This window comes from Hungatella sp. L36 (genome assembly GCF_014288035.1).
In genome coordinates, this window is the sequence record NZ_JACOPC010000008.1 from 173,014 (window position 1) to 288,356 (window position 115,343).

At 49.3% G+C, this 115,343-nt stretch carries 94 protein-coding genes (2 of these 94 only partly in view); 22 read left to right on the top strand and 72 right to left on the bottom strand.

Annotated elements, in window-relative coordinates; all coding sequences use genetic code 11:
* The 3 genes in view from H8S80_RS19305 to H8S80_RS19315 are tightly spaced (at most 51 nt apart) and all read right to left on the bottom strand, a layout consistent with a single transcriptional unit that may run on beyond the window.
* On the bottom strand, window positions 1-37 hold the start of the coding sequence (locus H8S80_RS19305; protein WP_117621458.1) for a nitrogenase component 1. It extends 1,220 nt beyond the left edge of the window; the window shows 37 of its 1,257 coding nt (coding positions 1-37); the start codon lies at window positions 35-37; its stop codon lies off the left edge, out of view.
* The gene (locus H8S80_RS19310; protein WP_117621459.1) at window positions 34-789 is read right to left on the bottom strand and encodes a nucleotide-binding protein; all 756 of its coding nucleotides are present in this window, start codon (window positions 787-789) and stop codon (window positions 34-36) included. Before H8S80_RS19310 ends, H8S80_RS19305 begins: the two co-directional genes overlap by 4 nt.
* A gap of 51 nt (window positions 790-840) precedes the next feature.
* The gene (locus H8S80_RS19315; RefSeq protein ID WP_117621460.1) at window positions 841-1,500 is read right to left on the bottom strand and encodes a Crp/Fnr family transcriptional regulator; all 660 of its coding nucleotides are present in this window, start codon (window positions 1,498-1,500) and stop codon (window positions 841-843) included.
* A gap of 193 nt (window positions 1,501-1,693) precedes the next feature.
* On the opposite strand from H8S80_RS19315, the gene H8S80_RS19320 reads away from it, so the two are divergent.
* Genes H8S80_RS19320 through H8S80_RS19330 form a run of 3 tightly spaced genes read left to right on the top strand, consistent with a single transcriptional unit; the run spans window position 1,694 to window position 4,067 of the window.
* Window positions 1,694-2,398, top strand: coding sequence for a GTP-binding protein (locus tag H8S80_RS19320; protein WP_117621461.1), 705 nt, complete (start codon window positions 1,694-1,696; stop codon window positions 2,396-2,398).
* On the top strand, window positions 2,395-3,141 hold the full coding sequence (locus H8S80_RS19325; RefSeq protein ID WP_117621462.1) for an ATP-binding cassette domain-containing protein: 747 nt from the start codon (window positions 2,395-2,397) through the stop codon (window positions 3,139-3,141). The genes H8S80_RS19320 and H8S80_RS19325 overlap by 4 nt, the downstream gene beginning before the upstream one ends.
* Window positions 3,138-4,067 (top strand): type 2 periplasmic-binding domain-containing protein, encoded by a 930-nt coding sequence (locus tag H8S80_RS19330; protein ID WP_117621463.1) that lies wholly within the window; start codon window positions 3,138-3,140, stop codon window positions 4,065-4,067. The genes H8S80_RS19325 and H8S80_RS19330 overlap by 4 nt, the downstream gene beginning before the upstream one ends.
* Window positions 4,068-4,153: 86 nt before the next feature.
* Here the strand turns inward: H8S80_RS19330 and H8S80_RS19335 are convergent, their stop codons facing one another.
* A complete protein-coding gene (locus H8S80_RS19335; protein ID WP_117621464.1) occupies window positions 4,154-5,575 on the bottom strand; it encodes a glycoside hydrolase family 1 protein in 1,422 nt (473 codons plus the stop codon).
* A 36-nt stretch (window positions 5,576-5,611) separates the two neighbouring features.
* Window positions 5,612-6,523: an ROK family protein gene (locus H8S80_RS19340; protein WP_243007870.1), complete on the bottom strand. Its 912-nt coding sequence runs from the start codon at window positions 6,521-6,523 to the stop codon at window positions 5,612-5,614.
* A 212-nt stretch (window positions 6,524-6,735) separates the two neighbouring features.
* Here H8S80_RS19340 and H8S80_RS19345 point away from each other — a divergent pair, with 212 nt between their 5' ends.
* From H8S80_RS19345 to H8S80_RS19355, 3 genes are all read left to right on the top strand, one after another.
* The gene (locus H8S80_RS19345) at window positions 6,736-7,473 is read left to right on the top strand and encodes a GntR family transcriptional regulator (protein ID WP_117621465.1); all 738 of its coding nucleotides are present in this window, start codon (window positions 6,736-6,738) and stop codon (window positions 7,471-7,473) included.
* A gap of 206 nt (window positions 7,474-7,679) precedes the next feature.
* Window positions 7,680-8,060 carry a hypothetical protein gene (locus H8S80_RS19350; protein ID WP_243007871.1) on the top strand — a complete coding sequence of 127 codons (381 nt, stop codon included), beginning with the start codon at window positions 7,680-7,682 and terminating at the stop codon, window positions 8,058-8,060.
* 12 nt (window positions 8,061-8,072) lie between these two features.
* The gene (locus H8S80_RS19355) at window positions 8,073-8,720 is read left to right on the top strand and encodes a phosphocarrier, HPr family protein (RefSeq protein ID WP_117621466.1); all 648 of its coding nucleotides are present in this window, start codon (window positions 8,073-8,075) and stop codon (window positions 8,718-8,720) included.
* A gap of 139 nt (window positions 8,721-8,859) precedes the next feature.
* Here the strand turns inward: H8S80_RS19355 and H8S80_RS19360 are convergent, their stop codons facing one another.
* From H8S80_RS19360 to rbsK, 34 genes are all read right to left on the bottom strand, one after another.
* Complete coding sequence (locus H8S80_RS19360; protein WP_117621467.1) at window positions 8,860-9,873, bottom strand: LacI family DNA-binding transcriptional regulator; 1,014 nt, start codon at window positions 9,871-9,873, stop codon at window positions 8,860-8,862.
* Window positions 9,874-9,968: 95 nt separating this feature from the next.
* Window positions 9,969-10,739 carry an SPL family radical SAM protein gene (locus H8S80_RS19365; RefSeq protein WP_147338536.1) on the bottom strand — a complete coding sequence of 257 codons (771 nt, stop codon included), beginning with the start codon at window positions 10,737-10,739 and terminating at the stop codon, window positions 9,969-9,971.
* Window positions 10,740-10,746: 7 nt separating this feature from the next.
* Entirely contained in the window at window positions 10,747-11,574 is an 828-nt protein-coding gene (locus tag H8S80_RS19370) for a carbohydrate ABC transporter permease (RefSeq protein ID WP_055657595.1), read from the bottom strand.
* Window positions 11,574-12,431, bottom strand: coding sequence for a carbohydrate ABC transporter permease (locus H8S80_RS19375; protein WP_117621469.1), 858 nt, complete (start codon window positions 12,429-12,431; stop codon window positions 11,574-11,576). Before H8S80_RS19375 ends, H8S80_RS19370 begins: the two co-directional genes overlap by 1 nt.
* A gap of 41 nt (window positions 12,432-12,472) precedes the next feature.
* Window positions 12,473-13,918: an ABC transporter substrate-binding protein gene (locus H8S80_RS19380; protein ID WP_117621470.1), complete on the bottom strand. Its 1,446-nt coding sequence runs from the start codon at window positions 13,916-13,918 to the stop codon at window positions 12,473-12,475.
* A gap of 452 nt (window positions 13,919-14,370) precedes the next feature.
* Window positions 14,371-15,081 (bottom strand): purine-nucleoside phosphorylase, encoded by a 711-nt coding sequence (deoD, locus tag H8S80_RS19385; RefSeq protein WP_002601203.1) that lies wholly within the window; start codon window positions 15,079-15,081, stop codon window positions 14,371-14,373.
* A gap of 241 nt (window positions 15,082-15,322) precedes the next feature.
* Window positions 15,323-16,147 carry an HAD family hydrolase gene (locus H8S80_RS19390; RefSeq protein WP_117621471.1) on the bottom strand — a complete coding sequence of 275 codons (825 nt, stop codon included), beginning with the start codon at window positions 16,145-16,147 and terminating at the stop codon, window positions 15,323-15,325.
* Window positions 16,148-16,271: 124 nt separating this feature from the next.
* Window positions 16,272-17,036, bottom strand: a complete 765-nt coding sequence (locus H8S80_RS19395) for a GntR family transcriptional regulator (protein ID WP_181987903.1) — start codon at window positions 17,034-17,036, stop codon at window positions 16,272-16,274.
* A 106-nt stretch (window positions 17,037-17,142) separates the two neighbouring features.
* Window positions 17,143-17,955: an HAD family hydrolase gene (locus tag H8S80_RS19400; RefSeq protein WP_181987904.1), complete on the bottom strand. Its 813-nt coding sequence runs from the start codon at window positions 17,953-17,955 to the stop codon at window positions 17,143-17,145.
* Window positions 17,956-18,009: 54 nt separating this feature from the next.
* The gene (locus H8S80_RS19405) at window positions 18,010-19,359 is read right to left on the bottom strand and encodes an ABC transporter substrate-binding protein (RefSeq protein WP_117621474.1); all 1,350 of its coding nucleotides are present in this window, start codon (window positions 19,357-19,359) and stop codon (window positions 18,010-18,012) included.
* A gap of 26 nt (window positions 19,360-19,385) precedes the next feature.
* Window positions 19,386-20,234, bottom strand: a complete 849-nt coding sequence (locus H8S80_RS19410) for a carbohydrate ABC transporter permease (protein ID WP_117621475.1) — start codon at window positions 20,232-20,234, stop codon at window positions 19,386-19,388.
* A gap of 3 nt (window positions 20,235-20,237) precedes the next feature.
* Window positions 20,238-21,128 (bottom strand): carbohydrate ABC transporter permease, encoded by an 891-nt coding sequence (locus H8S80_RS19415; RefSeq protein ID WP_117621476.1) that lies wholly within the window; start codon window positions 21,126-21,128, stop codon window positions 20,238-20,240.
* Window positions 21,129-21,133: 5 nt separating this feature from the next.
* Window positions 21,134-22,180 carry an ABC transporter ATP-binding protein gene (locus H8S80_RS19420; RefSeq protein WP_117621477.1) on the bottom strand — a complete coding sequence of 349 codons (1,047 nt, stop codon included), beginning with the start codon at window positions 22,178-22,180 and terminating at the stop codon, window positions 21,134-21,136.
* Between the two features lie 39 nt (window positions 22,181-22,219).
* Window positions 22,220-23,512, bottom strand: coding sequence for an alkaline phosphatase family protein (locus H8S80_RS19425; RefSeq protein WP_117621478.1), 1,293 nt, complete (start codon window positions 23,510-23,512; stop codon window positions 22,220-22,222).
* Between the two features lie 309 nt (window positions 23,513-23,821).
* Window positions 23,822-24,697 (bottom strand): ribokinase, encoded by an 876-nt coding sequence (locus tag H8S80_RS19430; RefSeq protein WP_117621479.1) that lies wholly within the window; start codon window positions 24,695-24,697, stop codon window positions 23,822-23,824.
* Window positions 24,698-24,802: 105 nt separating this feature from the next.
* The gene (locus H8S80_RS19435; RefSeq protein WP_117621480.1) at window positions 24,803-25,945 is read right to left on the bottom strand and encodes a nucleoside 2-deoxyribosyltransferase; all 1,143 of its coding nucleotides are present in this window, start codon (window positions 25,943-25,945) and stop codon (window positions 24,803-24,805) included.
* 15 nt (window positions 25,946-25,960) lie between these two features.
* Window positions 25,961-26,914, bottom strand: a complete 954-nt coding sequence (locus tag H8S80_RS19440; RefSeq protein ID WP_117621481.1) for a nucleoside hydrolase — start codon at window positions 26,912-26,914, stop codon at window positions 25,961-25,963.
* 63 nt (window positions 26,915-26,977) lie between these two features.
* A complete protein-coding gene (locus H8S80_RS19445) occupies window positions 26,978-27,385 on the bottom strand; it encodes a secondary thiamine-phosphate synthase enzyme YjbQ (RefSeq protein ID WP_055657627.1) in 408 nt (135 codons plus the stop codon).
* A gap of 14 nt (window positions 27,386-27,399) precedes the next feature.
* Entirely contained in the window at window positions 27,400-28,542 is a 1,143-nt protein-coding gene (locus tag H8S80_RS19450; RefSeq protein WP_117621482.1) for an SIS domain-containing protein, read from the bottom strand.
* Between the two features lies 1 nt (window position 28,543).
* Window positions 28,544-29,446 carry a nucleoside phosphorylase gene (locus H8S80_RS19455; protein WP_002601209.1) on the bottom strand — a complete coding sequence of 301 codons (903 nt, stop codon included), beginning with the start codon at window positions 29,444-29,446 and terminating at the stop codon, window positions 28,544-28,546.
* Entirely contained in the window at window positions 29,436-30,470 is a 1,035-nt protein-coding gene (locus H8S80_RS19460; protein WP_117621483.1) for a carbohydrate kinase family protein, read from the bottom strand. The genes H8S80_RS19455 and H8S80_RS19460 overlap by 11 nt, the downstream gene beginning before the upstream one ends.
* Before the next feature lie 201 nt (window positions 30,471-30,671).
* Complete coding sequence (locus H8S80_RS19465) at window positions 30,672-32,780, bottom strand: ADP-ribosylglycohydrolase family protein (RefSeq protein ID WP_117621484.1); 2,109 nt, start codon at window positions 32,778-32,780, stop codon at window positions 30,672-30,674.
* Window positions 32,781-32,792: 12 nt separating this feature from the next.
* Window positions 32,793-34,979, bottom strand: coding sequence for an ADP-ribosylglycohydrolase family protein (locus H8S80_RS19470; protein ID WP_117621485.1), 2,187 nt, complete (start codon window positions 34,977-34,979; stop codon window positions 32,793-32,795).
* 71 nt (window positions 34,980-35,050) lie between these two features.
* Window positions 35,051-35,893, bottom strand: a complete 843-nt coding sequence (locus H8S80_RS19475; RefSeq protein ID WP_002601213.1) for a carbohydrate ABC transporter permease — start codon at window positions 35,891-35,893, stop codon at window positions 35,051-35,053.
* Window positions 35,894-35,902: 9 nt separating this feature from the next.
* Window positions 35,903-36,772 (bottom strand): carbohydrate ABC transporter permease, encoded by an 870-nt coding sequence (locus H8S80_RS19480; RefSeq protein ID WP_117621486.1) that lies wholly within the window; start codon window positions 36,770-36,772, stop codon window positions 35,903-35,905.
* Between the two features lie 106 nt (window positions 36,773-36,878).
* On the bottom strand, window positions 36,879-38,315 hold the full coding sequence (locus H8S80_RS19485) for an ABC transporter substrate-binding protein (RefSeq protein ID WP_002601215.1): 1,437 nt from the start codon (window positions 38,313-38,315) through the stop codon (window positions 36,879-36,881).
* Between the two features lie 472 nt (window positions 38,316-38,787).
* Window positions 38,788-39,843 carry a LacI family DNA-binding transcriptional regulator gene (locus tag H8S80_RS19490; protein WP_243007872.1) on the bottom strand — a complete coding sequence of 352 codons (1,056 nt, stop codon included), beginning with the start codon at window positions 39,841-39,843 and terminating at the stop codon, window positions 38,788-38,790.
* 178 nt (window positions 39,844-40,021) lie between these two features.
* Window positions 40,022-41,113 carry an ADP-ribosylglycohydrolase family protein gene (locus H8S80_RS19495; RefSeq protein WP_117621488.1) on the bottom strand — a complete coding sequence of 364 codons (1,092 nt, stop codon included), beginning with the start codon at window positions 41,111-41,113 and terminating at the stop codon, window positions 40,022-40,024.
* 42 nt (window positions 41,114-41,155) lie between these two features.
* Window positions 41,156-42,073, bottom strand: coding sequence for a carbohydrate kinase family protein (locus tag H8S80_RS19500; RefSeq protein WP_117621489.1), 918 nt, complete (start codon window positions 42,071-42,073; stop codon window positions 41,156-41,158).
* A 33-nt stretch (window positions 42,074-42,106) separates the two neighbouring features.
* Window positions 42,107-44,245, bottom strand: a complete 2,139-nt coding sequence (locus tag H8S80_RS19505; protein ID WP_117621490.1) for an ADP-ribosylglycohydrolase family protein — start codon at window positions 44,243-44,245, stop codon at window positions 42,107-42,109.
* A gap of 16 nt (window positions 44,246-44,261) precedes the next feature.
* Entirely contained in the window at window positions 44,262-45,098 is an 837-nt protein-coding gene (locus tag H8S80_RS19510) for a carbohydrate ABC transporter permease (protein WP_117621491.1), read from the bottom strand.
* Window positions 45,091-45,972 carry a carbohydrate ABC transporter permease gene (locus tag H8S80_RS19515; RefSeq protein ID WP_117621492.1) on the bottom strand — a complete coding sequence of 294 codons (882 nt, stop codon included), beginning with the start codon at window positions 45,970-45,972 and terminating at the stop codon, window positions 45,091-45,093. The genes H8S80_RS19510 and H8S80_RS19515 overlap by 8 nt, the downstream gene beginning before the upstream one ends.
* 121 nt (window positions 45,973-46,093) lie before the next feature.
* Window positions 46,094-47,488 (bottom strand): ABC transporter substrate-binding protein, encoded by a 1,395-nt coding sequence (locus H8S80_RS19520; RefSeq protein WP_147338537.1) that lies wholly within the window; start codon window positions 47,486-47,488, stop codon window positions 46,094-46,096.
* 32 nt (window positions 47,489-47,520) lie between these two features.
* Window positions 47,521-48,429, bottom strand: coding sequence for a ribokinase (rbsK, locus tag H8S80_RS19525; protein ID WP_320959263.1), 909 nt, complete (start codon window positions 48,427-48,429; stop codon window positions 47,521-47,523).
* 228 nt (window positions 48,430-48,657) lie between these two features.
* Here rbsK and H8S80_RS19530 point away from each other — a divergent pair, with 228 nt between their 5' ends.
* Complete coding sequence (locus H8S80_RS19530) at window positions 48,658-50,550, top strand: PfkB family carbohydrate kinase (protein WP_117621495.1); 1,893 nt, start codon at window positions 48,658-48,660, stop codon at window positions 50,548-50,550.
* An 88-nt stretch (window positions 50,551-50,638) separates the two neighbouring features.
* On the opposite strand, the gene H8S80_RS19535 is transcribed toward H8S80_RS19530, so the two are convergent.
* Window positions 50,639-52,093, bottom strand: coding sequence for a M81 family metallopeptidase (locus H8S80_RS19535; RefSeq protein ID WP_117621496.1), 1,455 nt, complete (start codon window positions 52,091-52,093; stop codon window positions 50,639-50,641).
* A 71-nt stretch (window positions 52,094-52,164) separates the two neighbouring features.
* On the opposite strand from H8S80_RS19535, the gene H8S80_RS19540 reads away from it, so the two are divergent.
* A complete protein-coding gene (locus tag H8S80_RS19540; protein ID WP_117621497.1) occupies window positions 52,165-53,439 on the top strand; it encodes a PucR family transcriptional regulator in 1,275 nt (424 codons plus the stop codon).
* Window positions 53,440-53,443: 4 nt separating this feature from the next.
* Here the strand turns inward: H8S80_RS19540 and H8S80_RS19545 are convergent, their stop codons facing one another.
* From H8S80_RS19545 to H8S80_RS19555, 3 genes are all read right to left on the bottom strand, one after another.
* Window positions 53,444-54,268, bottom strand: a complete 825-nt coding sequence (locus H8S80_RS19545; protein ID WP_002601229.1) for a carbohydrate ABC transporter permease — start codon at window positions 54,266-54,268, stop codon at window positions 53,444-53,446.
* Window positions 54,269-54,270: 2 nt separating this feature from the next.
* The gene (locus H8S80_RS19550; protein WP_002601230.1) at window positions 54,271-55,194 is read right to left on the bottom strand and encodes a carbohydrate ABC transporter permease; all 924 of its coding nucleotides are present in this window, start codon (window positions 55,192-55,194) and stop codon (window positions 54,271-54,273) included.
* A gap of 71 nt (window positions 55,195-55,265) precedes the next feature.
* Entirely contained in the window at window positions 55,266-56,636 is a 1,371-nt protein-coding gene (locus tag H8S80_RS19555; protein WP_181987906.1) for an ABC transporter substrate-binding protein, read from the bottom strand.
* A 278-nt stretch (window positions 56,637-56,914) separates the two neighbouring features.
* Between H8S80_RS19555 and H8S80_RS19560 the strand changes: the two genes are divergently transcribed.
* The 3 genes from H8S80_RS19560 to H8S80_RS19570 all read left to right on the top strand — a co-directional run bounded on the left by H8S80_RS19560 (window position 56,915) and on the right by H8S80_RS19570 (window position 60,940).
* Entirely contained in the window at window positions 56,915-57,859 is a 945-nt protein-coding gene (locus H8S80_RS19560; RefSeq protein ID WP_117621499.1) for a DUF1177 domain-containing protein, read from the top strand.
* 13 nt (window positions 57,860-57,872) lie between these two features.
* On the top strand, window positions 57,873-59,018 hold the full coding sequence (locus tag H8S80_RS19565) for a GNAT family N-acetyltransferase (protein WP_117621500.1): 1,146 nt from the start codon (window positions 57,873-57,875) through the stop codon (window positions 59,016-59,018).
* Window positions 59,019-59,188: 170 nt separating this feature from the next.
* Complete coding sequence (locus tag H8S80_RS19570) at window positions 59,189-60,940, top strand: sensor domain-containing diguanylate cyclase (protein WP_117621501.1); 1,752 nt, start codon at window positions 59,189-59,191, stop codon at window positions 60,938-60,940.
* 218 nt (window positions 60,941-61,158) lie between these two features.
* Here the strand turns inward: H8S80_RS19570 and H8S80_RS19575 are convergent, their stop codons facing one another.
* From H8S80_RS19575 to H8S80_RS19630, 12 genes are all read right to left on the bottom strand, one after another.
* Window positions 61,159-62,439, bottom strand: a complete 1,281-nt coding sequence (locus tag H8S80_RS19575; protein WP_117621502.1) for an L-cysteine desulfidase family protein — start codon at window positions 62,437-62,439, stop codon at window positions 61,159-61,161.
* 37 nt (window positions 62,440-62,476) lie between these two features.
* Complete coding sequence (locus H8S80_RS19580; RefSeq protein ID WP_002601236.1) at window positions 62,477-63,124, bottom strand: GntR family transcriptional regulator; 648 nt, start codon at window positions 63,122-63,124, stop codon at window positions 62,477-62,479.
* Between the two features lie 97 nt (window positions 63,125-63,221).
* Window positions 63,222-64,298, bottom strand: a complete 1,077-nt coding sequence (locus H8S80_RS19585; RefSeq protein WP_117621503.1) for a M24 family metallopeptidase — start codon at window positions 64,296-64,298, stop codon at window positions 63,222-63,224.
* Between the two features lie 46 nt (window positions 64,299-64,344).
* A complete protein-coding gene (locus tag H8S80_RS19590; protein WP_117621504.1) occupies window positions 64,345-65,184 on the bottom strand; it encodes a carbohydrate ABC transporter permease in 840 nt (279 codons plus the stop codon).
* Complete coding sequence (locus tag H8S80_RS19595; protein ID WP_117621554.1) at window positions 65,181-66,044, bottom strand: carbohydrate ABC transporter permease; 864 nt, start codon at window positions 66,042-66,044, stop codon at window positions 65,181-65,183. The genes H8S80_RS19590 and H8S80_RS19595 overlap by 4 nt, the downstream gene beginning before the upstream one ends.
* A gap of 71 nt (window positions 66,045-66,115) precedes the next feature.
* Window positions 66,116-67,567 carry an ABC transporter substrate-binding protein gene (locus H8S80_RS19600; protein ID WP_117621505.1) on the bottom strand — a complete coding sequence of 484 codons (1,452 nt, stop codon included), beginning with the start codon at window positions 67,565-67,567 and terminating at the stop codon, window positions 66,116-66,118.
* Between the two features lie 15 nt (window positions 67,568-67,582).
* Window positions 67,583-68,542, bottom strand: a complete 960-nt coding sequence (locus H8S80_RS19605) for a uroporphyrinogen decarboxylase family protein (protein WP_117621506.1) — start codon at window positions 68,540-68,542, stop codon at window positions 67,583-67,585.
* Window positions 68,543-68,779: 237 nt separating this feature from the next.
* Window positions 68,780-71,476 carry a family 78 glycoside hydrolase catalytic domain gene (locus H8S80_RS19610; protein ID WP_117621507.1) on the bottom strand — a complete coding sequence of 899 codons (2,697 nt, stop codon included), beginning with the start codon at window positions 71,474-71,476 and terminating at the stop codon, window positions 68,780-68,782.
* 29 nt (window positions 71,477-71,505) lie between these two features.
* Window positions 71,506-73,011: an FGGY-family carbohydrate kinase gene (locus tag H8S80_RS19615; protein WP_117621508.1), complete on the bottom strand. Its 1,506-nt coding sequence runs from the start codon at window positions 73,009-73,011 to the stop codon at window positions 71,506-71,508.
* Entirely contained in the window at window positions 73,008-73,940 is a 933-nt protein-coding gene (locus H8S80_RS19620; RefSeq protein ID WP_055660997.1) for a transketolase family protein, read from the bottom strand. Before H8S80_RS19620 ends, H8S80_RS19615 begins: the two co-directional genes overlap by 4 nt.
* A gap of 4 nt (window positions 73,941-73,944) precedes the next feature.
* Window positions 73,945-74,793: a transketolase gene (locus tag H8S80_RS19625; RefSeq protein WP_117621509.1), complete on the bottom strand. Its 849-nt coding sequence runs from the start codon at window positions 74,791-74,793 to the stop codon at window positions 73,945-73,947.
* Between the two features lie 55 nt (window positions 74,794-74,848).
* Window positions 74,849-76,258, bottom strand: a complete 1,410-nt coding sequence (locus tag H8S80_RS19630; RefSeq protein ID WP_002601246.1) for an L-fucose/L-arabinose isomerase family protein — start codon at window positions 76,256-76,258, stop codon at window positions 74,849-74,851.
* Between the two features lie 235 nt (window positions 76,259-76,493).
* Here H8S80_RS19630 and H8S80_RS19635 point away from each other — a divergent pair, with 235 nt between their 5' ends.
* The 9 genes from H8S80_RS19635 (at window position 76,494) to H8S80_RS19675 (ending at window position 89,303) form a co-directional block, all read left to right on the top strand.
* Window positions 76,494-77,504 (top strand): LacI family DNA-binding transcriptional regulator, encoded by a 1,011-nt coding sequence (locus tag H8S80_RS19635; RefSeq protein ID WP_002601247.1) that lies wholly within the window; start codon window positions 76,494-76,496, stop codon window positions 77,502-77,504.
* Window positions 77,505-78,237: 733 nt separating this feature from the next.
* Entirely contained in the window at window positions 78,238-79,152 is a 915-nt protein-coding gene (locus tag H8S80_RS19640) for an alpha/beta fold hydrolase (protein ID WP_117621510.1), read from the top strand.
* A 91-nt stretch (window positions 79,153-79,243) separates the two neighbouring features.
* Window positions 79,244-80,644, top strand: coding sequence for a condensation domain-containing protein (locus H8S80_RS19645; protein WP_117621511.1), 1,401 nt, complete (start codon window positions 79,244-79,246; stop codon window positions 80,642-80,644).
* Between the two features lie 100 nt (window positions 80,645-80,744).
* Window positions 80,745-82,556, top strand: a complete 1,812-nt coding sequence (locus tag H8S80_RS19650) for a sensor histidine kinase (RefSeq protein ID WP_117621512.1) — start codon at window positions 80,745-80,747, stop codon at window positions 82,554-82,556.
* Window positions 82,553-84,091 carry a response regulator transcription factor gene (locus H8S80_RS19655; protein ID WP_029465318.1) on the top strand — a complete coding sequence of 513 codons (1,539 nt, stop codon included), beginning with the start codon at window positions 82,553-82,555 and terminating at the stop codon, window positions 84,089-84,091. The genes H8S80_RS19650 and H8S80_RS19655 overlap by 4 nt, the downstream gene beginning before the upstream one ends.
* Before the next feature lie 101 nt (window positions 84,092-84,192).
* Window positions 84,193-85,476 carry a sugar ABC transporter substrate-binding protein gene (locus H8S80_RS19660; protein WP_025529870.1) on the top strand — a complete coding sequence of 428 codons (1,284 nt, stop codon included), beginning with the start codon at window positions 84,193-84,195 and terminating at the stop codon, window positions 85,474-85,476.
* 71 nt (window positions 85,477-85,547) lie between these two features.
* The gene (locus H8S80_RS19665) at window positions 85,548-86,444 is read left to right on the top strand and encodes a carbohydrate ABC transporter permease (protein WP_002601254.1); all 897 of its coding nucleotides are present in this window, start codon (window positions 85,548-85,550) and stop codon (window positions 86,442-86,444) included.
* Window positions 86,444-87,292 carry a carbohydrate ABC transporter permease gene (locus tag H8S80_RS19670; protein ID WP_025529869.1) on the top strand — a complete coding sequence of 283 codons (849 nt, stop codon included), beginning with the start codon at window positions 86,444-86,446 and terminating at the stop codon, window positions 87,290-87,292. Before H8S80_RS19665 ends, H8S80_RS19670 begins: the two co-directional genes overlap by 1 nt.
* 22 nt (window positions 87,293-87,314) lie before the next feature.
* Window positions 87,315-89,303 carry a glycoside hydrolase family 31 protein gene (locus tag H8S80_RS19675; protein WP_117621513.1) on the top strand — a complete coding sequence of 663 codons (1,989 nt, stop codon included), beginning with the start codon at window positions 87,315-87,317 and terminating at the stop codon, window positions 89,301-89,303.
* A 92-nt stretch (window positions 89,304-89,395) separates the two neighbouring features.
* On the opposite strand, the gene H8S80_RS19680 is transcribed toward H8S80_RS19675, so the two are convergent.
* The 4 genes from H8S80_RS19680 to H8S80_RS19695 form a co-directional block, all read right to left on the bottom strand.
* Window positions 89,396-90,325 (bottom strand): nucleoside hydrolase, encoded by a 930-nt coding sequence (locus H8S80_RS19680; RefSeq protein WP_117621514.1) that lies wholly within the window; start codon window positions 90,323-90,325, stop codon window positions 89,396-89,398.
* Between the two features lie 129 nt (window positions 90,326-90,454).
* A complete protein-coding gene (locus tag H8S80_RS19685) occupies window positions 90,455-91,300 on the bottom strand; it encodes a carbohydrate ABC transporter permease (protein WP_002601258.1) in 846 nt (281 codons plus the stop codon).
* Entirely contained in the window at window positions 91,290-92,198 is a 909-nt protein-coding gene (locus H8S80_RS19690; RefSeq protein ID WP_002601259.1) for a carbohydrate ABC transporter permease, read from the bottom strand. The genes H8S80_RS19685 and H8S80_RS19690 overlap by 11 nt, the downstream gene beginning before the upstream one ends.
* A gap of 73 nt (window positions 92,199-92,271) precedes the next feature.
* Window positions 92,272-93,621 carry an ABC transporter substrate-binding protein gene (locus H8S80_RS19695; RefSeq protein ID WP_117621515.1) on the bottom strand — a complete coding sequence of 450 codons (1,350 nt, stop codon included), beginning with the start codon at window positions 93,619-93,621 and terminating at the stop codon, window positions 92,272-92,274.
* Window positions 93,622-94,028: 407 nt separating this feature from the next.
* On the opposite strand from H8S80_RS19695, the gene H8S80_RS19700 reads away from it, so the two are divergent.
* Window positions 94,029-94,742: a LytR/AlgR family response regulator transcription factor gene (locus H8S80_RS19700; RefSeq protein ID WP_117621516.1), complete on the top strand. Its 714-nt coding sequence runs from the start codon at window positions 94,029-94,031 to the stop codon at window positions 94,740-94,742.
* Window positions 94,743-94,820: 78 nt separating this feature from the next.
* Here the strand turns inward: H8S80_RS19700 and H8S80_RS19705 are convergent, their stop codons facing one another.
* The 9 genes from H8S80_RS19705 to H8S80_RS19745 form a co-directional block, all read right to left on the bottom strand.
* Entirely contained in the window at window positions 94,821-96,359 is a 1,539-nt protein-coding gene (locus H8S80_RS19705; RefSeq protein WP_117621517.1) for an ATP-binding protein, read from the bottom strand.
* Between the two features lie 216 nt (window positions 96,360-96,575).
* Window positions 96,576-96,803, bottom strand: a complete 228-nt coding sequence (locus H8S80_RS19710) for a hypothetical protein (protein ID WP_002601263.1) — start codon at window positions 96,801-96,803, stop codon at window positions 96,576-96,578.
* 86 nt (window positions 96,804-96,889) lie between these two features.
* The gene (locus H8S80_RS19715) at window positions 96,890-100,018 is read right to left on the bottom strand and encodes an alpha-mannosidase (RefSeq protein ID WP_117621518.1); all 3,129 of its coding nucleotides are present in this window, start codon (window positions 100,016-100,018) and stop codon (window positions 96,890-96,892) included.
* A gap of 36 nt (window positions 100,019-100,054) precedes the next feature.
* Complete coding sequence (locus H8S80_RS19720; RefSeq protein WP_117621519.1) at window positions 100,055-101,245, bottom strand: serine hydrolase domain-containing protein; 1,191 nt, start codon at window positions 101,243-101,245, stop codon at window positions 100,055-100,057.
* Window positions 101,235-102,764 carry a response regulator gene (locus H8S80_RS19725; RefSeq protein ID WP_117621520.1) on the bottom strand — a complete coding sequence of 510 codons (1,530 nt, stop codon included), beginning with the start codon at window positions 102,762-102,764 and terminating at the stop codon, window positions 101,235-101,237. The genes H8S80_RS19720 and H8S80_RS19725 overlap by 11 nt, the downstream gene beginning before the upstream one ends.
* A 1-nt stretch (window position 102,765) precedes the next feature.
* Entirely contained in the window at window positions 102,766-104,556 is a 1,791-nt protein-coding gene (locus H8S80_RS19730; RefSeq protein ID WP_117621521.1) for a cache domain-containing sensor histidine kinase, read from the bottom strand.
* Between the two features lie 107 nt (window positions 104,557-104,663).
* Complete coding sequence (locus tag H8S80_RS19735) at window positions 104,664-105,494, bottom strand: carbohydrate ABC transporter permease (RefSeq protein WP_117621522.1); 831 nt, start codon at window positions 105,492-105,494, stop codon at window positions 104,664-104,666.
* Window position 105,495: 1 nt separating this feature from the next.
* Complete coding sequence (locus H8S80_RS19740; protein ID WP_117621523.1) at window positions 105,496-106,353, bottom strand: carbohydrate ABC transporter permease; 858 nt, start codon at window positions 106,351-106,353, stop codon at window positions 105,496-105,498.
* Window positions 106,354-106,447: 94 nt separating this feature from the next.
* Window positions 106,448-107,842, bottom strand: coding sequence for an ABC transporter substrate-binding protein (locus H8S80_RS19745; RefSeq protein ID WP_117621524.1), 1,395 nt, complete (start codon window positions 107,840-107,842; stop codon window positions 106,448-106,450).
* A 369-nt stretch (window positions 107,843-108,211) separates the two neighbouring features.
* On the opposite strand from H8S80_RS19745, the gene H8S80_RS19750 reads away from it, so the two are divergent.
* The gene (locus H8S80_RS19750; protein WP_181988068.1) at window positions 108,212-110,554 is read left to right on the top strand and encodes a family 78 glycoside hydrolase catalytic domain; all 2,343 of its coding nucleotides are present in this window, start codon (window positions 108,212-108,214) and stop codon (window positions 110,552-110,554) included.
* A 142-nt stretch (window positions 110,555-110,696) separates the two neighbouring features.
* Here the strand turns inward: H8S80_RS19750 and H8S80_RS19755 are convergent, their stop codons facing one another.
* The 4 genes from H8S80_RS19755 to H8S80_RS19770 form a co-directional block, all read right to left on the bottom strand.
* Entirely contained in the window at window positions 110,697-110,906 is a 210-nt protein-coding gene (locus tag H8S80_RS19755) for an aminoglycoside adenylyltransferase domain-containing protein (RefSeq protein ID WP_320959072.1), read from the bottom strand.
* A 45-nt stretch (window positions 110,907-110,951) separates the two neighbouring features.
* Window positions 110,952-114,203 (bottom strand): PAS domain-containing hybrid sensor histidine kinase/response regulator, encoded by a 3,252-nt coding sequence (locus H8S80_RS19760; protein WP_117621527.1) that lies wholly within the window; start codon window positions 114,201-114,203, stop codon window positions 110,952-110,954.
* A 194-nt stretch (window positions 114,204-114,397) separates the two neighbouring features.
* A complete protein-coding gene (locus H8S80_RS19765) occupies window positions 114,398-115,159 on the bottom strand; it encodes an ABC transporter permease (RefSeq protein WP_002601273.1) in 762 nt (253 codons plus the stop codon).
* On the bottom strand, window positions 115,156-115,343 hold the 3' end of the coding sequence (locus H8S80_RS19770) for an ABC transporter ATP-binding protein (protein WP_117621528.1). The gene runs 730 nt beyond the window's last position; the window shows 188 of its 918 coding nt (coding positions 731-918); the start codon falls outside the window, past its right edge; it ends in the stop codon at window positions 115,156-115,158. The genes H8S80_RS19765 and H8S80_RS19770 overlap by 4 nt, the downstream gene beginning before the upstream one ends.

Sequence of the window (115,343 nt, forward strand, 5' to 3'; positions counted from 1 at the left end):
AGGAGTAGTGAAGGGTATTTTCGAAACAGCAGCTCATGCTCCCACCTCCGCCAGTATTTTATCCGCCAGTGCCTGGTAACACGCCGCCATTTCACAGTCCGGATACGCCTCGATCACGGTCTTTCCCTGGTTTTCCGCCAGCTGAACCGTCCGATCGCGGGGAACGATATGCAGTATTTCGGTGTTATTTTCCTTTGCCGCCTGCATCACCAGTTCATTTTCCCGCTCCACATTTCTGGAATTCTGTATAAATCCAGCCAGCTTTGCGTATCCGCGCTTTCCGAAGTTCCGGATCGCATGGGCGATATTGTCCGCGGCAAACAGCGCCATCATTTCACCGGACGTCACGATCATCACATAATCGGCATATCCGCCGCGGATCGGCATGGCGAACCCGCCGCATACCACATCGCCAAGCACGTCGTAAAGCACGATATCTGGCTGAAAGGTTTCATAGGCGTCAAGCTCCTCCAACTTCTCGAACGCCGTGATTATTCCTCTTCCGGCACATCCGATGCCGGGAGTCGGGCCTCCTGACTCCACACAGACAACATCGCCGTATCCCCGAAACGCGATATCGTCCAGTGTGACTCCTTCCTCCTTTTCCCGTATCTGATCGAGAACGGTGGGAATCCGCTCCCCTCCCATAAGATTTTTCGTGGAATCCGCCTTGGGATCACATCCGATCTGCATGACCCGCAGCCCGCGTGACGCCAGCGCTGCAGATAAATTCGATGTGGTGGTGGATTTTCCAATCCCGCCCTTTCCGTAGATTGCTATCTTCTTCATAATTCTCCTTCTTTTTCAAATATTCCGTCCGCAGCATCACCGGACAGCCCGTCACCATTCGTACAGGATCGTCTCCAGCTGCTCTCTGTTCCGAATCCGGATACCGCCTGGTTCCTGGTCGATTAATTTCCGCTCCTGTAAGCAGGCCAGTTCCCGAAACAGGGAGGCGCGGCTGATCCCCAGCATGGAGGCCAGAGATTCCTTAGAGCACTCCAGGCCGATCAGGCCCTCCTGCTCCGGACGCATCAGCAAGTACTGAATCAGTTTATTTCTTCCCGACTGCATGGTAAGAAATTCGATTTGTTTTATCAAAAACTGCATCTTTTCATTACAGATACAGGCATAGCGCAGCGTCAGCTCCTTGTCATTCTTCATCAGCTCGAGCAGCTTCTTTTTAGGAATTGTCAGCAGCGTCGTATCACGTCCGCATTTTAAAACCGTAGGAAGCTCCGTGTTCGTAAACAGATTGATAATCCCAAAGCAGTCCCCCCGCTTCAACTGGGACAGCATGATTTCCCGGCCATCCATAGCTATGCTGTACACCTCCACACTTCCTCTGACGACTAATCCCAGAATCTCCTGCCCCATCTGCCGGTCGCTGACAATCTGGCCTTTCCGGCAGACCTTCACACTCATACTGTCCACATATCTTTTACAGCCGTGAAACAGAGGGGAGGCCGCGACTGCCTCCTGCAGCTCTTCCTGACTCATATCCGCTCATCTCCTTACCAGCCAGTCATTTCATTGAGTTAGTTTAAACTAACCAAAATCTTAACATACGCCCATGGAAAATACAAGAAAAATAATTATCAATAATGTCTCATCTGATACTGCCTTATTTTTTTGTTTCTGCTATGCTCTTTCCAGCTTAAAGAACTACAACATTTGGAAAGGATAAACCGTTATGCCGAAAAAAATCATTCTCTTTTCCGGTTCCTCTGCCGTCGGAAAGACTGCGGTGCTGCGAACGCTTCTTCCCTATATGAAACAAAAAGGAGCCAGGCCCATGATCTGTAAGATTGACTGTCTGGAATCCGAAGACGAAGCCGTATACCGCCGGCTGGGCATTCCCGCAGTGACCGGGCTCAGCCGTGATATCTGTCCGGATCACTTTCTCGTATCGAATCTGCCGGAGCTCTGGAATTACGCGGACCACATGAAATGCGACCTCCTGTTCATTGAATCCGCAGGACTCTGCCACCGCTGTTCTCCTGCCACGGAACTCTCTGCGGCAGGCTGCGTGCTGGACTGCACGGCCAGCTGCAAATCCCCCGGCCGCCTGGGACCCATGGTCACTCACGCGGATTTCATTATCCCTACGAAGATTGACATGGTCTCCCAGGCCGAGCTGGAGATTATCCGCTGGAACTTAAGGGAAATCAACCCGGGCGCGCGAATCTTCCCTGTGGATGGGCTGGCCGGATACGGCGTGGAATTTCTCGGCGACTGGCTGGATTCCCTCCCTGACTGCCTCTCCTATGAAAATGACCGCCTGCGCCATACCATGCCAGCCGGCGTCTGCTCCTACTGCGTGGGAGAAACCCGGGTTGGCACCGCCTTTCAGCAGGGCGTCGTAGGAAAAATTGCATTGGAGGAGGCCGCCGGATGAAGCATTTAACCATTCTTCCCGGGCACGATAAAGATCAGCGCCCGGAACATTTTGAGCCGATCTGCTTAGAGCCGGGCAGCCTCTGCGCCATAGCGGGCAACACCGGTTCCGGAAAGAGCCGTCTGATTAAAGACATCGAGCAGCTGGCAGCCGGAGATTCCGTCACCGGCCGCCGGGTCCTGCTGGATGGCGAGGCAGTTCCGCTGGCAGACCGCCTTGTGACCTCGGGAAATCTCGTCGCCCATCTCTCCCAGAATATGAGATTCGTCCTTGACCTGACCGTCCGGGATTTCCTAACGCTGCACTGCCGCTGCCGCGACAGGAAAACACTGAGTCCCCAGACCATTATTGATACCGCCAACACCATCACACCGGAGCCCGTCCGGCTGGAAGAAAGCTTAAATCTTTTAAGCGGCGGGCAGAGCCGGGCACTGATGATCGCCGATATCGCTCTGGCCTGTGACAGCCCCATCGTCCTGATCGATGAGATCGAAAATGCCGGCATCGATAAGAAAAAGGCCCTTCATCTGCTGACAGGAACCCGGAAGCTGGTACTGATCGTGACCCACGATCCTCACACCGCCCTGATGGCCCCCAAACGGATCATCATGCAGAATGGAGCCATCCGCGCAGTTCTGACACGCACCGCCGGAGAGGACCGGATATTTTCTTACTTAGACCGCATATACGAGGAGCAGACGGCACTTCAGGCCAGGCTTCGGAAAGGGGAATTTCTCTCATGATTACGATTCAACTCTATTGGAATAACATCTGTATCCTTCACAGACAGGAACTGGCCTTTCTGGAGCAGGTGAAAGCAGATTTAAAGAAAAAGGATATAGACCTGTCTGTCACATGCTTCGGGCTGGGATACGGCAGACACCTGTCGGACTACTTAAGAGAGCCGGACTCAACGCTTCCCGATATGGTGGTGTCCGCCGATTTGGAGGTATTTGAGGACAGCCGCATATTCGGACGATTTCGGGAAAGTCTTCATCCCCTGGCACGCCGGCTGCCTGTCAAGCAGGAGGAGGGTGTGCCCCTGCTGCTGCGCGGAGACTTTCTTCTTCCTTACCTTGCTATCCCGCTGGTATTCTACGGCACAGGGGAATCCATACCTGAAAATGGCTCCCTGTCCCTGGATGAGCTGGTCTCGGAGGGATTTCCACTCACATTCGGCGGCATCCACAATTCAGCGGCAAAGACCGTCGTTAAAACAGTTTGGGAAACGGGAGGCGCTGACGCGGCAAAGCGGCTTCTGTCCGCCAGCTCCCTGACCGGCATGCCTATCGAGGCGTACCAGAGAGTGCGAAACGGAATGAATTCTCTGGCTCTGGTGCCCTCCGTCTACGCTCTTCGTGCGGATGGGAACCAGAGAAAGGCCGCCTGGCCTGCCGATGGAGCGGTCGTCGTTCCCTCCTATCTCTGCGCGGCCGACACGATACCGGAGGAAGCCGCCATCGCGGTGGCGGAGGCGCTTCGCTCGCCTTTGATCAGCCGGTTCTACGTGGAAAACGGCTGCCTCATAAGCTGCACGCCAGGCAGCCCCGAGGCGCCGTGGCCGGAAGGGCAGAAGGGGGACATCCGGCTTCCCTCCGCGGAATTTCTGGATAAACTGGAGCCGGAGGAATTTTATGCAGTCTATGATTCCTGCCGCAGAGAGATATAATCTGCGTGGGGGGAATGAGAGAAAAAAAAGAGAAACGGGGAAGAAAAGTTTTTATGCTTTTCTTTTTCGTTTCTCTCTTTTTGTTTTTATATTCTTTTATTCTGGCCATGCGGGTTTGAAATATTTATAAATCCATGATCTTCCGCAACCGCTCTGAACCACCGGCCTGATTTTTTGATTGAAAGAGCGCCGCCATTTTTAATATCCACCCGGATCATGCCATACCTGTTTTTATACGCGTTTCTCCAGGACCAGCAGTCAAAGGGCGCCCACAGATGGTATCCAAAACAGTTGCAGCCCTCTCCGATTGCCTTGTTCAGCCAGATCAGATGGTCACGGATAAACTCGATTCTGTAATCGTCTTCCACGATACCGTCCTGATCCAGAAATTGTTCCTCGTCCTGCACTCCCATCCCGTTTTCCGAGATATACCAGGGTATATTTCCATAATGATCGCGGAGATTGACGGCGATCTCATAGATGGCAGGCTCATAGATCTCCCAGCCGCGGGAAAAGTTCATTTTCTGCCCCTCAAAGGTATACTCTTCAAAGTATTTTTCCGGCATCAGCGGTCCTTCGTATGGTGTGCTTCTTCTGGTGACCCGCCTCGGATGGTAGTAGTTTACCCCCAGGAAATCAACCGTATTGCTGCGAATGATCTCTAAGTCTTCTTCTGCTGCCTCCGGGCAGATTCCCTCTTCCTTTAAGAGTTCCACAAGCTTTTCCGGGTACTCGCCCCTGATCGATGGATCCAGAAACGATTTATTAAAGAGCAGATCTGCGATTTCCGCACTCCTCCTGTCTTCTTCGTTGTCCGGCTCTTTGCAGTAGGTCGGCGTCAGATTCAGTACGATCCCAATGCTGCCTTCTCTGCCGCTCTTTCGAAATTCTCTTACCGCCATGCTGCTGGCAAGCTGAATATGGTAGCCGACCAGCGCTGCCTTCTTTGCGTCGCAGACAGCGGGATAATGGCGTTTATAGATGTATCCGCCCTCAGCAATCACGATAGGTTCATTAAAGGTAATCCAGCGTTTTACCTTTCCGCCAAACAATTCAAAACATTTAGCCGCAAAGGCCGCGAAGCCTTCGGCAGTCTCCCGGTTTTCAAATCCGCCCTTCTCCATCCAGTACATCGGCATATCGAAATGATGAAGGCAGAGAACAGGTTCAATCCCCTGGCTTAAAAACTCATCGATAACCGCCTGGTAGAACGTTACGCCTTCTTCATTGACCGTTCCCTCCCGGTCTTTAAAAATGCGGCTCCACTGAATGGAAGTGCGGTAGGAATTCATTCCGATTTCCTTCATCAGCTTTGCGTATTCCTTATATTTGTGGTAAAAATCCGAGGTCACGGAAGGTCCTACTCCATCGAAAAACTGCTCCGGCACCTGCTTAAACCAGTAATCCCATTCCATCTCCGCCTTTCCGTCTCCCGGAAACGTCCCCTCTGACTGCGGCCCGGAGCTGGCGGCCCCCCATAAAAAATTGTCGTTGAATTGATATTCCATAATTTCCTCCGTTTATTTTCACAATTTATAATAGTTTTACTCGATTTCCTGTAAGTAGTGAAACAGTGCCCCATATAAGTTAGCTCGATTACCAAAACGACATGGAACGATCTTCGGCATCAGAAACCCAAACCGATCTTCTTGTGCCATTCTTTTCATCCTCTTATAGATTTCCGGTATAACGAAAGGTGCTTCACTGATACCTCCTCCTAACACGATCAATTCCGTATCCAGGGTAAATTGGATCGAAAACAATCCAACTGCCATCGCTTCATAAAACTCCTCTGTAAGTCGTAAAGCCAATGGATCTCCGCTCTCTGCCAGTTTAAACAGTTCTCTTCCATCCGTCCGTTTTCCTGTTGTCCCGGCGTATTTCGCAGCCTGTTTCACCATAGTAAAGGAACTCCACGTTTCATAATGGCCATCTGCACGGTTTACCAGATAATTTCCGAATTCTCCGCAATTATTGGTCTGCCCTCTGCAGACAGCTCCATTCATGACGATCGATCCGCCAATCCCCGAGCCACATACGACAGATACGATATTACTCTTTCCAGCGGCGGCTCCCTTCCACATCTCCCCCAGTGCCGCACAGTTGGCATCATTCTCAATGGTGACCGGGAGTCCGTCTAATCGGCTGCTTATACGCTCAGTAAGCGGAATCTCGTGGATATATGGAATGGCGCTGATCCCTCCGACTCTCCCCTTCCTGGGATCGACTGCCCCCGGAGAACTCAGAGCGATTCCAGCAATTCTTTCCCTGGATGAGTCAAAGATCCGCCTCATTTCATCGAGCATCGCTTCCAGCCCCTCCGCTGGCGTAGGAAATGATCCGTTGTCTTTTAAATGGCCCTCCTTATCCCCAAAGGCGTACTTCACCGAAGTCCCGCCCATATCAAAAATCAGATAAGAGTTCATAAAGCTTCCTTTCTTCTGTTCTTTTCTCATTCATGCAATTTCTACGTTATAATCATATACTTATGTTTTTTATTTATCAAGCACTTTGTTTACAAAAGTATATACTTTATTCTTTTTTCAGCATTATCCTCAAAATAAGTATATACTTTTTGTACATTATAACAATACTTATGATATCTCTTGTAATTGTTTTTTTATTCCCCTTGTGTTAGAATGAAGCTATCTTAAAAGGGGACTTATCTATGAATAAATACATTGAAATATCGAATGAATTGAGGAACCACATATTAAAAGATAATCTTTACCATCCAAACGACCAGATCCCATGCGAGAAGGATCTCTGTATCCAGTATGGAGCCAGCAAGATGACCATTAAAAAGGCGCTTGACATCCTGGTCGACGAGGGGCTGATTTATAAAAAAAGAGGGCATGGAACCTTTGTAAAGGGGTTATCGCAGCAGCAGCTGGATATTATGGAAGAGAACTTATGCAATACCCAGCAGGCCCTGACCGGTTTCAGCCGGCAGTATGCCAAGGAAGCTGTGACCTCCACCGTCCTGGAGTTTTCCGTCATACCGCCGACACCAAAGATCGCATCCAATCTGCATATCACAGAAGAAGACTTCGTATACAAGATTATCCGTGTCAGGAACCGGAACGGGGTTCCCTGTGTTATGGAAGAAACCTATATGCCCATTGATCTGATTCCAGGTCTCAAGATGGCGCATTTGGAATCGTCCATCTATGCCTATATCCGTCAGACGCTTCATTATGAGATTCAGAGTTCCCACGTCCGCATCCGCGCCAGGGGAGCGTCCGAGTTCATCGCCAGGAATCTCCAGCTGGAACCAGGCAGCCCGGTAGCCGTCGTGGAGCAGATCGCCTTCCTGGACAACGGCATGCCGTTCGAGTATTCCTTTTCGACGCATAAGGCGGACTTATTTGATTTTTCAGCCGTTATTGTAAAAAAGATACCTTAGGTACAGTTCAAAACTTCATAAACAGAAGCACTCTGGAAAATGATTCTAATCTATTTCCAGAGTGTTTTTTATTTTTATTCGATTTTATTCGTACATACGTTCGTTTTATCGGATTAATAGTGTAGCGCTACTGATTCAGCCACCATTTACACATCACTCTTGGAAGGAGGAAGAAAGCCTGTTCACAATAGGCTTTCAAAAAGAATATGAGCAGTACAGAATGGACCTACCACATGACAATCAGCAATCAGACAGGGGAAACTCTCGTTGCACAGAACGAGGAAAGGAACTGGGGAATCTGGTACCTTGGAGGAAAGGATAAGAGCGCCCCTGTCTCCATCGGTGCTGGGGAAACCAAAGAAGTATTTGGAATCCGGGCATCGAAAGGCACCGCCACCGGCTATCAGGGCCAGTGTACCTGGATTGGGGCGAGCGGTTCCCTGACTCTGTCAATCGAAGTACCTTACTCAAAAGATAATAAGTCCTCATTAAAAGTATCCGGCATGTACAACATAGACGGCTGGAAGGAACTGCCGTCAAGGGGCCACCACTTCAATCATCTGCTGACCATTACAAAAGTGGATTAAGGAGGAAACACCATGGATATTTCCAATTGGGAAGCATTAAAAAATGATATGGGGGAGAATACAGGCAAACCGCTGAACCAGCTTTTGAATATTCCCTACAGCTATCCCCCGAAACCGGTTTTTCTGAGCCTGTCCGATCCCTATGATATCCCCCAGAAATACTGGCCGGTTATCAATGATCCGAAGTACGACAATATGTTGAAGAAGCAACAGCTCGTAGACAGCTACTTCGGGGCCGTCCTGTATGTGGCCTATACCGCACCCTCCAATATTCAGACCTTTCCGGCGGGCCAGTCGCAGACGACTACCATAAAAATCTCTCAGGTATCTGTCTTAAAACAGACAAATGTATGCTCCGTCGATGTCCGTTCCCTGATCAAGGGGGAGGCCTCCGGATTGCTGAAGGGCGTGACACTGGGGCTCACCACAGAGCTGGAGACAAAGTTTGGCTATAGCTACAGTACGGAGACCACAGACACGAAAGAAAAGACGTTTACGAAAACGGTAACCATCCCCGCATCCGACAAGGACCGCATCCTGGTTCCCTGGAATCTCTCCAAGATCCTTGTCGTCTACCGGAAACATAAAACGAAAGGCATCTCGCTGATCTGCGCGGATGAAACTATCGAACAGTCTGTCGAAAAATTTTATACCCTGTAGCCTGGGGGCAGATTATACCACTGTTTTACGGAAGAAAAACCAAAAGAGGAGTCTGAACATCATGAGTATTCACGTACTCACTCCTGTTCAGACTCCTCTTACTATAATCCCTACAGCTCCGTGCCGGTTTCCTGACGGCTCAACGGGCCGCCGCGCTGCTTCTCTCAATCAGCTGCGGTGGAAAGTAGTACTGCTGATATGTGCCCCGCTCTGCCTCTATCTTCTGCACCAGCATTTCACTGGCGGCCTTTCCAAGTGTGGTTCCAGGCTGACGGACCGTGGTCAGAGGGACATCCATCACCACCGCCACCGGGTCGTCATCAAAACCGACCAGAGACACGTCCTCCGGGATGCGCAAGCCCAGCTCTCTGGCCGCCCGCCAGACGCCGAGCGCCATGTAATCGTTCCCTGCGAAGACAGCGGTCACTCCCAGCCCCAGAAGGCGTTTTCCACATTCATATCCTGATTCAATCGAGAAATCCCCCTGCATCACCAGACTGCGGTCAATCGGTATGCCATAATCCTTCAATGCTTTCAAATAGCCGCAGGTACGCTGTCTGGTAAACTGTTCTCCAGCAATATGGCCGATTCTGGTATGCCCCTTTTTCAGAAGATACTCGGCTGCCAGATAGCCGCCCTGAACGTTGTCAACAGCCATGAAATCACAGGGTGCTTTCTGTAAGTAATGCTCGATGAGAATTACTGGTACCCGGCATTTTCGCAGTGCCGCCTCTACCAGCTTCTGATTGGCATTCACTTCTTTCTCCCTTGGCAGCACAAGCAGAATCCCGTCTGCATACCTCTTCTGAAGAATATCCAGATACTTCACACACTGCTGTACATTTTCCTCGCAGTTGCACAACAGAAGGGCGTACTCATTTTCCTGAGCGCATTTCTCAATTCCCGTGGATATATTGGCCAGAAAAGGGTTCACAAGGTTAGGCAGAATAAGGCCAATCGTATGCGTTTTCCGTGTTGCAAGGGATACCGCAATCGGATTGCAGGTAAATTCATAGCGCTCTGCAATCTCCAGTACTTTCTGCCGCGTCTTTTCAGAAATCCGGTAGTGCCCGGCCTTGTTATTCAAAATAATGGAAACCGTGGCCTCTGAGACCCCAGCTTCCCTGGCAATATCTTTTGCGGTGATTTTCATATAACGTCTCCAGTCTTACAGTACTTCCATATTTTTACAAAAGTGTACCTATCATTGTATATGAAAATCCCTTAAAATGCAATGGTTCCAGTCAATCAGAACGGAAGCTGCCTCACCCGGCCGCCGCCCTGACAGCGGCGTATTAAAGCCTCGTATTCTGCGTCGCCCCCTTCCCGGATCAGACGTCTGTATTCCTCCATTAATTCCGGGCGTTTTTCCCTCAAATATTCCATCAGCCTGATCTCCTGTATGGAATTAGGTTTCATGTAGAAGCGGTCAATATAGAGCGGTATATCCGGTCTTAAGGAATCCAGCACCTGGTCCAGATCCGTGATCCCCGGCATGATAGGTGCAAACGTCGCAATCACCGGCAGCCCCGCTTCTCTCAGCCGGTTTCCCGTCTCAATCCCGGCATGTCCTTCTCCTGCCTTAAGCTTTTCAATTTCATCCAGACGGCACAGTTCTGTCACGATACACAGCTCTTCCATCCCCCTCAGTAAATCCAGATCCCGCTCAATCAGAAGAGACTTCGCACTGGTACAAATAGTAAGAGGAATACCATGTTTTTTGATTACCTCCACGCACTGTCTCGTCAGCCCGTACGTCTCCTCCACCGGCATGTACGGATCGCAGTAGTCTCCGATGTAAAGCCGGACGCCTTTCGGCCATCTCTCACACTCCTGATCCAGAATCTCTGCGATATTGATTCTGATGGCGATATTGCCTTCCCAGCCCTCCCGTTCCAGCCAGTAGCAGAACGGACAGCCGGACACACATCCATCGTAAGGATTGATGTAAGGCTGGCCATTCTCCGTCATTTCTATTGCTTTTTCCACCCTGGTCTCGTAGATCATCATTTTCTCCAATCTTTCTTTATCCTTTTACCGAACCGGTTACCATTCCATTGATAATCTGCTTCTGAAAGATGATAAATACCAGAAGCGACGGAATGAGGACGATTACGGCCCCCGCCATAATAACACCATAGGCGGATCCCTCCGAACTGTTCAGCTGCGCGATTCCTACCTGAACTGTCCGCATCTCATTGCGGTTCGTAATCAGCATAGGCCATAAGTACACATTCCATATTTCAACAAACGCCGTGATAAATACGGTAACCAGAATCGGTTTTGAAATTGGAATCAGAATTCTGGTAAAGAAGCGGATATCTCCGCACCCATCCATCTCAGAGGCTTCCTTTATAGAGGCCGAGACTCCCAGAAAATACTGTCTCATAATAAAAACACTGGTCGCAGAGCCAATAAACATAATAATAATTCCCTGGTAAGTATTGATCATATGAAGCTTCGATATGGTCTCATAATTGGTGAGAAGCGTCGCCTCACCGGGAATAAGCATGGTCCCCACAGTCAAATAAAAAAACAGATTCTTTCCCTTAAAATCGAAGCAGGCATATCCATAAGCGGCCAGAGCCGCCGTCACCACGCGCAGACAGCACGTGATTGTGGTCACAAAGACCGAGTTCCAGATAAACCGCAGCATCATCGTATTTTCCCAGACCGCGTGGTAATTGGAAAAATCGATCCGCCTCGGGAGCATTCTGGGATTCAGGCTCAGGATCTCCGTACTCTTCATAAAGGATGTACCAAGTGCGTACAGCACAGGAAATATGACCAGAAGTCCAATTCCTGTCGCCGCCGCCTGATATAGCACACTCTTCCATATCCTGCGTTTCCCCATCAGTAATGAACACCTCTCTTCTCCCAGATAAACGATATGAGAATAACCGTAAATCCAATGATAAAACCTACCACAGCCGCCGAATACGAAAGGCCGTAATTATATACGTAAAATCCTTTCTGGTACATATAGTACATAATGGTAGATGTGGAACTGTCCGGTCCTCCCTGGGTCAGGATAATCACAGGCCCGGACATCATCAGCGCGCTTCCTACGTTGACACAAAACAGGTAAAACAGGGTTGGGCTTATCATAGGGGTATAAATATAGCGCACCTTCTGCCAGATCCCGGCCCCTTCTGCGGTGGCCGCTTCCAACAATTCTTCCGATACCGACCGGACCGCAGACAGCAGGAATATGTAAGTCATCCCAAGTCCCATCCAGATGCCGATGATAATAATCGCCCACAGCGCATACTTCTTATCTGTAAACCACATGATATTTAAGTGAAACACATGATTGATAAATCCCAGATTCCCATTTAAAAGAAGCTTAAAAATGACAGAAGCCACAGACATGGACACTGCCATGGGCATCGCATACATCAATTCATAAACGGGAGAGAGGCGTCTCCCGGACGCGGAGATCAGCGCCAGGAGATACCCCATTAGAATCGTCACCGGTATGACAACCAGTGCATACTCGAATGTTACAACAATGGATTTTAAAAATGTTTCATCACTGAACAGTTTCCGATAATTTCCCAGCCCCACAAATTTAACAGGTATATTGTTGGAATTAATCAGAAACAGACTCTTAAACAGCGTCTTAACTGCCGGATAATAGATAAACAGCACCAGGAAAAACATGGATGGCAGTATCAGCAGATATGGAGTTATTTTCTTTTTTCTTTTCAACGTTTCCGCCCCTCTTCCCGTATATACTCTCGCGAAGTATCTTACTCCTCGGCCGGATTCGCCTCATTGTATTCATCCAGCGCTCTGTTGCACTGCTCCGCCATGCTGTCCACACATTCCTGTGCCGTGATTTCTCCCTTGGCCCATCTCAAAGAAGTATCTCTGAAAATCAGCTGGAACTCCTGCTGAGTCGGTGCCAGATGCTCCTGAACCTTCGGGTTGGACTTCATCAGGGAATCAAATGCCACACGGTAGCTGGAATTGTCTTTCAAGAATGCTTTCATCTCTTCTGTTTCCATGGTTTTTCCATTGGTTGGTATATAGCCGGTTGCGATACACAGCTTTGTCTGCGTCTCTGCCGAGGACCAGTACTTCATAAATTCCCATCCGGTATTCACTACCTCCGAATCACCTCTGTCCAGAATATAGAGGGATGTTCCACCCGGACATACTCCGCCTTTATCCGTATCCAGAACCCTGGGAAGCTCCGAAATGCCCAGCTCGAATCCATTTTCTTTGGCCGCTTCAATGATTGAGGTCATAGCCCAGTTTCCACCGCAGAACATGGCGCTTAAGCCTGAACAAAACTCGTCCTTGGGCTGATCATCCACATCAACACTCTGTACAGCCCCCGTATCGAGAACCTTCTGCCACTCATTCAGAAGAGTCAGCATGGTTCCATCCTCATCAAAGGTCACCTTCGTCATGCGCCCTGTCCTGCCGCCTTCGTTGTTGCCGATAAAATGGTAATCACCCTGGCCGCCGATCCAGTTGTTTAGGTATACATTCTGAAGGCCAAGGGTGATTCCGTACTGTTTCACCGTATCACCATCTTTAATCAGCAGTTTTTCCGCGCAGTCCGCCATCTCTGCAATGGTCGTCGGCGGATTTTCCGGATCGAGTCCCGCCTTCTCAAATGCCGTCTTATTGTAATAGAAGATCATAGCGTCGCCTGTAAATGGGATGCTGTACTGTTTTCCCCTGAAATTATACGTATCCCACAGAGACTGTACCATGTCCTCCTTCTTAAAATCCGCGTCCGTCTCCAGAAACGAATCCAGAGGGACGACATTCTTAACCGTGCTCATGTACTCCACATCGCCGGCATAAATAGTAACAAGATCAGGCATATTCGCCACATCGTTTGCCAGGATCAGCGCTTTTAGCTTACTCACAATGTCTTCATCCTGATAGACCGGCACCACCTTCACCCCAGCCGATTTACCGATGGTGTCGTTAAACTCCGGAATCAGCTGCTCTTCAATAAACTTTCCGTTAGAGCCGCCCCGGTTATGCCACATAATCAATTCTTTCTCCTGTACCGGCGCGGCCTCCTTCTGATCCCCCGCAGCCTCTGTCTGTGTCCGAGTCCCTGCTGGTGCCTGGGTCTCTGCCGCCCCCTTCCCCGTTCCGGAAGAACAGCCTGCTATCATCACCCCAGCCATGACAGCTGCAAGCACTGCTAAATAAACCCTGTTCCTTTTCATAGAAATACCTCCTTTTTCTTTTGCTAAAGCGCTTTAGCAACTTTTTCTTATTATACACCTTCCAGCCTTTTGTTGTCCAGTATTTTCTAGATTTTCTTTAACTATTTATCTCATATTTATCCTTAATTAAGGCTCCGTTTACGGAGAGGTGAAATGCAATAAAAATGCCTCCCTTCCGGCAGGAACCTTTGATTACTGGTTTTGTCGGATGAGAGGCATTTCTATTCTATTTTTATATGTATCTTTATAAAGGTTGTAATTATATGGGGATTTTCGAAATGCATTTTTTATCCTTTATTATATAAAAGATACTTTGTAATTCAGATGTTTTAAGCTTAAAGATAAGCTGCTATCTGATCGATTGATAAATGCTTCTTATATTGTTTTCGGATAAAATTGACATTTGTTTTTCCGTTCCTATTAATACGCCGAGTTTTTCGCCTTTTTTTTTCTTATACACAGGCTTCCAGCGCAATTTTCATCATTGTGGTAAATGACTCCTGGCGCTCCTTTGCGGAGGCCTTTTCCCCTGTAGGGAAGGAATCGGAAATTGTCAGAAGGCAGGCTGCATTTTTATTCAGTACCTTAGCGTTATGGAACAGTGCAAAGCTTTCCATATCGACACAGGTACACTGGTGTTTTCTGTTAATCTCTCTGTAATCGTCCATGTTCGCTTCACAGTAGAAGACATCACTGGAGTGAACGCGTGTGGGAGTAAGCAGATAACCCAATTTCTTAGCCGTCTCCAGAATCCGGTCATTTAATTCTCTGCTTGGATATAAAATGTCATCAGAAGAGCCATTCTGTGTTCTGGCAAAGCTTGATTCGCTCCAAACACTCTCCGCCAACACTACATCATACAGATTTAAGTCCGTTACGTAGGCGCCGGAAGAACCGATCCTGATAATATTATTCACATCATAAATACTGAACAGCTCGTATGAGTAAATTCCCATGGAGGGCATCCCCATACCGCTCGCCATCACGCTCACTTCTTTTCCCCTGTACATTCCCGTATACGCATATGCGGCACGCACTTCGTTCACAAGGCGGGGATTCTCCAGGAAATTCTCTGCGATAAACTTCGCTCTCAACGGATCTCCGGGCATTAATACATTTTTAGCAATATCGCCTTTGCAGGCCTGGTTATGTGGTGTTGACATTGTTTCTACCTCCTGTTTTTCATTATATAATAGGACCATTCATTCCACGCTCGATCATTTCACAGAGTGCGGCTACATCTTATAGATGCGCAGTTAAACTTCATGTCAGTGGGGGATACTCGCTTGTTTTGATAAATTATATCACATTTTTTAGTATTATTTATCTAATTTTTATCTTTGAACTTATTATAATTCATCTCTAATTATTTTTCAATATATTTCTGTCAGATAAATTTTTTTATCATTTTTCTCTTCTCTCTCCAAACACAAACTTTTCAACCGCCTCCTTCACCCCCTGGTCCCGTTCTCCTTTCGTGATATAATCCGCCACTGCTTTCAGCTGCGGATCGGCGTTTGCCACAGCCACACCAATCCCGGCCTTTTTGATCACTTCAATGTCGTTTGTGTGATCTCCCACCGCCATGACGCAGTCAGACGGCAGGGAAAGATACTCTAAAAGCCTTGTAAGGCCAGATGCCTTGGAACAGCCGCCGGCCACTATCTCTATGGAAAACTCTCCATACTGAAAAAAGCTGATCTCATTGGCGCAGCGTTCCAGTTCCCTGGCAAATGCTCCGATCATTCCGGACCTCGCGTCGTCCAGAACATAGATCTTGTGCACCGCCTGATTCCAGACCTCCGGCGTATTGCCCAGTGTCTGGTCATATCCCTTATATTTACCGAGACGCTTTCTGATCCACTCCGTTCTTACCAGAGGGCATTCCCGGTCTGTAAAGCTGAATATGACCGTAAACTGAGGATACATTTCCATGTAGCGCTGCGTGATCTCCTGTATTATTTTTGCATACAGCATCCTGCACCAGATCATTCTCCCCCGGTCGTATAAAATGCTGCCATTATTCGCAACATACGGTATTGTAAGTTCTGCATCTCTCGCATAGGATTCCGCGCGGTAAGGCATTCTTCCTGTCGCCAGAGTAAACTGGATTCCCCGCATTTTCAGTTCCTGAATTACCTGGATTGTCTCCTCCTTTAAATGGTCGTCTTTATGAATTAAGGTGTCGTCGATATCACACACCACCAATTGAATCGGAATTCGTTCCATAGTTAAAAACCTCCTGCTTTATCAGATGCCTGCAGCACCTGTAAAATTTATTCTTATCCTTACTGCCTTCCTCTTTTCCTCCTCGAGTAAAAAAGCCCGGCAGAATACGCATCTGCCGGGTTTCTTATTTCAGAAATGTAATACCATGCTCTATATCTTCCACATCGACCTCCAGCCTGATGGCATCGCCGATCCAGGAGGTAACGGAATACTCATACGGAACATTGTCTTTTAAAAAGGATTTGCTCGTGATCTGGAGAATCAGTGTGTCATACGTGATCTTCAGCAGCTCTATGTCGGATACCGAGGGTCTTACAGCCTCGATGACATTTTTTCTGCGGTCTATCTTTAAATGGTATACTTCCTTCAAGGTCTTCGAGAGAGATCCTTCCACACATAATCCTTTTTTATCCAGTTCCGGGGTGAAGACCGCTGGAATCCAGATTCGGTTGATTGCAACCGGATTGCAATCGACACGAAAAATCCGCTTAATGAAGAAGATATCTCCTTCATAGTTTAAAGCACGGCCAATGTGCTCATACGTCGTATCAAAATGGCTCAGCTCCACAATCTCAGGGCTCTTATCAATCCGTACTCTGCCCGCCTGCCCTGGCAGTCCCAGCTTATGCAGAATCGGGTTTGGCTGCGATTTCAAGAAAGATCCGCGGCCTCTGTAGCGGACGATCAGACCGTCCTTTTCCAGCTCCGCAATGGCCTGCCGCATGGTAACCCGGCTCACTTTATACGATTCTGCCAGTTCCTTTTCCGCCGGAAGTTTTCCGTTTTCATCTACAAGCTTGTTAATCAACAGCTTGTTCTTCAGATCGACATAGATCTGGTAGTAGAGTGGAATCGGTGATTCATTCATGATACCATTGCTGTTCCCCATTTGTTTCATTCCTCTTCTGATCATTTTAGTTAAACGCTTCGCCAAGTGCTCCCGGACGGCAGAAAGCAGTTTTCAAACACATTTCAGTATACCATAATTTCCCAGATTATGGAACTCCATTGCCTGTCAGACAGAACTTTTTCACCGCCTCAATCACCCCACAGGCACAGGCGGATGCGGCGACATAGTCCGCCGAACTTTTCAGGATTTCATTGGCATTGGCCACCGCAACTCCAATTCCCGCTTCCCGGATCATTTCCAGATCATTCGTGAAGTCCCCGCAGGCCATCACATCTTCCATACCAATCCCCATAAGCCCCGCCAGTTCCCGGACTCCCGTTGCTTTATTGCACTGTACCGGCCCCAGCTCAACCGCTACATCGGAGTACGTTGTAATCCAGTATTGGGAGGAATATGGCTTCAAAGCCATTCTGATCCTTTCTATTTTTCCTGTCCTGTGTTCATCCATAAACATAATTTTAACAAATTTTTGTTCTTTCCAGTCCACTGCACGATAATCCAGCAGCTGCTTAAACCGGTTTCCCAGTTTTCGATGTTCCGTAACATAATCGGTAACACTCAGAGCGCGCTCCTGGTATGCATCGGAACAGGTTACCGTAAGCCCCGCCCGGTTTGCATCATTTATGATGTCCCTGATCGGTTCTGCGCAGAAGCCTTTCATCAGGACGCAGGTGTCATCCACAAACACGCACGCCCCGTTTGCTGCAATATACGGTTCCGTGACATGCAGCTTCAACCGGATATCCTCGATTAATTCCTTCGTTCTTCCGGAAGCGAGAGAAAAATAAATGTGTTCATTTCTGCACTGATCCACAATCTGAATCAGCTCCGGGATCACGGTTTCCGAATGATCAATCAATGTGCCATCCACATCGCACACAATTAATTTTACCCTCATAATTCCTCCTGCCTCTGATGGCTGCCGCATCTTTACGGCAGCCATATTTTATTATCACTCATTTAAAATTTCCAGACACTGCTTTTCAGTCTTATCCAGAACCTCTTTGGCAGAGACATTCTCGTCCATGAGGAACTCCGTTACCATGTCTTTAATGGCCTTATGCACTTCCGGCCCCTGTTTTGAAATCGGTCTGGCCAAAATGTACTGCAGCTGATCCACCGCTACCTTAAACTGCGGCTTTTCCGCATAGAAGGCCTTCATGGCATCACTCTCCACGGCACTGTTTGTCACCGGAACGTATCCGGTATTCTGTGACGCATAAATCGTCTGCTCATCCTCCAGCACCCATTTCATGAATTCCCATGCCGCATTGGTCTCCTCTTCGCTCTTATTAGAGGTAAGAATTAGATTGGCGCCTCCTGTAGGAATCGCAAACGTCTTATTTCCCGGCAAAAATGCAGTCGCACAGTTAAATCCGTTGTCCTTTGCCACATCCAGGAAGTAATTGATATCCGCTACCGAAGCGAAAAGCATGGCGCAGTTCTGAGATGCAAATTCTGCTTTCGACATATTGCTGGAATCGCTTCCGAAGAGAATATTGACTCCGCCTGTCTTCTGCAGATCTCTCCAATAATTTAATACGGACTCACCGGCTTCATTGTTAAAGTCAAAGCCATTTTCTTCTTTGTTAAAAATGGTTCCTCCAGCCTGCCCTAAAAATGCCTCAAAATACCATTCATTTACGATCGGGAAGCACAGGGCATCTTTCCCCTGCGCCGCCATCACCTCCGCATAATGTGTAAGCTCATCCCAGTTTTCCGGTCCCTTTGGATCGAGTCCTGCGGCTTCCAGCATATCTGTATTTACGAACATCAGAGGTGTACTGCGCATATACGGAAGCGCGTAAAGCTTTCCGTCCACATAGGAATTCGTCATCAGACCTGTATTAAAATTGTTCAGATCATATCCGTCCCGGGCAATAAGATCCGTTAAGTCCCTTGATATTCCCGACCGGGCAAACGTACCGACTGAAGCCGTTTCGTTCATCGTAATGGCTGGTGCCTCCCCTGCTGCAAAAGCAGCCTGTGTCTTGGACTGCACATCGTCATAGCTTCCCTGATAGGATGCCACCACCTCAATCTTATCCTGGGACTCGTTAAACCGTCTGGCCAGTTCCTCGTTTGTCTCTCCGATCTTGTCTCCCCAGGCATACCAGAACTCGATTTTTACCTTTTCTCCCCCGGTGTCGGCTGCCGCTGCCACGGTCTCTGTCTCTGCCTGTGTGGTTCCCTGGGTATCGGCAGGCACCGCAGCCGTCTCTTCAACAGCCTTCTTTCCACATCCGCTTAAAAGGGTGCCGGCAAGCAGCAAAACTGTCATCATAGCTAATGTTTTCTTCATCTTAAACCTCTCCTTTTCTCTCCTGTTTACTTTTCTCCCGTATAGGTAAACGCCCGTATGATATGGCGCTGGGCACAAACAAAGACTATCAGAATCGGCAGAACTAATATCACATTGCCTGCCATTAAAACGTTCCAGGAAGCGCCGCCTTCTGTATTTTTCAGCATGGAAACACCGATGGAAAGCGTGCGGACCTTATCATTGGTTGTCATAACAAGCGGCCAGAAATAATCGTTCCAGCGGCTGATAAACGTCAGAAGCATCAGCGTGACGATAGTTGGCCTCGCCATTGGAACCATAATGTGCCGTATGATCTGCCACTCACTGGCTTGATCCAGCCTGGCTGCCTCTAAAAGCTCTTCCGGAATCTGCATAAAACTCTGCCGCAGCATAAATATCCCAAACGCACTGGTAGAAAACGGAAGAATCATGCTGACGTAGGAATTGATCAGTCCCATCTTGGAAAAGATCAAAAACAGCGGCATAAAGATCAGCTGTCCCGGTATCATGAGCGTCATCATCGTAATCCCAAACAGGATCGTCTTCCCCCGGAATTTGCACCGGGCAAATGCATAAGCGGCCGGAACAACAAGCAGCAGCTGCAGGATCATGCTGGAAAATGTGATAATGGCACTGTTTAAAAAGAAATGCAGAAACGGCCCCGATTTCCACGCCTTTACATAGTTCTCAAAATGAAAATCAGACGGAATAAAAATCGGCGGATTTGTCAGCGTTTCCCCAATGGACTTGACTGACGTGGATACCATCCACACAAATGGAATAATGAACAGCACCAGCAGTATGGCAAATCCGATATACTGGACGACCGTCAATACTATTTTTTTCAATCGGTATGTCAGTTGCAATCGTTTCACCCCCTATTGGTAATGTACTTTTCTTCCCAGTAAATTAAAATAAATAATCGTCATAATTCCGACCAGTACCAGCAGCACCACTCCCGCCGCAGAGGCGTATCCCATTTTATAAAAGCGGAAGCCATTCTGGTAGATATAGTAAACCAGTGTGTTGGTGGAATTCATAGGCCCGCCCTCTGTCATGATGGACACGGTTTCAAACGCCTGAAATGAGGTAAGGGTATTCATTACCACCAAAAAGAACAGGTTAGGCGAAATCATGGGAAGAATGATCTTAAAAAAGGTGACGATTCCGGGCGCCTTATCGAGAAGCGCTGCTTCGTAAATCGACTTCGGAATACTCTGCAGCGCAGATATCAGGATCAGAGTATCGTATCCAATCAGCTTCCAGACAGATACCAGCACCAGAGACATCAGCGCCGTATCCGGCCGCTGCAGCCACATGGAGGGTTTGACGCCAAACAGCCCCAGCAGCCAGTTTAACAACCCATAGGACGGTTCCATCATCCACATCCAGATAAAGGACACGGATACCAGAGAAATAATGTGGGGGCTGAAAATTGCTCCCTGTACAAATGCGAACATTTTTCCAGGATGGTTTAACCAGACCGCCAGCACAAGTGCAAGTACGATCGCTATTCCGACGGAACAGAACGTATAGATCAGCGTATTGGACAGCACCTGGTGGAATTCCGCCTTGGAAAACAGGGTAATAAAGTTCTTCAGGCCGACAAAATCCTTCGTTGGACTTATGAAATCCCATTTAAAAAGGCTTAAGTAAATCATGTAGAAAATGGGATAAATATAACAGAACAGAAAAACTGCAATCGACGGCAGAACCATTATGTAAGGCCGGATCCCATCACGGAATGAAGTCTGTTTCTTATCTCTCATATTCTCTACCCCTCTCTTTTCCCACAGTTCATCCCAAACGCTTTTCCGCTGTCATCAAAGAAAAAGAGATGTTTTCGCTCTATTATCAGATTCACCTTTTCTCCCGGCTCGGGTAAATAATCTGAATAATTCTTCATCTGAATCTTTCCCGCCTCTGATTCAAAGGTATAGACCGCTTCCGCGCCCAGAAGCTCTCTCGTCTGTACGACCGCCGGCAGGACCAGAGCCTCGCTGCATTCCTTGTCAAGGCTGATCCGCTCCGGCCGAAAGCCTACATACCGGCAGCCCGGCGGACAGCATACCGCGTCATGAAGCTCCTCTGTCGCCAGTATATTCATGGGCGGTGTTCCGATAAACTGAGCGGAGAATATATTTTCAGGGCAATGGTATACCATCATCGGCTTTCCCACCTGCATGATCTCTCCCTGATTCATAATAACAATTTTATTTCCCATGCTCATCGCCTCGACCTGGTCATGAGTCACGTAGATAAAAGTCGTTCCCAGTCTGTCATGAAGCTGAATCAGCTCGCTTCTCATCTGACCTCGCAGTTTCGCGTCTAAGTTGGATAGTGGTTCATCCATGAGGAATACACTGGGTTTCTTCACCATGGCCCTTGCCAGGGCAACCCTCTGGCGCTGACCGCCCGAGAGCTCACTCGGCTTTCTGCCCAGGTATTCTGTCAGCCCCACAATATCGCTGACATCCCCGATCAGAGTATCGCGTTCCTCTTTCGGAACCCTTCGGTTCTTAAGTCCAAATTCAATATTATCTCTCACGCTCATTGTCGGATAGATCGCATAATTCTGGAAAACCATGGCGATATCCCGTTTTCCCGGCGGAACATAATTGACACATTTTCCAGAAATCCATATTTCTCCTGAAGTCGGCTGCTCCAGCCCGGCAATCATCCGGAGAATCGTAGACTTCCCGCAACCGGAAGGCCCTACAATTACCGAAAATGCCCCATCCTCGATCGTCAGATCCACGTGTTTTACCACCGCGGTCTCCCCAAAGCTTTTACAGATATCCTTTAGTATAATCTCAGCCACTTAAAGTCCCCCTCCTATCGGCCAGGTTAGTATACCGTATCAAGGGCGTACTAACAATTCATGTAAGCATCTGCCTTCCAGACCTTCCATCTCCACTCCCAGAACTGCGGCAAATGTCGGCACTTCATCCAGGATACTGCACTCCCGGATTGTAACGTTCTCCTTAAAATCCGGGCCTTTCGCCAGCAAGACCGGCTGCGGGCCCAAGTGAGGCCGGTGTCCATGAGAGGTCTTCACGTAATCGTAATCAGGATCTTCCTCGTTGATCACGACCCTGCCATCCCATTTTGCTGCAAATGCAACGCCGCCCACGCCTTCAACCACATACTCAAAGGGACCTGACAGCTGGAATTTTTCCTCGGCTTCGCGCCTCGTATAAATCGCCTTAATCCCAAATGCTTCTGTGTCTTTTGCATATTCCAAGATGGCTTCCACTTTTTTCCGAACCTCTGTATCGGCCGCATCTGCCAGCAGAATCTGAGCCGAAAGCCCGGAAGAATGGCAGTATGCCTGATAACTTACAAGCTCACCGTGATCGTCTGTCTGAATCAGTCCCTCTTCTTTAAAAAGTACATTTAAATTCACCTGCTTATCCACCTTTAAATGCCCATGGTCACTAACAATGATAAAATTGGTTTCGTCAAACCTGCCGCTTTCTGAAACCGCCTGCTCCAGTCTGCAGAGCCAGCTGTCCACTTTCCGGATCGCATCATCGATGGCTGGTCCAAACATACCGTTACCATGACGCGCAATATCAACTGCCGACACATGAATCATGGCTAAATCAGGCTTTTCGTTCCGGATCACATCTTCTGCGACCGATACTCCGAATTCATCCAGCTCCGGCTTCGGATGCCAGCCGAGTTTAAACCGGTGTTTTTCAAAATACTTGTCAAACAGCTGCGGGGAACAGTTCTTCTTATATATAATTGCAGGATCCTCCCATTTTTGTAAATCCCATACTTCCGGCAGAAGCCAATCGATATCCGCCTGTGCCGTCACCGGCCACATCACGGCGTGAGTTGTCAGTCCTTTCCGGTGCGCCGCATCAAATATGGTCGGAACCTTACAGTCCTGAATCTGCCAGAACCAGTCCGGCGAAAGACGCCCCGGCATGACGCGCTCATTGTTGTAAATTCCATGATTCATCAGATTTCTCCCTGTCATCTGTACTACATGGATAGGATAGGTCAGTGTCGGATAGACACTCATGACCTGCTCCACTCTCGCTCCGCCATCCATAATCTTCTTAAATCCCGGAAGTGTGGAAGCAAGTTTTAAATCTTCGCCAACCAATGCATCCACAGATACTATTACCATTTTCTTTGCCAAAGCTTTCCTCTCCTTTTAGCTATAGTTATTAATGTATTGCTTTTAATACATTTGATAGTAAAAAAATTTGAAGTGTTTCTATATTTCGTCTTTGCTTTCGCTTTTTCGTTCTTTCTTGTTCTTTCTTGTTCTTTCTTGTTCTAATATATTATCTTTAATACATTTATATTATAACGAATTTGCTTTCATATTTCAATAGCTTTTTCAAATTTTTTTTTACCACATTTATCACAAACATTTTTTTCAAGTACCACCGCTTGAAACTGTCGTAACAGGCAGGAGAAAGGGTGATTCCTCCCGCCGTTATCTCTACCTGACTTCCTCCACCCCCGGAATCGACGGTACCGCCCCTTCTCTCGACACCGCGATCCCGGCCGCACGGGCGGCCATATCCAGCGCTGCCTTCACATCACCTTCCAGTTCATACGTCCCCAGAAAATACCCCAAAAACGTATCGCCGGCCGCAGTCGTATCCTTCACCCCGTAGCGGTAGGCTTCCTGCCGCAGGATCATGTCTCCCTGGCAGTACATGGAGCCATCTTCTCCCAGTGTCAGAATTACGGCCATCCCGGGGTACCGGGTAATCAGATTTTTCACTATCTTTTCCGGTTCCTCTTCTCCGGTCAGGCCATAGCCCTCCGTCTCATTGATAATGAGCCAGGAAACTTTAGACAAGTCCATGCGCAGCACGGTATCATCGATCGGCGACGGATTAAAGGCGATCCGCATCCCCCGTTTTCCCGCCATTTCAATCAGATATGGGACATTGCTGATCTCATTCTGGGATACAAGAATGTCTCCTTCCTGGAAATGGGCCAGGACCTCGTCGATCTCCGCCGGACTGATCTCTCCGTTGCTTCCTGCGTAACAGATGATTGCATTCTGGCCGTCTGCATCCTTCTGTATGATGGCGCTCCCGCCCAGGCCCCCACTGTTTTTCAGCCATGTACAGTCCACACCGTCAGCCACCAGAATCTCTTTTAAGAATTCGCCGTCAATTCCAATCTTACCGGCGTGAAAGACCATGGCTCCTGCTCTCGCCATCGCCACCGACTGGTTTAAGCCTTTTCCGCCCGGGAAATCCTTAAATCCCACGGCGGAAATGGTTTCCCCCGGCCTGACAATGTGAGGAACCGAGTACACGTGATCAATATTCAGCGATCCATAATTTAAAATCCGAGCCATGTTCTGAAACTTCCTTTCCTGTTTTATCAACTATATTTAGTATACACGGAACACTGCATTTGGGAAAGGTTCCAGGAAAATTCCTTACCAGTTTCTTCCATAATCTCACCCGTTCAGTTCCTTCGCCACCCTCTCAATCACCTGTTCAAAGCTTCCCTCATAAATCTTCATGGAGCTTCCGAACATTAAATTGGCCGGATAATTGAAATTCTCCACATTGCTGCCTGTCATATCGCGGAACTCTGCGGCCTCGCCCAAATGTGGTATTTTTTCGATGCACGGTCTTGCGTCTTTCATATAGGCGAACAGCTTTTTCCCCATTTCAAACCCCATACCGCATTCGAATCCCACATCGTTGGAGCACTCATAGCCGCGGTAATCACTCAGATCGGCAATTACTGCATCACAGCTTCTCACCAGCCGGCAGTAATTCTCCGTCAGGGCCGCCGCTCTCACATAGGGGTTGAAGCCTTTCGTCTCCGGAAATCCTTCCGCCCAGTCGCAGGGAGTGACGGCCTCAAGACCGTAAGAAGCGCAAAGCTCCTTAAGGCGCCCGTAAACCTCCTTCGCATCCTCTTCATACCGGATCACATCGGATAAGTAAACTCTCGGCTTCGCCGGTGCGCCGGCCGGATCATGTGCCTCATTTATCCGGCCTTGCACCTCATTCGCCGTCCCAGACGCTATCCCATCCCGCGCTGCGGCCATACCGCCCGTTCTTCCCTCTGCCTTCCACTCCTCCTCTAAATCCGTCATCAGCATGGCGAGACAGTCGTCGAAATCGCCTTCTACGATCTTCGTCGAACCTACCACGGCCGGTGAAAATGGCAGCTCCTTATAAGGCGCTATTTTCCCATTTTCATCGTAGACAACGCCATCCTTCATCACATACTTCTGATCTTTCCATGCCAGCGGGCGTTTATCTCTCGTGTAGCCGTAGCATTTTAATCCATCCGCATACGCCATTCCGATCTCGTAGATTGTTCCGCTGTCCGCCTCGGAGCCGCGGTAAGCCTCTAAGTCAGCGATGATGACCGTAGTCTCCTTCATGATCATTTTCAGATCCTCGAAAATGCTGTCTGCCCGCTTCTGAAGATCCGGATTTCCCATATCCAGCGGATGCTCGTTGGGAAGCGTTACGCCGAAGCCCAGGCTCTCCGCCCTCCGTCTCATTGCATTTAAAATGTCCGGGCCGCCCTTATAGAAACATTCGGGTCCCGCTATATAGATCTTTTCTTTTTCAAACATACGCAAACCTCCCGCTTAAGCCAGCACAAGCTTCATGAGAAGCTTTAAGAATCTTTCGTAATCGGCGCTCTCTCCGATTTCCACAACCGGCAGCGATTCCCATACGAAATGGTGTCTCCGGTCCAGAACCGTCATTCCCAGCGTCAAATCACTCTTCGTCTCAATACCCACATGGCCGGAAATAGTGTTTACCAGGGTAGCATCAATGGCGTATCCGACCGCCATACAGTCGATTACCGCACAGTACGCCTCAAAGCCTCTTTCATTTACAAAATGAACGGCCTGTAAGAAGAACTTTGCCTCCGGCTTGTCGCTCTCCTCCAACATGCGGATATCTTCATCCGTCAAATTCACATCGAAATGAGTCGCCACATCGAGGCCCAGCGCCACCAGCTTCACACCGGAATTGTATACAATATCGGCCGCCTCCGGGTCCACATACACATTCCATTCGCTCTGCGGCGTATCACCTGTAGCATTGGTATATGCGTAACGGTTCAGCCCGAACGCTCCGGATATCGCATAGATCCCGGCGATCATCTCTTTGATCTCAGGCGCCTTTTTCATGGCCATGGCCACATTGCTCATGGGGCCGGTGCAGAGGATGTAAATTTCTCCCGGATTTGACTTTACCGTATCTATGATCAATTCCACCGCGTTCTTATCGCTCAGCGGCGTCACCGGATCGGGAAGGTTATTTTCCGCCTGACCGTCCTTCCCATGGGTAAATGGGTCCTTCGGGCACTTTCTCACCATCGGCTCCGGCATTCCCTTACCAACCGGGATATCCGTTCTTCCGATCAGCTCCAGCACCTTCAGCGCATTTTTGCTGGTTACATCGACGCGGTAGTTTCCATTTACCGCTGTAATCGCCTTTACCTCCAAGGCGTCTGATTTACAGGCCATAATAATGGCCATGGAGTCGTCCATACCCGGATCACAGTCCAGGATTATTTTCTTTTTATCCATTTTATTCTCCTCTTTTCTCAATCTGAGTGCTCCTGCGAGCTTCTTCCAGTTCCGGGAGCGTTTCTACGCATCCGCCTGAATCTTCACAAAGAATTCCCGGTTTCTCGGTCCGTCGAATTCCAGGAAATAGATGCCCTGGGAACCGCCGACCAGCAGCTTTCCCTCATGCACGATAAAATTCCCGGAAATGCCGAGAAGCGCCGATTTTACATGGCCCGCCGCATCCTGCGGGGTGTCGTGCTGGTGTTTGAAATCGATCCGGGTCGGCACCAGCCTGCGGATCTCCTCGTCCAGATCCAGGAACCCGTCCGGATCCCATGGAGAAAATACCGCCAGACCCGCTGTGGAATGAGGATTGTAAACGAGGCAGGTGCCCTCTTTTACTCCGCTTTCCTCCACCGCCTTCTTTACGTGTTCCGTGATATCGTAAACCTCATTGTATTTCGTCTTTATTTTAAAGTTTTTCAGCATTTTTCCATCCTCCGCTATTTCAAAACGATCTCATTATTCTGGACACAGAAGCCATTTTCGCAGAAGCTCCATGGTCCTTCACATCCGCGCCCATACTGCTCTCCCAACATGGCGGAGAGGTAGCCGGCGAGAAGAGACATTGGGACGAACTGGGTCACCGGCATATTGACCGGATATTTGGGAGACGGCACGGTTACACAGGATACGCCTTCCGCTCCATCTCCATCGGTGATGACTAACATCGGCCGTCCCAGCTTCTTTCCGTAACGAATTACGTCCTTTGTCCTGCTGAGTCCCGGATTCGTGGTATTGGACACCACCACGGTGCCGATGTGTTCCGGATCCTTAGCGAAACAGTTCAGATGGAACCATTCCTCCGAGTTGATATGCATGGAATATTTTCCTGTGGCCTCCAGCATCTTCGCCTGGCCAAACCATGCCGCCGCGTAGTCGAAGCCCGCTCCTACAAAGTCAAAGCAGGGGAAATCCTTCCATTCTTCCGCCATCTTTGCACACGTTTCCGCCATCTGCGGCAGAAGCGCTTCCAGCAAATCTCCCTGATTTTTCATATCATAGCGGTAGTCCATGGCCTGATCCATGGTGTACATGCCCCGCACCTCACCGATACGGACAGCCAGCAGAAGGAGCGCCATCACGCTGACCATATAGCTTCTCGTTCCCGGCGCGCTCTCAAAGGGCGGAATATCCAGCTTCAGCACCTTATCCGAATTCTGGGCCAGTGGGGAAGTCAAATTTCCTGTGATCCCAAGGACGAAACAGTCATGGAATTTCGCACGCTGTACCGCCTCCGAGATCCGGGCAACCCGGCCTGAATTGCTGACCGCGATTACAAGGGGATTCTGGCTGTCCACGCCCATGTGGCGTTCACTGTAATACCGTCCGAAATCGATGGCTGTCACCACCTCAGCCTGAATACCTGTCAGCATCTCAAACACATGCTTTGTCGCCATACAGGCCGCATAGGAATCACCGCATCCCGTCAGCACCACACGCTGAATATTAAATATTTCCTGAAAAGAAAGGACTTTCCTGGTCTTTACTTCCAGGTCCTCATACTGGCTCCGGATCAGCTCCGGGAGGCTCATCGCCTGTCTGCACATGGGGTTGTCATACTCTTTCGTCAACATTTCACTCATATCACTGCTTCTCCTCTGCCTTTTTCTCGTTCTTTTCCTGATCTAACCGGTTTAAGACCGCACAGCCCTCCAGTGCGATATCAATCGCAAACTCATGGCCGCCGCCCGCTTCAAACTTCTCTCCGGTGCAAAGATTATCCGCAACGGAACAGATGGAACCGCCCCTGCGTCCAAACAGCGCGGACAGAGTCACGATCGCCGCAGATTCCCGGTCACCGTTCAGCACGCCGGCCCGGTTGTAGATTCCGGCTATTTCAATATTCCACGGCTGTAAGTAACCGCCGACACCCGGTCTGCCGCCGCCCACAAAATCGCTGTCCACGGACAGGGTCACTCCCACATGGTATGGCGCTCCCAGCGTTTTGGCGGCTTCTACCATGGCGCCTACCACCTCATAGTGGCTGACCGCCGGATATCCTGCCGGTATGTACGCTTTCGTCATGGCCTCTTCCCTGACCACACCGCTGGCGATCACCACGTCTCCCGGCTTCACCTCATCGCCGATTCCGCCCGAACCGCCGACCCGCAGAAACGTTCCCGCGTCCGTATATTCCATAAAATCATATAAAATCAGTTCCATTTCCGGCGATCCGCTGCCGCCGCTGACCACGGTGATCTTCGCCCCTTTATACGTTCCCGTATAAGAGGTAAACATCCCGGAATTGCCGATCAGCTCTGCATGCTCCAGTCTGTCCGCAATCTTCTTCGCCGGGTCCACATCGTAGGCGCACAGGGGATCCCTCACCGTAATCAGGACAAAATCCCCCACCTTTTCGTGGTCAATCTGGGTAAGCGCCGGACGTCCTTTGATCATAAGCCCGCGCTCCGGCACATTTTTATAGTATTCATACTGCTCATGTATCCGTCTGATGGACGGTTTCTTTCTGATTTCCTCACTCTTCATTCGGGTTCTTTCCTTTCATTGTCTCTAAAAGTCTCTGTGCGGCCTCCCGCTTCTCCATTCCAATCTCGTCCGGAACGCCGTACTGTTCCAGGCACATGGCGGCCGCTATACTCCCCATCAGGCCGCACTCCTCCGGGGTATGGCCGCTGCACCACCCGTAAAGCACCGCACCCGATGAACTGTTGCCGCCGCCTGTGGGATCCACCACATTTACGTGATCCACCGTGGGCACGTACACGGTCTCTTCCTGCGTAATCATCACCGCTCCCTTAGAACCTCTGCGCAGAAAGATCAGCTTCAAATGATTCTGTCCGGCAAAAGGAGTGGGACCGCCCACATTTTCTCCAACTGTATGAGGGGAACTCTCCATATCCCGCTGTACAGCTTGAGCGGAACTGTCCATCCAGCCCCTGAATTTCCCAATTATCTCGTCCAAAGACTCTGTTCCGAATAAATTCCGGGCCTCCGTTAAATTAATCGAAAAGATATCTACATTTCCGGCGATCCGTCTCACCTCTTCCAGGCATTCCGGACAGGTGGAATCGCTGGCAATCTCCCACATGACGGCCGCCGCCCGGGAGCGTGTCTGAAAACTGCTTTCCATCATGGGAAGAATCCCGTTCCAGAACTCCGGGGAGGTATTCTTGAAAATGTAGATCCCCTTTGCCGTCTGAAAATATGGCTCCAGCTCTTCCCACGTCACCTCGATCTTCCGGTAATGATCCGCCCCGTACAGGGCCGTCTCACTCCGCTCTCCGTCCTCAAAATACTGGATTACGTTGTAAGGCGTCTTCTCGTCCTTTTGGATCAGGTCATCCATGGAAATATGATTCTTCTTATACCATTCTCCAAACATTTCCGCATAGTCTTTTCCCACGCCCGTCACAGGCATGACGCTGTCGCACCAGAGCCGGATTCCGCACAGCGCATAGATCCCGGCTCCGCCCGCCTTCTTTTCCACTGTCTTTTTATCAGCAAACCTTATCTCATCCGTAACAACTGTCGATGCTATAATATAATCCATGTTCTGTCTCCTATTTGTAATGCAGCCGATTTCTTATGAAAAACAAAGAGTCCGGTTCGCCGGACTCGCGCGCCGGAGTGACCTCACTTTGAGGGGCCGTACACCGTTGGGTCAGACCCCGCGGGCGCTTCAGCGGCCATATTTCCTAAGCGCGGAGTGCGCATCCCCCCGGAAGGTTATTGTTTCATAGGACGAACCATCCTATGAAACAATAAAGCTGTCACACGTCATAGTTCCTTTCGAAATTGTAAATCCGGCTCCGCCGCCCGAGTAAGCGGCATCCTCCACCTCGATCAGCTTCTCCCCGTTCACCGAGAATTCCAGCTTCTCCTGATGAGCCGCAAAGGTAAGCGTATATCCCACATCCTCCTGATAGGAGTAGGGTACCTCCGCCAAAATCACCCGTTCCCGATCCTTCTGTACGTATACCACGGCGCGGCTGTAATCCATGAGTGCGGCTCCATAGTACCGCTTATGGCCCCTGCTCCTAACCACCAGGCCTCCGGCCTCATGAAGGCTGTAGAAGACTGTTGATGACACGGTATAATCTTCCCATTCCCTGCTGCCGATCGTCACCAGACCATCTGCTTCCACATTGGATACACAGTAGGTATGTTTGAAATCTGCCGCAAACTGAACCGCGGAGCTGGCAAAGCCGGCCAGCCAAAGCGGATTCGTATTCCAGATGGAGGTCATCAGCATGCCTCTCTGTGCGAAGTCCGTGGGCGCTCCCTTCCAGTCGATGCTGTAGATAACCACGTCCCCGTCGAAACGTTTCCTGCCCGCAACCTCATATCCCAGTTTAAAGATGGACATGCCCTTTGTATCCGGCACGGTCCACTCAAATGTCTTTTTCGTTTCATCCAGCAGAACCGCATCTCCGTACATGGCTCTGACCTGATTTTCAATATCGTAATAGAGAATATACGGACGCAGAGTCACTGCCTCCTGTGAACCGGTGCGGGGAGAACCAGCCAATCCCGCCTTCGTCACCACCTTCTGAGAGGAGTAAAGCGTCGGAGACGCCACGGTAGAAAAGTTCTGCGCCAGCTTCGAGAAATCGATAAATGTCTGGGTGGAAACGTCCGCGGTCACTCCGTCCGCCACGTGGCGGCAGCGGATCAGCAGGCCGTTCTCCTCCGATATTTCATTGTAATTGGAAAGCTCGATGCACGCCTGACTGCCGTGGTCGTAGTCACATGCTGCAAAGCCCTGAAGAGAACCGGGGTATTCGAAGGTGTACCGTTTATCCGATACGGAAACCGATTCCCCGTGCAGTGCGGCCGCAGCCTGAAGAACCTTTTTGCTCTCTATCACCGCATCGGAGACAACAGACCCGCCATCCGAGGTAACGACATACATCAGATCGGCCACCGGCGTCCGGAAGTCCGCTCCCGCATTGATTCCATCAAGCCCCAGCCGGATTCCGTTGAACGCGCCCACATTGCCCGCGTTGCAGTCCGTATCCCAGGCAGCCGAGGAGGCGATGGAGATGGATTTCTGGAAATCGTCTCCGCCCAGCAGAATGGCCGCGATCACCATGGCGTGGTTGGGAATCATATGGCAGCAGCCTGGAAATACTTCATAGCCGTATTTCGGATCCAGGTAGTCACGGACCTTTCTCCAGTCAGATTCTCTGCTGCAGATATCCCGGACATCACCGATCATATCCTTTAAAACCTGGTTCTGCACATAGCCCCCCGCCCGGTCCAGAAGCACATTCACGTCTTTTTCCGTAAACGCCATCGCTTCCAGCGCCGCTAAATGGCAGGCTGCCTCGACTGCAATGCCGTCATGGCTGACGCTGGCCGCTTTTCTCACCAGACTTACCGCCAGATCCGGATCATCGGGGCAGGCCATGGCGATCGCATCGATGAAAATCTGTGCTCCGATCTGCTCCGCCAGCGTGGTTCCATTGGTCCTGACCGCTCCGCTCTCCGGCGCATCCATGCCGTTCTTCAGATTCAAATAAGCCGTGTGCTCGGTTGACCGTCCCAGGCCGCCCCACCATAGAATCGTCCGGTTTTCGATGATATAGTTCAGCCACGTGTCCCCAAACGCCTTCGCCGGCAGTTCCCTGTCATATCCATTGTCCTCCAAAGCCCTGAAAAATGCGAACGTTCCGGATATGTCGTCATCCGCCACAATTAACGGAACTCCCACCTTCTCATGAACATAGTATTTCACCTCATCAAAGGTTTCCCTGATCTTATCGTAACTCCAGCCTTCCACAGGGCGGCCTAAATAGACACCGATAATCTTCCCCAGCACGCCCGCATAAATCTGTTCTCTATATTTTAATACACTCACGCTTTTTTCCTCTCAATCCTTCTTATTCCTGCGGGAGCAGATGCGTTTGACCTCAAAGCCATCCGCCAGTATCGCTCCGGAATCCACTATAAAGCCCGCTCCGCCGCACAGGTAACTCTCATCCTGTCCGCTCACCGCTGTTTTCCCATCCACTGCCAGAGACAGCCGCGGGCCATCCAGAGTAAAGGCAAGCTCCCGGGTATCGTCAATTTCAAAATCAAAGGCAGCTTCCGCCACTACGGTGCGTTTTGCATCGCACTGCTTGTAGATCACAGCCTTTTTATCCTTCAGCACTGCCCCGTAATACCTTCTGTGTCCCTTTGCCCGGGCCACAAGCCCTGCCGCATCCTGCTGGGAAAATGTAATCACCGATTTCACAGAATAGTTATCCCAGTCCATAGTACCCGTCGTCACAACACCGTTGGGCGCCGCATGGGAGATGGAAAATGTCGTTGTATAATCCGGGCAGAAATGATCCGCAGATGAGACAAATGTCTTCAGCCATGATGTGGTCGTCGTCCACGGAGTCAGGGTCGGCGTCATTTCCATGGATCTTCCCATGCGGTAGCACTCCGGCGCCCCCGACCAGTCGAGAGATTTGATAATCACGGAACCATCCAGACGGGAACCGCATGCACCGCTTCTTAAGGACATCCCCAGCCGGTAGATGGCGTGGCCGCCCACATCGGGAATCCGCCATTTTATCTGATTATCTCCGTCGTTAAGCTGGAAGGCGCTGCTGGATAAGGTCTCCAGCTCATCTTTCTCATTAAAGTACTCGATGAAAAAGGTAAAGGCCGGGCTTACCGCTCCCGCCGCTATAACGGCCTTCACTTCCTGGCCGCTGTACAGGGAAGGGGAACAGAGCACGTCAAAGTAGCTGGTCCCTTCCTTTCCCTTCGGCTGAAGGTCAATAAAGGTATCGATACTGGCAGTCGCATGTACTCCAGGCCCTAAGCCGCGGTAAGAAAGGCGGCATCCATACTCTTTTGTCTCCTCATTACCATTCTGCGGATCGCAGTGCCAGGGACTTTCCACCAGATTATCGATTCCGCACAGTACCTGTTCTTCCGTATTCTTATCGTAAGGAACAATCCCCTGAACGGCGCCCGGATATTCGAAGGCCAGACGCTCCTCCGGGAAATCAACCGGCTCATATTCCAGACGGCAGGCCGCCTTTAAGATTTTCCTGGTCTCCTGCACCGCATCTGAAATGCAGGAGCCTCCGTCGCTGGTGACCACATACAACCGGTCCGCCACAGCCTTTCTCAAATCCGTGCTCGTGCGAAAACCATCGAGGCCCAGCCGAATTCCATTCAGACAGCCGACATTGCCGGAATTGCAGTCCGTATCCCAGCCGGAACTGCAGGCAATCATACACGCTTTGTTAAAATCGTCGCCGCCCATGATAAATGCCATCAAAAGAGTCAGGTGGTTTGTCACCATCGGACAGTTACCAGGATACTTCTCATATCCATGGTGATCTGCGATCCACTGTCTCACTTCCCTCCAGTCAGACGCCTTGGCACACTGTTCCCTGACCGCTCCGACCAGTCGGATAAATTCAGGATTTTCTATGTAGGCAAGCCCCGCATCCAGCAGCCTGTCGATATCCTTCTCCACAAAGGCCAGCGACTCCATAACAGCCAGATAAACCGCTGCGTCGATGGCGATTCCGTCGTGGCTGACGCCAGCCGCTTCCCTGGCCATCTTAGCCGCCCGCTCCGGATTGCCCGGATTTGCCATGGCCCATGTGTCGATAAAAATCTCCGAGCCGATCTGTTCCGCCATGCTCCGCCCGTTTAACTCGATGGAACCGCTCTTCGGAGCCCTGATTCCATTTTTAAGGCGCAGATACACGGTGTGCTCCGTGCTTCTCGAGAGGCCGCCCCACCAGAGGATGGTCTCATTCTCAATAATATAGTTTAACCAGCTGTCCCCGATCTGCTCCGCCCGGATATCCGGATCGAACTTGTTGTCCTCCAGACTCCTAAAGAACGCGAAGGTTCCCGAGATATCGTCGTCCGGAACGATGAGGGGCGCGCCCGTCCTGTGATTTTTATAGTAGTTGATTTCACCGAAGGTATCCCGGATGGCCTCATAGGTCCAGCCCTCTACCGGACGTCCCAGGTAAACACCGATGATCTTTCCCAGTACACCGGCGTAGATGTCATTTTTGAAACGAGCTATGTTTTTCATGTTGAATTCCTCCATTTATATCTGAGAGTGCTCTTAATTTTCTCTCTGTCTTTCTGCCCGCATGGGCGCACCTAGCCTTTCACAGCTCCGCTCACCATGCCGTCTACAAAGTATCTCTGAGCGCAAAGGAAGAAGACGACGATCGGCGCGATCAGGATTACCGAGGATGCCATCAGAATCGACATGTTGGATCCGTAGCTTCCGTTCATAGACAGAAATCCTAAAGTAGCGGTAAAGTTCTTTTCCCCCTGTAAGAAGGTACTGGATACAAGATATTCATTCCAGGACTGAAGGCCGATCAGAATTCCAACCGTGATTAACCCCGGCGAAACCACCGGACGCATCACATGCCAGATCACCTGTCCTGTGTTGGCCCCGTCAATTCTGGCCGCGTCCTCCAGTTCCTTCGGCACATTTAAGAAAAATGTTCTCATCAGAAATACCGACAGCGGCATAAACATAGCCGACAGAATCAGACTGGTTGCCGGAATATTTCCAATCAGGTTAAGCTTTGCAAAAGCATAATACAGCGGGAATAAGAACAACTGAATCGGAACAGTCATCGCCATCATAAAGTAGGTGAGTATGATGCCGCTCCCCTTGATCCGGTAACCCGACAGCACATAGCCCGCCAGAGTGGAGCAGACCAGAATGATGAGAATCGTACAGCCGCTCAGCTTGATACTGTTGATAAACCCATGGGCAAATTTACCTGTCGTCCACGCCTGGATAAAATTCTCCAGATGAAGCACTTTGGGAATCGACAATGGATTCCTTACGATTTCAGCATTTGTCTTAAATGCGTTGATGACTACCAGCGCAATCGGAAGCAGGCAGATAAGCAAAAGCAGAATCAATACAAAATGAATCAGCACATTGATCCATATTCTTTTCTTTTTCGAAGAAACTCCCATATTCTCCTCCTAATCCATGTTTTCTTTGCGGCTCATTCGCGTATAAATCAGAGAAGCAATCAACCCAAAGAAACTCATAAAGAGACCAACCGCGGCCGCCTTGCCTACCTTCATCTCACTGAATGCAAAGGAGTAGGCGTATGTACCAAGTACCTCTGTCGAATGTGCCGGACCTCCGCCGGTCAGCAGCTTGACGTAATCAAATGCAAGGAAGGAACCAATGACTATCATGACAAACATCAGATTTACCGTGGACTTAATATTCGGCAGATAAATGTAGCGGAATAACTGCCAGCCATTACAGCCATCGATCCTGGCCGCCTCCACCTGATCGGTCGGTGTCTGTCGTAATGCCGCCAGATAAATAACGGTTAAATAACTCCAGTAATGCCAGATATCGACGCCTGCACAGGCAAATATCGCACTTTTCATGCTGGCAAGAGGCGATCCTAAGTCGATTCCGAAACTCTTTAAAAATGAAACAACACCAACAACCGGGCTGAAAATCACGTTCAGCCACAGCATGGCGTTTACCGCCGGAGCCAGAACGTAAGGAATTAAAAATGCCACCTGATAGATACTTCTTGTCTTCGATCTCGATAAGAGAAGCATCGCGGCCAGCATACCGATACACACCGGAATCGTGATGAACATAATGGTCCAGATTAAGTTATTGCGGATTGCCAGAAAGAAAATCCTGTCGTGAAACAATTCTTTAAAATTCTGCAGCCCTATAAAATTAAAATTCTGCGAAATACCGTTATAATCCGTAAAGGAATAGACGATGGTCATGATTCCCGGGAGCAGGATAACGGACACGCTGATGAGCAGCGCCGGAGCAATCAAAAGATAATTCCAGTTTATCTTTTTACTCTTCATTGGAAACCTCCTCTTCATTGGAGAAAAATGACCGGTATGCTGTTTCCTTCCTGCATACCGGCCATCTCCCTTCTTCCCTTTTTAAGTTGCCTGTGCTGTGCTGATATCAGTTCATTGCCGGTTCCGGAATCGGAGGTACAAGGCCCTTTGCGAGCGCTTCCGCAAAATCCTTGTCTATCTTATCCAGATATTCGGATACCGGTACCGTATCGTACCAGACATCCTCAATGTTCACCATACTCTGCTGTGTGGAAGCCGGGAAAAATACATTGTCATAATATCCGAAATTTCCTTTATCCACAGCAGCTGAAATATTTTTTACAACGTCAACAAAGGACTGTGATAAATATCCCATCTTGCTGGTGTCAATGGTGGTTAAATCTTTCAGCGGAGTTCCCCAGTATCCCGGCCATGCGGTTGTCATCTCCTGCATGAATTCCGGCTGGAACATCATATCAATAATCTTAGCCGCCTCGTCCTTATGCTCCTGGCTTACATTGGCATTAATGGACAGTGTACAGGAAGCACCCAGAGTATACGTTTCATTGGGAACCGTCTCTGTGGAAGGGAATGGGATAAACGCAATGTTTTCTGTCTTATCTCCGGTAAAGAAAGACGCTGCCCACTGGAATGCGATTGACGGCCCAATAAAGAACGGAGCTTTTTCATCAGATAAAAGCTGCAGGGATTCACTGAAATTCAGGTTTACATAATCATCACCTGCAAGATATCCTTTATCCCACCATTCCTTTGACTTTTCGATCGCTGCGGTGACATTCGGATTGTTCCATTTTTCTTCTCCGGTCAGACATTTGTACATGGTCTCCGGTCCTGCTACATGAGTTAAAAATACGGAAGCATAGTTTTCATTCACTGGTTTCCAGCCCTTGTTTCCCGTAACAGATGCGTACAATCCCTTAGTGAGGGCGTCATCCATAATCTTCTCCATATCTTCGATCGTCTTCGGAACTTCCCAGCCGTTATCAGCCAGTACCTTCTTATTATAAAAGACTCCCATCGTGCTGACACCGCTGATTAAACTGTACAGTTTACCGTTCACGGTTCCAGATTCATAGAACGGCTTCAGGATCCGGTCACTCCACCCGTACTGTTCGGAATAGGTATCCAGCGGCTCCAGTTTTCCTGCCTCTACAAGCGGCATAACGAAAGATGGACCGGAACCATATACGATATCGGGTCCCTGATTTGCTGCCAGTGCAGTTGACATATCCGTATCAACCGATGGTCTGAATTCGATAGCGAGCTTATACTTATCCTGAGAGCTGTTATACTTATCTGCCAGGATTCGCTGCATCGCTTCCTGTGCGTACGGCTCTGCCCCCCAGAACCACAAAGTGATCTCTTCACGTCCCTTTAAATCCTGGCTTGCTGTTGTCGTCTCAGCCGCCGCCGTCTCACCCGCTGCTGCCGTAGTTCCTGCCGCATCGCTCTCCGGCGTGCTGGTTGTGGATATGCTGCACCCTGACAAAAGAGTTCCAACCATGGCAACTGATAAAGCTGCTGCAAAAAATCTTTTTTTCATTTACTTTTCTCTCCTTTTTCACTGAAATTTTCACGGTACCTTTAAGCGCTTGATAAATTTGTGATAAATATTTCTGTAATTTCATTATATCATTTTATCTACTTTTGTCAATACGAAAAATGAATTCAGAATTTTCATTTTCTCCCTGTATTTTAATGGTGATTTATTCTTATTTATCAGTCATTTTAACATATTTTTTGTACATAAAATCCAAATTTACGCAGATAAACAGGAGTTAAACTGATTCTTCTATTTTTTCCTGTTTTATTTATTCAAATTCACCGTTGAAAAAATGCAAAAAAATAAAGGCAGGAAACGAATCAATATTCTTCGTTTCCTGCCTTTGCAATATGTGGTATTTAACTTTTATTTAGCCTTTATTTAGCTTTTATTTATCCGTTATTTATCTATCAATCGACTTTTCCTTGCTGCTTATTGCGAATTACGGCGTTTCATCTTTTTTCACTGTGTCTTACCGCATTTCACTGCGCTTTGCTGAGCTCTGATTCATCTCTCCCACCGAATCACGCTCCACCACAAACGGCGTGAAATAATAGTTTCTGGCCGGTTCCGGTTCATCGGCGGCCGGCTCCTCGATTCTTCGCAGCAATACTTCAACTGCCTTGGAGGCCATCGTATCGGTATTCTGGTCCACACTCGTCAGCGGCACGTCCATAAGGCCGCACAGCTCCGTATTGTCATAGCCGATCACCGATAAATCACCGGGTATGCAAAGGTGATGCCCCTTTGCAAAGAGATACACGCCATAGGCCATCAGATCATTGCCTGCAACCACCGCGGTAACGCCTTTTCCCCACAGGAGCTCCATTCCGGCCCGTCCTGACTCTATATCGTAATTCCCGTAATAGACAAGATCTTTATCAAATGGAATCTTCGCCGCGGCCAGTGCTTCGCGGTATCCCTCCACACGCTTTCTGGAGGTGTAGACATTCGCCTCGCCTACGAGGCAGCCGATTCCGGTATGGCCGTGCTTAATCAAATATTCCGTGGCAATCCGCCCGCCGTGTTTGTTGTCCGCCGTCACAAAATCACAGAACACCGCATACGCCGCCCGATCCAGCAGCACCATGGGAACTCCGCTCTTCTGCAGCGATTTTAGCAGCTTCACATTTTCTTTATCCATCGTTCTGGGTGGTATGATGATGATCCCATCCACGTTCTTGGCCATCAGCCCTTCCACCGCCATATAGAAGCACTGGATATCGTCATTAGTGTAACACTGAAAGACTGTGTATTCCTGGTAAAACGCATGTCTCGACGTTTCCTCCGCCAGCCTGTGATAAAAAGAGCTCATCACGTCCGGCACCACCATGCCGAGCGTCTTCACCTTCTTAAACTCTGAAAAATCTATTTCCGATTCCTTCTGAAACTGCATTTCTCTGGTGACCCGAAGAATATGCTCCTTCGTGTCCTCCGCAATTCTGGAAGGGCGGTTATTTAAAACCAGTGACACCGTGGTGGGCGATACCCCTGCCGCTTTTGCAATGTCTTTTACTTTTACTTTCAATGTTATCCCTCCCAATGGTTAGTTGATAAATATATTTATCAATAATATATAATATTTATCAGATGACGTCAACTGTTTTCTTCTTTTCTCATGATTCTTTACATGCAAAATGAAAATATCCGGTAAATCCCTGCAACAGGAGATTTACCGGATACCAAAACAGCATGTCAGCCCCTGCTTACATACCACTCTCTGCCATACAGTTTTCTTCTCTGTAGCGCACCAGCCGGGCTGCCATCAGCTTATCGGCAAGACCATCGAAGGATATGTTATTTATTTCCTCAATTCTTTGCACCACCTCCCGTGTAATACCCTCTCCCTCATTAAAAGCGCCGCATATCCCGCAAGCAATAGCTGCAATCGTATCTGTATCTCCTCCTGCTCGTACCACATATTCCGCACATTTCTGCAGATCAGCTTTTGCCAGACAGACAAAAGAAATAGCAGCCGTTACGCTCTCCTCTACAGGAAGTCCGGTTCCGATAATATCTGCAATAAAATCTATAACCTCATCCTCCGTATGTTTTTTCATATACTCTTGGCAGAGTTCCAGTCTGGCGCTGACAGAGGGGGCTCCAATCTGATTTCCAAATACGCGGCCTCTCTCAGCCGCCTTTCGGGCAAAGCCAAGCATTTCCTCAAGCTTTTTGTCAGCAGACTGTCCCCCTTTTTCCGTCTTTTCGCATTCTCGTGTGCTCCTGATATTTGCCGCATAACAAACTGCAGCAGCCACTGCACAGGCTCCGCTGATGGCAGGTGATGTATTGTGGGTCGGCAGGCAGAGCCTCCTGACATCTTCGATTAAGTCGTCCAGATCTTTCACCTCATGAAGCAGTCCAATCGGAAGAATCTTCATCGCCGCTCCATTGGTAGTCCCTGTCACCCCAGTTTCTTCCATCGGAACACCAGCGGCAATTTTCTCCATCGCCTTAGCCGTGCTCGGTCCGATTACCGTATTACTCTTTGAGGATGTCTCCGCCCATGCTTTCAATAACTCCATGAATTTTCCAGGATCCACTTGTCCGCCACTGCCGCTCAGCATATCTATAACAAGAATCGTATTTATTGTATCATCCGTTACTTCGCAGGCTTTAAGCCCCTTGGATATAAAATTATTATCATCCCCCGGCAAATGTTCCCGAATTCTTCCGTACTCTGCAGCAATTTTTTCCCGGCTCCACATCTCCACTGGCATCCCAAACGAATCACCATAGGCTATTCCAACGAGGGCGCCACGAATTCGTTTCCACAGTTCTTCCTTCGCTTCCACAGCCTTCACCTCCGCTAAAAGTGTTTCATCCTTTACGCTCTGTCACAGATATTGACCTACCATCTCCAGATCAGGTGAAAATCTTGCTCCAAGGCCGCTGCACGTATGTGCAGCACAAGATGTGGCAAAACGCATGGAGGACAGCAGATCTTTCCCTTTGATGCAGTAAGAATAGATGAAGCCTCCCATGTAGGAATCGCCCGCTCCCGTAGTATCAATCACATTCACCTTTTTACATGGGACCTCATACTTCGTTCCATCCCGGTCATAAGCGGCCGAACCGCCGCTACCCAGAGTAAAGAGCAGAACTGCATCTGTATAATTTCTTAAATATCCGCAACACTCATCCAGGTTTTCAGTTCCTGTCAGATCAAAGACCCCCTGCCTGCACGGAGCAAAGACATCGACTTCCCTGATACAGGCAAGAAGTTCTTCTTTCGATACTCCCAGACCATTCATCGTTGCCAAGCCCACCTGCATATTGAAAACCGTTTCAATTCCTCGATTTCTGGCAGCCGTAATTGCCTTCATTGCCGGTTTTCCAGGGCAGAGATCTGTATAGAATACCTTCGCTTTCTCTACATAAAGCTTTTTCATATCATCAAATTCCAATTTTTCGAAGGTATCTCCCATGTTTAGCATAATGAATTTGTCACCATTCTGATCAATAACAATATCCGTGTGAAGTGTCACACCCTTATCAAACACCTCCATGCACGAAGTATCTACGCCTTCTGCTTTCAGATTATTCAGGATATCAAGCCCATACCGATCCTTCGACAAGGCCGCAATATAACCGCATTCCGCCCCTAGCCTTGCCAGTTGTACAATCACATTGCTTCCGCTCCCCCCTGGCTGATATGAAGTATTCTTAACCATGCAGAAGCCGTCTTTTTGCGGGAGCATATCCACCTGCATAAGAACGTCCATCGCAATCGTTCCAAGTCCACAAACTTCCATAGAAAACCGTCCTTTCCGTCAATAAATGCCTCCCTATTTCACTCGAATTCCACTGCAGCTCATATGACTTCCTTCCAATACAGCCAGGCCGATCCCGCCGTGTAAATATGCTTCCCCATCGTCTGCCCAGGTGATTGTCTCTCCATCGATCCCGGCAGTAATCACATTCCCAGCAACATTAACGGTAATCTTATACTCTTTGCCGTACTCCCAGTCAAACAGCATAGATGCCATCGCCTTATATCCATTTAAATTTTTAAACACGGTTAATCTGCCTGCCGCATCGAATCCTACACCGTACGATCTCATTGCCCCCTGGCTTCTGACAATCACCATATGATGAGTCCCAGTCATCGGTGTTATGGTAAATTCGGCCGTATAATCAGTCCAATCATACCTTCCAGTACTGATCTCGCCAAAATCACCGCATGCAATGTGGACTTGTCCATTTGCGAGATACGTATTGCCTTTCAGTTTTGTAAACTGGCTGATCTCTCTGTGCACCGTGCCAGGCCAGTATTCTTCTTCCTCCTTTGCGAAATCCACCCTGTAATCCGCTGCGCCGTCAGCATAGAGATCATCAACAAATCCAACAAAATCAAAATATTCCATATGCTTACCTTCAATATGAAAGCACATGCCCATCTCGCCAATTAATGCATCCATATTTCCCGGAATCTCAAACGTCAGTTCTTTCCACTGTCCTTTTACCAGTTCTTTAATCTCTCCCTCATATACTTTTCCTGTATGAATGTCTCTCACATACAGGCCCGCTCTCGCTTTGGGCCCGTATTCCGGAATGCATACACTTCCATGAAGAATCTGGCCTGGATAAACAAGCGGTGAGAAGCAGGGATCATAGCGGCTGTCCGAAAAGTCTTCCGGCCTGTAATAAGTCTGCTTATAAACGTAGACGTTTTCTCCAGGTTCCATAGTTCTGGCCAGGAACTTCAAGGAACGTTCCCCTGTATATGCCGTCTCATTCGTATTCATAATAGAAAGTTCTCTGTTTTCAGAGGCCTTTCTGTCGTTCGTTTCGATTCTCAGTCTCATTGCATGGGTGGAACCAGGATACTCAAAGTGGCAGCTGTCAATCCTCGATTTCGTGATTGTCTTCCACAGTTCTGGAAGCTCTGTACCCTCCAGTTCACTGGCCAGCTTCACAATGTAGGACGCCCCATAAGGGATATCCATAATATTTAACGAGCCCACTACACTGGAGCAAATGAGCAGATCATTGATCGGTTTTCTCCATTTATCATAAGAAATGCCTTCCAGCCCACAGATTACTCCCATAATCGTCGCTACATTTCCCACGTTGCAGTCTGTATCCCAACCGCAAAGATTGCAGATCTCCAGCGTACGGTCAAATTCACCATTTCCATACAGGAGAGCCAGAATCATCACCGCAACATTGGGAATAATATGACAGTTTCCAGGATATTTGTCATAACCATAATTATCATGTATAAAATGATAGCACGCTCTCCAGTCATCCGGATGGCCCGCATGATACTCCATTACAATTCGTACCACGTTTGCATACTCGCAATTCTCCGGAATATAGCTCAAACCTTTTTCTATAATTTTAACAATATCTTTTTCGTCGAACGCACAGCTAATACAGGCAGCTACAAAGATACCGCCATACACGCCGTTACCACCATGGGTTACGCTGGCAGCTTCCCTTGCCATCACAGCGGCTTTATCTGGATTTCCCGGATTTACAAGGCCCCATGTATCAATAAAAATCTGACCGCCAATCTGTTCCGCCATCGTGCTTCCATTCTGTTCGATACTCCCGCTTCTCGGCGCAGAAATGCCATTTCTCAAGTTTAAATAAGCAGTATGCTCCGTTGATATACCAAATCCGCCCCACCAGAAAAATCCATGTTCAAAAGGGGCATAATTCAGCAGAGCTTCCGCCACATCCTGAGATTTCACATGATATCCTTTTTTGCTGTCTTCCACTGAGCGCAGGAAGAACAAAGGACCATTGCTGTCGTCATCTGCTGCAAAATTAATATAATCCGCCGGATAATGTTCCAGCCTCTCGCCAAAGATATTTTTAATTTTATCATAAGTCCAGCCTTCAACAGGCGCTCCGAACCGGATGCCGATTATCTTTGCCAGCCATCCCGCGTATATCTTTTCTATATATTCCGTCTTCATATAGTTTCCCTTTCTGCTACCCTTTCACACTTCCGCTCGTCATACCTTCAATAAATTTACGGCTGAACAGCAGATACAGTATAATAACAGGTGCAATCGTGATAACACTAGCCGTATAAATCTTGGCCATATCGCTGCCATACTCACCAGTAAATTTGACAAACCGGGTAGCAACCGGTTTGATAATCTCTGTAGTAACAAACGTATTTGACCAGAGGTACTCGTTCCACACATTCACAAATACAAGAATAGCCACAGTTAAAAACATCGGTTTTGCAATAGGCAGTGTAATTTTCATAAAGCTGTCCAGTTCATTGCAACCATCGATCTTCGCTGCCTCCTCCAATTCTCTGGGAATTCCCGCCAGAAACGTCTTTAAAAGCAACATATTAAACGGTATCTGCATTGCAATGTATACCAGCATCAGCCCTACTCTGGTATCGATCAGATGAAGTTTGTTAAAGATAAAGTAATCTGGTACGATATAGAGGAATCCAGGCAGAGAGATTGCCACGAAGAAATAAGCATTAAAAAATCCTCTTCCCTTGTATTCCAGCTTGCTGATAGAATAAGCCCCCAAACCGGCCACTGCCAAAACCACGACAATTACCACTGCCGCTATCAGCAGGCTGTTAATATATGCCTGTCCGTAACCGCCGATCTGCCATGTCTCAGGATAGTTGTTAAATACCCACTGTTTCGGCAGCCCTAATGGCATCGTCTTTACCTCCCGATCCGATCGGAAGGAGTTTATGAATACCTGAAGCAGTGGCACAAGAGCAAACAGCAGCATCCCAAATAAAAATACATATTTAACGATATACCAGATACTGATTTTCTTTTTCTTATCCATTCTCAATCCCTCCCTTCTCGCTGATCACCTTCTGCACAAAATACAGTATGATACAGATACCGCACTGAATTACGCAGAGTGCATTGGCATAACCCGCCCGATACTTTGTAAATGCATTCTTATAAATATACGTCGACATAATCTCTGTCGCATTGGCCGGACCGCCGTTCGTCATAATGTAAACGTAATCGAATGTCAGGAAGGACCACATGATCGTCATAATGAGAACAAAAGCAATTGTAGGTCTGATTCCCGGGATAGACACGTGCAAAAGCTCCTGAAACCGGTTTGCTCCATCCACTCTGGCAGCTTCATAAAGTTCGGAATCAACCTGCTGTAGTGCTCCCAAAAATAACACCATGATAAATCCCCACCAATGCCAGTTATCAACAAACGCAACCGAATACAGGGCGATCTTGGGATTTCCAAGCCAAAGTGTTTTCGCCAGGCCATCCCAGCCAAGTTTTGCAAATACCTGATTAAACCCATAATACGGGTTCATATAGGCAGTCCAGATTTTACCTGCAACCGCCGCCGATATGACATAAGGGATAAAAAATGTTGTACGAAAAATCATCTGCCCCCGGTTTAATTGGCTTACAATAATTGCTACAACAAACCCAAGAATGAGCGGTACTGTAATAAATACCAGCAGCCATTCAATGTTATGTAAGATTGCCTGTTTCACCATAGGATCCGCTGCAATCTCTTTAAAATTATCCAGGCCTATGAATTTAGCAGCGCCCAAACCGTTCCATTCATACAGTGACATAACCAGTGTGCTTAACGACGGCAGGGTAACAAGCGCAAGATGGATTGCAAAGGCCGGAAGTATAAAAAGATATGGTGTCAAATGTATTTTCTTGTTTTTCACGTATTCACCTTCCTGATAAAACACGGATGAGTGTGCGTTTCATGGGAATCCCCTTAATATTGAAACATCACTCATCCGTGTCCGATTTATTTATGATTCAGCTTTCTGCAAGTTTTTTTAATTATTCAGGAAGCACCGGAGCTGTACCACTTGCCAGCGCAGCATCGAGATATTCCTGAGATTTATTCATAAAATCGTCCACGCTGAGTACCCCTAAGAACATAGAATCCACATTTTCATTCATATAGACTCTCATGTCAGACGGATAGAATGTCCAAGAGCAGAAACCAATCTGGTTGTTCGTTTGTGCATCCATAAGCAGCTGGTACTGGTCAAACATCTTCGGGTCCATACCCTCAAGTTTGGATATGTCGAAATCCTTTAAAGGATATGGCTGATACCCTGCTTCATTAATCGATGCATAGTGACGGTCCATACTTGTAAATAAGTAATTTAATACTTCCGCTGCCAGATCCGGATTTTTAGAGTTAGCATTAATGGAATACCCACCGCCTGTCGCAAACGGAAGTATGCTTCCGATCTCCGGATCTTTCGGCATCATCTCAGAATCCCAGTTACAGTCTGGATATGTCGTATTCAGCTGGTTTGAAGCCCATGTTCCATTTATCATCATTGCGGCTCTGCCTTCTGCAAAGAAAGCCATCATGTCTTCGTTCGTAATAGACTGAGAAGCGTTGTCTCCGAGCCAGCCTTCTGTCCACCAGTCAACCATGGTCTGAATTGATGCAGTCAGCTTCGGGTCTGTGAATTTGCCTTCTCCTGTCAAGGCCTTACGAAGAACATCCGGTCCAGCGTAACAGCTGGTAAATGTTGAATACAGCCAGTCAACTGCGCCCTGATAATTGGAGTTTCCAAATGACAGTGGTATAATCCCTTTGTCCTTAATTTCCTTCATCAGGGTGATCAGCTCATCTTTTGTTTCCGGCTTTTTCCAGCCATTCTCTTCCATGACGTCCATATTGTAATAAATCACCATGCCCTCAAAGCTTGTCGGCAGTGAAAACAGTTTTTCATTATAGAAACAGCTGTCATAGGCCCAGCCATAAAACATATCCTGCCAGCCATATTTTGCCGCATAATCATCAAGCGCCAGAACACGTTCCGCTTTCGCGAATTCAGCGACATCGGTTGGGCCATCCAGGTCCAGAATATCAGGGCCGCCACCGCCGGCAACCTCCACCTGCAGACTTTGACGGTCATTATACATCTTGATCTCAATATCCACATCCGGAAATGCTTCCTGCAGTGGACCATCTATATATTTCTCTCTTACCGCCACCTGCGCCGCATCAGCCAAATACGTGGAAATAACCAGTTTTTCTCTTTTTCCCTCACCCTTTGCTGCCTCAGTTTTCTCTGCTGTTGTTGATTCTCCTGCCGCCTGTTTTTCTGTTGTCGCCGTCTCAGACGCTTTTGGGCCCGAGCAGGCGGTCAGTGACAGCAGGCTCCACGCCGTCAAAGTTAATGCCAGTATCCTCTTTGTTTTCTTCATCATCTTCTTCTCCCTTCTCTTTCTTAAAATATATTTCACATAATCACCGCCACTTCTTCTCGTATTGGAAGTGATTCCTGCGCCCCTTTCCGGGTTACTGCAATTGAAGAAGCTATATTGGCAAATAGTATTGCCTCTGCCTCGCTCTGCCCCTCCGCCAGTGCTGCAACCATAGCTCCATTAAAGCAGTCTCCTGCAGCCGTCGTGTCCACTGACACCACTTTTCTTGCCGGATAAAATGTCTCGCCATACCGGTTAACCAGCAAAGCTCCTCTGTCTCCCAGAGTTGCAATTACATTGCTCACTCCGCGGCTAAGCAGTTTTTCAGCCCCCTCCCTGATATCGTCTTTACTTTTACCATTCAATGCGATAATTTCCGTCTCATTGGGGGTAAGGTAATCCACCAGCGAAAGAATTTCTTCTGGTATTTCGTCCGGTGCCGGCGCTGGATTTAAGATCACCATCTTCCCCAGCTCTTTTGCCCGTTTCACCGAATACCAGACCGCTTCATAAGGAATTTCCATCTGAAGTACCACATAATCGCACCAATGAAATTGTTCATCCTGCTCTTTTAAATACTCAATATCACAAGCCATATTTGCGCCCGGAATTACAACAATACTATTGTCACCGTTATCATCTACATAAATTACCGCAGTTCCTGTCGGCAGATCCCGGCTTTCTTTTATGTAATCAGTCTCTACACCGGACTCTGACAGGCTCTTTACCAGCTTTTGTCCGAATTCATCCTGTCCAACACACCCCAGCATCCGGACTCTCCCTCCCAGCTTTCCAGCTGCGCACGCCTGATTGGCCCCCTTTCCTCCAGCTTTATAAGCGATTCCTCTTCCCAAAATCGTTTCGCCGGTCACAGGCATCTTAGCCAGGTCAATGGACAGGTCCATGTTCAGGCTTCCAATTACCAATATGCCCTTCTTCATCATTACCTCCGTTTGATATTATGTATAGGAAAATGTTTTCTTAAATAATTTTCATAGTTATATATTATCATATTTTTTCCACTTGTCAATATGTTTTAGCATTAATATCAACAAAAATGTTTTTAGAAATTGTTTTTTTATATATTATCTACAATATGTTTTTTTATTTCAATTGACAAAGATTCCCATCTATACCATAATAGACTTAACATATATATAGGGAGAATCCATATGACCATTAAAGAGATCGCTCAACTTGCAGGCGTTTCCATCTCTACCGTATCAAAAATTGTTAACGGCAAAGATGCCAACATTAATACAGAAACAAGAAACCGTGTACTTAAAATAGTAAAGGAATACAATTACACCCCCTATGGCACTGTAAAGAATACTTCAGATGCCAGAACTTTTATCCTGGGAGTGCTTTTAAAATCCGCAGTTAAAACAAACCGTTTTATAAACGGGGCCGTATCCACCGCCCAGAATAATGGTTACAGTGTATTGCTCTACGACAGCAAAGACAGCCCTGAAAGTGAATTAAAAAATATAACTTCACTTTGCAAGAATAATGTTGATGGCGTAATCTGGGAACCGGTATGCAATAAAAGCCTGGAATACGAACGTTACTTTGCAGAGAACAATATTGAGGTCTGCCGCATCAGCGCTCCGGCCGAGCCTTCCTCTTTTTTTATTGATTTTTCTGCCATGGGCTATGCGGCTACAGAATTTTTGCTGCAATACGGGCATACAAAAATAGCCTGTCTGACCAAACACAGCAGTATGCGATCCGCTATGGTTTTTGAGGGATTCAAGAAATGCCTTTTTGACCATAGCATTCCATATAGTGACTCAATGAGACTTTCTGTCGAAACGGATGACTGGTGCGACGGTATTCTGTCACACACTCCCACAGGCATTGTCAGTACTCATTATGCCTCCTCCCTGATTCTGATGGATCATTTATCGAGGCGCCAATTTCATGTACCACAGGATCTATCCCTTGTCAGTCTGCGTGACGATGCAAGGGAAAATATAGCATTCCCCTGCATTTCCAGCATCAAGATTCCATACTACGAATTTGGAGCATTTGTCTGTAAACGTCTGATTGAAAAATGTGAAAAAAAAGGAGGGGGATCCGATAGTTTCCAGGCCGAATATGTTTTAGAGAATACAAAAAGCCTGGACCTTCCTTTTTCATCTCATGCCCGAAAGATTATCGTGGTTGGCAGTATCAATATCGATATTACGCTGAATGTGGATGAACTGCCCCAGCCGGGGCGCACCGTAGGTACCAGTAAACACTCGGTCATCCCCGGTGGTAAGGGTGCCAATCAGGCGGTTGGTGTCGCAAGGCTTGGCAGTGAAGCAGTACTGATCGGGAAGGTGGGAAGTGACTACGATTCGATCCTCGTCTACACCTGTATGGAAGAAAACCACGTAGATATTCAGGGCTTAAAGCGGGTTCCCAATGAGGAGACAGGAAAAGCCTATATTCATGTACAAAACGACGGCGAAAGTATGATTACGCTTTTATCTGGCGCCAATAAAAAACTGTGTCCCGATGATATCACTCCATATGAGAAAGTATTTGAGACAGCCGGATATTGTCTGCTTCAGACAGAAGTTCCGGAAGAGGCTGTGGAGGCAGCTGCCAGGATATCAAAAAAATACGGCGTACTCAACATCCTGAAACCGGCTGCAATGAACCGGATCAGTCCCTCACTCATGGCGTTGATTGATATCTTTGTACCCAACCGAAAAGAAGCCGAGCTTCTTTGTCCCGAAATTTCTGATATAGAGGAGAAAGCAGAGGAATTTATCCGGAGAGGAGCAAAAACGGTTATCATTACACTGGGACATTCCGGGTGCTTTGTCAAAAGCCGCGATTTTACCGGCTATATTCCGGCAGCTCCCTTTACCCCTGTGGATACCACCGGTGCGGCAGATGCCTTTATTGCAGCTCTGGCTGTCTATCTCTCTGCAGGCCACTCCATAGAAAAGGCCGCAAAAATAGCGACCTATGCCGCCGGGTTCTGTGTACTGAGGCAGGGAGTCATCCCTTCACTAATTGATAAAAATTCATTGGAGACTTATATAAAGCGAGTAGAATCAGACATTCTATAGGATATTTATTCCGAAAAACACAAAACAGGAACGGACAGGGGGCATATCAATATTTACCGCCTGTCCGTTCCTGTTATATTTTCTCCGGTCAATCGTCTATTACTTCATACGTCTCCGCAATCCGCCTCTCATCCCCCACGATATCAAGCGGTTCCATCGGCCTGCGCACATTCCTATACGCCGCCATAGTAAGATCCTGGGCGCAGTTTCCCGGTGTCAGAGCCATGATATACTCTTTCAGCACCTCATAGAATTCCGGCGTCAAATACCCCTGTTTTACCACGGTAATCCGGTAATCATATGCGCTCAGTCCGTACGAATTCAGCACGGCCTCCGAGGTGATCGGTCCGCGTTCGGCCAGGATCAGCACGGTCACCGCATCTGTTTTCACGACTGCAGCCGTTGCTTTTCCGCCCTGCCGGAATACCTCCACCAGCTCGGCGTCCGTAAGCACCGTTCTCACGCTTCCCGCCGGATCGATCGTGCCGCCCAGGCTTATATCAAACCGGTCCCCCTTCTCCTTTGCGGCGCAGAACGCCACAGCGGGGCCGTCGATAAAATGGGCGACGAGAACACCTTTAATCCCCTGTTTCAGGATCATATCCAGCATATACGCGTTATCCCCCGCCGCACCAGCCGTCACATTATCCGCCGAATCCGAGAGAAAGGCCGGATAATGGCCGCACCGGTCCAGCGTGAGAAGCGCCTTAAGCGGCTCCATGGCCGTCCCCTGGAACTTGAATTCCGCCCTCCGCTCCCAGATTCTTCTGCCCAGTTCCACAGCGGCCTTCACTCCCGGGCGCTTATCCCCCACTCCCGAGATCACGATGGAGGAGCCGCCCTGCGCGCAGTCCACCCATGGCATTCCGGCGAAATACGAGGAACACCAGACACCCGGAACGCGCTCTAAATCCGCCACCATGGAGATCACTTCTTTTCCGAATCCGGATTCCGTCATCATGTTTTCTCCCGGCATCATAAAGGGCAGACGGACTAACTCCGTCCAGGGCTCTTTTCCTTCCTCGATTGCCTTTATCAGAAGCTTTGCGGCCCGTATGCTGGTCTCCGCAATGTCGATGTGAGGCGCGGTACGGTATCCGTAGATGATATTCGACAGCCTTGCGAGAGTATAGGTATTATTGGCATGAAGGTCCAGCGCCAGGGCGATCGGAACCCTGGGGCCCACCCGTTCCCGCAGCATGCTGATCAGAAACGCGTCCCCGCTCCCGATAAACTCCACCTCCAGCGCCCCATGGGACGGGAAAAGGATGCCGCTCAGCGAACCATCCAGCGGAAGCCGCTCCAGGATCTCCCCCACCATCCTGCGATAGTCCTCCAGCTTTAAAATCCCCCCCGGCCAGGCACTGGCACAGAGCCCGGGAATCACCTCATAACCGGCGTCCTCCAGTTCTTTGACGCCAGGCGTCTGAGACGTCAGTTCCTCCCCCTTCAAATACGTCAAAAAATCTTTTTGCTCTGACATGAGCGGAGAAAAGGAGTTGCTCTCCTGATAAATACCTGCCACGAATATTTTCTTTTTCATCTTACTATTATTCCTTTGCAATTTGTTTCATTTCGTTTATAATTAAATATACTTTTACAGGGAGGGAAATCATGGGAAACGATAAAACTTACAACAAACCTGTCTATAACGAACTGATCCGGGTTTCCAACTTATATTATTCCAACTGCAGCCTGTCTGACCTTCTGGACTATCTCGCAGGTGTCTCGGGATTTACGTTCATTCTGACCGACGCCGGCTTTCATCCGACAGCCGCCAGACTGGCCTTTTCGAGTCACAGGAACACCTTCGCCGCGTCTGATCACGCGTTCGGAGAGATTCCTCCCCTGCAGATTTCCCTGCTGTCCCCTGCCTGTGAGCCGGAATCCGATACCGCCGAATTTTCCGTTTCCGGAGAAACGGTTGTATGTAAGGCACTTCCGCTTCCCAACTACAGCTATTACCTCTGCATCGATAAAAAGATCGAACTGACTGACAGCCGCTTTCTGGCCATTGTGGAGAACGCGCTTCCTTTTCTTGCCCTGACCTTGGACAAGGAAACCGCATTTACCGCTGCCGGTTTTTCCAATAATTTTTATGCGCCGTTTCTCCAGGTTCTCCACAGCAGCAGCTCCAAGACTCCGGATGAAATCAGGAACATCTGTAATATTTACAATTTCAATCCGGACTTAAAACGGGTCTGCATGACGCTGCAGCTTCAGGATTCGGAGGATAACGAGGACGAGCTTCGTGAGCTCATCTCCAGACTCCGCAATTACCTCACTGCAGACAAGTACTTTCTGGTCTATAACCACAATTTCGCCAGCGTCTTTCTCCTCTATCCGTACAAGGACCAGGATCTGGATATCATCACAAAAAGCTATGTGCTGTCCAACAATCTGTACAAGGAGCTGGAATCCCGCTTTTCTCTGAGAATCGGGATCAGCAGCGCGCACTTCGGTGTGGAGACCATCGCCCTCTCCTTTGAAGAGAGCTTCAAATCCATCAAGGTTCAGAAGCAGCTGAACTTATCCAACAGCGCCTCCTCCTATTTTGAGCAGAGTATTTACCACATTCTCAACATCCCGGAGCTAAAGGACTTCCGGAAGCTGAGCCGTGATATTATCTCGCCTCTCATCGAGTACGACGCGAACAACGATACTAACTTTTTTGAGACGCTTCAGCAGTATTTTCACAATTCCTTTAACATCCAGAAGACTGCCAGGGCCCTGTATATTCACCGGAATACCCTGACCTACCGGCTCCAGCACATCAAGGAGCTGCTGAAATTCGATTTTGACTTTGAACACAACACAGATGCGCTCTTCACCCTGTATTTATGCATCTGTGTCTATCAGCTTGGATACCATAAGGATTTTACCTCGTAGACTTCTAGCCTTTCACGCCGGAGCTCATGCTTCCTTCCACGAAGTAGTTCTGTAAAAAGAAGAACAGGATTATCATAGGCAGGATCGCTATGGCGGAAGCCGCCATCAGGAGCGCCCAGTCCACTCCGTATGTATTGGTAAACTGGCTGAGTCCCAGGGAGATCGTCCATTTCGTGGATTTCGTCAAATAGATCAGCGGACCCATGAAATCGGTCCAGGACCAGACGAATGAGAAGAGCGCGACAGTGACGATAGCCGGTTTCTCCAGCGGCAGCGCGATCCTTGCGTAGACCCACAGTTCACTGGCGCCGTCGATTCTGGCCGCCTCCATGAACTCGTCCGGCAGATTCCGGTAAAACTGGCGCATCAGGAAGATAAAGTAGGCCGTACCCAGGAAATCCGGCAAAACCAGCGGAATATACGTATTGATCCAGCCCAGCTTCGAAAACAGGCTGTATAAAGGAATCATGGTGACGGTGAAGGGAAGCATCATGGTGGCAACCACGAGCATGAACACCTTATCCCGTCCGGGCCATTTTAATTTTCCAAAGGCATAGCCGATCATGGGGGCCGACAGAACATTTCCCAGAACCGCCAGAGAAGTGGTTTTCATCGTATTCAGGATATATTTCAGATACGGAATCGCCTCGAAGGCCTCCCTGTAATTGCTGAATTTTGCCGGCTTCGGAATCCATTTGGGCGGATACGAGAAAATCTGGTCGGAACTTTTCAAGGAAGTGCTGATCAGCCAGATAAATGGCACCAGGAAAAATAAGCCCGCCAGACAGAGAGGAATATACTTCAGCGCCGATTTGATACGTCTTTTCATTCTCATTCACCTCCGTAATAGACCCATTTTTTCGATCCCTTGAACAGGAAAAAGGTAATGATGATCATTACCACCAGCATAATGGTCGCCAGCGCGCTGGAATATCCGAATTTCAAATACTTAAAGCCTTCGTTGTAAATGTCCACCGCATAGAATAAAAGCGAATTTTTCACACCGCCCAGCGTACCGTTTCCCTTGGGAGCCGAGGCCGCCACGATATAGGACTGTGTAAAGGTATTAAAGCCCATGATAATGCCGTTTACGACCTGGAAGAAGGTCACATTTGAGAGCATCGGCCACGTTATGTAGCGGAACTTCGAGATCGGGCCGCCGCCGTCTAAGTCGATGGCCTCGTAATAATCTCTGGGAATATCACCGATGCCTGCAAGATACACGATAATGGTATTTCCAATTCCCCACAGAGTCATCAGGATGATGGCCGGTTTGGACCACTCCGCCGAAGACAGCCACAGCGGCTGCGGCAGATGAAAGAACTTCAGGACCGCATTTACCAGACCGTACTGAGGGTTGAGCATCCACATCCAGACAAGGGAGCTGGCCACCGGCGGCACGAGAGTCGGAAGATAAAAAAGGGTGCGGAAGATTCCTCGCCCTTTTACGTTCATATTAAGTAAAACCGCCGAAAATACCGACAGCGCGATCTGCAGGGTCACTCCAATCACCACAAAATAGAGGGAGTTATAGACCGCCTTGTAAAATAAATCGTCATGGAATATTTTCTTATAATTTAACAGGCCGACAAACTTCGGAGCCTTCATCAGGTTGTATTCCGTGAAACTGTAATAGACCGTTGAGACGATCGGATAAATATGGAACAGGATCAACCCAATCACCCATGGCAGCAAAAATACCATGGCCAGACGGATCTGAGGTGCCTGCGAATTATATTTTTTCTTTTTCTTCATCTGTTTTTCACCTCTGATAGAAAACAGGGCCGCTTTTCCACGGACAGCAGCCCTGTACTTCTTATTAAAATTTATCTGGCATTTTTCCATTCATCTGCAAGCGGCTGCAGCTGTTCATACATACTTTCCACCGCTTCTTCCACAGTCTTGTCGCCGGAATAGACAGCCTGCTCCTCAAGCCCCTGAATGTCGGAGTATTCCGCGCTGAAAGGTACCGCCGGGAAGGCCTTCGCTTTGCCTTCCAGCACACTCTCTATAAACGGTTCCAGCTGAGGCGCCTGTTTTACAAGGTCTTCTGATTCCAAAGCAGAGTACGCAGTCGGAAGGTTTCCAATCAGGGAACAGAATTTAACATAAGCGTCACCGGAGGTAAGATAACGGATTACCTGGAAGGCCGCATCAGAATTCTTGCTGGTAGACGGGATGGAAAGGAGACTTCCCTGCAGTCTTCCGCAGCCAGCGATCTCCGGCTTTGCCTCGGTAACAGGAACCTGCACCGCTCCCCATTCGAAATCATCCGGTGCGTATAAATTGATGAAATTCTCAAACCACTCACCCTCGATGGAGAATACGATCTTCCCCTGGAATAATGCGTTGTCATTGGAAGCGTAAGCACCGAAGCCGCTCTTGAACTTGGTCACTTCCGGAATTCCATATTCGGTATAGAACTGTGCCTTATAATTCAGTGCGTTCTTGAATTCGTCACTGGTACACGTCACCTGGTCATTATCAAAATCATAGAATTCCGCTCCGAACAGATACGGAATCTCAACTCTGTCGATCCACGGATAATCCGGAACGTATCCGAGCCGTGTGTACTCTCCATTTGCATCCTTTACCGTAACCTGCTTACACATCTCCGCCATCTCTTCCAGTGTCTTCGGCGGCTCCAGTCCCAGTTCATCGAGAACGCCCTTATTATAGAAAAGCATGTAGGAATCCATGGTATACGGCAGGCCGTACTGTTCTCCGCCATACGTGCCGAGGGCGTACACGGAAGGGTAAATGTCATCGACCTTCACATTTTCCGAGTTAATATAGCTGTCCAGCGTGCTTAAGAGACCGGCCTGCGCCCACTTGCTGCACGTAGTATCTGAAGTATGTACAATATCCGGGCCGTCGCCGCTGGGAATAGCAGTCAGCATCTTCTCCTCGGTCTGAGACGCCAGCACCTCAACCTGGATCTCATCCTGGCTGGCGTTGAAATCATCAATTACCGTCTGAAATGCCTCGGCCTCGCTGCCGCTCCACATATGCCACATGCTGACCACCGTCGCGGAACCGGAATCTTTCTTTTTCTCACCGCTGTCTGAAACCGTAGTCTCGCCGCTGACCGCCGCCTGGCTGTTATCCGTCTTTTCCCCCGACGAACTGCAGCCTGCCAGAGACGCAGCCACCATGGCCGCCATTGTAAGAGTTGCCAAACATTTCTTCCTTCTCATAATCATTCCTCCTTGGTTTTTAAAAAATAGCGGACCGTCCCCAATCCAACGGTCCGCCTCTTTGCCGACGTTTCACTGAGATCAAGTATATCGGATTTTTTATTTTATGGCTTCGTTACCATGCACATGGTTTTTTTTATATTTAATGCGTTTTGCACAATTAACGCTCTATATTTTAAATTTTCTTCAATTAACAGTCAAAACCTGGGAGAGCCTTCTTGATTTTCAATTTTCACTATACTATAATGACTCAACATGAAATAAAGGAGGCTTTCCTAATGGTAATGAAACAACTTCTCGAAGTTTTCGATATTCTTGACGACAGCGCGGCAAGCGGTGCGCGCATGAAAGATTATCTTCTCTCCGTCAATCCGGCTGCAAACGTTGAGGTATTTCCTCTCACCGGACCGAAAGGCAGCACGGATGTAATCCGTGTTCTGATTCCGGGAAAGAACGGTAAATCATCCGGCAGAACCGCGCCCACGCTGGGTGTCATCGGCAGGCTCGGCGGCCTGGGAGCACGGCCGGTCATGACTGGATTTGTCTCTGACGGGGATGGCGCATGCACAGTTCTTACCGTCGCCGCCAAGCTGCTGGATATGCAGAAAAAAGGGGATATCCTGGAAGGCGACGTCATTATCGCCACCCATATCTGCCCTGACGCCCCAACGGAACCGCATGATCCCGTCCCATTTATGGGTTCTCCCGTGCAAATGCATCAAAACAATGAGACGGAAGTGCTGTCCGCCATGGATGCCATCCTGTCGGTCGATACGACAAAAGGGAACCGGATCATCAATCACAGAGGATTTGCCATCTCCAACACCGTAAAATCCGGCTACATCTTAAGTGTCTCCGACGATCTTCTGGACATCATGCAGACTACCACCGGACAGCTTCCCCGCGTATTTCCTCTGGCGACTCAGGATATCACGCCTTACGGCAACGATTTATACCATATCAACAGCATCCTTCAGCCGGCCACGGCCACGGACGCGCCCGTAGTCGGAGTCGCCATCACGACGGAGACCATGGTAGCCGGATGCGCCACCGGGGCCACCCATCCGGCCGATTTGGAGGAGACGGCCCGCTTCGTCATCGAGGCGGCCAAGTATTATGGCAGCGGCAAATGCAGCTTTTACCGCGAAGACCAGTTCCGCCATCTCACTGAATTATACGGGGATATGAGACACTTACAGACATTGGGAGACACTTCCCGCTAGGAAAGGACCGCCTATGACAGAATACCGAAAAGCCCTCTGCGGAGAATTACCGCAGATCATTGAATTTATCGACATGGTTTTCAGCCTTTCCGGCACCCCCCATGATTTTGCCTCCCTGGTCCCTAAATTATATGGAAACGGAAAAAATACCGAGTCATGCCATTTTCTGGCCCTTGAGGAAGGGAAAATCAAGGCGGTCGTCTGCTCTCTGCCCGTAACACTCCATTTTGGCAGCCGTTCTCTTACATGCGCCGCCATAGGCAGCGTGGCGGTCCATCCGGACAGCCGCGGGAAAGGCTACATGAAGCGCCTGATGAACGATGCCATCCGGGATATGAAGGAAAACCACATGGCGCTCAGCTGCCTCACTGGCTTGAGACAGCGTTACCGCTATTTCGGTTATGAACCATGCGGCAGCGTCATGACTTATCGGTTCAGCCGTGATAATTTCCGTCACTGCAGACATGCCTTTTCTCATTACGATGTAAGCCTGCGTGAAGTGACCGGAGTCCAGGACCCTGTGTGGGAGGAAATCGCCCGCCTGCATAAAGCACTGCCATACCGCCCAGACCGTTCAGCCGCTGACTTTAAAGACATTTCAGGCAGCTGGTATGAAAAAACTTACGAGGTTCTTCACGGCGGCGCCTTCGTCGGTTACTTAACTGCGGGGAAAAATACGGTTTCTGAGCTGCTCCTGAAAGATGAATCCATGGTTTTCTCCTGCCTGGAGACGTATTTCCGGGAAATTTCCGATCCGGAACTTTTGCTGGAGGTTTATCCCCACGAGACTGGCCGCATGGAGACGTTGTCCGCCTGCTGTGAGAGATGGCAGATGAGGCAGGATGACAATTACCGGATACTCGACTTTGAGGCAGTGCTGTCATTCTTTCTCTCTCTGAAAGCAGCCTCGGAACCGCTCATGGACGGAAGCACCATCCTGTCGGTAGAAAACAACGGCAGTTACCTGCTGACTGTGACCGATGGAATTCCCTTCGTCTCCCGCACCAGCGAAATATCCTCCTTGCCGCTGTCCGAAACAGAGGCCATACGTTTTCTCTTTTCTCCTGATTATCAGGAAACCCGTGCCCTGGTGTGCAGAAACAGCCGGATCAACTGGTTTCCGCTCCCTCTGTCCTTGTGCTGTCTGGATAAATGCTAGCATATCCCTGGCATCAAACTATTTAAGTAAAATTTTCACTGTTTCTGTAGACCAGCGGAAATCACATAGATTTTTTCCCGCCTTCGCGCTATAATTCGGATATAATACCGATATTATACCTTCATCGGCAGGAAGGAGGATATGCGATTTCCGCTTTTTGCGGTTTTTGTATGCAAGCTATGGAAAATACCTGTAATTCACCGGTTGAAAATGGTGTTCCTATTACACCAGAGCATTTTAATGATCTGATGATGGAGCTGAAAAAGGCCCAGAAGGAACTGGATATGCTGTCTGAGACCGTGCTTGGCGGAACCGCACGTCTGTCTGTGGACGACGAATTCCGTATCATTACGGCCACTGACGGTTACTACCGAATGACCGGATATACGGAGGCGGAGAGCCAGTCTCCCCCCTTCTGCGGCAAAGGAATGAATCTCGTCGTGCCTCAGGACCGCCCGATCGTCACGGAGGCGCTGCAGAAGCTTCTTGTAACGAATGAGCCTGCCACCGTCACCTACCGGATCCAAAAGAAAGATGAATCCATCGCCTGGAATACGGCCTACTGCGCGCGGGTGGATAAGACCGGCGCCGAGCGAACGGTAAACGTCTTTTTCATCGATATCACCGATAAGCATCAGGCAGAAACCAAGCTGGAAAGCCTGATCAATACCATTCCGGACAGCCTGATCCGGCTGCTGATCGGGAAGAAGAATATGGTACGTTATGTAAATAAAGAATTTTATCGGCAGACGGGCTGGCAGCCTGAGGAGCTTCCTCCCGGGAGCCCGCTCTCTCAATTTTACCAGATCATTTACCCGGATGACCGTCAGATGGTGAAAACACAATTTCTCGACTACGTAAAGTCTGATTTGGACAGCTGTATCATGGATTACAGAATCCGCACCAGGCAGGGAGATGTGAAATGGATGCACGCCAGGGCGTTCCGCTTCCGCTCCGACATGGAAGCCGGCCAGATCATTCAGTTTATCATTTCTGACATCACCGAGGAGAAGCTTCAGCGGGAGGCGACCGCACTCAACGAAGAGCGGTACCGGATTATCTCCGAACAGACAAGAGACACGGTGTTCGACTGGGATATTCTTAAAGACAGGATCCAGTTCTCTCCTGTCTATGAGAAAATGTTCGGTTTTCCTCCTCCTCCCGATGTTTCCATAAAGAACCTGACGGAGTACGACATTGTCCATCAGGACGACAAGAAAAATGTAGAAGATATGATCTCTGCCATACTGGGCGGCGCGCCCTATGCGGAGGCAGAATACAGGGCAAAACGGGCGGATGGCACCTACCTGTGGTGCCGGAACCGGGTGACCACTATCTTTGACAGTGAGAAGAGGCCTGTTCATGCCATCGGCCTGCTCAGTGACATCGATGACTACAAGCAGGAGACCGCGCTTCTGCAGGAAAAGGCCACGCGCGATTCCCTTACCAGCCTGCTGAACCGGATGGCTTTGCAGCGGCAGGTGGAACGCCGGCTTAAGAAGTATCCTGGCCGGCTTAACGCATTTCTGTTGTTGGATATCGATCATTTTAAAGAGATCAACGATACCCGGGGGCACAGCATGGGAGATACCGTGTTAAAAAGCATCTCCGCGCTGCTCTCCCAGCATTTCCGCAGTACGGATGTCATCGGACGCATGGGCGGGGACGAATTTGCCGTCTTTTTGACCGACCTTCCCTCCCCTTCCGCGACGCTTCGAAAGGCCGGGGAATTAAAGCACAAGACTGCACAGCTCTTCGAGTCCGGCCCCCTGTCCGGAACGGTCACGGTCAGTATCGGAATTTCTCTCTATCCCTACGGAGGAAAGGACTTCCAGACGCTGTATCAGAAGGCCGACGAGGCGCTGTATCAGGTTAAGAGGAAGGGCGGGAACGGTTACTTCATGAATCCGCCCCACCATTGAGACAGTCCTCCGCCTGGCAGTCCGGCTTCGCATGACAACCGGCGCTGAAGGCGTTTAGAGGGGACAGAACTGATGACGTTTGAAGGGGACAGAACTGATGACGTTTGAAGGGGGCGGAACTGATGACGTTTGAAGGGGACAGAACTGCTGGCATTTTAAGGGACAGTAAAATCATGAATCGTATGATTTTACTGTCCCTTCTGTTTACTATTTACTGTTTACCTTACCATAATTTCCAATATCTTCGCATCGGTCACATTCATTCCCTGTGATGCAATCTCACAGACGCTCTCAATCGTATTTTCTACGGTGTCCTTTACGATCCCGTCTCCCGGCTGGAATTCCTCCGCCTCCATCGACAGGCAGTGCGCCATAATCGCCGCATCCACGGCGGTTGCTATCTTAGCCGCGCACGATGGCTTGGCACCGTCACAGATCATTCCTGATACGTTGGCTAATGTATTTGTGATTGTAGCACAGATCTGCTCATACGATCCCCCTGAAAGATATGTAATTCCGGCGCCTGCGCCGCATGCCGCGCTGACCGCTCCGCAGTATGCCGACAATCTTCCGATTCCGGTCTTTTGGTGAATCGCAATCAGATTGCTGAAGACCAGTGCACGCACAAGCTTTTCATGGCTGACGCCCATCTCTTTTGCGTATTCAATCACCGGGACCGACACGGTAATGCCCTGATTTCCACTTCCCGAATTGATCACAACCGGATAAAGACAGCCGCTCATCCTCGCATCGCTTCCGGCGGCCGCCATGGCGCGTGCTCTGACCTGCACGTCATTGCCGTAGTATTTCACAAGATTGGCGCCAACGGATACGCCGTACTCCTTTTGCATGCCCTCCTGCGCAATTCTTTCGTTATATTCAATCTGGCGGTCGATCAGCTCCTGAATATCCTCCATCTGAACCTCATCCGCAAATGCCAGAATATCAAGAACATTCAGACAGCCTCTGTCCGTCAGGGATTCGTCAAAGCTGCCGGGCTGATACGGTTTTTCGTACAAAGCAAGACCATCTTTCTCGATTCTCACCAGATTGGTATGCTGATGTATCAATTCCACCTTTGCTTCATGGCCATCACGCATCCCGGTAATTCTCACATGCAGGTTCGCCGGGGAATTCATAACCCTGACTTCACAGAAATCGCGGTCTTCAAGCAGTTTTTTCGTTAATTCAATCGCCGCTTCTGTTACTCCGGTCAATACTTCCAGTTTTAATTCCGGATTACCTCCAGCCGCCCCCAACACCGCCGCGGCCTCAAGCCCTTTTAATCCGCCGGAATTAGGAACTACGGCGCCTTTCACGTTCTTTATAATGTTTCCGCTGCTCTCCACCACCAGATGATCCGGCATACCGCCAAGGCATCCGGCCGTCAGAGCCGCCGCATAGGCGATGCAGGTCGGTTCCGTACAGCCAAGGGCCGGAACCAGTTCCTCCTCCAGCACGGCAATATACTGTTTGTAAATATTCTTGTCTATCCTCATACTTCTCCATCTCTTTTTTATCCGGAGAGGCTCATTTCTACGGCCCGAGAATCTCATTCCACAGGCATTCAATATCTTTTACCAATAGTTCTTCCGCCAGTTTTCCATCCTGATGGCGGATTGCTTCCATAATTTGTACGTGGCCATTGGCATCTGTCGGATTACCTGTCTCCCAGGACTTATTAAAGTACTGACTTGCCCCTCTGGAACAGAATTTTAACGCATCGTTTAACGATTTATACATAAACTGGTTGGAACAACACTCACACAGCATCAGATGGAACTCCATATTCGTCGCCCAATGGGTCGTAATATCACGCTTCTGCGCCAAAGCTCCCGCATGCTTTGCATGAGCATTTAACTTATCAATCTGTTCCCTTGTAATGATCTTCATCGTCTTTCTAAGCGCACCTGTCTCCAGGACGATTCTGTATTCGATTATCGCATTGATCTCAGAAGGTGTAATTACAGGAAGCTGATACCCGTATCTTGGAATATTCTTTAAAATCCCCTCACCGCATAACTGAACCAAAGCCTCTCTCACCGGTGTCTTGCTGACACCATACTTTTCTACTAACGTCCTCTCATTCAAAATTGAATTAGCCGGGTACACTCCCTGAATAATATCATTCAGGATTCCCTCATAAACAAGTTCTTTGATTGACTGATTTTTTGCTCCATCCATACCCTTGTTTCCTCTCTGTTGTCCTTTTCCTGCTGGCAGTCCTGCCTCTCGGAATTTCTGTACTAAATATACCACAATAGCTGGAATAATAACAAGTTTATATAATGGCAAATTCCTTTGAGGCCTTCGTGAAATTTTCAAAACCAGTCTCTGTTATAACTCCCATATCTTCAATTCTAATTCCAAAATCATGTTCCAGATAGATCCCCGGTTCCACGGTCATCACCACATTCGGAGAGATCATCTCCTGACAGATTTCATTAAATCTCGGGTTTTCATGGCCTTCCAGGCCTATGCTGTGACCTAATCCGTGTTCAAAGCAGCCCTGATATCCGCTTTCGTTAATATAATCTCTGGCTATGCGGTCAATATCACAGCCTCTGACTCCCGGACGGATACTGATCAGCGCTTTTTCCTGGGCCCTTCGCACAATTTCATAAACTTCTTTTTGGCGGTCCGTGGCGCTCCCTACCGCAAATGTCCTGGTACAATCAGAATGATAGCCTCCAATTACCGCCCCAAAATCAATCATGATCAAATCACCGGATTCCACCACCTTATCGCCGGTCCCGCCATGCGGCAGTGAGGTTTTGCTCCCGGAAGATGATATATAGCCGATATCGAAATTCTCCGATCCCTGCCGGATCATGAAGCTTCCCAGTTCAATCCGAATTTCAGACTCTTTCATGCCCTTTTTTACGCGTGTTAAAATATACTCGTATGCTCGGTCCGTGATTTCCTGAGCTGTCCTCAGACAGGATAATTCGTATTCATCTTTTCGTTTCCGATTTTCCTTAATGATGGAATCCATGCAGTACGTATCGTCGAGACAAATCCCCTCCAGAACTTCTTTTAAATACAGATATCTTTGATGGGATAGATTCTTTTCGCAGCAGACAGAGGACAGCTTCCGTTCTTTTACGATCTGTCTCATAGCTTCTTCGATATTCTTACACAGCCGTACCTCGCAGTCCCGGACTGATAATGACGCCATCTCATAATAGCGGAAATCCACCAACAGTACTGCTTCCTCCTGAGTGATCAGCATACTGCCTTCCCAAATATCTGTATAAACCAGATACTCCCGGTTTCTCCGGTTCTCGATCAGAGCGGCCTCTATCCCTTTTTCTCTCATCTGTTTCTGAAGCACATCAATTCGATTTATTTTTCCCATAGCTTTTTCTCCATTTTTATCTGACAGTCCGTTCTCCGGCTTTCTCTTATCCCTTTACAGCTCCTGCAAAACTGCCTCCCTTTTGGAATCGTTCCAGAATAATGTATAAAATTATGATAGGAATAATGATGAGCGTCGTTCCAGCCAGGATTACCGGCCACGGAGTGGAAAGCCCTTCACTGATCGGGAGCAGCGATATCGTTACAATCAACGTGTATTTGGCCTGTTTCCGCAGATAAAGCAGCGGCCAGAAGAAATCGTTCCATCTGGAAATTAATGTGACCGCCCCCCACGAAGCCAGGGCCGGTTTAATAATAGGTACCACCACCTTCATAAAGATCCCAAAATCATTACAGCCATCAATCTTGGCAGCCTCCACCAGTTCGTCCGGCACATCTGAGATATACTGATTCATATAAAAGATTCCGATTGCGGTGGCTATTCTTGGCACAATCAGGGACCATAAGCTGTTTACCAGATTTAATTTTCTCATTATAATAAACAGGGGAACCGCGCCGACCTCCACCGGAACCAGCATTGTCGCAATAATAAAATAGAATAAGAATTTTCTTCCTGGAAAACGATACTTCGAAAATGCAAAACCGGCCAGGGCACAGAAAAACAGTGAGGTCAGGGTTCCTGCCACCGTAGTGAACACACTGTTAAACGTATTCTGGGCGATCGGGATCAGCTCGAACAGCCTTTTAAAGTTGGACAAGGTTGGATGCTCAATCCACAGAGAATGAAATCCTGTCATGCTTTCCGATGTACTCTTAAATGAGATCAGGCACATCCATAAGATCGGGAACAGGCAGAACGCTACGATAACGATCAAAATCGCGTGAACCATGAAGGACTGCCATATTTTCTTTCCTGTATTTTTCATGATACGGTCTCTCTGCCTCCTTTTCTGACGATGAACTGCACCAGTGAAATGATGGTCAGCAATACAATCAATATAACACCGATTGCCGACGCATAGCCCATGTTAAATACATTAAAGCCCGATTCATACATGTACTGGAACAGCGATGTATTGGACGTTCCCGGACCTGGAAGAATATAAGGTTCATTAAATATTTTCCACATATCCACGGTCAGCGTAATGGAACAGAACAGCAGGATATTGCTTATGGAAGGCAGCGTAATATAGACAAATTTCTGATAGGTATTGGCCCCGTCTACAGTGGCAGCTTCATAGTAATCCGGCGATATATTCAGAAGCCCCGATAATACAATCATGGTATACCACGGGGTATTTCTCCAGACGATCAGGAGGATTACCGGTATTTTCGAATACGCTGTACTGGCCAGCCAGGGAATCTTCTTTCCCAACACCTCGTTGACTAAACCGACATTCTCATCGAACAGCATTCTGAACATCAACCCCATCGCTACAGCTGCGCAGATATTCGGCAGGAAAGTGGCCGTCTTAAAAAACGCCTTTCCCTTTAGCAGCTGACTGTTCAGCAGGGAGGCTATCAGAATCGCAAGAAATAAGATAAGCACAAGTCCGGTGAGCCAATACACTACCGTATTCCACAGAGCTTCCCAGAACATGCCGTCGATCAGCATCTTTCTGAAATTATCCAGCCCCACAAATTCCGGTGCTCCGATTCCTCTCCATTTCGTAAGGCTTATGTAAAAAGTCCATACCGTGGGAATTAACTGAAATACTAAAAACAGAATAAAAAATGGGAGTATAAACAAATAAGGGGCTTTATATTTTTTTATCGTCTTAATCATCTTCTCACCTATAAAGATATGACAGCAGAAATAGCCGTCTGCCGTCATATCTCCCTCTGCTGCAATAGAAGTTATTTTACAATCTCAGCTTTTCCAATCTTAGCCTTCAGATTTTTATCCATATTGGCAATTGCTTCTTCCATCGTCTGGTCTCCAGCTACATATTTTTCAATTTCGGCGGAAATGATCTCGTCTCCCTCCGCATCCTGCGGCGTTACCACCATATTATCTGCACCATTTTTAAGAGTCAGGGCCTCCCATTCACGGAAGGACTGTCCTCCATAATAATCAGAAGGCTCCTTCCAGAAATCGTCCTCTAAAAGCTCTAAGGAAATCGGGTTCGTATACGGCGCATTCTGCTCTTCCATCGATTTAACCCATGCTTCCTTTGATTCTTTATCAAAGGTGAAATCTTTCCACATCTGTTCTACCAGTTCCTTATAAACGCCGTCTTTTCCCTTTTCAAGCACGCATAAATAACTGGATACAGGGGCGCCCGCCCTGCCTGCACTGTCAAATACCGGCGCCGACATAATTCTCCACTGTCCCGCTACAGCCTGGCAGTTCTGTCTCATAAACTCGTCCCAGTAGGCGCCAATATCAAAGGTAGCGATCTTCTGGCTGTTGACCGCATCGTACAACGCGGGATCATACATCTCCACACGCATCAGGAGGCCCTCCGAATACATGGTATCCAATGCACCCAGGGCTGTCTTTGTCCCTTCATCGCTGCCTATAATGACATTTCCGTCATCGTCCCAGACCTTCGCATTCGCCTGCGGCATGAGTCCGCGCCTTCCCCAGCACTTCCAGGTCATATTATTAGAGCCTATCCAGGATAAGTAAACCTCACCGCTGCTTTTTTCTTTCAGCTGTCTCCCCGCCTCAATATAGCCATCCATCGTAGACATCTGTTCCGGATCTACGCCGTACTTGTCGAAAATCTCTTTGTTATACATCAGCAGCTGCGGCCTCACGGAATCCGGGAGGCCGTACATCCTGCCGCTTACCATGCCGTCTGTAACAGCGCCGTCAACCATTTTCTCTACAAACGGCTCCAGAAAGTCAGTCTCATCAACCAGTAATCCTGCCTGCACCAAATCCATCAGATTCAGCCTGTCTAAGAACACCGCATCAGGCAGGTCCTCCACCGCCCCCGCCAGGGAAGTCATCGTAATTTTTTCTCTGGCATCCGCGTTGCTCTCCACCTGCACGAACTCTACAGAAACTTCCGGTGCAATATCCCTGTGATTATCGAGCCACGTCTCAAAATACTGCTGTCTGTACTGAGGATTGCCGTTCATGTAAAAGGTTACAGTTCCTTTCGGAAATACTGTAGCTTCTGCTGCCTTCTCTGTCTCCTCCTTCTCTGCCGTTTTGCTCTCTGCTGTTTTGCTCTCTGCCGCCTTCGTATCCTGGACCGCTGCCGTTGTCGGCTGACTGCTTTCTTTTGCTCCGCATCCCACCAGTAATGATGCTGCCATGGAAACCATTAATAAAGTTGCTGCGCCTCTTCTTCTCATAACATTCTTCTCCTTTTAAATACTTCTTACTGCGTCTACAATTATCTTAATCCTTTCATATGGAATCTCTGTTGGAAGGGTACAGTCAGCCCCCATGATGAAACCCTTTTTTCCAAAATCCATAACAACTTTTTTTGCTGCCTCTGCGAGCTGCTCTCCGGTACCATCTACCATGACACCACTTCGATTCGCCAGTCCCCCCATGACAGCGGCGTTCGGAAATAACTGTCTCCCCTCTTCAAGAGAAAATCCCGTTTCATAAACTCCCCAGTTCACGACATCGGCTAAATCGCCATACGTCGCATACCGGTTCATATTCAGATTGTTTTTACACATATGCAGAAATGTGTACCCATCCGCTTCTTTCACTGCACGTAAAATCTGCTTGTCATACGGTTCTATACACTCGGCAAACTCGTCGTCCGTAAAGTAATGCTTCTCTCCGCCTAAAGCCGCATAATAGACACCGTCAAGTCCCATCTCGATGTACTTCTGGGACAACTGGCACATGCCATCGGTTATTCGCTTAAATGCCTCGATTACTGGTTTCTTATTTTCCCTGATGTGAGTGCAGAACAGTTCTCTGACAGCCTCGTATCCGTATCTCGCTTCAATTGGATGGATTGCCGAAGCGCAGATCCCGTGAATGGTGCCTAATTTGAAAGCACTGGGATCACACTTTTGAAGAATCTCATCTACCAGATGAATCTGATCCTGCATAAAGGTGTCTTTTAAGGAATACGACGGAATCTTATTCCAGTCCTCCGGAACCCGTATCTCTCCGATATCCGGAACGAGATTCTCGTTCATAATCTTCAGAATATCCGTATCAGTCCTTTCAAAGAACTCCAGATGTGACGTTACAGCCTCCTTTCCAAACGCGCGTTCTGCAGGAAAATGCAGAGAAAAGCCAGTCGAAACATAATCGGCCTCACCCCCCTGAATTGCAGTGATTACCCGCTCCCTCTTTGTCATTGCCTACCTCCATACCCTATTAATATTATTTCTATTACTACTACTGATATTATCACAAGACTTATCAACAGTCAATACTTTTTTAGCTAATCTGTATATAATTCTTTATTATATCTTTCCTTTTTATTCATTTATTACATATCAGGCAGAAAGGTCCTGCTCTCCAATACAAAATAAAACAGAGTGAACATGCCAGGGCCGCCTTGCCCTCCCAGTATGTTCACTCTGTTTTTCCTGCTATATTTCAAACACAATCCGATACGTCCCGGACCCGGCTTCCGCCTCCATATATCCATCCCCAGGTCTAAAGCACAATCCATCGTCTTCCACCACGCGCTGCGCACGGTCAAGCCGTATGGCCGCTCCGGTGTTGGCCGGGATATCTGCCAATAAGGAGATCCGGTTTCCCTCCATCTCCCAGCGCACGCGGATCGTGCCGTAGATGGTCTCATGCCTGGCATCGGTATAGCTTAAGCCTCCGCCCATGCGCGGCCAGATCACCGCATGTTTAAAGCCCGCCCCTGTGAAAGCGGCCTCATCTGTCTCTATTCCAGCCATAACGCGGTACATCCACTCGCCGATGGCTCCGTAAGCATAGTGATTAAAGGAATTCATACCCGGGCTCCACATGGTTCCGTCCGGCTTAATCCCATCCCAGTGCTCCCAGATGGTGGTCGCCCCCATCTTCACCTGATACAGCCACGAAGGGTAATCTTCCTTTAAAAGCAGGTCGTAAGCCTCCTTTAAGCATCCATTCCGGCTTAAGGTGTGGCAGAAATACGGCGTTCCGATAAAACCGGTTACGAGATGGCCGTCTTCTTTATCCAAAAGGCGTTTTAACCCGTTTACGGTCTGTTCGGTCCTGCCTTCCGGCACCAGTCCGAAGTAAAGTGCCACGATATGGGCGGTCTGCGTCTGGGCCTTTAAGCTGCCGTTCCCGTCAAAAAAGGTGTCCTGGAACTTCTTCACGATATGTCCGTATAAGTCCTCATACTCCGCCGCTTCATCCTTCTTCAGAATTCCGGCGATTCTGGCAAACAATCCTGTGGAATAGGCAAAATAGGCCGTGGAGGTCAGGTCGGTCGGCGTAGCCCCGAAGAAGCTCCCCTCCTCGGCATCCAGCGCCACCCAGTCGCCCAGCTGAAGCTTGTAATTCCAGATATAATCCTCGGAGTGCTCCCTCATGAACTCGATCCATTTCCTCATGCTGTCGTACTGCCGCTCCAGGATCGCCGTATCTCCGTACATCAGATACATGGTCCATGGAACGATGACGGCCGCGTCCGCCCATGCGGAGGCGGAATGAGGTCCCTGCTTCAAAAGCCAGTTGCCTTCCGCGTGCTCCTCCTCGATGTTGGGAACCACATGGGGAACTCCGCCTTCCGGCGTCTGATCCGCTTTTAAATCCCAAAGCCATTTCTTATAAAAGGTATAGGTATTCATCAGATAACACGCCGTGCGGCAGAAAATCTGAGCGTCTCCCGTCCAGCCCAGCCGCTCGTCACGCTGCGGGCAGTCCGTAGGCACATCTAAGAAATTGCCCTTCAGCCCCCAGAGATAGTTGTGATGAAGCTGGTTCAGCAGCGGATTGGAACAGGTGATCTCTCCGGCCGGCTCCATCCCGGAGTGAAGCGTCTCTGCCGTAAATGCCTTCGCCTCCGGCGTTCCCGGATACGAGACCACCAGGGCATACCGAAATCCCATATAGGTAAAATGCGGGTGGTACGTAATCTCGCCGTCCCTCCCAAAGATATACTTCATGGTGGTTCTGGCCTTACGCAGGTTATCCAGATAGACGCTGCCCTCCGTGTCCAGAATCTCGAAGCAGCGCAGCTCTATGACATCGCCCTTCTTCCCGCTTGCCGTCACGCGGATTCTTCCTGCCATATTCTGTCCAAAATCGATGACAGTCTCCCCTTTGGGTGTGACGAACACTTCTTTCGCAGGAATCCGGTCAATCACCCGGACTCTGGCGCCGCCCTGTGCATGCAGGACCGAGGTGTCAAACGGGACGGTTTCCACGGCATGCCAGCCGCCGGCGGTGTGATCTGCGGCAGTCCTGTCAGCCCCGCACCAACCCGGAAGCTCCAGAGAGGCGTCATACGTTTCCCCGTGATATATTTCAGAAAATACCACCGGGGCGTCCGTCCCCTCCCAACTGTCACCGGTGCAGACGGTCTCTTCCCGTCCGTCTTCATATCTCAAAACCAGCTGCATGGCAAACGCGGTCTGGTCTCCATAGTTATTGCGGGATCTCGTGAGACCCATGACGCCTTTGTACCATCCCGCCCCCACCATGGCGCCTGCGGTGTTGACGCCTTCTCTTAAGCATCTGGTGACATCGTACGTCTGGTACAGCAGGTGGCGGCGGTAGGATGTCCATCCGGGCGTCATCTCATCCTCTCCCACCTTTTCTCCATTTAAATAGAAATGGTACAGCCCCAGCGCCGTGGTAAACGCATACGCCTCTTTTAAACCACTGCCGACCGAAAAGCTTCCTCTCACCAGGGTTCCCTTCGACTCTTCCAGGCAGGCGGGCGCGGATTCGGCCGATACGAAGGGCGCCTTCCACTCCTCGCTGCTTAGCAGGGCTGTCACAAAGCTTCCCTCACACCAGGCGCTCTCCTCACATTCCGCTAAAGCGGCGTGGAGGACATCTCCTGCTCCTGCCCATACCCGGACACGGACACCGTAATTCACAGCGGATTTCAGTTCCACGTGAAGCGGGCGGATGTGGGCGGATTCACAGCTCTCTGTCACTCCGCTGTCGTAGACAGGTGTATCAAAGTCACGGTTTTCTGCAATCTGCAGCTGGTACGCCTTCTGCACGACACCGCGTTTATCCGACTTCAGTTCCCAGTTAAACTGGGGCATCTCTTCGACACCGGCCGGGTCTTTTTCGTAATCCATTAAGATTCTTACGATCTCTAACATGATGATTCTCCTTTGCTTCCTCCGTCTTCTTAAGGCTTCAGCACCATTTCCACGGCCGCCTTCCATCCCTTCAGCTTTTCGTTCCGCTCCGCGGGATTCATCGCAGGCGCGTACTGGATGCTCGGAAGCCTTCCAAACAGGGATTCATCGTAAATCCCGGCTCCAAGGCCGGCCGCATAGGCTGCTCCAAGGCCGGAAAGCTCCTCCACCCCGGGCACCCTGATTCTGCTATCCAGTATATCACTCTGGAACTGCATCAGGAAGCTGTTTTTTGTTGGACCTCCATCGACCCGAAGCTCCACCTCACCGATTCCGGCCGCCTCCTTCATCAGCGCCACAATGTCTGCGATCTGGTAAGCAATGCTGCATAAACCGGCCTTCACCATTTCGGCGCGGCCGGTGGTCCTGCTCATACCGACAAAGGCCGCAGACACGTCGCTGCGCCAGTACGGAGCCCCGAGACCGGAGAACGCCGGAACGAGGTACGTGCGGTCTGCCGGATTGGCCGTATTGGCCAGTTCCTCCGATTCCGCCGCATGCTTCAGAAGGCCCACCTGATCTTTCATCCAGGTGATGACGGCGCCCGTATAGTTAATATTTCCTTCCAGCACGTACTGGACACGGCCGCCCGTCTTCCAGGCCAGGGAGGTGACAATTCCCAGATCTGAGAAGATCGGCTGCTCTCCGATGTTCATCATAATGGAGGAACCCGTGCCGTACGTGGTTTTCATCATGCCGCGGGTGAGACAGCCCTGGCCGAACAGCGCGCCGTGGGAATCACCCATCACGCCGTGGATCGGCACCTCGGCAGGCAGGATTCCCTCAAAATCGGTCATTCCGAAATATCCATCGGAATCGGTCACCTCCGGCAGGCAGGCGATAGGAATTCCAAATATTCCGCACAGCGTCTCATCCCATTTTAAATCTCGTATATGAAAGAGCTGGGTTCTGGAAGCGTTGGAATAGTCGGTGCGGAATTCCTTCCCCTTTGTCAGACGGTATACCAGGTAGCTGTCCATGGTGCCGCAGCAAAGCTCCCCGCGGGCGGCCAGACCGGCAGCCCCTTCCACGTGTTCCATAATCCAGGCCAGTTTTGCCGCGGAGAAGTAAGGGGAGAGCTTAAGGCCGGTTCTCTGTCTCACGTCTTCGGCTGCACTAAGATTGTCTTTTTGCCTCACAGCTCCTACCGCAATCCGCCTGCATATCTCCTCTCCCCTGGCGCACTGCCAGACGATGGCGTTATAGACGGGTTTCCCGGTATTCCGGTTCCACGCCATGGCGGTTTCCCTCTGATTGCTGATTCCCACGCAGGCCACGGCTTCGCGGTCCACGCCGCTCTTCCCCAGCAGCTCTTCCACCACCAGAAGCGTATTCCGGTAGATTTCTTCCGGATCGTGTTCCACCCAGCCGCGTTCATCGATCAGCTGGGCGTGGCTCCTGTCCGTCCGGTGAAGCAGGTTTCCCTTTTCATCGAACAGTATCGCCTTCGTTCCCTGGGTGCTCTGGTCTATTCCTATTATAAATTTCTGTTTCATGTCAACAGCTCCATCGCCTTTTTCGCAATACCTTCTGCGTTCAGGCCGTAATAGTCAAATACTTCCTTCGAGGTTCCCGTAATCACCGGGGCATCCGGCAGCGCGAGGATATCCATTTTTCTCGGACAGTTTTTGGCCAGCACCTGGCTGACCATGGCGCCCAGGCCGCCGAACGGTGCATGCTCCTCCACTGTGATTACCGCCTTCACACCCTCTGCCGCGGTGATCACCGCTTTTTCATCAAGGGGTTTTAAGCAGTACATGTCGAGAACCGCGGCGGATATTCCTCTTTCCTTTAACAGTTCCGCCGCCTGCATGGCGGGCCGGACCATCTCCCCGCACGCAATGATCGCCAGGTCGGTTCCCTCGCTGATCACAGTTGCGCGGTCCATCTCAAATGGAACACGGTCTTCCTCGTATATATCTTCCACCGGATTTCTTCCCACGCGGATATAGGCCGGCTTCTCATCCGATACCAGAGACTCCATCAGTTTTCTCGTCTGATGGCGGTCGCTGGGCACATAGACTCTCATATTTGGGATCGCGCACATGGCCGCAAAATCCTGGGCCGAATGGTGGCTCATTCCCAATGCTCCGTAGCTGATTCCTCCGCTGATTCCGATCAGCTTCACATTGGTGTTGGAGTAGGCCACATCCACCTTAGCCTGTTCATAGCTTCTAGTGCTTAAGAAGCAGGCGGGAGATGCGGCATACGGTTTTTTCCCCGCCCTGGCCATGCCTGCGGAAATGCTGACTAAATCCTGTTCCGCAATTCCGGTCTCCACAAACTGTTCCGGATAGCCTTCCGTAAATGGCGTCATGGAGGCGCTTCCCCTGGAATCACTGCACAGCACAACGATGTCCCTGTCGGTCTTCGCATGCTCCATCAGCACGTCACAGATTACCTGTCGGTTTGGTATTTTATTCATAGCACTAAGCCTCCTTGTTATGCGCGCTGAGCGACCGTAACTCCCGCTCACGCAACTCTTTTACAGCCGCCTGATACTGTTTGGCATCCGGCACCTTGTGATGCCACCCGGCACTGTTTTCCATGAAAGAGACGCCGCATCCCTTCGTGGTATTGGCGATCACTACGGTAGGGCATCCCTTTGTCTCCCTCGCTGCTTCAAATGCGTCCAGAAGGGCGTCGATCTCATTGCCTGCCACACTTAGGACGTTCCAGCCAAATGCCGCGAAACGGGCCGCAAGATCGTCGTGGTGCATGACCTCCTCCGTGGAACCGGAGATCTGAAGCCGGTTTCTGTCGACCACGGCGCACAAGTTATCCAGACGGTACTGGGAAGCTGCCATGACGCCTTCCCAGACGGAACCTTCCGCCAGCTCTCCGTCTCCCATAACCGTGTAGACGCGGCTCGGCCGGCCGTCCATCTGACACGCTTTTGCGATGCCCACGCACACAGGCAGGCCGTGTCCCAGGGAACCGGAATTCATCTCGATGCCCGGCAGCTTGTTGTTGGGATGGCCGATATACTTTGAACCGAATGTGGAAAAATTCCGGATGACGTCATCGATATCCAGAAATCCCTTCGCCGCCAGAACCGAATAGTAGGCCTCCACGGAATGGCCCTTGCTCATCACGAAGTAATCCCGGTCAGGATCATCCTGATTTTCCGGGCTGATGTTCATTTCCTTCAGGTACAGGCTTACCAGGATTTCCATGACGCTGAAATCTCCGCCGATATGGCCGGTTTTTGCCCTGTATACCATGTCCAGTACATTTTTACGAAGCGCGTAGGACAGCGCCTTTAGATTTTCATTCATTCCATTTACCCCTTGTTCTGATATGCTGCAATTCGCTCTGATTTACTTACCCCTTTCACCTGCCGGACGGACTGTAGATCGCCGCTTTTACCTCTTCCTCGATGGGATCATATAAATCCGGGGTGACTCCTATGTATTTGCATGCCTCATATAATACCGGCACTACGTCTTTGTGGATTCCCACACAGTGATGGATATACGGGCCGCAGACCAGCTTGTTCTCAAGGCGTTTTAAATCCTCTACCTCCACCCACACATACGTGCCTTTCGTGTATGGTCCCTCGATGCCCCTGGCATTTCCAAGAAGCAGGGAATACTCTCCGTTGTCGCCGTCGAAGCGGCAAAGGGTCATCTCACCGTGCTTCGCTTCGGCCTCCACTGCCCCCGGATAGTCGAAGGCCAGAGGGTAGCCGATGGTTGGTTTTTCCTTCGCCACGGAGATCGGCCACGGGCCGCAGTGCTGAAGCAGCTCCCCGTTTTCGTTGTCCGGATGGCGCACCGTCCAGTCCGCAAAGAAGGTTCTCGCCTCGTCCATCCCCGCCGCTTCCGCCATCACCGCGGTGATCGCTCCATGAATATCGGTCTCACAGACAACGGGAATTCCTTCTTCATTTAATAAGGAATTGGCCGCGCAGGGCATGATTCCGATCTCGCTCTGAAGCGCGTTCCAGCACTGGATTGCGACCGCATTGCAGCCGTACTTTTCGGTCAGGCGTTTCATCGCTACCTTGAGGGCGGCTACATTTTCCAGTTCCCCATCTTTGATCTTGACGCACATGCCGGTTCTGCAGTAGTCCATCACAGCCTGCACCTCCACGCCCTCCTCCTTCGCCCGCTTCATCTCGGCGGTCAGCTCCGGAATCGGAATCGGTGATAACTGAATCTGAAATTTCTCCAGCAGTTCCCCTTCGTTGCACATGGTGGACCAGAAATCAAAGGGTCTCGGCCCGATCTGAAGAATTCTCGTATGGCGGAATACCTTCACCACGTTGCAGACCGCCAGGAAGTTACGAATTCCGCCCTCGAATTCCGGATCCTCCAGACGGCAGTTTGTTAAATAGGTAAACGGCACCCCGAATCTGCGCAGGACTTTTCCGGTAGCAAATAAACCGCACTGGCTGTCCCTTAAACGGATTCCATTCTCATCCGGCCTCTCATCCCTTGGTCCCCATAAGAGAACCGGAACATTCAAACGCTTTGCAAGCCTTGCACAGACGTATTCTGTTCCAAAATTACAGTGAGGAAGAAACAGTCCGTCAACACCTGCCTCCTCAAAACGTTTCACAATGGCGTCGAGATCGCCGTCATCGTATAGCAGTCCCTCTTCATTGATCCCGTCGAGACCGACAAACTCTACTCCCAGCTCTTCCAGACGTTTCTTCGTTAACCCGGCAAACTTTAACGCATCCGGAGCGCTGAATATGCTTCTTCGTGTAGGCGCAAACCCCAGTTTCAGTGATAACATACGTTTCCTCCTTTTAAATCGCAATTGAATTATATTAAATTCTATCTTTATTATTAACTTAATTATATTAAATCTTATTTGAAATGTCAATTGAATTTAACTTAATTTTCTTTAAATTATATAGGAATAATCTATTGACGAATTTAACTAATTCCTGTATGATTAAGTAAACAGTACTTTTTTATTTTTAAGCAGTATTTATGCGTTTGATATTTGTGTCAGAGGAGGGCCAAGTATGTCAATTTCAGCGAAGGAGCTGGCTCAGAAGTTAAATATATCGGCAGCCACGGTTTCCATGGTATTAAACCGCAAACCTGGCATCAGCGAAAAGACCAGAAACCTGGTCCTGGATGCTGCCAGGGAATACGGTTACGATTTTTCAAAAAAATGGGATACCGCCGAGGAAAAAGGCAGTATCCTGTATGTCATTTACAAAAAACACGGAACCGTCGTCGCAGATACGCCGTTCTTCTCCCAGCTGACGGAGGGAATCGAACAGGCCTGCAAGGGAAAGGGATTCGAACTACAGATTACTTATTTTTATGAAAATAAAGATATCGGCGCACAGATTCAGGAGCTCTCGGAGAAGAACTGCCAGGGAATCCTCCTGCTGGGCACGGAGATGGATGTGGAGTACTTCCAGCCATTTACCAGGCTGAAGGTACCTATGGTGGTGCTGGATACGTACTTTGAAGAGCTGGACTGTGATTCCGTCCTGATCAACAATGTGCAGGGTGCATACCTGGCCACCAACTACTTAATCGACAAGGGTCTGGGAGAGATCGGCTACCTGCGTTCCTCCTATCCCATCGGCAACTTTGAGGAGCGGGCGGATGGTTATTACAAGGCGCTGCGCCACCACGACCTCCCCACCAGCCACCCCTACGTCCACAGGCTGACGCCTTCCATGGAGGGCGCCTACACGGATATGTCGGAGATTCTCCGCGAAAAACCACCGGTTGCCCCGGCCTACTTTGCCGACAACGATCTAATCGCCGCCGGTGCCATGCGGGCCTTTAAGGAATTCGGCTACAAGATCCCGGAAGACATCTCCATCGTCGGCTTCGACGATACCCCGATCTGTGATTTCCTCGAACCGCCGCTCACGACCATGGAGGTTCCAAAGAAACGCCTCGGTGAACTGGCCGTTCTAAGACTCCTGCAGAAGATCGCGGGGGAGACGAAGGTGATGATTAAGACGGAGGTTTCAGTGAAGCTGCATGAGAGGAAGAGTGTGAAGGGTTAAATAAACGTTTAATTATTTAGTGAATACATGTTTTTAAAACAGGCAGCTGCTCTCAGGAAGGATTCCCGGAGCAGCTGCCTGTTACTTTTTTATGTTGTTTTCTGTACCATGGTTTGTTATAATAATATTGCCATTGCTGACACTTGAAGGTCTGATCGCTGCTCTTAGTCTCTTACTGACAGCATTTGGACTTGGCTCTGCCACAGAAGGCAATCATAATCACAAAATAACCGCCCTGTCCTGAGAAAACAAGCGGTCATTTTTGATTAAGCTGTTTTCATGGGGCCAACCGTACAATCGGCAGCGCTTCTTTAATATTATATATTATTATAATAGTATCTTTAAACATATAATGTCAATCCCAATTCACTATAATGAAAGCAGTGCCGGTTACAGCGTTGCAGTTCACAGCCCCGTCGTCCTCTGCTTCCCGGTCTGCCCCGTCTGGCTTATGCGTGGTTTCCAGTGACTTTGCAGGGGATTAGCAATTCTTAACGCGCAGGATTTTTCGTTCAGGGGAGATTCCCACCTGTCTGAGCGCAGCGAGTTTGGGAATTTTCCCTGGTTTTTAGAAAAATTCTGCACGTTTAGAAGTGCTTATCCCCGAAACTTGAACTGGAAACCACGCATAAGCCAGACGGGGCAGACCGAGAAGCAGAGGACGACGGGGCTGTGAACTGTAACGCTGCAGCACAGCGATAAATTCTGCAATTTAATGCCGAAGGAGGCCCCTATGCCAATCAGCCACCAGACCACCATCACCCTTAACGGAGTACCGCAGTACGTATCAATCCGGGCGGAAAGAGACCATCTGCCCCTTCTCCTCTATCTTCACGGCGGCCCCGGAGACGCCGCGCTGCCGCTGGTTCTGAAATACAACAGCGAGCTGGAGAAGCACTTTACCGTCGTCGTATGGGAGCAGCGCGGGGCAGGTAAATCCTATTACGATTTCGGAGACAGCACCGTCACCATCGCTACCTTTCTCGAGGATCTCCATGCGCTGGTGACACTCTTAACCGAACGTTACCATCAGGAAAAGCTCTATCTCGTCGGACATTCCTGGGGAAGCGTCCTGGGGCTTACCTATACGGAGAAGCATCCGGAGAAGGTACGCGCCTATGTCGGATGCGGCCAGGTGGTAAACATGAAAAAAGCCAGCCGCACGGGCTACGAGTTCGCCGCCGCACACGCCGGTAAAAAAGCTCTTGCGCGGCTGAAAAAGGCGGACTGCACCTACACCGGTGAAAACTGGCTGGACGATCTGCTTTTCGTGACAAAACAGGTTGTAAAACACGGAGGCTCCCTCTATGGCAGGACAAATTATAATCCCCTGGTGACACCGTTCCTATTTTCCAGGTATTATTCGATTCCTGATTTGATACGGCGCCAGAAGGGCAGCCTGCAGGCAATCAAACGGCTGTGGCCTGAGCTTATGGAGGTTAATTTTGAAGGCCGGACCGAGTATGGGGCGCCTGTCATATTCGTGGAGGGGCGTCACGACGTCCACGTCTCATCCGTGCTTGCAAAAGAATACTATGATACCATACAGACGGAAAAGCAGTTTCACTGGTTTGAGCACTCCTGCCACTTTCCGCAGTGGAGCGAACACGAAAAATTCCATTCACTCATGGTGGATTTACTACACTGATTTTTGGTTGCTTTGCATGTGTTGTCATTGACCTTCCCCGGATTTCATATATTGTAACACTTATGCAATCCCGGAAAGGCAGCGTGGCCACATGACTAATACCCTTTTTCCCCTCACCTCTTCCCAGCGCATGCTCCAGCAGGCCCTTGAAGAATTCGGCACAGCCCAGATTTTAACCATCGGAGTGTGCATTTCCTTACATGCTCCCGTAGACTTTTCCCTGTTAGAAAAATGCCTGAAAGAAGAAGTCCGGCGTCTTGAGTGCCTGCGGGTCCAGTTCACGCCGCCGCACAGAGACGGTGGAATCCGGCAGTATATTGTCCCGGAGAGTTCCCCTGACATTACATATGAAAACTTAAAGGATAAAAGCGCCCCGGAGATCAAGGCCCTGATGAATCACTGGAGCACTCTTGGCTTTGACGAAGCGGATTCCCCCCTCCTGCGTTTTGTCATGGTATCCCTTCCAGGCGGCTGGAACGGCCTTTACCTCTGTATCGATCACCGCATCATGGATTCCTGCGGACTGATTTTTATGATGAATGATACGTTCCAGCTGTACTGCCATTACCTTTACGGATCGCCGGCGCCAGACATGCCGGCGTGTTATGAAGAGGTTCTGCAGTCAGATTTACGGCGGGAACAGGATCCGCTGCGCAGGGAAAGGGACAGCGCCTTCTGGAGGCAGCTGCTGTCCGCAGGCGAACCCATCTACACAGATATCGGCGGCTCCCGGAAACTGATGCAAAGCCGGATCAGCCACGGCCTTCCCGGCCTGCGCGCTGCCGACCGGATCATACAGCCCATGGACGGCGATATGGAGAAGTTCACTCTGCCGAAAAAGGAGGCTGCCCGGCTGGAAGCATACTGCCGGAAGCATTCCGTGTCCATGGCTAATCTGCTGCTCATGGCCATGCGCACTGCGCTGTCCTTTGCCAATGATGGAGAACCGGACATCAGCCTCCGCAATTACGTATCCCGCCGCGCTTCCAGGCAGAGCCGTACCTGCGGCGGCTGCCGGATTCACTGCTACCCCTGCAGGACCGTAGTTTTGCCGGATGCCACTTTTCTGGATGGGATACGGCAGATAAAGGCTTATCAAAACGGCATATACCGCCACGCCGACTTCGATCCTGAACAGGTAAATGCGCTGTTTGCCGATACCTTCGGGATGCCGCCGCTTACCACCTATGAAGGAGCCGCATTGACCTGTCAGCCCCTTCCTCTCTCCTCTCCCAACCCATTTTTAAAACACATCCCGCTGAACATCGAGTGGTTCTCAAGCAGGGCGGATATTCAGAAGCTTTACTTAACGGTGATGCAGGCGCCTCAGAACCGCGGTTTGGATTTTTATTTCAAATATCAGACGGCAGAGCTGGATCGGGCAGATATCACTCGTTTTTACGAGGTGCTTTCTGAGATCCTTACACTTGGAACGCAAAAAGAATCTCTTAGCCTCTCATCAATTTTTTCCCGGATATCTGCTCCTTTTTAGGTTTTCTCATCTGTTCATTGCAGAAAAAAAGATATATTCTTATATATATAATTTTTTTTATGATATGATAGAAAAGCGGCAGGATAAGGAGTGATTTCATATGGAAAAGCATCAGGGGCGAACCACAAGCCTTCGTGCAAGGCTGATACTTGCATTCATCATTACCTCGATTATACCGGCAATCATCTTAAATCTGTTCTCTTATTACAACACCTCAGGTATCGTAAAAGATAATGTGGATGAGATGACCCGGTCCAATTTGTCGCAGACCCGCGGAAGCCTTGATGTATGGCTGGAATCCTATGAAGATATCCTGTTTCAGATTTATACAGATGATGATATCGTAGCCCTGCTTAAGAACTTAAATGAGAAGAAGGATCGTTCAGTCAGCCGCAGCCAGCTGCGCCGGACGCTGCACGGATTGTTTTATACCAAGGAATATATCAAATCCATCTCTGTTTTCACACAGGACGGTGATATGGTATTCTACGACCTTCTGACCGGTTCCTCCACGCAAAGTTCCTGGGTGGATAATCTTGGAATAAGCAGGCAGGAGCTGTATCAGGAAGTGTCCGAAGACAATCAGACGCATGTATTTTCCACCAGAGAGACAAAGGAATCCAATAACAGCAAGAATTATCTCTTTCACATAGCCCACCGGATTATTAATTATAAGAATCTGAATGAGGAGCTGGGAATTGTTGTCATCAGCATTGATGAACAGCTTCTTCAGGATATCTGCAACAACTCCGGGCAGGATTCCGGCAGCTTTCACTTTATTGTGGACAGTCAGGGGGACATTGTTTCTCATCAGGACCGCAGGCTTTTAGGACAGCATATCATAGACTGGTCAGAGGATATTGCCGCCAGGGAGGCGCAGTACCAGGATTATATTGCCGATCAGTTTGGATTTTCCAGCAAAACCGGTTCTGTTTATGTCATACATGATAAAAAACTGAACTGGGATATCGTCAATGTTTCAAACAGAAATCAGGTGATTGAGCGTTTGGATGCACAGCAGCAGATAATGCTCGTTGTTATGGCGGCTTCTCTGGGGGCGCTGCTGATTTTGATTGCAGTGCTGATTAAAAGCCTGACCGGTTCCTTAAAGAACTTATCCCAGGCTATGAAGCAGGCGGGGAAGGGCAATCTGTCTGCCCGGGTGAACATAACCAGAAATATGCCTACAGAGATCGCAGGCATAGCCGGACAGTTCAATCAGATGCTGGAAAAGCTGGGAGAGGCAATCGAACGTGAAAAAAGAGCCGGGGAAAAGCAAAAGGATGCGCAGATTGCCGCGTTAGAGGCTCAGATCAACCCTCATTTTCTGTATAATACCCTGGACACCATCAACTGGATGGCCATAGATAACGATCAGTTTGAAATCAGCAATTCCATTGGTGCGCTGGCATCCATCCTCCGGTATGGAATCGATGGCAGCAACCGCCTGGTGACGGTACGCCAGGAATGTGAATGGCTGAAACAGTATTTATTCCTGCAGCAGACCAGACTGAAAAATGGATTTTCCTGTCAGGTGGACGTGAGGCCGGATACCATGGAGTACCGGATTCATAAGCTTTTACTTCAGCCTTTTGTAGAAAATTCCATTATCCATGGTTTTGACGGTGTCAGCCGGAGGCATGAGCTTCTGGTGAAAATAGAAGCAGCGGATCATGAGATGCTTCAGATCTGCATCTATGATAATGGATGCGGAATTTCAAAAGAGGTGGTAGAACAGATGAACCGGGGGGTATTCAAAGAAACAAAAGAGAAAAATCACATTGGTATGGAAAATGCAATCACCAGAATTTATATGTACTATGGGGAATGTGCGAAGGTGCAGATAGAAAGTGAAGAAGGATCCTTTACCAGAATCAGTATCTGCATTCCAGTGGAGAGGGATAATGTATGATGAGAATTGTAGTGGTGGAGGATGAAATCCGTATACGGGAGGGAATCAGCCGGCTGCTGAAAAAACTGAACGAGGAATATGAGATCGTAGGCGCCGCGGAAAATGGACAGGAGGGCCTTGCTTTAATCCGCGAATTGAAACCGGACGTGGTGATCACCGATATCCGAATGCCGGTTATGGACGGCCTTGAGATGCTGGACCGGCTGTATCAGGAAAACGCAGGAACTAAGGCAATTGTGCTCAGTGCCTATTCGGAATTTGAATACGCCAGAAAAGCGATGCAGTCAGGGGTTACGGAGTATCTGCTGAAGCCGATTTCCTTTGGGGAGTTTTCCAGGGCGCTGACCAATATAAGACATCAGCTTGAAAAAGAACAGGATGAGCATTTAGAGGGAGTTGGAACCTTAGAGCAGGCAATCGGCGGACTGATCTGGGGTGGGATGAAGCCGGATCCCCAGTTGAAAAAGTATATGGAAAAGAAGTTCGGTCTGGCAGAGACCGCCCCGTTGATTCAAATCTGTGTTTATCTCGGATGGTATTTTGATGAAAACAGGGAACGCGCAAAGAAAAATCTGGAACTGATTATGAAACAAAGGCCGGATGTGAAATGGTGCATGATCGAATCGCCTTATGAGAAGTCGCTGATGTTAATCCTGTACGATTATCCGGATGCCCATCTCTTAGAACGGTGGTTTCAGTATCAGATTCTGCAAAATCAGATCCGTATGGACTTTCATGCCACAATCGGCTGGATACAGACTGAAGGATATGCAAAAGTGAAATCAGGCTTTGATACGCTGTACCCTTATATGGACTGGAATATCGTATTAGGGGAAGAAATCATGATTTCCTATCCCAAGATCACCCGTGTTCAGACGGTTCCATGCGTCTATCCCGTAGAACTGGAAAATCAGTTAAAGATCGCAATCTGTGCCAATGATATGGATAAGACCAGAAACTGTATCAGCCGCTTTCATCAGTATTTCCGCAATGGAAAGGTCTACACCCCCAAGGAGGTGAAGGAATGCTATGTCCGTTTTCTGTGGGCATTTATCAATATTGGAAAAGAGGTTGGATGCCTTGAGTATCAGAAGCTGGAACAACAGAAGATGCTGGAATCAATCATGGAGGCCAAAAACCATCAGGAGCTTGAGGCGGTGTCGGACAGCCTGACAGAAAAAATCCGGCCGGCCTCCGAGGATAACAAGGAGATGATCCGGCTGACGGTAAAAAGAGCAAAAAGCATGATACAGGAGTTTTATCAGACAGGCATCACCTTAGATGAGATTGCAGGAAAACTGGATATTACACCAGAATATCTGGGCAATCTTTTCCATCAGGATATGGGGATCACGTTCAGCGGATATATCCGCGATTTCAGGATTAACAAGGCTAAGGAACTCTTAATCGGAAGTCAGCTAAAGCTTTATGAGATTGCTGAACAAGTGGGATATTCCAATGCGAAATACTTCAGCCGTGTATTCCGTGACAGTGTGGGACAGCTTCCGGCGGAGTATCGTAAAACACACAAGTAGTTTAGATAAGTGGTCTTTTTGCAGAAATTTTCCGTTTTGTACAGCTTCCAACTATATTATGATAGATGTATCAAAGAAAGGAACACACAGGAGGGAAATTTATGAAATTAAAAAAGATGGCGGCTTTAGGAGCAGCGGCTGCAATCGCAGCGGCAATGATGGCAGGCTGCGGAAATGCAGATTCCAAAACAGCGAGCGGCACTACTGCGGCAGGAAGTACGGAAGCAGCAAAGGAAGAGGCAAAAGAAACAGCGGCAGCCGGTGAAGAGATGACACTGTGGTATTACTGGGAGAACGAAAGTCATCAAAAAGCGTTAAACGAGATGATCGATCAGTACAATACACAGCAGGCGGGGTATAAGCTGACTGCCAAATACGTACCCTTTGCGGATTTTAAGAAGCAGTTGTCCATAGGCGCATCAGCCAGTGAGCTTCCGGATCTTGTATTGCTGGATTCCCCGGACCATGCTTCCTATGCAACCATGGGAATATTTGCTGATCTGACTGGTAAATTCGATGTAAGCTCTTATTATGACGGTCCCGTGGCTTCCTGTACACTGGAGGATGTGCTCTACGGTGTGCCATTTGGAAGCAACTGCCTGGGACTTTACTATAACAAGGATATGTTTGAAGCGGCGGGAATCACAAAAGCGCCTGAGACATGGGATGAATTAAAGGACACGGCCCAGAAACTGACCTCTGGCAATGTGGGCGGATTTGCTTTCTGCAGTCTTCAGAATGAAGAAGGCACGTTTAATTTCATGCCATGGGTATGGTCTACCGGAGCTACCTCCTATGAGATGAATTCAGAAGGCGGAATTAAGGCCCTTACCTTTATCAAAGACCTGGTGGATTCCGGCGCGATGAGTAAGGAATGCATCAACTGGACACAGGGCGATGTGATGAATCAGTTTATCTCCGGGAATGTCGCCATGATGATCAATGGACCGTGGCAGATTCCTACCATCAGACAGGAAGCGCCGGATCTTAACTGGGATGTGGCATTGATACCAAAGGATAAAGAATTTGCTTCTGATTTAGGCGGCGAAAACTGGGCCGTGATTGCAGGCGGCAATGAAGCGGGCGCGCTGGACTTTTTAAACTATGCAACACAGCCGGAGCAGGTCAGCTTTATGATGAATACCATGGGATATATTTCGGCAGATAAAGAGATTGCCAAGACACAGTTTACAGCAGACGGGGACGCTGTTTATAGAAAATTCATTGAAGAGATGGAGTATACAAAAGCAAGAGGTCCGTTGGCTGAGTGGCCATCCGTATCGGATGCAATCTCCCTGGCCTTTAACCAGGTCATGACAGGTGCTATGGAGCCGGATAAGGCGGCAGCCGATGCCCAGGCGGCAATTGATACCATTGTAAAATAAGGAAAACCGATTGTGCGGAGTATACGGAATGCCCGTATACTCCCTTTTTAACCTAAAATGGAGGAAACCTTATGAAAAGGGCAAGGAAATTTTTCCGGTATGATAACATTGGATATCTGTTTGTTCTGCCGGCATTTATATATATGATGATTTTTGTTGGATATCCCATTGTGGACAATCTGATTTTAAGCTTTCAGCAGGTCACGATTCAGACGCTGACAGCGGCGCATAAGCCATTTGCGGGGCTGGCGAATTATACGGAGATTTTTAAGGATCCCGTATTTCACAAGGCCCTTATGAACACCCTTATTTTTACCGTGGCATGTCTGGTGGTCCAGTTTATGATCGGTTTTGTTTTGGCCGTATTCTTCAGTCAGAATTTCCGGCTTTCCAAACCCATACGCGGACTTTTAATGATGCCCTGGATGATACCGATCACGGTGACCGCTTTGATTTTTAAATTTATATTCGGAACGGATGTGGGAATATTAAACTTTATTCTGCACAGCCTGGGTCTGATCGGTAAAAATATAGACTGGCTGACATCTGCAAATACGGCTATGTTTGCAATTATCTGCGCCAATGTGTGGATTGGAATTCCGTTTAATATGATTCTCATTTCCACAGGGCTGACCACCATTCCAAAGGAATTGTATGAGAGCGCATCCATTGACGGCGCAAATAAGATACAGTCCTTTTTCAGAATTACGCTTCCCCTTTTAAAGCCGACTATAGAATCGGTTCTGGTGCTTGGTTTTATCTATACCTTTAAGGTGTTTGACCTGGTTTATGTCATGACAGGCGGCGGCCCCGTTAATTCCACCCATATGCTGTCCACTTATTCCTATAAGCTGTCATTTGAGCTTTTTAAGTACAGCAAAGGCTCTGCGGCTGCCAATGTCCTGTTGGTGATTCTGCTGATTGTCGGCTTATTTTATATAAAGATTACAGATGAGGAGGAAGCGTAATGGATGAGGAAAAGAAAATTACCGGGATAAGGAATATCATGCTTAATATTTTATCGGTACTCCTTCTGTGTCTGCTGCTGTTTCCGCTGTTTTGGATTGTGGTCACATCGTTAAAGACAGAAAAAGAGATCTTCCAGATACCGCCCACCTTATTTCCCAGGGTACTGAATACAAAATCCTATGTGGCTCAGGTGGCCACCGGCGATTTTAACATGTTTCAGTCTTTTGGGAACAGCCTGGTTATCTCGGTAGGCGCCACATTGATCGCCGTTGTCCTGGCGGTGCCGGCGTCTTATGGAATTGCCAAATATCATTTTAAAGGGAAAAAAGCAATTCTTCTGGGCTTTCTGGTCACTCAGATGCTTCCGGTTTCCGTATTGCTGACCCCAATGTTTATTTTGTTTAAAAATACGCATGTATACAACACGCCGGTGGCCGCGATACTGGCGGATGCAACTATCGGGATTCCATTTTCTGTCCTGATATTAAAAAATTATTTTGCATCCATCCCAAAGGAGCTGGAGGAAGCGGCTTATATTGACGGCTGCAACCGGTTTACGGCTTTTATCCGGGTGCTGATCCCCATAGCGAAGCCGGGAGTGGTCGTGTGTTCCGTGTTTTCCTTCCTGTATGCGTGGGGGGATTTAGCCTATGGCATGACCTTTATCATCGATCAGACAAAACGTCCGATCACTGCGGGAATCTTTAATTTTATGGGGCAGTACGGAACGAAATGGAGTTATCTGACTGCATTTGCAGTTGTTACAATCATACCGGTTGCTTTGATTTTTATCTTTATGCAAAAATACATTATCAGCGGAATGACAAGCGGAGCCGTAAAGGGTTAGTCAAAAAACAGGAGGACGACAGATGTTATCAGCAGAGAAAGGGAAATTACGGTATTATTACGATTCGGAGACAGTGATTTTGGAGGCGTGGGGCGATAATTCCCTGCGCATCCGGGCATTTAAGGAGAGCCGGATGCCAGAGGGGGACTGGGCCTTGTTAAACGTTCCGCCAAGTACTGCCAGTATAAGGGAATCTGAAAACGGGATGGAAATCACCAACGGTAAGATTCGCGCCAACGTATCGCAGTTTGGAAAAATTACGGTTTTTAACAGCGATGGAAAGCTGCTGTTAGAGGAATACTGCCGCAATCGAAAAGATGTATGTGATCCAAAATGCGGCGCACTCGAGGTGGAGGCCCGCGAATTCAAACCGAATATCGGTGGTCTGTATCACTTAACCTGCCGGTTTGAATCTCTGGATCCGGACGAGAAAATATACGGAATGGGGCAGTATCAGCAGCCATATCTGAATTTAAAAGGTACAGATTTAGAGCTTGCCCACAGGAATTCCCAGGCAAGCGTCCCATTTGCCCTCTCTTCCAGAGGATACGGGATCTTGTGGAACAATCCGGCAGTGGGACGGGTGGTATTCGGCAAAAATATTATGAGCTATGAGGCCTATGCTTCCAAAATCATCGATTACTGGATTACTGCCGGAGACACGCCTTCCGAGATAGAGGAAGCCTATGCTGCCGTAACCGGAACGGTCCCCATGATGCCTGAATATGGCCTGGGATTCTGGCAGTGCAAGCTGAGATACCAGACACAGGAGGAGCTGTTGACGGTAGCCCGGGAATATAAGAGACGGAATCTGCCCATTGATTTAATCGTTATTGATTTTTTCCACTGGCCAAAACAGGGAGAGTGGAAGTTTGATGAAACCTATTGGCCGGACCCGGATGCTATGGTCCAGGAATTAAAGGAGATGGGAATCGAACTGATGGTATCTGTCTGGCCCACCGTGGCCCGGGACTCTGAAAACTATCAGGAGATGCTGGAGCAAGGCTATCTCATCCGAACGGAACGGGGTTTCCGGGTTGGTCTGGATTTTGAAGGGGCCACCGTACATGTAGATGCCACCAATCCGAAAGCCAGAGAATATCTATGGGAGAAGGTGCGGAAAAATTATTACGAAAAAGGAATCCGGGTATTCTGGCTGGATGAGGCAGAACCGGAATATACCGCCTATGATTTTGATAATTACCGGTATTATCTGGGAACGGACTTAGAAATTGGCAATATCTATCCCTATGATTATGCAAGGGCATTTTATGAAGGGATGGAATCACAGGGGCAGAAAGGAATTGTGAATCTCCTGCGGTGTGCCTGGGCGGGAAGCCAAAGATACGGCGCGCTGGTGTGGTCCGGCGACATTGCCTCCAGCTTTACGAGCATGAAAAACCAACTGGCAGCCGGACTGAATATGGGGCTGGCGGGAATTGCCTGGTGGACCACGGATATCGGCGGATTCCACGGTGGAAATCCTGACGATCCTGATTTCCGCGAGCTGTTTGTGCGCTGGTTCCAGTGGGGAGCGTTCTGTCCCGTTATGCGTCTTCATGGCGACCGGGAACCCAGGCAGCCACAGGTGGGAACGACAGGCGGCGCACACTGCTGTTCCGGCGCTGCCAATGAAGTGTGGAGCTATGGGGAAGAGGTCTATGAAATCTGCAAAAAGTATATGGAGCTTCGTGAGAAAATGCGCCCTTACACCAGGAAGCTGATGGAGGAGGCACATGAGAAGGGCACTCCCGTCATGCGGACGCTGTTTTATGAGTTTCCGGGTGATACAAATGCCTGGAAAGTCGAGGATGAATACTGCTATGGAAGCGAGATTTTAGTTGCGCCGGTACTGGAAGCGGGGGCTAAAACAAGATCGGTATATCTGCCGGGAAATGAAATATGGACAGATGCTGAGACCGGTAACGAATATGAAGGCGGTCAGTGGATTGAAGTTTCAGTTTCTCTTGCTTCCATGCCGGTATTCCGGCGCGGAAGGAAAGCCAGATAGACAAACGAATATAAACCGGTGTGGGTTTTTAAAAGAACCTGCACCGGTTTATATTCGCTTTATATCAATTCTCTTCTTTCCGCAGCATCAATTCAACCGGCATATCCTTCCGGATGCTTCGCATGAAACAGCGCCAGCTTCGCAAAGAAGTCATCCAGGATCAGCCTGCTGTCGATGGAATGGTAAATCCGGATCGGTCTGTTCAGTTTCGTATGAACATAGGCCATGTCTTCCGTCACCAGCGGCGCCTCGACCCAGTCAAACTCAAATCTGTGCTCATATAAGAGCAGGCCAACGGCCGGGCTGTCCCCGACGACCCACGTCTCTCCAGTGCGGAAGGCGCTGTTTCTTGGCCCCTCCTCCTGCGCGTGTTCGTCCAGCTGCTGCAGAAGGTACTCTCCGATTTCCCCGTACGGAGCCACCTTATATTCCAGTTCTGCCAGTGACAGCGGCATCATCTCATAAACGTTCTTCGGAACCTGCCAGATCTCCATTTTACTCTGGAACACCACATTGGCCGCATTGATGTCATTACCCAGGTTAAACTCCGGGCCGCCGGCCGGATACCTTCCGCCGCCGATCCAGATAGCCGTCATCCGGGATGCGATCTTCGGCTCCATGAGAAGAGCGCTCGCCAGGTCCGTAAGCGGGCCTAAGAAGATTGCGAACAGCGGACGGTCGTCGTCCTTCATGGCTTCTCTGACAATCAGCTCCGCCCCTTCACTCACAACCGGAGTCGTCTTGTCGGGAATTGCATGAGGCGCGCCGTGGAAAATCATGTTTTCCTTCGGGAAATGCATCTTGTCGAAGATAACCTCCAGCTCTTTAAAGCTCCGCTCCATGGAATCCTCATGTCTCGTTCCATAATGAGCCGCAATCATACCTGCATTTTCAAATTTCGGGCTTAGCAGCGCCTGAACGATCGCAAACTGGTCGTCCGCCTCGTTCTTAGCATCGGTATTCACGATCAGCCTTACAATCTTTTCTTCCGGTACATGAAACTTATAATCTGTATATCTCATTCGCGTTCCCTCTCATTATTTTTTATTCCCGCGAGCAACGAGCCAAACGGACACGCTGGCGCGCCCATTTGGCGACTGCCGCGAGGGTCAAAAAACCCGTTGCTTGCGGCGGGGTTTTTGACTGTTAAATTACCCCTTAACCGCGCCATTCGTAAGTCCTGATACAAAGTATTTCTGGAAATACCCGAATACCAGCATCAGCGGTAGGGTGACCATGCAGATTCCCGCGGTGTACTGTCCCCATTCGACGCCCATCTCCGTCTTGAAATTCAGAAGGCCGACGGGAAGTGTCTTAATCAGCGCGTTGGAGGCCGTCGTAATGTTGGCCCACATCAGTTCTCCCCAGTTTCCGATAAAGGTGAATACGATGATGGTCGCAATCGCCGGTTTCACCAGCGGAAGCATAATATGGAAAAACGCCTCGAATTCCGTACAGCCGTCGATTCGCCCGCTCTCGATCAGTTCCTCGGGTATGGTCTCAAAGTACTGCTTGATGATATACATGGAAAATGGAATCTGCCATGCAATATAAGGCAGAATCAGGCTGATTCTTCCGCCCGTCAGATGCATCTTGCTCATCATGGAATAGAGGGAGATGTAGATCGCAATGCCGGGAATAAAGTTAAACACCATAAACACATCCATGATCAGGTTTGCCTTCGGTATATATAATTTCGCCAGCGCATATCCGCCAAGCAGTGAAACAATCGTGGTAACCGCTACGGAAACTCCGGTGACCACTACACTGTTTCCAAAATAGGTACCCAGTTTTCCCACACTCCACGCCTTGGCGTAGTTCATGATCTCCACGTTCTGTGGAAGGCCGAACAGGTTTACGAAGAACTCTTTATTTGATTTAAAAGATGTAAAAAACATGAATAAGATCGGGTAGGCAACCACGACCGTGTAAAGGCCCAGAACAGTATAGGCAAGCACCTTCATCCATTTATTCATGCCGAACATTCTATCGCTCATAGTTACCTCCTCTTACCAGCTTCTTGACCACAACCATGCCGATTAAAACAATGACAACAAAAATCATACTCATGGCGGAACCATAACCGTAATTGTTAAATGAGAACGAGTTCTGAAGAATCCATAACGGCATAACGGTCGTTGACTTGGCCGGTCCGCCATTGGTAAGTGCTACTACGGTATCGTAAATCTTAAGACCGCTCATGACTGCAAATATTGTGGAAAGCTGGACAAACGCCATGATAAGCGGCAGGATAATCTTCTTAAAGATCTGGAAATCCGTCGCCCCATCCAGTCTTGCAGACTCGATTAAGGAGTTGTCGATTCCCTGCATACCGGCAAAGCAGAGCACCATGGTAAGCCCCACCTGCTTCCAGGCCGATACGAAGAGAATACAATTGAGTGCCGTTCCCTTGTTGGTCAGCCACGCATGCTGTAAATTCTCCAGGCCGAGAGTACCCAGGATATTATTTAAAATACCGATCTCCGGCTCATAGACGAACGCAAAGATCAGGGCAGTGATGACGGCCGGAATCATGCTGGGTGAAAAGAGGATGGTACGGAAGAAGCCGCCCCATTTTTTCCCTACATAAAGAAGCAGCCATGCCATAAGAACACCTATGATCACGCTGAAAAACGCCGATGCCACACCGAGATAAACGCTGTTCCTGATGGCCAGGAGGAACGTCTTATCGCGGAACGCGGAAAAATAATTCTTCAAACCAAGAAACGTTCTCGGTCCAAAACCGCTCCACTCCTGAAATGACAGAATGAAACTGTCAAAAAACGGGATGACGGCAAATATAAGATAGATCACAATAGCAGGCGTCAGGAATGCAAAGCCTGCAACCATATATTTTTTCTCGATATTGCTCATTTTTCTCTTTGATTTCTGCATACTCTATACCTCAATGTAAGGAAAAAGGGAGCGCTGTCAGCACTCCCTTATCAGCGCGTATTTACTGCTTTCCTTATTCGCCTTTCACGGTTGCCTGCTTTAAATCTTCCAGCTGCTCCAGTGTGTCTTCCACGCTGGTTCCTGTGCAGACCATGCCGACCATATCATTCTGAAGGAAGGAATTGATCTCGGAAGAAAGTCCCTGCATCTGCTTGTACCCGACTACATTGTCGCCTACCGTGGTTGCAAGAAGGTCTTTTAAGATTTCGCTGTCCACCTTATCCTGCATGGAGATAGTAGCTGGCAGTCTTCCGCTCTTGATGATCTCTTCGATGCCTGCGTCGCTGGTATAGTACTTCATGAAACGGACCGCTTCCTCCGGATGCTTTGCATTGGCCGGAATGAACAGTGCGTTTGTTACCGTGTTAAGTGCATACTTTCCGCCTTCTGCTACGTATGGGAATGGAAGGATGCCAACTTCAAATTCACTGTTCTTGATGTATTCGCCTGCGTTGGAGCCTGCGTCAAACAGCATGGCTACCTTACCCTGATACCACGCCGCCTGAGTCTGGTCCTTGGTGGAGGTTAAAGCACCCTCGCCCGGATACCAGTAGCCTGCATCGTAAACGGATTTCCAGTTTTCAAGACATTTCTTTAAGCCTTCGCACTGGGTAAAGTCGCCTTTGCCTGCCACGTATTCTTCCAGCGTTCCGTCATTGGCCATATACTGGTATGCGAACTGAAGCAGCTGGTGGTTCTGGCCGTTCCAGTTGCCTACGCCGTATACACCGTTCTCCTTAAACACTTTACATGCTTCTACAAATTCGTCCCATGTCTTCGGAAGCTCTACATTATACTGAGTAAATAAATCCTTGTTATAGAAAATGGTCTCGATAACCGGCTGGTAGCTTACGGCGTAGTACTTACCGTCAACCATGCCTGCGTCTATGTATGCCGGAACAAATGTATCTTTCCACTCATTGTTGTTTTCTGTTAAGTATGGAGTTATGTCGTATGCCATGTTGTCATCTGTAAATGCATTGATCTGGCTGCCCCAGAAGAAGCTTACGTCGACCGGATCGCCGGAAGCGATGCCTGTCTTGATGATCTGCTCTGCGTTATCGAAGTCTACCGGTACGATCTCAACCTTAATATCCGGGTTCTCTGTCTGGAAGCCCGCTACGATATTCTGGTTGTACTCGGAATCGGATCCGTAGAAACGAATGGTCGTTACCTCTCCGCTCTTCGCCGCCTCTGTGGCAGTGTCTCCTGCTGCTGAAGTATCTCCTGCTGCAGTGGTATCTCCCGCCGTAGTTGCTGCGCTTTCCTTTGCCGTCGTACCTGAACCTGAACTGCCACACCCCGTTACCATGATCCCCGCTGCCAGGGCAACTGTAAGAACTGCTGTTAATTTCCTTTTCACGATTCTCCTCCTTGTTAAACACTATTGAATTTTTATTTAATTAACAATTAAATTATATTTAAAATATACACTAAGAATTAAGTTTTATCAATATGATTTTACTAAACTTTACAATCTTTCTGGTGTTTTTCTCTCTGTCTTCTCTCTTTTACCCTATGGGCTGTCGGATACATTTCAAATACTTCATGAAAAGCATTGAATCTGTGTTTAATTATTTAATTTTTCATCTGAAGTGCCCTCTTTTCCTGCCTATGATAGTTTAATACATAGTGCACAGGTATGGATGAGGAAATACTTTCCAACTTTTCGTTACATTTCCACGACTACTCATGACGCAGGCTTTGCATCCCCGCACTGCATATGATAAAATCATGGAAGTGCAGATACGGATTTATAAGGAGGGTATTATGCTGCAGCTTGGGATTTGCGACGACGATAAACATATGCTTACATATCTAACAAAACTATGTTCCGGAATTCTTCCTGAAGCCGGTATTGAAGCATTTCATAATGGTATGGATCTGTTAAGCTCTTCGACAGAGTTCGATATCATTCTAATGGATATAAGTATGGGGAAAATGAATGGACTGGAGACGATCAAGCAGCTGCGCAGCCGGACTCCTTCGCGCACGCCTCACCGCCCTGCCGTCATATTTATTACTGCATACGACGAATATGTGTTTGATGCTTTTGACTTATTTGCTTTCCAGTATCTTTTAAAGCCCCTGGATGAAGAGAAATTTGAGAAGATTCTTAAAATGGCCGCGGCAGAATGTGAAGAACATACTGATGAGAAGGCTCTTTTTTTCCACACGAAAACCGATCATATCCGGGTCTGTCCGAGCCAGATATTCTACGTGGAGAGCAATCTGAGAAAAGTAGTCATCCACACGGAAAAGGAAGCATTTGAGATCTATGCCACCATGAATGATCTGGAAAAGCATTTAGGCAGCCGTTTCTACCGCTGCCACCGGGGATTTCTGGTGAATCTGGAGAAGATCAACAGCTATAACCGCCAGACGATCCGGCTGACGGACGGAAGCAGCCTGCTGCTGTCCAAGACGAGATATTCTGAATTCGTTGACACCTATATGCATTTTTTAAAACGGGGAGAACAGTAACAGGCCTGAATTCTCTCTCGGCTTTGGGGGCGGGACCGAGAAAGAATTCAGGCCGGGCGATTTTGCCCCGGCCTGTTTTTATTCCGATTTCCATACCCGCTGCAGCATCACGGTTAAATAGAAACGGTCCTCACTGTAGCGGTAATCTGCTGTGCCGAAGTATTTCTCCGCACACCGTCTGATATTCTGAAATCCCAGTCCGTGTTCAAAGGGATCTTCCTTCCTCGTCATCAGGAAGCGTTCTCTCTCTGCATGTTTTAAAATCCCGTCAAAGGTATTGGTAATTTCCATAAGAAACACGTTGTTTTTGCAGTATGCCTCAATCTGAATGGAGAGCGGCGCCTCCGGATTCTTCTCCTTCAGCCGTTCGCACGCCTCCAGCGCATTGTTCAGTGCGTTATTTAAAATAATGCTGATATCAAATGCGCTGATGCGGTACGCTTCCGGGAAACGAAAGGAGCAGGTGAACTGAGCACCCAGACTGCGTGCCTGCCGGTACTTCTCGTTGATCACCACATCGGTCACCGGATTTCCGGTGTGGTAGACTGCATTCATCCGGTCGAGGGCTTCTCCGATCCCCGAGAAATACGCGCCCAGCCCCTCCGGATCGTCTTCCACCCGGATCCCCCTGCTGCTCAGCAGGCTTCTGATATCGAACAGATAGTTCTGCATATCATGTTTCATGGAACGGATTCCGGTGTAGAGCCGCTCGATATCCTGAATATGCCCTTCCATCTGCTCCACCTGATTCTCCAGCATGTCCGCCTTTCCTTTTTCCTCGCCGAAAACCAGAAGCTGTTCATAGATATCGCACGAATACAGAACCGCCGCCATGAGGCCCAGCGTCAGCGCGGGAATCAGCAGATAAAACGCGGGGCCGTACCATTTTACAAGCTCCACCGCCGCTGTCTCGAACAAAACCTGTTTAATAAAGTTTATGAAAATATAGAAGGATATCCCTGCGCCCGCCGGCAGAAGTAAAAAGACTACTTCCTTCCATTTCATCTCCCACGTGCGCCGTTTTAGCTTTACGGCCAGACAGCGGCTGGAGATCAGAATCAAAACACAGGCCACGGCCAGGCTTATGAAAAAGACACTGTTGTATAGAACCGCCCGAAGAAAACTGTCCGGGTACGGCAGCCCCGTAAAAAATGGACACGTATAGAATATAAGGACCGGCAGTTCTCTGTCCCCAGGCGGCAGCTCCGCGTGCAGCGCCATTTGAAACAAAATGTAGCCCAGGTGTTCCATTGTCTGCATCGTCAGAAGGTAAAACGTACAGAAGGTCACTGCCAGATAGAGCTTCGCAGCAGCCGGTCCCTTGTAGAAGACCGAACATAAGAGCAGCAGAAACACGGGATACCACAGCAGCCAGGTTCCCGGAACCGACCATTGAAGCCCCGGCTCCCACCCGATTACCATTGCAGTGGCAAGATGAATAAGAAAGGGGATGGCAGCCGCAGTCAGCCATGGCCGGCCAAAGCGGGGCTTTAACAGGCGGTTCAGCAGGAGAATGAGGCCCACACCGGCCGCGGCCGGATAGAGCAGGTTCAGCAGCCCCCAGGAGGAGGAGATTATCTTTTCCGATATTAGATTTTCGAATATGAACGTACTCAATTTGATGCTCCTCTCCGTTGGGTTTTTAGTTAGTTGGTTTTTTAGTTAGTTGGGTTCTTAGTTAGACAGCCAGTTGCATTCACACAGCCGCCTCTCTTTAATCTATCACAAAAAAACAGTTTTAGACAGAGACATTATAGTAAAAGGGATATTATCACTTTTCCGCACAGAAACGGCGGAGAGGATTTCTTCTCCTCTCCGCCGCTCACCGTCTGCTCATGAAAACTTATATTTCACTTCGCATCCATAAGAAACCTTATTGCAGATGTTCACCACCCGGTCCATGACCGTGCTGAACTCCGCGGCATCCGCGTCGATGTCCATCTCCCTCAAGTCCTCAGAAATGTCCACCTTCTTTACCCCGTCCATTTTTCCGATCTCGCCGACAATTCGCTGTGCCTTCGAGGGGTCTGACAGGGAATACACATGATAACGCCTGCTCATACCTTTTCCTCACTTTCACCAGTTGTTATTAACAAGTATTGGCAGAAGAGGGAAATTTTAAACACAGGGCGCGGTTCCGTTTTTTATCAGAGCCAGATCTTAAATGTCCGAATCTCAAATGGCTGTAAAACCGCTGTTATTTCATCGGTTTCCGCTGCGCCGCAGTCCTGTTCCAGCAGGTTGCAGACGGTCCATTTCTTCACGGGGTAGTCAGATCGGACGGATACCGTCTGCCTGCTGCCTGACACTTCATGGAGACGCACAATCAGGCACTCTTCTCTTTCTGCCTTCTTTACCGCATCCACAAATACCGACGGATTATCCGTCCATACGATCCGTTTGCCTGCTGTCTGCACCTTCTCTCTGCCTCTTGCCGAGCCGATCGGCACGTTTAAATTCAGACTCTCCGGAATGGTTCCTCCCTCCGTCACCGTTCCCGCATGGGGATAAAGCGCATAGGTGAAGGTATGCAGTCCCATGTCGGCCTCCGTATCCGGGAATTTCGCGCTCTTCAAAAGAGAGAGTTTAAGCGTGCTGTCCTTGGCATTATAGCCGTATTTGCAGTCATTCATCAGGCTGACTCCATAGCCGCTGTCGGAAATGTCCGCCCACTTGTGGCCCGCCACCTCGAACCTCGCCTGATCCCAGCTGGTATTATAGTGAGTCGGGCGCTCCACATGGCCAAACTGGATATCGTATACCGCCCTGGTACTCCTGATGTCCAGCTCGAAAGCCGCTTTTAAGAGCCGATGGTCCTCATGCCAGTCCACCGTGGTTTCAAAATCAATGCGGCGGCTGTTGCCATACAGGATCATGTCCTGCACGATGGCTGATTTCCGGTATACGTAAGAGAACCGGATCACCGTCCTCAGTTCGTTATTTTCCAAAAGCACCGGCGGATCTGTGAGCTCCGCGGTCTCAACCTTTTCCATGTAAAAGATGTCGATATCCCAGGCGTCAAACCGCATGGGCTTGTCCTCGAAGATCTCCAGGCGGTTTCCTTCGCCCTTCAGCACCTCACGCTCGTTTTCCTTATCATAGACAGAGGTCAGCTGTCCCCTGTCATTCCAGCGGATCCGGTAATACCGCGTCTCGGCGCCATGCGCATGGACAAAAGCCAGGTGATCCGATCCGCCTTCTTCCCCTGCAAAACCGCTCTGTCCCTCTGCGGCCGCCCCCGGCAGGAAACAAATACTCCGCATCTCCAGTCCCCGCATACTGGTCTGCAGCCAGTAACCGCTGCTGTCACGGCATGCGTTTATCAGTGTTCCGTCGAGTTCCGTAAACCGGCCCTCCCGCGGCTCTTCGATCCGGACCAGATCGTTTCTGCTGTAGCTGCTGAAATTCCAGAGCGTCCAGTGGTTGTCGCTGTTGTCCGTAAGGCCGGCGAGAAGAACAGCTCTCGTCTCGTTAAGCAGCCGGTCCGCCTCCCGGTATTCCTTTTCAGAATCTTCATAGACTTCATGGATGGAGGATCCCGGAATGATATCGTGGAACTGATTGCGCAGAACGATCTCCCATGCGTGATGGAGGGCCTCCTGCGGATATTCCTGCCCATCCGCAAGGCTGCGGCTGGCCAGCCATTCCGTCTCCGCCAGCTTCCACTCCAGTTTCCTGTTCCATCTCTTATTTTTCGCCTGAGACGTATAGGTGCCGCGGTGGTATTCCAGATACAGCTCGCCATCCCATACCGGCTGCTGGCTCTTCCGTTCCTCCATATCGCGGTGAAGCTTCTGGAAATAGCCTCCTGCCGTGTCATTCACCACAAGGGGCACTCCGGGAAGCAGATCCATGGACCGCCTGCTCTTTAACATTCCCGTTGTCACTCCACCGCCGCCGTCCCCGTGGCCAAAGGGGATCAGCACATCCTTCGTCAGGTTCTTATCCCGGAACCGCTCCCAGCTTCCGAATATCTCGAACGGCGTCAGCTTTCCGTTATACGTCGCTCCGTGCTTATGCTCTGAGCTTTCATACGGCGTTGTAATGAAATAGGTCAGTATCTCGCTTCCGTCGATTCCCCGCCACCAGAAGAGGTCATGCGGCATCCGGTTCACATCATTCCAGCTGATTTTCGTGGTTGCAAATGTCTGAATCCCGCACTGCTTCAGAATCTGAGGCAGCGCCCAGCTGTATCCGAACACATCCGGAAGCCACAGATGCGTGCATTCGCGGCCGAATTCCTCTTTGATAAAATTGCAGCCATGCAGGAACTGGCGTACCAGCGCCTCCCCGGAGGTGATATTGCAGTCGGCTTCCAGCCACATGCCGCCGTCCACTTCCCATTTCCCATCCGCAATCCGTTTTTTAATCTGTTCGTAAATCTCGGGGCAATCCCGTTTGATATACTGGTAAAGCTGAGGCTGGCTCTGCAAAAACAGGAAGTCCTCATTCTGTTCCATGAGCCTGAGAGCGGTAGAAAAGGAACGCATTGCCTTTTCCCTGGTATGCTTTAATCTCCACAGCCATGCCACGTCGATATGGGTATGGCCCACGCAGTGCACCGTGATGTCACTTCTCTTATCCATCTGTTTGAAATCATCTTCCAGATGCCGCAGCGCCGCCTCCACCGTGGGATAAAAGCGGTCCTGATCCCAGTCAATAAGCGTGTACGCATCGTTTAAGGCAGTCAGGATGGCCTCCTTCTCGGTGCCAGTCTCCGGCATCAGCGCCGCGCTCTTAACGACAGCATCGGAATGGTAGAAAAAACGGTCCGCGGCCAGATTCAGATATCCGATTCCCGCCTTCTTAAAACGGTGGATCTGCTCGGTGCGGACACCGCCTCCCTCCAAGCCGGTCCAGAGCAGAAACGTAAGCTCTATAGTCGTGCCGGCAAACGGTTCCAGAATCACCTCATTGTGGAACGTGTCCACTCCCTGGTACGGCTTCCCGTCGACAAACAGCAGGGACTCGAAACCGCTGTTGAACCCCTCCCCCGTCTTGCCGAAGTCGAAGACTCCCATGATCTGGCTCCCCTCCCGTTTCTCCGGAACCGCAGCATCCGCCTGCAGCCACAGATAGCGGTCACGCCCGATAAAGAATTCTCCCTTCCGGACCAATTCCCCGCCTGTCAGGCGCCCCGGATACCGGGACAGAACCTCATCGGTCTCACAGCCGGCGTCTCTGGAGACAAAGGGGAATACTTCCACGGTCTCCTCATATCTCCTGCTCCATATTTCCTCCGTATAAACGGTTAATTTCTCATGAGTTAAAAACATCTCGTTTTCCTTTCTGTGATGGAATTCCTTTCCGCATCATGATAAATCGTGTGAAGATAATACATTTTTCAGCCTCGTGACAAGCATTCCGGCATCCTTTTTCTGCTGCATCACGAGAAAGGTAAGCCGTTCCCTGGGACAGTTCACAAAGCTGCAGCCGAGCCATCCGTCCCAGCAGTACTCCATCTGCCGGCCGAGAACAGAGGCCTGTCCCGGATTCCACAATACCCTCATAAAATTTCCGTAGCTGAATCCGCGCTGTCCGAACCAGCGTTCAAAGCTCCCCTGCGGGCTTTCTGACAGCGTATCTCCGAAAAGGCGGCCTCCGGTCAGATATTCCACCGTCCCTGGACGCAGAATTTGCCTCTCTTCAAAACTCCCCTTTTGAAGAAGCATTCTGGCAAACCGCTCATAGTCATCAATGGTAGATGCCAGCCCTGCGCCCCCGGATTCGAATCCTGCGTTTCCCTTCATACGGTTGTTGATTCCCAGGAAATTGCCGGTGTACTCCTTCAGTTTCCCGTCCGTTCCCGTCTCATAGGCCATTGCCAGGCGGTGCTGCTTTTCCTCCGGCACGTAAAAGCCGGTATCCGTCATACCCAGCGGTTCAAAAATCTCTTTTCTCATGAACGCTCCCAGCGTCTGATTCGTAACCGTTTCGATGACTGCCCCCATAATATCGGCGGATATACCGTATTTCCACGAGGTGCCGGGCTGATACAGAAGAGGGATCGCTCCCGCCTTTTCGGCAAACTCCCGGGTCGTCATCGGTGATTCCGTGATCAGACGGCGCTCCGTCTCGCAGAAGAGCTCCCTGGTCCGCCTCTCTGTCTCCGTATCCGAATCCCCGTAGGACAGCCCCGATGTCATATTCAGCAGGTCATGGATCGTTACCGGGCGGATGGCCTCTTCCAGATGGCCGTCACGCCACACCTTTCCGCCGGAAAATGAGGGGATATACTCGTAAACCGGTGTCTGCAGACACAGCGCTCCTCTCTCCAGCAGGATCATGGCGGCTACGGCGGTAACCGGCTTGGTCATGGAATATAAGCGGTAAATCGTATCACATTTTATCTTCCTGCCGGCCTTCCTGTCCGCATAGCCTGCCTCCAGGCGGCAGAGTATTTTTCCGTCTTTCATTACCAGGACGCTGGCCCCGCTCATCTCCTGCTGATCCAGGGCGTCTGCGAGAACCGCTTCCATTCGCTGCTGCAAATCACTGTTCATTCCCTTGTATCTCCTGTCCCTTTTTCTGATTCTGAACCCGTTCCATATAATCGGAAGGGCTGACCCCCACCACCGAAGCGAAAATTCTGCTGAAATAGAACTGGTCGTTATAGCCCGCTCTGGCGGCTACATCCTTCACATAGACGGAGGTTCCCTCATCCATTAAGTCTCTGGCGCACTGAATCCGGGCCAGAGTCAGGCACTTATTGAAGGAGCTGCCGGAGTATTTGCGGAACAGCTTATTTAAATACGTCGGCGACAGGCCAAATTCTTTACACAGTCTCCCCATGGAAAGTTCCTCTGACAGATGGCGCTCCATGTAGCCGGTGATCCTTTTAAAGAATTCCTCCGTGTCCATTTTCTGCTGTGCCGGTTCTTTCTTTATCTTCTGCATCAGCATGTTTTGTATCGCGTCTGAAACCTCATCCAAATCTTCCGCATAGAAAAAGAGGTCATCCAGAATCCGCTCCGTACTCTGCTCCATTCCGGAGAGCAGGCCGGATTTATCCATCAGGATCAAAAGGTATCTCACCTGGGCTTCCACATACATCTGCGTTCTCTTCGTGCGCTTCCAGCAGTCAAAAAGCTCTGCCACCGCCGATATGATTTTCTCTCTCTGACCTTTTTGAATATAGTTTTCCAGGGCCTGAAACTCTCCGCCCGTCGTTTCCTGTCCGTCCTGTCCCTTCCGTTTATCCTCTTTCAGCTCCTCTGCAATCAGGATCTGGCTTGCGCCGATCACGATACTGCTGTCGAGAAGCTGGTACAGCTCTAAAAAGACGTCGTCCGCACGTCCGATGGAAAACGGCGTTTCCCGGATAATACCGGTCACATAGTTGGAGTTGCCGTGCTCCCGCCGGATTGTCTCGGAGATGATCTGATAGAAGCTCTTGTAAAACAGAATATCTTCCGGATAGAGATACATCGCCTCCATCTCATCTCTTCCATAGAGGTAGATTTTCTCATCCCTGCCGGAAAATATCTCAAAGCCGGAATTGCCGGAATACCGCCGCGGCAGTCCATTTCTCCTCACAAGCGCCGCGTAATATTTCCCCGCCGGGAAGTAGCGCTCCAGCAGTTTCCTATCGACACTGTTCTTCTCGCACAGGCTCTTCATCAGAAAATTCCGCTTTCTGGCATACCGCTCAGCCAGCACCTCCTCCATGCTGTTTAATGCATTCTGCAGGGCGGACGGCTTAATCGGCTTTAACAGATAATCATAGACGCCCGACCGTATGGCCGCCTTCGCATACTCAAACTCCTGATACCCGCTCACCACCAGCGACAGCACCTCGGGATAGCGCTCCTTCACACGCTCGGCCAACGCGATTCCATCCATGACCGGCATTTTCACGTCCGTGATCAGGATATCCGGCGTCTCCTCCTCCAGCCGCTTAAGCGCTTCCTGGCCGTGCTCCGCCGTGGCGGTCACCTCGAACTGCGGGCATTTGATGGCGATAATATTACAGATATGCTTGATGGCCGCCGGTTCATCATCCACTACTAGAATACGGTACATATTACGACTCCCCCTCCATAGTACTGCTTTTGCGAACTCCGAAAAATACTTCCGCTCCCTGTTCGTAATTACCTGCGCGATAGATCAGCTGTTCCGAATACAGCAGATACAGGCGGGCAAAGCTGTTGGCGTTGCCCATGCCCCCGATTTCCAGCTCCACATTTCTCTGTATGGAGCTGATCTGCATCCTTAATTTCATGATCTCGTCCCTGACGTACTGAAGCGCCTCCTCCGAGAAACCATCCCCGTTGTCCCGAATCCTGATATACCAGCCCTCATCGTCCTGCCATCCTGTGATCTCCAGGCGCATGGTCTCATAACCATTTTCATACCCATGGGAAATGCTGTTCTCCACCAGCTGCTGCAGCACCAGCTTCGGCAGAATACAGTCCTTTATCTCGGGCTGAATGGTAATCTGGTACTCCAGTTTATGCTCATAACGGCACTTTAGGAGTCTGATATACGCCTCCAGATAATCGGCCTCCTTCTCCACCGTGGCATACCGCTCCTTCGTATTGGTGGAATAGCGGAGCATGGACGCAAGACCGTCGCAGATCTCACAGATGACGTCGTCATCATTCAGGACGCCTCTGCTGGAGATGACGTTCAGGATATTATAGATAAAATGCGGATTCACCTGCGCCTGAAGCGCGTCAAACTGGGCCTGGAGCTGGATCATGGAAGTTCGCTTTTCCTTTAAAATAGCGCTGTCCAGACGCTTCAGCATGTTTTCATAGGACTGCCGCAGCAGCTCGATCTCATTGCTGGAGGTCTTCAGCTCCACATTTTCCGTGATATTGGTAAGCTTTGTGCGTTCCATTAAGTCCGCCAGTTCCTGTACCGGCCTGGCCAGATGATTGGAGGCCGCCACAATATAGAGAACGGCCACTCCGATAAAGCTTGCCGCCAGAAGCAGTGTGCTCATAAAAATGTACCGCAGGTCACTCTGCACCGTGTCGTACCGTTCCGCCACCAGAATCGCAGCGCCGGTCTCTGCGGACACATTTCCCGCCAGAAACTCGTCATTTCCCGTAACGGAATTGCGGTATCTCCTGGCAGTCGTATCCCCCTGTGCTAAAAAATCCCCATAGCCCAAGTCCCCTTCGTACCGTTCATTGCTGAACAACAGATTCCCCTTTTCATCGAAAAGGAGGACCTTTATCTCCGGATTGGAGATAGCAAACAGGGTCCGCAGCGAGTCTTCCGTCCTCTGGACCTCGATATAGCCCAGATTATTCCCCTGGATTTCCTTTACTACAGAAAAGACATTCTGCTTCTTCTCCCCCCAGTCGTCCTCGTGAGGGCCTATGACTGCAAACTGCCCATATCCGACCGAATCCAGCTGGTCCTTCCATGGCAGGGCGTCCAGATTCATTCCCGCGTTCATCTTCCGTTCTTCGTGGGTTGTCGCTATTACCACTCCATTTTTATTGTAAAAAAGGATCCTGTAAAAATTACTGATAAAGTAATCGGTATTGAGTATATTTCGCACCACTCGGGCCGCCTCGTTAAAATACAGGGAAACGTAGTCGGCATCCTTTGGAAATACCGACAATTTCCGTATAGCCTCCAGGGCATCCACGTCGCTTAAAACGTAATGGCTTACATTTTTCATCGCCTTGATGGACTCCTCGTACTGCTGCGTCAGCTGCCTCGACATATCTTCCAGATTCCGCAGTTCCTGATTAACGGAACGCTTCACGCTGGAGTAGTAAAAGAATCCGCCCAGCAAAACAGCCGCCGACAAGACAAACGCCGAATAAACCAAAATCATACGGGTGCGAAATTTCATAAAAGTCCCCTCTTCCCCTCAGTTGTACTGTCTGATCTTCATATAAAATACTATACAAATAAGTAACTTAAGTTTACCTATCCTCCTGCAATTAATCAAGTACCAGATTATCCTTTGACCGAACCGGCCACCATGCCATCCACAATTCTTTTGTTAAAGAACAGAAACAGCACCAGCATGGGGAGCGTAATCATGATCACGTTGGCAAACAGCAGATTGTAAGAACTGGAATACCGTCCGATAAAATTAAACAGCGTCAGCTGGATCGTGGCATTTTTCGTTCCGGGCAGGAAATAGAGGGGATTGGTGAAATCATTAAATACGGCTACCGCATTTAAGATGATGACGGTGGAGGTTACCGGTTTTAACAGGGGAAGAATAATCTTCGTAAACATCTGGGTTCTGGTACATCCGTCGATGTATCCCGCCTCCTCCAGCTCCAGCGGAATGGAGCCCACAAAGCCCCGGTAAAGCATGATGGTAAACGGAATCTGCAGCGCGCATTCAATCAGCATCATACCCGGAAGCGTCTTATATAGGTGCAGTCCCTTCATGACCCAGATCGTTGGCAGAATGGCCGGCGGTACCATGAGTCCCGATAAAATAATGCTGTTTGCAATGCCTGTCAGGCGGTCCCTTCTTCTCTGGAGCACGTATCCGGCCATGGAGCAGACCACAATCAGAAGAACGACCGAGCCTGCCGTGAGCACGGCGCTGTTTTTAAAGGACCGGATCAGCAGATAGTTGTTGGCCTTTATCACTTCCAGATAATTTTCCCACTGAAACACTTTAGGAAGGGACAGCTGCAGCAGATTGGCCTCCCGCCGCTCCTTTAAGGAGCTGACCAGCATGAAGATGAACGGAACTACAAAGATGGTTCCCGCCACCAAAAAGCCTATCACATCGCCAAGCAGTCTCACTCTTTTTTTACGTGTCATATCAGTCCACCTCCCTGCTCAATAAGAATTTCTGAAGCGGATAGGCCAGTACCGCGATCATCAGGAACATAATCACATTCCCTGCCGTCGAAAGGCCGTAATACCCCGCCGCATACTGCTTATATACCGCGGATGCGACCACCTCCGTCGCATATCCGGGTCCGCCTCCGGTCATCGCCCAGATCAGGTCAAAGCTCCTCATTCCGCCGATAAAAGATAACATGATGACCGAGTTCATGGCCGGACGGGCCAGAGGAAGCGTGATATAAAGCAGCTGTTTCCATTTATCCGCCCCATCGATCACTGCGGCCTCATAATACGTCTTGTCGATCGCCTGGATACCAGCGATAAAGATCACCGAGGCCACGCCGAGGCCCTTCCATACATCCGTTCCGATTACAGAAAATAAAGCCAGCTTCGTATTGCCCAGCCAGTCAATGCCCTGGATTCCGATCATCCCCAGACACTTGTTGATCAGGCCCTTTGACGGATGCATCAGAGCGGTAAACGTAATTCCCACCGCAATGGTAGATACCAGGTTTGGGAAAAATACGATCGACCGCAGCAGATTCTTTGTCTTGATACTGCTGGTTAAGAACACACCAATCAAAAAACCGAGTACCACCTTGGCCCCACACGTCAGTACCGCGTAGACCATCGTATTTTTCACGCCCGTATTCAGGGACCGTTCGGAAAAGAACATCTTAAAATTCTGCAGGCCGCAGAATTTCACCTCGTCGAAGTTCCAGATCGTCAGGCTGAAATACAGGGAAAGAAGCAGGGGTATCAGAAAGAATACGGTAAAAACGGCCATGGCCGGCACCAGAAACCACGTGGAATATATTTTTTTCTTATCCATACTATTCTCCTGTCTAAGAAAGAACGAAGCGTATCACCGATAGTGAACGCTTCGCCTTTCGCTCTTCTCTATTCCCGCAGGCCGCGGGCTTTGATTACCAATCCAGTCCCAGCTGTGCCGCCTGTTTCTTACAGTCTTCGTCGTATGCCGCGGCCGCTTCCTCCGGAGTCGTCTGTCCCGTACCAAGCTCCTGGCAGATTGCAGGACAATCGGCACCCTTTACCGGCGTGATAAACTCCAGTGCAAGTCCGGTCTTTCCGGAATCAAAGTACTGCTGCAGATCGAATTTAACAGCGTCGTAGGCGTTATCCGGCAGCTTGTATCCCTTGACGCAGTACGGTCCTTCCGGAAGCAGAGCCGCCGTATAGACATCGAGAGCCTCGTCGGAAATCATGAATTCCATTAACCGCTTGATATCGTCTACCTTGCCGGAATTCTTGTTGCCGTACCAGGAAGACGGCTCCCATACCGTCAGACCCTGTTCCTCCGGATCGTCGCCCGGAATGGCAAATGCCCTGACATTGTTCACTTCATCCCCGTACAGCTCGTAGATATTGGAGAGTGCCTGCGAACTGGAGAAATAGTGCGCGCCTTCGCCTGTCACGATCATGTCACAGGCATCGTTATAAGTCGTAGCCATATAGTCATCGTTGTAATACGGAGTGGTATCCGCTAATTTCTCCCAGCTGCGCAGTCCCGCTTCGTTGGTAGCAAACTTGATTTCACCCTTTTCGAATTTCTCCGCAAAGTCCGGTTCCTTCACCATAACGTTGTAGTAATCCCCCAGGAATGGGAACTGAGTCGTCCACTGATCCGCATAGGAACCAATCAAAGCCACTTCCCCGGCTTCTTTTAAGACGTCACAGTTATGTAAGAACTCATCCCATGTTTTGGGAACTTCCAGGTTGTATTTTTCGTAAACGTTCTTATTATATAAGATTACGCCGCCCTTTGCCGATGAGGTTGGGATTCCGTATACCACGCCGTCAATGGTGACCGCCTGCTTATACGTGTCATCCAGCCTGTCCGCCCAGTCCTCATTGGTGATATCGATGAAATACTCTGCCGGATTGAGTGCGGAAAGCAGTGCTCCCGAGTTGGTTCCGCAGAGATCCGCCATATCGCCGGAAGCCAGCCGTGTCTTGATGATGGCGTCGCCATTGTCTCCGCCGCCCCGCACTTCTACTTCCACGTGAATTCCCAGTTTCTCTTCTGCCAGATCGAATACTGCCTGGTATCCCGCCGGCGCCAGATCGGTACCGATGGACGCGGTCAGCGTCGCTTCTTTATATTCCCACTGGCCGTCCTCTGCCTTCGCTTCTGTCTCGCCCTCGCCGGACGTTTCTGTCTCTGTGTCCTTCACCTCCGCCTTTGCAGTCGTCTGCTCTGTCTCCGGATTCGTCTGCTCTGTCTTGCTGCTGCCGCATCCTGTCATACTGCCTGCGGCAACCGCTGCCGCCATCATGAGTGCTATTGTTCTGCGTTTCATCTTGTAAACCTCCTTGTTATGAGCACTTAGCGGCTGTCCTTTCGCCGCTTACGTGCGATACATACCACTGGCACTTAGCGAAGCATTAAACACTTCGTGAGGTCTTTCACGAACTTAGTGTGAAAGCTCACAGCGTGTGTCTTTTACGAGCTTTGTACAGCGGCTAATGTTTTATGACCAAATTCTATCATATCCGCCCCTGTTTTTAGAATGGAAAAAGCTGCCGCGATACAGTGAAAATTTCACACTAAAGAACCGGAGATCCGCCTCCTGCATTCATTTCTCCATCTGTTGTGTCCGATTTTCCATGGACAATTTTACTCTTATTATACTATGATTAACAAAATATTTCATGGATTGGAGGAAGATGTGGGATTGAGAGATGTGGAATTTAGAGATATGGAATTGGGAGATACGAAATTGGGGGATATGAAATTGAGAGATATGGAATTGAGAGATACAGAATTGGGGGATATGGCATTGGAAAATATAGCATTGGAAGATATAGCATTGGGAAACGGAAATCTGGATAATGAAAACTGGATCCAGGCCTCCGGCCCCTGTGACGCCCCGTACTTTCGAAAATCCTTTCAGGTCAAAAAACCGGATAAGGCGTCGATCGCCATCTGCGGCCTCGGATTTTACGAGCTTTTTATTAATGGCCGGAAAGTAAATGAGGAATGCTTTATCCCGGTGACATCGGACTACCATCCCAGGGATATTTCCAACTTTTTATACCCTATGAAAGGGACGTTCACCCACCGGACCTACTATGACGTCTATTCCATCGGCGAGTATCTGAGGGACGGATACAATACCATCGCGGTCGCGCTGGGAAACGGCTGGTATAATCAGAAGGACCGGATCGTGGAAGGCCGTCAGTCCTTCGGTGAACCGCGGCTCACGTTTCATGTACGGATTACAGGGGAGGAAGACAGGATCATTGTATCGGACGAGAGCGTGCGCTGGAGCCGGAGCGAGGTTACATACAACAATTTATTCTTTGGAGAGAAGCACGATCTTCGCCTGAAACAGCCCGGCTGGCAGCTCCCGGACTTCGATGATACCGACTGGGGAACCGCAGCGGCCGTCCCTCCGCTTGAAACACAGTTATGTCCTTCCGACTGTCCCGGCGACAGAATGATCCGGACTCTGGTTCCCAAACTGCTGTATTCAGATGAAAGCCGGGCCATCTATGATGCCGGTGAAAATATAAGCGGCTGGGTCGTTGTAAACGGCGTTCTAAAGGACGGGCAGACGATAAAAATTCTGCATTCCGACGAACTTTCTCCCACCGGAGAATTGGACTTTCTGTCCAGCGGCGGCGACAGCCAGATTCAGGCTGTGGAATATACCGGCAATGGTCTCCAGGAGACCGTACACCCCAAATTCAGCTGGCAGGCTTTCCGTTATTTTGAAGTAACCGGCCATCGGAATGTCAGCGGCGGTTCACCATTTCTATGTGCCGTCGTCCATGCGGATGTTGCGCAGACATCCAGTTTCCGATGCAGCAATGAGACGTTGAACTGGCTGTATGATGCCTACATAAGAACACAGCTTTCCAACATGCACTCCGGCGTCCCCTTAGACACACCTAACCGGGAGCGTTTAGGCTACACCGGCGACGGCCAGCTGGGGTGCCGCACCGTAATGCTTACGCTGGATGGAAAGAGACTGTACCGCAAATGGATTCGTGACGTCCTGGACTGCCAGGATCAGACGAGCGGACGGGTACAGCACACCGCCCCATTCCAGGGAGGAGGCGGCGGACCGGCGGCCTGGGGCGCCGCAATTGTCGAGGTACCCTACCAGTATTACGTCCACTATCGGGACATCGACATCCTGAAGGATAGCTTTGGCCCCATGCTTCACTGGTTTGAGTACCTGGAAAGCCGAAACGAAGACGGCCTTGTCTCCTATGGGGAGCCCGGCGGCTGGTGCCTCGGCGACTGGAACACCACACAGGAAATCCTTCTTCCGATCCCCTTTGTCAACACGTATTTTTACATCAAGGCACTGCGGACTGCCGCAGAGATTGCAGAGATACTGGGTCTGCCTGAGGAGAAAAAACGTTTGGAAGAGACGGCTGAACAAAAGAAAGAGATCCTGGTCCGTCATTACTACAGCGAGGAGGAAAATACCTTCTGCGGCGGTGTTCAGGCCGCAGACGCCTACGCCGCGGATCTCGGTCTGGCAAACGCCGGGATGCTCGATGCTCTGAATGAGAAGTATGCCGCTATGAACGAATTCGACACTGGCATCTTCGGCACAGATATCCTCATTCGTGTTCTGTTTCAGCACGGTTATGCACAGACGGCCTATCATCTTTTAACGGCAGACGGCCCCTGCTCCTTTGAAGCGATTCGGAGAGCGGGCGGCACGACGCTGTGGGAATCGTTCCTGGACATGAAAGAATCGAAAAACCACCCCATGTTCGGAGCTGTGACCCGTTATCTGTTCTCGAATCTGTTAGGGATTCAATACTGCGGAAAAAACGAAATACGAATCCGTCCGGCCATCGTCGATGGCCTGGATTACGCGGAAGGGAAAATCACCACAATTTATGGTGTGATTGAAGTGAGCTATGTAAAACACGAAAAAGTGATTGAATTTGTGATTCACTGCGATGAAAGGATTTCCCCCACACTGGAGTACGGCGGACGAGTGGTGCCGGTTTCTTCTGGGGAAAGGATTGTGGTGGAGCGAATTTAGGAAAGATAGAATAAATTTAGGAAATAAAAACTGTATACTGAATACTGGTTAAACATGCGATAAAAAAGAAGGATTATCGGAGAATTAAGGATAATCCTTCTTTTACTTTCTTTTAAAGATTAAGATATAATTAAAAATTCTCCTATCCAACCAAATCTTCAATCCTACGTTCCATATATTGAACGAGCGCCTTTGCCTCCTCCCCTAAATCCTCCCATGTATCCCCCGCCCCCCCTATATACACCTTTTCTGCCATCTTAAGCAGCGGCGCCAGGTTTGGTGGCATCTTAGGGAGCGCCCATACAGATAGATTACAGTCAGACTGTCTTTGAACAATTCCTCTGCTATTGATACTACCTGTATTGCCTGTTACGGGATGCTTTCTCTGTCTATTCGTTCATTCATAGAAGTCCTCTCTTCTTTTATAGTCATTGTTCAGATACTTACTGATCTCCCGCGACATCCCTTCATAATCCAACGGCTTCGCCATATGTCCGTTCATTCCCGCTGCCTTTGAATTTTGAATATCTTCCACGAAGGCATCCGCTGTCATGGCAATAATCGGCACGCTGACGGCATCGGCCCGTCCGAGGGAACGGATTGCGCGCGCGGCCTCGTAGCCATTCATCACAGGCATCTGGATATCCATTAAAATCAGGGAATAAAAACCTGGTGGGCTCTCCTTAAACCGGTTCACTGCTTCTTCCCCGTTGACAGCCGTCTCCAGACTGGCTCCTAAATTTCCCAGAAGCTCCAGCGCGATCTCCCGGTTTAGCTCATTGTCCTCGACCAGCAGAAACGTCCTTCCGCTAAAATCGAAGGTTAGCGGCTGATGCACCGGCTGCGCCTTACCGTTTAAATGTTCCATAATACAGTTCTCTAATGCGGAATGGAACAACGGCTTTTCGACAAACCCGCAAATTCCCGCCTTTATCGCCTCTTCCTTTCTGTCGTTCCAGTCAAATGCCGATATAATAAGGCACGGCTGACCGTTGGCCCCGGCATTCCGAATCCTTCTGGCTGTCTCCAGCCAATTCGGCTCCGATAAGTCTGCATCCAGAATCACCATACTGAAATCACGTCCTTCCCGGTGCCGTGAAAGGACCATCGCGGCCGCTTCCTCGCCACTTCCCGCACATTCCGCCTCCACACCGAGCGCTGTTAGCGCCTGGCAGCCGTGCGTCAGGACCACAGGATCATGATCCGCAAGGAGAATATGTACTCCATCGATTGCATTGCTGCCCTCTTCCCATATCGCATTTCCTCCCTTTTCCGGTACAACCTTCATGGGAAGCGTAACCTGGAAGGAAGTTCCCTTTCCTGGCTGGCTTTTTACTGTGATGGTTCCATCCATCATATCGACCAGCCGTTTCGTTATACACATGCCGAGACCGCTGCCTTCGATCTGATCAGTCCGGCTGTCCTGTTCACGGGTAAATGCCTCAAATATATGCTCCAGGAACTCCTGGCTCATACCCGCACCGGTGTCCGAGACAGTGAATCTAAGCGCGGTCATTCGCCCCATTCCCTTCTGCTTCGACTTCTGTTCTGCCACCATCTGCTCCACCTCAAAGACCACTCGCCCTGACACCGGCGTAAATTTACAGGCATTGGACAGCAGATTCAGCAATATCTGACGCAGGCGGAGCGCATCGCTGCAAAACTGCTCATCTTCCAGATTCATCAGGTGAACGTCAAAGACCTGCCCCTTTTCGCGGATACCAGCCAGCGTAATCATAATCACTTCTCTCAGCACGGCGGGAAGAGAGATTGGCAGCGTATTGATATGGAAATTCCCGTTCTCGATCTTGGACATATCCAGAACATCGTTGATCAGTCCCAGCAAATGATGGCTTGAAAGCCGAATCTTCTGAAGACAGTCCTTCGTGCGTTCCGGCTCGGATAAATGGGAACTGGCAATCTCAGTCATCCCCGCAATGACGTTCATTGGCGTGCGGATGTCATGGCTCATGCGGGATAGAAAATCCGATTTCGCCGCATTGGCCTGTTTTGCCTCCTCGAGGGCGGTGTTCAGCATCACCGTACGCTCTTCCAGCTTGCCCTGCAGCACCCGCAGCTCTGTAATATCGGTAATGTCGATGAAAACAGTCAGGTAAACCGGATCATCCGCAACGAAATCGATGCAGGTGCAGTGAATCTGAAACCAGCGGTCCCGGCCGTACTTGTCTTTCACACGGATACTTCCCTCAAATGGCTCCCGCCTACGGAAGTTGGAATGATTGGCTTCCAGCATCGCCCGGCTCTCCGGCCGCAGAACGGAGTAACTATCCAGGGACGAAAGGCGGCCCATATCCACATCGAAGATCTCCGTGATACGGTCGCTGGCCTCAATCATCATGGCCTTATCCCACAGAATCCGGTATTTGACAATAAAGCCCGGAATGTTTTCATAGGCGATCGTCTTTTCCTGCTGTATTTGTATCATATCCGTAACATCGACCATGGTGGTGTAGGCCAGCTGTTTTCCGTCCTGACAGATGTCCGTAAAGAAGCCCACCATTTTGACCCAGCAGGTAGAACCGTCCGGAATCTTAAGCGGAATAAAGACCTCATAGCTCTTTTCTCCCGCCTCAGACATCTGGCTGATCTTATCGTGTATAGCGCTCCAGCTGCCCTGATTGTGGAGAAAATACTCGTCGCAGTGATTGTGAAACAATGCCTCGTACTCAAGCTTCGAGTAACCGATCAGCTCATAATAAAAATCGTTGGCCCACAGCACTGTAAAATGTTCATCCACCAGATGCCTGCTGACACTGACCTTCATGGCCCTCATCAGCATCTCTTGCTCATTCTTCATCTGCACCAGTTCCGTTACATCGGTCATTACAGTATAGGAAGTGCGAATGCCGTTTATATACTCATCTGTAAAATAACTGAACAACTTTACCCAGTAACTGGATCCGTCCTCATATTTCATGGGGACTATCATTTCATATTGGTCTTCCCCCCGTTCCAGGACAGACTGCACCTTTCTGCAAAGAAGTTCCCATCCCTCAGTATTGTTCTGATAATATGCATCCGCGTGGTTGTGAAACAGTTCCTCATACCTCGTTTTCGGATAGCCAATGAGCTTATAATAATGCTCATTGGCCCATACACAGGTAAAATGTTCATCGATCAGATGCTTGCTGACGCTGACATTTAACGCCTCCATCAGCATTTTTTGCTCCTGTGTCACTTTCTCAAAGACCTGCTGCGTGTACTCCTGCTCCTGACGCGCCCGTACCATTTCGGTCACATCCGTCATCGTGGTGTAGGCGACCGGATATCCGTCTATATACTCGTTCGTAAAAACCGATTGCAACTTCACCCAGAATCTCTCGCCATCCGGATACAGCATAGGCAGAAAAATCGTATACCTTTTCTCCTGCATTTCCTGGGCAGAGGCAATTTTTTCCGTAAGCAGTCTCCAGCCTTCCGGGTTATTGAAGAAATATTTGTCACACTGGTTGTTAAACAATGCTTCGTATTCAGGCTTCGGATAACGGATCAATTCATAGTAATAATCATTAGCCCAGATACAGGTATAGTGCTCATCTATCAAATGCTTGCTGACGCTGGCTCCCAGGACACTCATCAGCATACTGTACTCATTATTCAACTGATCATAGCTTAAATTGACTTCCATCCGTTTATCCCCCATACTCTCTTAGGTACATAGCTTGTTCATGTACGATTGTTTCAATTATAGTTCAGTTTTTCGCAAAAAACAATACTATGTAACGCAAACCTTCCGGGAGTTTCTGTTATCAGAACAGGAATTCATTCCAGCAGCGCACAAAATCCGGCGGCCTTGAAGAATATTTCAAAGCCGCCGGACTTTCATAACGTCTTTCTGTTAAACACCATAACAGACAGGAGCAGCAGTACCGCCGACAGAATTACGGTAAGAATTCCAGGAAGTATAAACTGGGAAGCTGCCGCTTCTCCGGTGAGCAGATCTACATTTTTCATGACAAGAAAAGATGGGCTGACGCCTTCCAGAAGCGGCGTCATGCTCAAAAGTCCCATCACGACGGTGAACACCAGCAGAAACAGTATTGCGGTGAAGGCCTGACGGAACATCACACAGCCCAGCATAAGAATACATAAGTACAGCAGCGCGGTGAGCCACACCACAAAGGCTGACAGCAGAAGGTGTTTAAAGCCCTCTCCCGGCCACAGATATGCGGTATATGCCCAGGCGACAGCAAAACTGAGCCAGTAGCTCACCGTCATAATCACCGCAGAGGAAGTAAATTTTGAGAGAACTACCGCCCTGCGGGACAGGCCTTTCGTGAACATGATCGTCAGCGTGCCCTTTGCGTATTCCCCGGACAGGCTGCTGCTGAACAGAATGATCATCAGACTCAGGCCGAGAGAGGACACATTTTTATAGAACTGCATCCATGCGTCCGCCGCGCCTGGTTCCTTCACCGTTATCTCCATATTCACTGCAAATGTTTCAATGAGAAGAGGAGTAAATTTCGCCAGCAGCGGGCTCGATACTCCAAAGAAAAAGAACAGGGCAAGCATCAGAAACATACGGTAGGTACGGACATTCTCCACCAGTTCTTTTCTCGTAAACGCGGCCATCCCACTCATTTCACCACCTCCAGGAATAAATTTTCAAGTGTCGGCTCCATAAGCTCCATTTTGAGCGGACAAATCTCCGTCTCTGCCAGTGCCGCAATAACGCGATGCTGAATCCGGTTCATGTCCGTTCCATGCAGAATCATTTCCCGCTCTTTCATCTCCGTGTGTTCCAGCAGAGGAACAATCTGCTCAT

Bases quoted from the DNA above. Each gene is read 5' to 3' on its own strand.
- H8S80_RS19310 (WP_117621459.1), bottom strand. From the start codon at position 789: ATGAAGAAGATAGCAATCTACGGAAAGGGCGGGATTGGAAAATCCACC.
- H8S80_RS19315 (WP_117621460.1), bottom strand. From the start codon at position 1,500: ATGAGTCAGGAAGAGCTGCAGGAGGCAGTCGCGGCCTCCCCTCTGTTT.
- H8S80_RS19320 (WP_117621461.1), top strand. From the start codon at position 1,694: ATGCCGAAAAAAATCATTCTCTTTTCCGGTTCCTCTGCCGTCGGAAAG.
- H8S80_RS19325 (WP_117621462.1), top strand. From the start codon at position 2,395: ATGAAGCATTTAACCATTCTTCCCGGGCACGATAAAGATCAGCGCCCG.
- H8S80_RS19330 (WP_117621463.1), top strand. From the start codon at position 3,138: ATGATTACGATTCAACTCTATTGGAATAACATCTGTATCCTTCACAGA.
- H8S80_RS19335 (WP_117621464.1), bottom strand. From the start codon at position 5,575: ATGGAATATCAATTCAACGACAATTTTTTATGGGGGGCCGCCAGCTCC.
- H8S80_RS19340 (WP_243007870.1), bottom strand. From the start codon at position 6,523: ATGAGAAAAGAACAGAAGAAAGGAAGCTTTATGAACTCTTATCTGATT.
- H8S80_RS19345 (WP_117621465.1), top strand. From the start codon at position 6,736: ATGAATAAATACATTGAAATATCGAATGAATTGAGGAACCACATATTA.
- H8S80_RS19350 (WP_243007871.1), top strand. From the start codon at position 7,680: ATGAGCAGTACAGAATGGACCTACCACATGACAATCAGCAATCAGACA.
- H8S80_RS19355 (WP_117621466.1), top strand. From the start codon at position 8,073: ATGGATATTTCCAATTGGGAAGCATTAAAAAATGATATGGGGGAGAAT.
- H8S80_RS19360 (WP_117621467.1), bottom strand. From the start codon at position 9,873: ATGAAAATCACCGCAAAAGATATTGCCAGGGAAGCTGGGGTCTCAGAG.
- H8S80_RS19370 (WP_055657595.1), bottom strand. From the start codon at position 11,574: ATGGGGAAACGCAGGATATGGAAGAGTGTGCTATATCAGGCGGCGGCG.
- H8S80_RS19380 (WP_117621470.1), bottom strand. From the start codon at position 13,918: ATGAAAAGGAACAGGGTTTATTTAGCAGTGCTTGCAGCTGTCATGGCT.
- deoD (WP_002601203.1), bottom strand. From the start codon at position 15,081: ATGTCAACACCACATAACCAGGCCTGCAAAGGCGATATTGCTAAAAAT.
- H8S80_RS19390 (WP_117621471.1), bottom strand. From the start codon at position 16,147: ATGGAACGAATTCCGATTCAATTGGTGGTGTGTGATATCGACGACACC.
- H8S80_RS19395 (WP_181987903.1), bottom strand. From the start codon at position 17,036: ATGGGGAACAGCAATGGTATCATGAATGAATCACCGATTCCACTCTAC.
- H8S80_RS19400 (WP_181987904.1), bottom strand. From the start codon at position 17,955: ATGAGGGTAAAATTAATTGTGTGCGATGTGGATGGCACATTGATTGAT.
- H8S80_RS19405 (WP_117621474.1), bottom strand. From the start codon at position 19,359: ATGAAGAAAACATTAGCTATGATGACAGTTTTGCTGCTTGCCGGCACC.
- H8S80_RS19415 (WP_117621476.1), bottom strand. From the start codon at position 21,128: ATGAGAGATAAGAAACAGACTTCATTCCGTGATGGGATCCGGCCTTAC.
- H8S80_RS19430 (WP_117621479.1), bottom strand. From the start codon at position 24,697: ATGGCTCGGATTTTAAATTATGGATCGCTGAATATTGATCACGTGTAC.
- H8S80_RS19435 (WP_117621480.1), bottom strand. From the start codon at position 25,945: ATGTTTGAAAAAGAAAAGATCTATATAGCGGGACCCGAATGTTTCTAT.
- H8S80_RS19440 (WP_117621481.1), bottom strand. From the start codon at position 26,914: ATGGATAAAAAGAAAATAATCCTGGACTGTGATCCGGGTATGGACGAC.
- H8S80_RS19445 (WP_055657627.1), bottom strand. From the start codon at position 27,385: ATGCTGAAAAACTTTAAAATAAAGACGAAATACAATGAGGTTTACGAT.
- H8S80_RS19450 (WP_117621482.1), bottom strand. From the start codon at position 28,542: ATGAGTGAAATGTTGACGAAAGAGTATGACAACCCCATGTGCAGACAG.
- H8S80_RS19455 (WP_002601209.1), bottom strand. From the start codon at position 29,446: ATGAAGAGTGAGGAAATCAGAAAGAAACCGTCCATCAGACGGATACAT.
- H8S80_RS19460 (WP_117621483.1), bottom strand. From the start codon at position 30,470: ATGGATTATATTATAGCATCGACAGTTGTTACGGATGAGATAAGGTTT.
- H8S80_RS19470 (WP_117621485.1), bottom strand. From the start codon at position 34,979: ATGAAAAACATAGCTCGTTTCAAAAATGACATCTACGCCGGTGTACTG.
- H8S80_RS19475 (WP_002601213.1), bottom strand. From the start codon at position 35,893: ATGGGAGTTTCTTCGAAAAAGAAAAGAATATGGATCAATGTGCTGATT.
- H8S80_RS19480 (WP_117621486.1), bottom strand. From the start codon at position 36,772: ATGAAGAGTAAAAAGATAAACTGGAATTATCTTTTGATTGCTCCGGCG.
- H8S80_RS19485 (WP_002601215.1), bottom strand. From the start codon at position 38,315: ATGAAAAAAAGATTTTTTGCAGCAGCTTTATCAGTTGCCATGGTTGGA.
- H8S80_RS19500 (WP_117621489.1), bottom strand. From the start codon at position 42,073: ATGGAAGTTTGTGGACTTGGAACGATTGCGATGGACGTTCTTATGCAG.
- H8S80_RS19505 (WP_117621490.1), bottom strand. From the start codon at position 44,245: ATGAAGACGGAATATATAGAAAAGATATACGCGGGATGGCTGGCAAAG.
- H8S80_RS19510 (WP_117621491.1), bottom strand. From the start codon at position 45,098: ATGGATAAGAAAAAGAAAATCAGTATCTGGTATATCGTTAAATATGTA.
- H8S80_RS19520 (WP_147338537.1), bottom strand. From the start codon at position 47,488: ATGATGAAGAAAACAAAGAGGATACTGGCATTAACTTTGACGGCGTGG.
- rbsK (WP_320959263.1), bottom strand. From the start codon at position 48,429: ATGATGAAGAAGGGCATATTGGTAATTGGAAGCCTGAACATGGACCTG.
- H8S80_RS19530 (WP_117621495.1), top strand. From the start codon at position 48,658: ATGACCATTAAAGAGATCGCTCAACTTGCAGGCGTTTCCATCTCTACC.
- H8S80_RS19535 (WP_117621496.1), bottom strand. From the start codon at position 52,093: ATGAAAAAGAAAATATTCGTGGCAGGTATTTATCAGGAGAGCAACTCC.
- H8S80_RS19540 (WP_117621497.1), top strand. From the start codon at position 52,165: ATGGGAAACGATAAAACTTACAACAAACCTGTCTATAACGAACTGATC.
- H8S80_RS19545 (WP_002601229.1), bottom strand. From the start codon at position 54,268: ATGAAAAGACGTATCAAATCGGCGCTGAAGTATATTCCTCTCTGTCTG.
- H8S80_RS19550 (WP_002601230.1), bottom strand. From the start codon at position 55,194: ATGAAGAAAAAGAAAAAATATAATTCGCAGGCACCTCAGATCCGTCTG.
- H8S80_RS19555 (WP_181987906.1), bottom strand. From the start codon at position 56,636: ATGAGAAGGAAGAAATGTTTGGCAACTCTTACAATGGCGGCCATGGTG.
- H8S80_RS19560 (WP_117621499.1), top strand. From the start codon at position 56,915: ATGGTAATGAAACAACTTCTCGAAGTTTTCGATATTCTTGACGACAGC.
- H8S80_RS19565 (WP_117621500.1), top strand. From the start codon at position 57,873: ATGACAGAATACCGAAAAGCCCTCTGCGGAGAATTACCGCAGATCATT.
- H8S80_RS19570 (WP_117621501.1), top strand. From the start codon at position 59,189: ATGCAAGCTATGGAAAATACCTGTAATTCACCGGTTGAAAATGGTGTT.
- H8S80_RS19575 (WP_117621502.1), bottom strand. From the start codon at position 62,439: ATGAGGATAGACAAGAATATTTACAAACAGTATATTGCCGTGCTGGAG.
- H8S80_RS19580 (WP_002601236.1), bottom strand. From the start codon at position 63,124: ATGGATGGAGCAAAAAATCAGTCAATCAAAGAACTTGTTTATGAGGGA.
- H8S80_RS19585 (WP_117621503.1), bottom strand. From the start codon at position 64,298: ATGGGAAAAATAAATCGAATTGATGTGCTTCAGAAACAGATGAGAGAA.
- H8S80_RS19590 (WP_117621504.1), bottom strand. From the start codon at position 65,184: ATGAAAAATACAGGAAAGAAAATATGGCAGTCCTTCATGGTTCACGCG.
- H8S80_RS19595 (WP_117621554.1), bottom strand. From the start codon at position 66,044: ATGATTAAGACGATAAAAAAATATAAAGCCCCTTATTTGTTTATACTC.
- H8S80_RS19600 (WP_117621505.1), bottom strand. From the start codon at position 67,567: ATGAGAAGAAGAGGCGCAGCAACTTTATTAATGGTTTCCATGGCAGCA.
- H8S80_RS19605 (WP_117621506.1), bottom strand. From the start codon at position 68,542: ATGACAAAGAGGGAGCGGGTAATCACTGCAATTCAGGGGGGTGAGGCC.
- H8S80_RS19610 (WP_117621507.1), bottom strand. From the start codon at position 71,476: ATGTTAGAGATCGTAAGAATCTTAATGGATTACGAAAAAGACCCGGCC.
- H8S80_RS19615 (WP_117621508.1), bottom strand. From the start codon at position 73,011: ATGAAACAGAAATTTATAATAGGAATAGACCAGAGCACCCAGGGAACG.
- H8S80_RS19620 (WP_055660997.1), bottom strand. From the start codon at position 73,940: ATGAATAAAATACCAAACCGACAGGTAATCTGTGACGTGCTGATGGAG.
- H8S80_RS19625 (WP_117621509.1), bottom strand. From the start codon at position 74,793: ATGAATGAAAATCTAAAGGCGCTGTCCTACGCGCTTCGTAAAAATGTA.
- H8S80_RS19630 (WP_002601246.1), bottom strand. From the start codon at position 76,258: ATGTTATCACTGAAACTGGGGTTTGCGCCTACACGAAGAAGCATATTC.
- H8S80_RS19635 (WP_002601247.1), top strand. From the start codon at position 76,494: ATGTCAATTTCAGCGAAGGAGCTGGCTCAGAAGTTAAATATATCGGCA.
- H8S80_RS19640 (WP_117621510.1), top strand. From the start codon at position 78,238: ATGCCAATCAGCCACCAGACCACCATCACCCTTAACGGAGTACCGCAG.
- H8S80_RS19645 (WP_117621511.1), top strand. From the start codon at position 79,244: ATGACTAATACCCTTTTTCCCCTCACCTCTTCCCAGCGCATGCTCCAG.
- H8S80_RS19650 (WP_117621512.1), top strand. From the start codon at position 80,745: ATGGAAAAGCATCAGGGGCGAACCACAAGCCTTCGTGCAAGGCTGATA.
- H8S80_RS19655 (WP_029465318.1), top strand. From the start codon at position 82,553: ATGATGAGAATTGTAGTGGTGGAGGATGAAATCCGTATACGGGAGGGA.
- H8S80_RS19660 (WP_025529870.1), top strand. From the start codon at position 84,193: ATGAAATTAAAAAAGATGGCGGCTTTAGGAGCAGCGGCTGCAATCGCA.
- H8S80_RS19665 (WP_002601254.1), top strand. From the start codon at position 85,548: ATGAAAAGGGCAAGGAAATTTTTCCGGTATGATAACATTGGATATCTG.
- H8S80_RS19670 (WP_025529869.1), top strand. From the start codon at position 86,444: ATGGATGAGGAAAAGAAAATTACCGGGATAAGGAATATCATGCTTAAT.
- H8S80_RS19675 (WP_117621513.1), top strand. From the start codon at position 87,315: ATGTTATCAGCAGAGAAAGGGAAATTACGGTATTATTACGATTCGGAG.
- H8S80_RS19680 (WP_117621514.1), bottom strand. From the start codon at position 90,325: ATGAGATATACAGATTATAAGTTTCATGTACCGGAAGAAAAGATTGTA.
- H8S80_RS19685 (WP_002601258.1), bottom strand. From the start codon at position 91,300: ATGAGCGATAGAATGTTCGGCATGAATAAATGGATGAAGGTGCTTGCC.
- H8S80_RS19690 (WP_002601259.1), bottom strand. From the start codon at position 92,198: ATGCAGAAATCAAAGAGAAAAATGAGCAATATCGAGAAAAAATATATG.
- H8S80_RS19700 (WP_117621516.1), top strand. From the start codon at position 94,029: ATGCTGCAGCTTGGGATTTGCGACGACGATAAACATATGCTTACATAT.
- H8S80_RS19710 (WP_002601263.1), bottom strand. From the start codon at position 96,803: ATGAGCAGGCGTTATCATGTGTATTCCCTGTCAGACCCCTCGAAGGCA.
- H8S80_RS19715 (WP_117621518.1), bottom strand. From the start codon at position 100,018: ATGTTTTTAACTCATGAGAAATTAACCGTTTATACGGAGGAAATATGG.
- H8S80_RS19720 (WP_117621519.1), bottom strand. From the start codon at position 101,245: ATGAACAGTGATTTGCAGCAGCGAATGGAAGCGGTTCTCGCAGACGCC.
- H8S80_RS19725 (WP_117621520.1), bottom strand. From the start codon at position 102,764: ATGTACCGTATTCTAGTAGTGGATGATGAACCGGCGGCCATCAAGCAT.
- H8S80_RS19730 (WP_117621521.1), bottom strand. From the start codon at position 104,556: ATGAAATTTCGCACCCGTATGATTTTGGTTTATTCGGCGTTTGTCTTG.
- H8S80_RS19735 (WP_117621522.1), bottom strand. From the start codon at position 105,494: ATGACACGTAAAAAAAGAGTGAGACTGCTTGGCGATGTGATAGGCTTT.
- H8S80_RS19740 (WP_117621523.1), bottom strand. From the start codon at position 106,353: ATGGATAAGAAAAAAATATATTCCACGTGGTTTCTGGTGCCGGCCATG.
- H8S80_RS19745 (WP_117621524.1), bottom strand. From the start codon at position 107,842: ATGAAACGCAGAACAATAGCACTCATGATGGCGGCAGCGGTTGCCGCA.
- H8S80_RS19760 (WP_117621527.1), bottom strand. From the start codon at position 114,203: ATGGAAGTCAATTTAAGCTATGATCAGTTGAATAATGAGTACAGTATG.
- H8S80_RS19765 (WP_002601273.1), bottom strand. From the start codon at position 115,159: ATGAGTGGGATGGCCGCGTTTACGAGAAAAGAACTGGTGGAGAATGTC.